This window comes from Streptomyces sp. NPDC001787 (genome assembly GCF_040297465.1).
In the GTDB taxonomy this organism is placed as follows: domain Bacteria; phylum Actinomycetota; class Actinomycetes; order Streptomycetales; family Streptomycetaceae; genus Streptomyces.
The window spans coordinates 1-115,343 of record NZ_JBEOZE010000018.1 but is presented as its reverse complement, the minus strand read 5'-3'; the positions used below and the strand labels follow the sequence as shown (position 1 = coordinate 115,343).

At 71.2% G+C, this 115,343-nt stretch carries 95 protein-coding genes, 1 tRNA gene, 1 pseudogene and 1 riboswitch (1 of these 98 running past the window's edge); of the genes and pseudogenes, 33 read left to right on the top strand and 64 right to left on the bottom strand.

The features are described 5' to 3' along the window. On the top strand, positions 1-753 hold the end of the coding sequence (locus ABT170_RS24010) for a DUF2264 domain-containing protein (RefSeq protein WP_351870585.1). 1,140 nt of this gene lie to the left of the window's left edge; only the last 753 of its 1,893 coding nucleotides appear in the window; its start codon lies off the left edge, out of view; the stop codon is at positions 751-753. 59 nt (positions 754-812) lie between these two features. On the opposite strand, the gene ABT170_RS24005 is transcribed toward ABT170_RS24010, so the two are convergent. The 5 genes from ABT170_RS24005 to ABT170_RS23985 all read right to left on the bottom strand — a co-directional run bounded on the left by ABT170_RS24005 (position 813) and on the right by ABT170_RS23985 (position 5,969). After that, the gene (locus ABT170_RS24005; protein ID WP_351870582.1) at positions 813-1,445 is read right to left on the bottom strand and encodes a LutC/YkgG family protein; all 633 of its coding nucleotides are present in this window, start codon (positions 1,443-1,445) and stop codon (positions 813-815) included. Continuing rightward, a complete protein-coding gene (locus ABT170_RS24000; RefSeq protein ID WP_329947288.1) occupies positions 1,442-2,977 on the bottom strand; it encodes a lactate utilization protein B in 1,536 nt (511 codons plus the stop codon). Before ABT170_RS24000 ends, ABT170_RS24005 begins: the two co-directional genes overlap by 4 nt. Then, positions 2,974-3,741 carry a (Fe-S)-binding protein gene (locus ABT170_RS23995; RefSeq protein WP_351870580.1) on the bottom strand — a complete coding sequence of 256 codons (768 nt, stop codon included), beginning with the start codon at positions 3,739-3,741 and terminating at the stop codon, positions 2,974-2,976. Before ABT170_RS23995 ends, ABT170_RS24000 begins: the two co-directional genes overlap by 4 nt. A gap of 132 nt (positions 3,742-3,873) precedes the next feature. Continuing rightward, positions 3,874-4,605, bottom strand: a complete 732-nt coding sequence (locus tag ABT170_RS23990; RefSeq protein ID WP_351870577.1) for a FadR/GntR family transcriptional regulator — start codon at positions 4,603-4,605, stop codon at positions 3,874-3,876. A gap of 128 nt (positions 4,606-4,733) precedes the next feature. Further along, entirely contained in the window at positions 4,734-5,969 is a 1,236-nt protein-coding gene (locus tag ABT170_RS23985) for an MFS transporter (protein ID WP_351870574.1), read from the bottom strand. A 72-nt stretch (positions 5,970-6,041) separates the two neighbouring features. Between ABT170_RS23985 and ABT170_RS23980 the strand changes: the two genes are divergently transcribed. Further along, positions 6,042-6,833, top strand: coding sequence for an AraC family transcriptional regulator (locus tag ABT170_RS23980; RefSeq protein WP_329947292.1), 792 nt, complete (start codon positions 6,042-6,044; stop codon positions 6,831-6,833). A gap of 34 nt (positions 6,834-6,867) precedes the next feature. On the opposite strand, the gene ABT170_RS23975 is transcribed toward ABT170_RS23980, so the two are convergent. Continuing rightward, complete coding sequence (locus ABT170_RS23975; RefSeq protein WP_329947293.1) at positions 6,868-7,155, bottom strand: DUF3040 domain-containing protein; 288 nt, start codon at positions 7,153-7,155, stop codon at positions 6,868-6,870. Positions 7,156-7,406: 251 nt separating this feature from the next. Between ABT170_RS23975 and ABT170_RS23970 the strand changes: the two genes are divergently transcribed. The 3 genes from ABT170_RS23970 (at position 7,407) to ABT170_RS23960 (ending at position 10,115) form a co-directional block, all read left to right on the top strand. Next, complete coding sequence (locus tag ABT170_RS23970) at positions 7,407-8,360, top strand: HAMP domain-containing sensor histidine kinase (protein WP_329947294.1); 954 nt, start codon at positions 7,407-7,409, stop codon at positions 8,358-8,360. 2 nt (positions 8,361-8,362) lie between these two features. Further along, positions 8,363-9,085, top strand: a complete 723-nt coding sequence (locus ABT170_RS23965; RefSeq protein ID WP_351870682.1) for a response regulator — start codon at positions 8,363-8,365, stop codon at positions 9,083-9,085. A 136-nt stretch (positions 9,086-9,221) separates the two neighbouring features. Next, positions 9,222-10,115 carry a DUF2510 domain-containing protein gene (locus tag ABT170_RS23960; protein ID WP_351870680.1) on the top strand — a complete coding sequence of 298 codons (894 nt, stop codon included), beginning with the start codon at positions 9,222-9,224 and terminating at the stop codon, positions 10,113-10,115. A 67-nt stretch (positions 10,116-10,182) separates the two neighbouring features. Here the strand turns inward: ABT170_RS23960 and ABT170_RS23955 are convergent, their stop codons facing one another. Next, entirely contained in the window at positions 10,183-12,246 is a 2,064-nt protein-coding gene (locus ABT170_RS23955; protein WP_351870569.1) for a phosphocholine-specific phospholipase C, read from the bottom strand. A 375-nt stretch (positions 12,247-12,621) separates the two neighbouring features. Between ABT170_RS23955 and ABT170_RS23950 the strand changes: the two genes are divergently transcribed. Continuing rightward, positions 12,622-14,040 (top strand): DUF2252 domain-containing protein, encoded by a 1,419-nt coding sequence (locus ABT170_RS23950; protein WP_351870566.1) that lies wholly within the window; start codon positions 12,622-12,624, stop codon positions 14,038-14,040. A gap of 28 nt (positions 14,041-14,068) precedes the next feature. On the opposite strand, the gene ABT170_RS23945 is transcribed toward ABT170_RS23950, so the two are convergent. Together ABT170_RS23945 and ABT170_RS23940 are read right to left on the bottom strand one after the other, a co-directional pair. Then, positions 14,069-15,382 (bottom strand): hypothetical protein, encoded by a 1,314-nt coding sequence (locus ABT170_RS23945; protein ID WP_351870564.1) that lies wholly within the window; start codon positions 15,380-15,382, stop codon positions 14,069-14,071. A gap of 321 nt (positions 15,383-15,703) precedes the next feature. Next, positions 15,704-15,844 carry a hypothetical protein gene (locus ABT170_RS23940; RefSeq protein ID WP_351870561.1) on the bottom strand — a complete coding sequence of 47 codons (141 nt, stop codon included), beginning with the start codon at positions 15,842-15,844 and terminating at the stop codon, positions 15,704-15,706. 138 nt (positions 15,845-15,982) lie between these two features. Between ABT170_RS23940 and ABT170_RS23935 the strand changes: the two are divergent. Next, a pseudogene (locus tag ABT170_RS23935) lies at positions 15,983-16,657 on the top strand (site-specific integrase); the annotation flags it as partial. Positions 16,658-17,312: 655 nt separating this feature from the next. Here ABT170_RS23935 and ABT170_RS23930 read toward each other — a convergent pair. Continuing rightward, positions 17,313-24,416, bottom strand: coding sequence for an RHS repeat-associated core domain-containing protein (locus tag ABT170_RS23930; protein ID WP_351870678.1), 7,104 nt, complete (start codon positions 24,414-24,416; stop codon positions 17,313-17,315). A gap of 447 nt (positions 24,417-24,863) precedes the next feature. On the opposite strand from ABT170_RS23930, the gene ABT170_RS23925 reads away from it, so the two are divergent. Next, positions 24,864-25,088, top strand: coding sequence for a hypothetical protein (locus ABT170_RS23925; RefSeq protein ID WP_351870558.1), 225 nt, complete (start codon positions 24,864-24,866; stop codon positions 25,086-25,088). Between the two features lie 100 nt (positions 25,089-25,188). On the opposite strand, the gene ABT170_RS23920 is transcribed toward ABT170_RS23925, so the two are convergent. After that, positions 25,189-25,262: transfer RNA gene (locus tag ABT170_RS23920), tRNA-Pro, on the bottom strand. Positions 25,263-25,390: 128 nt separating this feature from the next. On the opposite strand from ABT170_RS23920, the gene ABT170_RS23915 reads away from it, so the two are divergent. Together ABT170_RS23915 and ABT170_RS23910 are read left to right on the top strand one after the other, a co-directional pair. Further along, positions 25,391-26,092: a thiamine pyrophosphate-binding protein gene (locus ABT170_RS23915; RefSeq protein ID WP_329946077.1), complete on the top strand. Its 702-nt coding sequence runs from the start codon at positions 25,391-25,393 to the stop codon at positions 26,090-26,092. Between the two features lie 87 nt (positions 26,093-26,179). Next, positions 26,180-27,079 carry a transketolase family protein gene (locus ABT170_RS23910; RefSeq protein ID WP_351870555.1) on the top strand — a complete coding sequence of 300 codons (900 nt, stop codon included), beginning with the start codon at positions 26,180-26,182 and terminating at the stop codon, positions 27,077-27,079. 219 nt (positions 27,080-27,298) lie between these two features. Here the strand turns inward: ABT170_RS23910 and ABT170_RS23905 are convergent, their stop codons facing one another. From ABT170_RS23905 to ABT170_RS23880, 6 genes are all read right to left on the bottom strand, one after another. Further along, positions 27,299-28,489 carry a Gfo/Idh/MocA family protein gene (locus tag ABT170_RS23905; RefSeq protein WP_351870552.1) on the bottom strand — a complete coding sequence of 397 codons (1,191 nt, stop codon included), beginning with the start codon at positions 28,487-28,489 and terminating at the stop codon, positions 27,299-27,301. 42 nt (positions 28,490-28,531) lie between these two features. Beyond that, the gene (locus tag ABT170_RS23900) at positions 28,532-30,745 is read right to left on the bottom strand and encodes a right-handed parallel beta-helix repeat-containing protein (protein ID WP_351870549.1); all 2,214 of its coding nucleotides are present in this window, start codon (positions 30,743-30,745) and stop codon (positions 28,532-28,534) included. Then, on the bottom strand, positions 30,742-32,208 hold the full coding sequence (locus ABT170_RS23895) for a M1 family metallopeptidase (protein WP_329946081.1): 1,467 nt from the start codon (positions 32,206-32,208) through the stop codon (positions 30,742-30,744). The genes ABT170_RS23900 and ABT170_RS23895 overlap by 4 nt, the downstream gene beginning before the upstream one ends. After that, complete coding sequence (locus tag ABT170_RS23890) at positions 32,205-33,878, bottom strand: extracellular solute-binding protein (RefSeq protein WP_329946082.1); 1,674 nt, start codon at positions 33,876-33,878, stop codon at positions 32,205-32,207. The genes ABT170_RS23895 and ABT170_RS23890 overlap by 4 nt, the downstream gene beginning before the upstream one ends. 49 nt (positions 33,879-33,927) lie before the next feature. Beyond that, a complete protein-coding gene (locus tag ABT170_RS23885) occupies positions 33,928-34,788 on the bottom strand; it encodes a carbohydrate ABC transporter permease (RefSeq protein ID WP_329946149.1) in 861 nt (286 codons plus the stop codon). A 103-nt stretch (positions 34,789-34,891) separates the two neighbouring features. Then, positions 34,892-35,770 (bottom strand): ABC transporter permease, encoded by an 879-nt coding sequence (locus ABT170_RS23880; RefSeq protein WP_329946083.1) that lies wholly within the window; start codon positions 35,768-35,770, stop codon positions 34,892-34,894. Between the two features lie 502 nt (positions 35,771-36,272). Between ABT170_RS23880 and ABT170_RS23875 the strand changes: the two genes are divergently transcribed. From ABT170_RS23875 to ABT170_RS23855, 5 genes are all read left to right on the top strand, one after another. Continuing rightward, entirely contained in the window at positions 36,273-37,259 is a 987-nt protein-coding gene (locus ABT170_RS23875) for a hydroxyacid dehydrogenase (protein WP_329946084.1), read from the top strand. 59 nt (positions 37,260-37,318) lie between these two features. Beyond that, positions 37,319-38,407 carry a LacI family DNA-binding transcriptional regulator gene (locus ABT170_RS23870; RefSeq protein WP_351870675.1) on the top strand — a complete coding sequence of 363 codons (1,089 nt, stop codon included), beginning with the start codon at positions 37,319-37,321 and terminating at the stop codon, positions 38,405-38,407. Positions 38,408-38,669: 262 nt separating this feature from the next. Beyond that, complete coding sequence (locus ABT170_RS23865; RefSeq protein ID WP_351870544.1) at positions 38,670-40,058, top strand: M60 family metallopeptidase; 1,389 nt, start codon at positions 38,670-38,672, stop codon at positions 40,056-40,058. 32 nt (positions 40,059-40,090) lie between these two features. After that, a complete protein-coding gene (locus ABT170_RS23860) occupies positions 40,091-42,505 on the top strand; it encodes a polysaccharide lyase 8 family protein (protein WP_351870541.1) in 2,415 nt (804 codons plus the stop codon). Positions 42,506-42,530: 25 nt separating this feature from the next. Further along, positions 42,531-44,483 (top strand): DUF2264 domain-containing protein, encoded by a 1,953-nt coding sequence (locus tag ABT170_RS23855; protein ID WP_351870539.1) that lies wholly within the window; start codon positions 42,531-42,533, stop codon positions 44,481-44,483. 82 nt (positions 44,484-44,565) lie between these two features. Here the strand turns inward: ABT170_RS23855 and ABT170_RS23850 are convergent, their stop codons facing one another. The 11 genes from ABT170_RS23850 to ABT170_RS23800 form a co-directional block, all read right to left on the bottom strand. Beyond that, positions 44,566-45,147, bottom strand: a complete 582-nt coding sequence (locus ABT170_RS23850) for a GAF domain-containing protein (RefSeq protein ID WP_329946088.1) — start codon at positions 45,145-45,147, stop codon at positions 44,566-44,568. Next, a complete protein-coding gene (locus ABT170_RS23845) occupies positions 45,144-45,767 on the bottom strand; it encodes a GTP-binding protein (protein WP_329946089.1) in 624 nt (207 codons plus the stop codon). Before ABT170_RS23845 ends, ABT170_RS23850 begins: the two co-directional genes overlap by 4 nt. Next, complete coding sequence (locus ABT170_RS23840; RefSeq protein WP_329946151.1) at positions 45,745-46,116, bottom strand: DUF742 domain-containing protein; 372 nt, start codon at positions 46,114-46,116, stop codon at positions 45,745-45,747. The genes ABT170_RS23845 and ABT170_RS23840 overlap by 23 nt, the downstream gene beginning before the upstream one ends. 2 nt (positions 46,117-46,118) lie before the next feature. Beyond that, positions 46,119-46,553, bottom strand: coding sequence for a roadblock/LC7 domain-containing protein (locus ABT170_RS23835; RefSeq protein WP_329946090.1), 435 nt, complete (start codon positions 46,551-46,553; stop codon positions 46,119-46,121). A gap of 7 nt (positions 46,554-46,560) precedes the next feature. Beyond that, positions 46,561-48,546, bottom strand: coding sequence for a sensor histidine kinase (locus ABT170_RS23830; RefSeq protein WP_351870534.1), 1,986 nt, complete (start codon positions 48,544-48,546; stop codon positions 46,561-46,563). A 454-nt stretch (positions 48,547-49,000) separates the two neighbouring features. Further along, complete coding sequence (locus tag ABT170_RS23825) at positions 49,001-49,735, bottom strand: Crp/Fnr family transcriptional regulator (RefSeq protein ID WP_329946092.1); 735 nt, start codon at positions 49,733-49,735, stop codon at positions 49,001-49,003. Between the two features lie 192 nt (positions 49,736-49,927). Further along, entirely contained in the window at positions 49,928-51,073 is a 1,146-nt protein-coding gene (locus tag ABT170_RS23820; protein ID WP_351870531.1) for a methyltransferase domain-containing protein, read from the bottom strand. Between the two features lie 127 nt (positions 51,074-51,200). Further along, the gene (locus ABT170_RS23815) at positions 51,201-52,520 is read right to left on the bottom strand and encodes a dihydrolipoamide acetyltransferase family protein (RefSeq protein ID WP_351870528.1); all 1,320 of its coding nucleotides are present in this window, start codon (positions 52,518-52,520) and stop codon (positions 51,201-51,203) included. After that, positions 52,504-53,535 (bottom strand): alpha-ketoacid dehydrogenase subunit beta, encoded by a 1,032-nt coding sequence (locus tag ABT170_RS23810; RefSeq protein ID WP_351870525.1) that lies wholly within the window; start codon positions 53,533-53,535, stop codon positions 52,504-52,506. The genes ABT170_RS23815 and ABT170_RS23810 overlap by 17 nt, the downstream gene beginning before the upstream one ends. Beyond that, positions 53,532-54,674 carry a thiamine pyrophosphate-dependent dehydrogenase E1 component subunit alpha gene (locus tag ABT170_RS23805; RefSeq protein WP_329946096.1) on the bottom strand — a complete coding sequence of 381 codons (1,143 nt, stop codon included), beginning with the start codon at positions 54,672-54,674 and terminating at the stop codon, positions 53,532-53,534. Before ABT170_RS23805 ends, ABT170_RS23810 begins: the two co-directional genes overlap by 4 nt. Before the next feature lie 317 nt (positions 54,675-54,991). Then, on the bottom strand, positions 54,992-56,500 hold the full coding sequence (locus ABT170_RS23800; protein WP_351870522.1) for an MFS transporter: 1,509 nt from the start codon (positions 56,498-56,500) through the stop codon (positions 54,992-54,994). 103 nt (positions 56,501-56,603) lie between these two features. Here ABT170_RS23800 and ABT170_RS23795 point away from each other — a divergent pair, with 103 nt between their 5' ends. Beyond that, complete coding sequence (locus ABT170_RS23795) at positions 56,604-57,077, top strand: MarR family winged helix-turn-helix transcriptional regulator (protein ID WP_329946098.1); 474 nt, start codon at positions 56,604-56,606, stop codon at positions 57,075-57,077. On the opposite strand, the gene ABT170_RS23790 is transcribed toward ABT170_RS23795, so the two are convergent. The 8 genes from ABT170_RS23790 to ABT170_RS23755 form a co-directional block, all read right to left on the bottom strand. After that, positions 57,066-58,127: a TauD/TfdA family dioxygenase gene (locus ABT170_RS23790; protein WP_351870519.1), complete on the bottom strand. Its 1,062-nt coding sequence runs from the start codon at positions 58,125-58,127 to the stop codon at positions 57,066-57,068. The genes ABT170_RS23795 and ABT170_RS23790 overlap by 12 nt on opposite strands. Positions 58,128-58,148: 21 nt before the next feature. Further along, entirely contained in the window at positions 58,149-59,099 is a 951-nt protein-coding gene (locus ABT170_RS23785) for a HesA/MoeB/ThiF family protein (protein WP_329946100.1), read from the bottom strand. Next, the gene (locus tag ABT170_RS23780) at positions 59,100-60,026 is read right to left on the bottom strand and encodes a hypothetical protein (protein ID WP_351870516.1); all 927 of its coding nucleotides are present in this window, start codon (positions 60,024-60,026) and stop codon (positions 59,100-59,102) included. Then, the gene (locus tag ABT170_RS23775) at positions 60,026-61,243 is read right to left on the bottom strand and encodes an acyl-CoA dehydrogenase family protein (protein WP_329946102.1); all 1,218 of its coding nucleotides are present in this window, start codon (positions 61,241-61,243) and stop codon (positions 60,026-60,028) included. Before ABT170_RS23775 ends, ABT170_RS23780 begins: the two co-directional genes overlap by 1 nt. A 62-nt stretch (positions 61,244-61,305) precedes the next feature. Next, positions 61,306-61,698, bottom strand: a complete 393-nt coding sequence (locus tag ABT170_RS23770) for a hypothetical protein (protein ID WP_351870513.1) — start codon at positions 61,696-61,698, stop codon at positions 61,306-61,308. 273 nt (positions 61,699-61,971) lie between these two features. Continuing rightward, on the bottom strand, positions 61,972-62,595 hold the full coding sequence (locus ABT170_RS23765; RefSeq protein WP_443034382.1) for a TetR/AcrR family transcriptional regulator: 624 nt from the start codon (positions 62,593-62,595) through the stop codon (positions 61,972-61,974). Between the two features lie 4 nt (positions 62,596-62,599). Further along, the gene (locus ABT170_RS23760; protein WP_351870510.1) at positions 62,600-63,967 is read right to left on the bottom strand and encodes an AMP-binding protein; all 1,368 of its coding nucleotides are present in this window, start codon (positions 63,965-63,967) and stop codon (positions 62,600-62,602) included. Positions 63,968-64,114: 147 nt separating this feature from the next. Beyond that, the gene (locus tag ABT170_RS23755; RefSeq protein WP_351870507.1) at positions 64,115-65,362 is read right to left on the bottom strand and encodes an MBL fold metallo-hydrolase; all 1,248 of its coding nucleotides are present in this window, start codon (positions 65,360-65,362) and stop codon (positions 64,115-64,117) included. Positions 65,363-65,739: 377 nt separating this feature from the next. Here ABT170_RS23755 and ABT170_RS23750 point away from each other — a divergent pair, with 377 nt between their 5' ends. The 4 genes from ABT170_RS23750 (at position 65,740) to ABT170_RS23735 (ending at position 71,149) form a co-directional block, all read left to right on the top strand. Then, complete coding sequence (locus ABT170_RS23750) at positions 65,740-66,321, top strand: carboxymuconolactone decarboxylase family protein (protein ID WP_351870504.1); 582 nt, start codon at positions 65,740-65,742, stop codon at positions 66,319-66,321. 95 nt (positions 66,322-66,416) lie between these two features. After that, positions 66,417-68,072, top strand: coding sequence for a thiamine pyrophosphate-dependent enzyme (locus tag ABT170_RS23745; protein WP_351870501.1), 1,656 nt, complete (start codon positions 66,417-66,419; stop codon positions 68,070-68,072). A gap of 8 nt (positions 68,073-68,080) precedes the next feature. After that, entirely contained in the window at positions 68,081-69,316 is a 1,236-nt protein-coding gene (locus tag ABT170_RS23740; protein WP_329946152.1) for a Glu/Leu/Phe/Val dehydrogenase dimerization domain-containing protein, read from the top strand. A gap of 174 nt (positions 69,317-69,490) precedes the next feature. Then, positions 69,491-71,149 (top strand): alpha/beta hydrolase, encoded by a 1,659-nt coding sequence (locus ABT170_RS23735; RefSeq protein ID WP_351870498.1) that lies wholly within the window; start codon positions 69,491-69,493, stop codon positions 71,147-71,149. Positions 71,150-71,337: 188 nt separating this feature from the next. Here ABT170_RS23735 and ABT170_RS23730 read toward each other — a convergent pair whose 3' ends face one another. From ABT170_RS23730 to ABT170_RS23720, 3 genes are all read right to left on the bottom strand, one after another. Next, positions 71,338-73,350, bottom strand: a complete 2,013-nt coding sequence (locus tag ABT170_RS23730; RefSeq protein ID WP_351870495.1) for a hypothetical protein — start codon at positions 73,348-73,350, stop codon at positions 71,338-71,340. A 185-nt stretch (positions 73,351-73,535) separates the two neighbouring features. Beyond that, positions 73,536-74,342, bottom strand: a complete 807-nt coding sequence (locus ABT170_RS23725) for a hypothetical protein (protein WP_329946111.1) — start codon at positions 74,340-74,342, stop codon at positions 73,536-73,538. After that, entirely contained in the window at positions 74,339-75,001 is a 663-nt protein-coding gene (locus ABT170_RS23720; protein ID WP_502970561.1) for an RNA polymerase sigma factor, read from the bottom strand. Before ABT170_RS23720 ends, ABT170_RS23725 begins: the two co-directional genes overlap by 4 nt. 324 nt (positions 75,002-75,325) lie before the next feature. On the opposite strand from ABT170_RS23720, the gene ABT170_RS23715 reads away from it, so the two are divergent. Continuing rightward, positions 75,326-75,937, top strand: a complete 612-nt coding sequence (locus ABT170_RS23715; protein WP_351870489.1) for a TetR/AcrR family transcriptional regulator — start codon at positions 75,326-75,328, stop codon at positions 75,935-75,937. 55 nt (positions 75,938-75,992) lie between these two features. On the opposite strand, the gene ABT170_RS23710 is transcribed toward ABT170_RS23715, so the two are convergent. Then, positions 75,993-76,994, bottom strand: coding sequence for a DUF6745 domain-containing protein (locus ABT170_RS23710; protein ID WP_329946114.1), 1,002 nt, complete (start codon positions 76,992-76,994; stop codon positions 75,993-75,995). A 193-nt stretch (positions 76,995-77,187) separates the two neighbouring features. Beyond that, entirely contained in the window at positions 77,188-77,514 is a 327-nt protein-coding gene (locus tag ABT170_RS23705) for a DUF8820 family protein (RefSeq protein WP_329946115.1), read from the bottom strand. A gap of 177 nt (positions 77,515-77,691) precedes the next feature. Here ABT170_RS23705 and ABT170_RS23700 point away from each other — a divergent pair, with 177 nt between their 5' ends. The 6 genes from ABT170_RS23700 to ABT170_RS23675 are packed head-to-tail and all read left to right on the top strand — an operon-like array spanning position 77,692 to position 83,893. After that, positions 77,692-78,651 carry an STM4015 family protein gene (locus tag ABT170_RS23700; protein WP_329946116.1) on the top strand — a complete coding sequence of 320 codons (960 nt, stop codon included), beginning with the start codon at positions 77,692-77,694 and terminating at the stop codon, positions 78,649-78,651. A 4-nt stretch (positions 78,652-78,655) separates the two neighbouring features. Next, complete coding sequence (locus ABT170_RS23695; protein WP_351870484.1) at positions 78,656-79,603, top strand: STM4015 family protein; 948 nt, start codon at positions 78,656-78,658, stop codon at positions 79,601-79,603. Continuing rightward, positions 79,584-80,729 (top strand): STM4014 family protein, encoded by a 1,146-nt coding sequence (locus tag ABT170_RS23690; protein ID WP_351870481.1) that lies wholly within the window; start codon positions 79,584-79,586, stop codon positions 80,727-80,729. The genes ABT170_RS23695 and ABT170_RS23690 overlap by 20 nt, the downstream gene beginning before the upstream one ends. A 52-nt stretch (positions 80,730-80,781) precedes the next feature. Then, positions 80,782-81,591: an STM4013/SEN3800 family hydrolase gene (locus tag ABT170_RS23685; protein ID WP_351870671.1), complete on the top strand. Its 810-nt coding sequence runs from the start codon at positions 80,782-80,784 to the stop codon at positions 81,589-81,591. After that, positions 81,591-82,955 (top strand): STM4012 family radical SAM protein, encoded by a 1,365-nt coding sequence (locus tag ABT170_RS23680; protein WP_329946120.1) that lies wholly within the window; start codon positions 81,591-81,593, stop codon positions 82,953-82,955. The genes ABT170_RS23685 and ABT170_RS23680 overlap by 1 nt, the downstream gene beginning before the upstream one ends. Before the next feature lie 8 nt (positions 82,956-82,963). Further along, positions 82,964-83,893 carry an STM4011 family radical SAM protein gene (locus tag ABT170_RS23675; protein WP_351870478.1) on the top strand — a complete coding sequence of 310 codons (930 nt, stop codon included), beginning with the start codon at positions 82,964-82,966 and terminating at the stop codon, positions 83,891-83,893. A gap of 12 nt (positions 83,894-83,905) precedes the next feature. Here the strand turns inward: ABT170_RS23675 and ABT170_RS23670 are convergent, their stop codons facing one another. From ABT170_RS23670 to ABT170_RS23660, 3 genes are all read right to left on the bottom strand, one after another. Continuing rightward, complete coding sequence (locus tag ABT170_RS23670) at positions 83,906-84,733, bottom strand: SGNH/GDSL hydrolase family protein (RefSeq protein WP_329946122.1); 828 nt, start codon at positions 84,731-84,733, stop codon at positions 83,906-83,908. A 164-nt stretch (positions 84,734-84,897) separates the two neighbouring features. Next, positions 84,898-85,887 (bottom strand): M23 family metallopeptidase, encoded by a 990-nt coding sequence (locus ABT170_RS23665; protein ID WP_351870474.1) that lies wholly within the window; start codon positions 85,885-85,887, stop codon positions 84,898-84,900. A 5-nt stretch (positions 85,888-85,892) separates the two neighbouring features. Further along, a riboswitch (cyclic di-AMP (ydaO/yuaA leader) is annotated at positions 85,893-86,050 on the bottom strand. A 292-nt stretch (positions 86,051-86,342) separates the two neighbouring features. Continuing rightward, a complete protein-coding gene (locus ABT170_RS23660) occupies positions 86,343-88,442 on the bottom strand; it encodes an alpha-galactosidase (protein WP_351870669.1) in 2,100 nt (699 codons plus the stop codon). Positions 88,443-88,632: 190 nt separating this feature from the next. On the opposite strand from ABT170_RS23660, the gene ABT170_RS23655 reads away from it, so the two are divergent. Further along, positions 88,633-89,445 (top strand): tyrosine-protein phosphatase, encoded by an 813-nt coding sequence (locus ABT170_RS23655; protein ID WP_329946124.1) that lies wholly within the window; start codon positions 88,633-88,635, stop codon positions 89,443-89,445. 19 nt (positions 89,446-89,464) lie between these two features. Here the strand turns inward: ABT170_RS23655 and ABT170_RS23650 are convergent, their stop codons facing one another. From ABT170_RS23650 to ABT170_RS23570, 17 genes are all read right to left on the bottom strand, one after another. Further along, entirely contained in the window at positions 89,465-89,641 is a 177-nt protein-coding gene (locus ABT170_RS23650) for a DUF6126 family protein (RefSeq protein ID WP_329946125.1), read from the bottom strand. Between the two features lie 75 nt (positions 89,642-89,716). After that, entirely contained in the window at positions 89,717-90,325 is a 609-nt protein-coding gene (locus ABT170_RS23645) for a helix-turn-helix domain-containing protein (protein ID WP_329946126.1), read from the bottom strand. A 131-nt stretch (positions 90,326-90,456) separates the two neighbouring features. Further along, complete coding sequence (locus tag ABT170_RS23640) at positions 90,457-91,854, bottom strand: aspartate aminotransferase family protein (protein WP_351870469.1); 1,398 nt, start codon at positions 91,852-91,854, stop codon at positions 90,457-90,459. Positions 91,855-92,028: 174 nt separating this feature from the next. After that, positions 92,029-93,048 carry an adenosyl-hopene transferase HpnH gene (hpnH, locus tag ABT170_RS23635; RefSeq protein WP_329946128.1) on the bottom strand — a complete coding sequence of 340 codons (1,020 nt, stop codon included), beginning with the start codon at positions 93,046-93,048 and terminating at the stop codon, positions 92,029-92,031. 5 nt (positions 93,049-93,053) lie between these two features. Beyond that, positions 93,054-93,707: a phosphorylase family protein gene (locus tag ABT170_RS23630; protein ID WP_351870466.1), complete on the bottom strand. Its 654-nt coding sequence runs from the start codon at positions 93,705-93,707 to the stop codon at positions 93,054-93,056. Next, the gene (gene shc / locus ABT170_RS23625) at positions 93,707-95,707 is read right to left on the bottom strand and encodes a squalene--hopene cyclase (protein ID WP_351870464.1); all 2,001 of its coding nucleotides are present in this window, start codon (positions 95,705-95,707) and stop codon (positions 93,707-93,709) included. Before shc ends, ABT170_RS23630 begins: the two co-directional genes overlap by 1 nt. A gap of 103 nt (positions 95,708-95,810) precedes the next feature. Next, positions 95,811-96,914 (bottom strand): polyprenyl synthetase family protein, encoded by a 1,104-nt coding sequence (locus ABT170_RS23620; protein ID WP_329946131.1) that lies wholly within the window; start codon positions 96,912-96,914, stop codon positions 95,811-95,813. Continuing rightward, entirely contained in the window at positions 96,911-98,296 is a 1,386-nt protein-coding gene (gene hpnE, locus ABT170_RS23615) for a hydroxysqualene dehydroxylase HpnE (protein ID WP_329946132.1), read from the bottom strand. Before hpnE ends, ABT170_RS23620 begins: the two co-directional genes overlap by 4 nt. 115 nt (positions 98,297-98,411) lie before the next feature. Further along, positions 98,412-99,365, bottom strand: a complete 954-nt coding sequence (hpnD, locus tag ABT170_RS23610) for a presqualene diphosphate synthase HpnD (RefSeq protein WP_329946133.1) — start codon at positions 99,363-99,365, stop codon at positions 98,412-98,414. Beyond that, entirely contained in the window at positions 99,362-100,282 is a 921-nt protein-coding gene (hpnC, locus tag ABT170_RS23605; protein ID WP_329946134.1) for a squalene synthase HpnC, read from the bottom strand. Before hpnC ends, hpnD begins: the two co-directional genes overlap by 4 nt. Before the next feature lie 430 nt (positions 100,283-100,712). Further along, positions 100,713-101,501 carry an ABC transporter ATP-binding protein gene (locus tag ABT170_RS23600; RefSeq protein WP_329946135.1) on the bottom strand — a complete coding sequence of 263 codons (789 nt, stop codon included), beginning with the start codon at positions 101,499-101,501 and terminating at the stop codon, positions 100,713-100,715. Further along, complete coding sequence (locus tag ABT170_RS23595; protein WP_329946136.1) at positions 101,494-102,423, bottom strand: ABC transporter permease; 930 nt, start codon at positions 102,421-102,423, stop codon at positions 101,494-101,496. The genes ABT170_RS23600 and ABT170_RS23595 overlap by 8 nt, the downstream gene beginning before the upstream one ends. A gap of 102 nt (positions 102,424-102,525) precedes the next feature. Beyond that, positions 102,526-103,398 carry a glycosyltransferase family 2 protein gene (locus ABT170_RS23590; protein ID WP_266925849.1) on the bottom strand — a complete coding sequence of 291 codons (873 nt, stop codon included), beginning with the start codon at positions 103,396-103,398 and terminating at the stop codon, positions 102,526-102,528. Positions 103,399-103,406: 8 nt separating this feature from the next. Continuing rightward, entirely contained in the window at positions 103,407-104,186 is a 780-nt protein-coding gene (locus ABT170_RS23585; RefSeq protein WP_329946137.1) for a CDP-alcohol phosphatidyltransferase family protein, read from the bottom strand. Continuing rightward, on the bottom strand, positions 104,164-105,225 hold the full coding sequence (locus ABT170_RS23580; protein ID WP_329946138.1) for an iron-containing alcohol dehydrogenase family protein: 1,062 nt from the start codon (positions 105,223-105,225) through the stop codon (positions 104,164-104,166). The genes ABT170_RS23585 and ABT170_RS23580 overlap by 23 nt, the downstream gene beginning before the upstream one ends. After that, on the bottom strand, positions 105,213-105,950 hold the full coding sequence (locus tag ABT170_RS23575) for a phosphocholine cytidylyltransferase family protein (protein ID WP_329946139.1): 738 nt from the start codon (positions 105,948-105,950) through the stop codon (positions 105,213-105,215). The genes ABT170_RS23580 and ABT170_RS23575 overlap by 13 nt, the downstream gene beginning before the upstream one ends. Next, positions 105,947-107,722: a DUF5941 domain-containing protein gene (locus tag ABT170_RS23570; protein ID WP_329946154.1), complete on the bottom strand. Its 1,776-nt coding sequence runs from the start codon at positions 107,720-107,722 to the stop codon at positions 105,947-105,949. Before ABT170_RS23570 ends, ABT170_RS23575 begins: the two co-directional genes overlap by 4 nt. A gap of 285 nt (positions 107,723-108,007) precedes the next feature. Between ABT170_RS23570 and galE the strand changes: the two genes are divergently transcribed. The 4 genes from galE to idi all read left to right on the top strand — a co-directional run bounded on the left by galE (position 108,008) and on the right by idi (position 112,364). Further along, positions 108,008-109,009: a UDP-glucose 4-epimerase GalE gene (gene galE, locus ABT170_RS23565; RefSeq protein WP_329946140.1), complete on the top strand. Its 1,002-nt coding sequence runs from the start codon at positions 108,008-108,010 to the stop codon at positions 109,007-109,009. Positions 109,010-109,175: 166 nt separating this feature from the next. Further along, positions 109,176-110,117, top strand: a complete 942-nt coding sequence (locus tag ABT170_RS23560) for a cation diffusion facilitator family transporter (protein ID WP_329946141.1) — start codon at positions 109,176-109,178, stop codon at positions 110,115-110,117. A 228-nt stretch (positions 110,118-110,345) separates the two neighbouring features. Continuing rightward, positions 110,346-111,623: a GNAT family N-acetyltransferase gene (locus ABT170_RS23555; RefSeq protein WP_351870455.1), complete on the top strand. Its 1,278-nt coding sequence runs from the start codon at positions 110,346-110,348 to the stop codon at positions 111,621-111,623. Between the two features lie 147 nt (positions 111,624-111,770). Beyond that, on the top strand, positions 111,771-112,364 hold the full coding sequence (gene idi, locus ABT170_RS23550; RefSeq protein ID WP_351870452.1) for an isopentenyl-diphosphate Delta-isomerase: 594 nt from the start codon (positions 111,771-111,773) through the stop codon (positions 112,362-112,364). A gap of 21 nt (positions 112,365-112,385) precedes the next feature. Here idi and ABT170_RS23545 read toward each other — a convergent pair whose 3' ends face one another. After that, on the bottom strand, positions 112,386-112,841 hold the full coding sequence (locus ABT170_RS23545) for an ATP-binding protein (protein WP_329946144.1): 456 nt from the start codon (positions 112,839-112,841) through the stop codon (positions 112,386-112,388). Between the two features lie 147 nt (positions 112,842-112,988). Continuing rightward, positions 112,989-113,609 carry an HdeD family acid-resistance protein gene (locus ABT170_RS23540; protein ID WP_329946145.1) on the bottom strand — a complete coding sequence of 207 codons (621 nt, stop codon included), beginning with the start codon at positions 113,607-113,609 and terminating at the stop codon, positions 112,989-112,991. 79 nt (positions 113,610-113,688) lie between these two features. On the opposite strand from ABT170_RS23540, the gene ABT170_RS23535 reads away from it, so the two are divergent. Beyond that, on the top strand, positions 113,689-114,552 hold the full coding sequence (locus tag ABT170_RS23535; protein ID WP_351870448.1) for an enoyl-CoA hydratase/isomerase family protein: 864 nt from the start codon (positions 113,689-113,691) through the stop codon (positions 114,550-114,552). On the opposite strand, the gene ABT170_RS23530 is transcribed toward ABT170_RS23535, so the two are convergent. Beyond that, positions 114,539-115,174 carry a DJ-1/PfpI family protein gene (locus ABT170_RS23530; RefSeq protein WP_329946147.1) on the bottom strand — a complete coding sequence of 212 codons (636 nt, stop codon included), beginning with the start codon at positions 115,172-115,174 and terminating at the stop codon, positions 114,539-114,541. The two genes, ABT170_RS23535 and ABT170_RS23530, sit on opposite strands and share 14 nt — an antisense overlap. Positions 115,175-115,343 lie beyond the last annotated feature (169 nt).

The window sequence follows — 115,343 nt, the reverse complement described above, 5'->3', positions numbered from 1 at the left end:
CTGTCCGTACCGGCTCCCGGTCTGCTCGTGCAGTCGACGCGGGCGGACGGCATCGTCCGGCTGCACAATCACGGCAGCGACCACGTCCGGCCGCACGAGGGCGAGCCGGCGGCCGGTCAGGACCCGCTCTACGCCCGGCAGGCCTACTCCACGGTGACCGGCCCGACCTCCGCCGCGAACACCGCGGACAACCATCTGTCGGTGCGGCTCGGCGGGGCTCGCAGCGCGCGGGTGCGCATCCACCCGCTGGGTGCGGGGCACGGCGAGGGCTGGGGCTGGGCCGCGTCCTGGCACCGCCCGGTATTCCCGTCGGGCCCGCCCACGGTGCCGGGGCTGCGGGTGGAGAGCGTCACCGTCGTGCGGGGCCGCTACGAGCTGCGGGTGCACCGGGTGCTGGGGGCTCCGGACGGGGCCCGGATCGAGCAGACCGGCTGGGCGACGGGTCCCGGGGACGGGGTGCGGTCCCAGTTGCACGGGCTGCACGGCTGGCAGGAGCGGGAGGAGGTGCGGGCCCCGCAGGGCACGGCGTTCACCCGCTGGGCCGTGCTGCCCCGGCTCTCCGCCGACACGCGGGGCACGGCGCTGCTGGTGGCGCTCGCCTCGCTCACCGCGGAACCGGACGCCGGCGGGCTCGCCGCGGTGGCGGACGTCCGGGCCGCGAACGGTGACACGGTGGAGGCCGTGTGGGCGTGGGACGGGGCGAGGACGCGAATCGTCTTCGGCTCCGCGGGAGTGACGGTGGATCAGCTCTGAGGGCGGTCCTGCGGGCTCCGGTCCCCCGGGCTCCGGTCCCCCGGACTCCGGTACAGCCCTCAGGCATCCGTGCGGATCACCACGGCGAGGGTGCGCGGGCCGTGGACGCCCTCCACCCGCTCCAGTTCGATGTCCGAGGTGGCCGAGGGCCCGCTGATCAGGGTCGTCGGCCGCTCGGGCACCAGCCTGGCCACCGCCTCCGGCACACCGGCCTCGACCGAGGACAGGTCGACGACGCAGACGTGCAGATCGGGGACGAGGGACAGGGCCCGGCGTCCCTGGTCGGGCGAACCGTCCAGAAAGATCGTGCCGGTCTCCGCGCAGCTGACGGCGGAGGCGGTCACCACCCCGTCCAGGGTGTCGAGGCTCGGCGCGGGAACGCCGGCGGAGTCCTGCTGGACCTCGCCGTCGAACGCGGCGAGCCACCGCGCGTCGAGCCCGGCGGGCACGCCGATCCGATGGGCGCCGTGCTCCCGCAGGACCTCGGCGAGCACGTCGGCGGTACGGTCCGCCGTGCAGGGGTGGACGCGCGCCTTGTAGTCGACGAGCCGGTCGGTGAACAGGGCCAGCCGTACGTCGTCGGGCAGGGTGCGGCCGGTGCGGTAGTCGCGCGGGATCGCCGTCGCGGTGGCGGGGGCGAGGGCCAGGGCGTCCCTGACCCGGCCGAGCACGGTGTCACGGGCGGTGGTCATTTCTCGTCCTCCTGGCGGCTGCTGTCGTATTCCGCGGCGGCGGCCCGCATCGTGGCGGCGCCCTCCGCCGATGCCAGCCAGGAGCGGAAGGTCCGGCGGGGCGGGGCGGCGGTGTCGCGGCTGTCGCTCCAGCCGTTGAGCGGTGCGGGCAGATGCGAGATCGTGCCGTCCCGCCCGGCGACGGCCCGGCCGAGACCGGACGCCTTCTGCGCGGCGGTGAAGAGTTTCGGCCTGCTCATCACGGCCGCGGCGGCCTTCATGGCCAACTTCTCCGCCGTCGTACCGGACTGCTCGGTGTTCTGGTGACGCAGCTCGACCAGCAGCGAGGGGATGTCGATCTTGACCGGGCAGGCGTCGAAACAGGCGCCGCAGAGGCTGGAGGCGTACGGCAGCGAGCTGTTGGGGTCGTCCTTGGCGGCGTGCATCCCGGCGAGCTGCGGAGTGAGCACCGCTCCGATCGGGCCGGGGTAGGTCGATCCGTAGGCGTGTCCGCCGGCCCGTTCGTACACCGGGCACACGTTGAGGCAGGCGGAGCAGCGGATGCAGTTGAGGGCCGCGCGTCCGATCGTGTCGGCGAGGGCCGCGGTCCGTCCGTTGTCGAGCAGGATCAGGTGGAAGTCCTGCGGCCCGTCGCCGGGCGTCACCCCGGTCCACATCGAGGTGTACGGGTTCATCCGCTCGCCCGTGGAGGAGCGCGGCAGCAGTTGGAGGAAGACCTCCAGGTCCGAGTAGCGCGGCAGGACCTTCTCGATGCCCATGACGGTGATGAGGGTGTCGGGCAGGGTCAGGCACATCCGGCCGTTGCCCTCGGATTCGACGACGGACAGGGTGCCGGTCTCGGCGATCCCGAAGTTGGCGCCCGAGACGGCGACCTTCGTCGTCATGAACTTCTCGCGCAGATAGGCGCGGGCGGCCGCGGCCAGGTGAGCGGGCACGTTGTCCAGCCCCGGGTCGACGCCGGGGATCTCCTTGAGGAAGATCTGCCTGATCTCGTCGCGGTTGCGGTGGATCGCGGGCACCAGGATGTGCGAGGGCCTGTCGTGGGCGAGCTGGACGATGAGTTCGGCCAGGTCGGTCTCGTACGGGGTGATCCCGGCGGCTTCCAGGTGCTCGTTGAGGCCGGTCTCCTGGGTGGCCATCGACTTGACCTTGATGACGTCGGCGCTGCCCGTCGCCTTCACCAGCCGGGTGACGATCTCGTTGGCCTCGGCTCCGTCGCGGGCCCAGTGGACGGTGCCGCCGTGCTCGGTGACCTTGCGCTCCAGTTGCTCCAGGAGTTCGGGAAGCCGGTTCATGGTGTCGGTCTTGATGGCCGATCCGGCGTCGCGCAACTGCTCCCAGTCGGGGAGTTCGCCGGTGACGTGGAGGCGTTTGGCGCGGATGGTGCGGGTGGCCCGGCCGAGATTGCGGCGCAGCTGGCCGTTGCGCAGCTCGTCGTGGGCGGCCTGGGGGAACGTCTGCTCGCCGCGCAGATTGCCCGTCCCGTACGGGGAGCGGGGCGGCGCGGCGGGCATACCGAGGAAGGTGCTCATGCGGCGGCCTCCAGCAGGGCGTGCGGCGAGGTGCGGGTGGCTGCGAGGATCTGGGCGAGATGCAGGGTGCGCGTACCCGCCTTGATCCTGGAGAGTCCCCCGCCGATGTGCATCAGGCAGGAGGAGTCCCCGGCGGTGCACACGGCGGCCCCGGTGGCCACGATGCCGGTCATCTTGTCCTGGAGCATCGCGGTGGACGTCTCGGCGTTCTTCACGGCGAAGGTGCCGCCGAAGCCGCAGCAGACCTCTGCTTCGGGAAGCTCGACGAGGTCGATGGAGTCGACGGCACGCAGCAGTCGCAGCGGCTTGTCACCGACCCGGAGCATCCGCAGGGAGTGGCAGGTGGGGTGGTAGGTGACACGGTGCGGGAAGTACGCGCCGACGTCGGTGGCATCGAGGACGTCGACCAGGAATTCCGAGAGCTCGTACGTCTTCGCGCTGACGGTGGCGACCGCGGCGCGCAGCGCGGTGTCACCGTACCGTTCGGCGATGATCCTGTGCTGATGGCGGACCGAGCCCGCGCAGGAGCCGGACGGCATCACGACCGCCTCGATGGAGGCGTCGCCGAACTGGTCGGCGAAGTTGCGTACCAGCGGAACGGGTTCACGTTGGTATCCGGTGTTGACGTGCATCTGGCCGCAGCAGGTCTGCTCCGGCGGGAACACCACTTCGTGTCCCAGGCGGGCGAGCAGGACCGCGGTGGATTTCACCGCCTCGGGGAAGAGCGTGTCTCCCAGACAGGTGGCGAAGAGTCCGATGCGCATGGGGCCTCCTCGGTCGTTTGTATGGTCGGACCATACTAGCCTCGGTCCGCATCCGGAACGATGAGGTCGCGAAAAAGGGACGGTGCGTCGCGCACCGTCCCCTGGGTCCTCCCGACCAGCCCCGCCGGCCTCTCAGCCCCTGGCGTTCTCGTCGACGAGCGTGCCGTGCAGCCCCCGGATGTGCTCCTCCACCAGGTCCGCGGCCTCGGTGCCGCGCCCCTCGCGCACCAGGCGCAGCAGCTCCGTGTGCTGGGCGTTGAGCGCACGGGCCGTGGCGGGCCAGTCGGCCGCCGCCTCCAGCGCGCGCAGGATCAGCGGGCGCACCGACTCGCGTACGGCGGAGGTGAGCGTGGAGGTGAGCGCGTTGCCGGAACTTTGGGCGATCAGCACATGGAAGCGGGTGTCCAGGTCGTTGAACTCGCCGACGGTGACGTCCGGCCCGCCCATCCGCCGGACGAGCCCCTGTGCCTCGTCGAGGTCCTCGGCCCCGGCGTATCCCGCCGCCGCCTCGAAGCTGGACCGCTCCAGGACGACCCGCGCCTCCAGGACGTCGTGCAGGCTGTAGCTGCCGAGCGCGAAGTGCAGGCGCAGCAGCCGGCCGAGCGCGTCGTCCGGGTTGCGGACGATCCGGGCGCCGGAGTCCGGGCCCCGTCCGGGCTGGGCCACCAGTACGCCGATGGTCTCCAGCACCCGGAGCGCCTCGCGCAGCGCGGACCGGCTCACACCGAGCACGGGGGCCAGCTCCCGTTCGGGCGGCAGCCGGTCGCCCGCCCTCAGCTCACCGGAGGACACCCGGTCCTCGATGCTCTGGAGCACGAGCTCATGCGTACGGGACTGCCGTACCGGCTGCCACTCGACGGGCATCCACCACTCCCTGCACCTCACGGACGGTCGAATTCTCAGACTATGTCACGCATGCCATGTGGTCGGACCGAACCCGTCGGGTACCGTCCGGCCCGGCTGCCCGGCGGCGTCCGGACGGGCACCGGCCCTCACCTCTCGGCCGCCCGGGAGGGCACCACCGCGACCAGCAGGCCGCACACCGCCGCGCCTGTGCCGAGTGCCACCACCCCGGCCCAGCCGCCGCCCGCCCAGGCCAGGGTGCCCAGCAGCGACCCGACCGCGATGCCCAGAAAACGCAGGGTGAAGTAGAGCGTGTTGAGCCGGCTGTGGACAGCGGGGTCGCGGGTGAACAGGGCCGTCTGGCAGACGGCCTGGCTGCCCCAGACGCCCACGTCGAGAACGACCACTCCCGCGATCAGCCAGAGCAGCCCGTCGCCGCCGGGCGCGAGAAGCAGCCACCCCCCGACGACCAGCCCGATGAGCAGCCCGAGGGAGAGCCGGTGCCCGAGGCGGTCGGCGAGCCGCCCGGCGTACGGCGAGCCGAGCGCGCTGGCCGCGGCGACCAGGCCGAACAGCCCGATTCCGGTGGGACCGAAGCCGTAGGCGCGCTCCAGGAGGAACGTCAGCGCCGTCCAGAACGCGCCGAACGAGATCCCGACCAGCGCACCGGAGAGCGTGATGCTCCGGACGAGCCGGTCGGCCGCGAAGAGCTTGGGCAGCGAGGTCAGCGTGGCGCGGTAGGCAGGTGTCCCGGCGGCCGGGGGAACCCGGGGCAGGGCGCGCCGGAGCACGGCCATCAGGAGCAGCGTCAGCGCGGCGGAACAGCCGTACACGGCACGCCAGCCGAAGAGTTCGGCCAGCGCCCCGGAGTACGCGCGTGCGGCCAGGACCCCGACCAGCAGCCCCGCCTGCACCGTACCCACCAGCGTTCCCCGGCCCGCTCCCGCCCCGCCCTGCCGGCCGGCCAGCGCCACGGCGAAGGGCGTGACGAGCTGCGGAACCGGGGACAGCAGTCCCAGTACGAAGCTCGACACGACCAGGCACCACACCGTGGGCGACGCGGCGCAGGCGGCGAGCGCGAGCACGGAGGCCGTGCCGAGGCCGAGGATCAGCCGCCGCCGGTCATGGCTGTCCCCGGCGGGCACGAGCAGCAGGATGCCCGCCGCGTAGCCGAGCTGGGTGGCTGTCGGTACGGAGCCAAGGACATCGGGCGGCACTCCCAGGGAGTCCGCCGCGTCGGCCAGCAGCGGCTGGTTCACATAGACGTTCGCCGCGGTGACGGCGCTGGTGCAGGCGAGCAGGGCCGTCAGCCCCCGGGTACGTACCGGAGCGGTGCCGGATCCGGGGTCGGTTTCGGTTTCGGTGCGGGTATGGGGTCGGTTCACATGGGTCGACGTTAGGACGGCCCGAACCGGCATACTTTCGGTGTAGCGCCATCATCTATCGAGAGTGCGCCAATGTATGGAAAGAGCGAGCTCCGCGACGACTACCAGGACGTGCCCCGGCCCGTCGGAGCCATGGCACGCGATCTCGCGGACGGCCACCACATCCCGCCGCACGAGCACCGGCGGGCCCAGCTGATCTACGGCACGACGGGAGCGATCACCGTCACGACCGGGCACGGGGTCTGGGTGGTTCCGGCCACCCGGGGCGTCTGGGTGCCGGCCGGGCTCACCCACGCCATGACCTGCGCGGGCGCGGTGGCCATGCGCACCCTCTACATCGAGCCGCAGTCCTCCTGGCACCTGCCCACCGCACCGACCGTCGTCTCGGTCTCCCCGCTCCTGCGCGAGCTGATCGAGGACGCCACCCGGATTCCGGTGGAGTACGACCGGCGGGGCCGCGACGGCAGGGTCATGGAACTGCTGCTCCTTGAGCTGGCCCCGCGCCCCGTCCCCGCGCTGCATCTGCCGGCTCCCCGGGACAACGGGCCCGAGGGGCTGCACCGGCTCTGCGAGGCGATCCGGGAGCACCCCGGCCGCCGGTGGACGACGCCCAGGGCCGCGGCGTTCGCGCATATGAGTACGCGCAGTCTCCAGCGCGGATTCACCGCCGCCACGGGCATGGGACTGGCCCGCTGGGTGCAGCAGGCCAGACTCGTCCACGCGGTCACCCTGCTCGCGTCCGGCACCCCGGTCACGGCGGTCGCCGCGGAACTGGGCTATGCCACCCCCAGCGCCTTCACCGCGATGTTCCGCCGCACGCTGGGAATCACGCCCTCCGCCTACTTCGCCGACCGCGCGCCGTGACCGGGTCCGCCGGGCGCGGGGAGGTCCGACGGGCTCAGCGTGCGGGTGGCACGCTCCGGCCGCGCGGCCGGCCGCGCTGAGGGTCGAAGAGCTGACCGGCCACCCCGGCCACCACGAGGCCCGCGGCGATCAGGAGACCGTGTTCCGCGGCGATTCCGGCGCCCAGGGCGGCGAGCCCGGCACCCAGCCAGATCCAGGCCTGGACCCGGCGGTTCCCGCGCGGGGCACGCGTGCTGCCGCCGGACAGCGCATCGGCGAACTCGGGGTCCTCGTGACGCAGTCGCTCCTCAAGATCACGCAGCCGCTTGTCGTACGTGGGCATGAATGTCTCCCTCCCGGTGCGGAAACCGCTGTGTACGAGGCCGTCACCGCCGGGTGCGCGGAGGCGGGACCCGTCCTCCATGCTCCTGGACGCGACGCCGCCCGGACCATCGGGGACACCACCCATTTCCGGGGGCGGTCACCATGTACGCGGGCGCACGCGGGGACCGGGGCGGGGCACGGCGCAAAGTCAGCGGCGATAGTGGAGGCAGTCAACCGTGCGTACACCTGTCCTGAGGAGGCTGTGCTCCCTTGTCCCTGTTCCGGCGGATCTTCCTGCTCAACGCGGCGGTGCTGGTGGCGGCCGGTGCCCTCCTGCTGCTCGGCCCGATCACCATCTCCACCCCGGTGCTGCTGACCGAGGCCCTGATCCTGGCCGGTGGCATCGCCTCGATGCTCGTCGCCAACGCGGCCCTGCTCAGGCTCGGACTCGCCCCGCTCCAGCGGGTCACCCGGGCGATGACCACCATCGACCTGCTGCGCCCGAGCCCGCGCCCCGAGGTCGCCGGGCAGGGCGAGGTCGCCGACCTGATCGAGACGTTCAACACGATGCTCGACCGGCTGGAGGCGGAGCGGGCCGCCAGCAGCGCCCGCGCGCTCTCCGCCCAGGAGGCCGAACGCCGCCGGGTCGCCCAGGAACTGCACGACGAGGTCGGCCAGACGCTGACCGCCGTACTGCTCGAACTGAAGCGCGTCGCCGACCGGGCCCCCGAACCGCTGCGCGGCGAACTGCGCCAGGTCCAGGAGGTCACCCGCGGCGGGCTGGACGAGATCCGCAGGATCGCCCGCCGGCTGCGCCCCGGCGTGCTGGAGGAGCTGGGCCTGGTCAGCGCCCTGACGGCGCTGCTCACCGAGACACCGACGCCCGACGGGCTGACGGTCGGCCGCCGGATGGAGAAGGACCTGCCCGAACTGGGGGCCGAGGCCGAACTCGTCGTGTACCGCATCGCCCAGGAGTGCCTCACCAATACGGTCCGCCATTCCGGCGCCACTCGTCTGGAGCTCTCGCTGCGCCGCAGCACGGGCGGGGTGGAGCTGTGCGTCCGCGACAACGGCCGGGGACTCGGTGACGCCCCCGAGGGCGGGGGACTGCGCGGGATGCGCGAACGCGCCCTGCTCATCGGCGCCGCGCTCCACCTCGGCGGCGGCCCCCTGCAAGGCACCGAGATACGCCTCGATGTGCCCGTCCGGAACGAAAGCCGGTGACCATGCCCATGTCCTCGTACCCGCCCGCCTCCCCCGGCCCGGCCGCCGCTTCTCCCGTCGCCCCGGGGAAACCGGCGCGCACGACCCGCATCCTGCTCGCCGACGACCACGCCCTGGTCCGACGCGGTGTCCGCCTCATCCTGGACAGCGAACCGGATCTCCAGGTGGTCGCCGAGGCGGGCGACGGTGCCGAGGCCGTCGAGATGGCCCGCGCCGAGCGGCCGGACCTGGCCATCCTCGATATCGCGATGCCCCGCCTGACCGGGCTCCAGGCGGCGCGCGAGCTGTCCCGGATCCAGCCGGAACTGCGCATCCTCATGCTGACCATGTACGACAACGAGCAGTACTTCTTCGAAGCGCTCAAGGCGGGAGCGGCGGGCTACGTACTGAAGTCCGTCGCCGACCGGGACCTCGTGGAGGCCTGCCGGGCCGCGATGCGCGACGAGCCGTTCCTCTACCCCGGTGCGGTCACCGCGCTGATCCGGCACTTCCTCGAACGGGCCAGGGAGGGGGACGACCTCCCGGCCCGCGCCATCACCGAACGCGAGGAGGAGATCCTCAAGCTGGTGGCCGAGGGCCACTCGTCGAAGGAGATCGCCCGACTCCTCGTGATCAGCGTCAAGACCGTGGAGAGGCATCGCGCGAACCTGCTCCACAAGCTCGGACTGCGCGACCGTCTGGAGCTCACCCGCTATGCGATCCGCGCCGGTCTGATCGAGCCCTGACGGCTCTCCGCGGTCCGCGGCCGGCCCGAAACGCGTGCCTCCGGCGCGGTGCGCCACGCCCCTGCGCCGAGAGTTCGTGTGTCGATAGTTCATGTGATTCTCACTCAGTACGCATACGGTGCACACCGTGACCCAGATGAGTCCGCCCGGTTGGCATCCAGACCCCGGGCATTCAGGAATTGGCCCCGCCCAGGAACGCTGGTGGGACGGGACCCGGTGGACCGAGCACCTCCGTGTGCCGCCCGCGGCGATCCGGCGGCGCCGGACGCGCGTCGCCGTCGGTGTGACGGTCGGCGTGGTGGTGCTCGCGGCCATCGGGGGCGGTGTGTTTCTGCTCCAGGAGGACGGCGACGACCGGCCGGGCACCGCCGCCACCGCGCCGCGGCCCGCACCGTCCGGCAGCCCGGGGCCCGGCGCACCGGACGGGAACGGCGGGGACAGCGGCGGGAACGGGAGCGGCGGTCAGGGCCCCGACGGGCAGATCCCGCCGACCGAGAAGGGGTATGCGACGGATCTGGCCAGCGGCATCAGCCTCCCGGTGCCCAAGGGCTGGACCGGCAGGTCGGGCACCGTCGGAGCCGGGCTCACCACCGGTGAGTACGCCTGTCCGGGGAACTCGGGCGAGAAGTGCGTGCGCGGCGGTGTGTTCTCCGCCCCGGCGGTCGCCCTGAAGCTCGACGCGACCACGGCGGAGGCAGCGGCCAAGAAGGACATCGCGGTCAACGCCGAGGAGTCGTACGGCGAGAAGATCTACGGAGGCATCGCCTCGCACGAACAGCTCAAGTCCGGGCCGGTCACCGTGGCGGGCCAGAAGGGCTACGCGGTGCGGTGGAAGGTGGTGACGGAGAAGGGCGACGACGGGTACGTCGAGTCGCTGGCCTTCCCCTCCCCCGCCTCCGAGGACCTGCTGGTCGTCGTCCGCTCCGGCTTCGACGTCAACGCCGGGGCGCCGAAGCTCTCCGTCCTGGACGACATCACCAAGGGCATCAAGGCGGCTGCCGGCGGAGCGGGCACCGGCCGGACCGCCTGACGGGACACCGTGCCCGGACCGCCCGACGGGACACCCGGCTCCGGGCCGGGTGTCCGTAGGGCGCCGGTCAGACGGTGAGCGTCGCCGGGTCGCTGATGCCAGGCTCGCCGGTCTCCACATGGCCGGCGAAGCGCCGCAGGAAGCCGCTGCCCGTACCCGCGTCGACGGACACGTCGTACCAGCGCCGGGAGGCGCTCAGGTCCACGGTGTGGCGGACCGTCGCCCCCGGTCCCACCGTGACCGTCAGCGGCGGCCGGCCACCGTAGGCGTTGGCGACCGTGAGCCTCGCGTCCGCGCTCCCGGCGTTGGTGAGCGTCAGATCCAGGTTGCCGGTGCCGGCGTTGTGGCGGGCCGTCACCTCGGGGCCGGCGGTCTTCGCCGGACACCTGAACGTCCGCAGGAAACCGTTCGGTCCGTGCACCGTGAGGTCGTGCGTGCCCTTCGAGTAGGCGGAGTTCCAGGTGTCGGAGACCGTACGGCCGGCCTCCGCGGTGTAGGTCCACGGGGCGTCGGTGCGGTTCGCCGAGGTGACGTAGAACTGCGCCCCGGCCTCCGTACCGGGGCTGAAGGTCAGGGCGATGCGGCCGTCACCCACGCTGACCGCGCCGTCGACGTACGGCGCGTAGGGCAGCGGCCTGGCCGGGCGCGTGCCCGCTTCCTGCTTGGGCATGCTGCCGACTCCGGGCGGTGTGGGCCGGTAGTCGGGGTGGCGGTCGTGGTCCGGCGGCGCGTAGCCGGAGGTGTCGGGCAGTGCGGCGGGGGCCGTGTCCGTCGCGCCGAAGTCGAAGGCCGAGGTGAGGTCGCCGCAGATGGCGCGGCGCCATGGGGAGATGTTCGGCTCGCGCACCCCGAAGCGCCGCTCCATGAACCGCAGGATCGAGGTGTGGTCGAACACCTCGGAGCAGACATAGCCTCCGGTGCTCCAGGGGGAGACGACGAGCATGGGCACGCGCGGGCCGAGTCCGTAGGCACCGGCCGCGTACGCGATACCGCCCCGGTACAGGTCCGGGGCGACATCGACGGTGGACAGGCCCTGTGCGGCGGAGGACGGCGGGTAGGGCGGCACGACGTGGTCGAAGAACCCGTCGTTCTCGTCGTAGGTGATGAACAGGGCGGTACGGCTCCACACCTCGGGGTTGGACGTCAGTGCGTCCAGCATCCGCGCGATGTACCAGGCGCCGTAGTTCGAGGGGAAGTTGGCGTGCTCGGAGAAGGCCTCCGGAGCGGCGACCCAGGAGATCTGCGGCAGCCTCCCGGCCCGTACGTCCGCCGTGAGCTCGTCGAAGTAGCCGTCGCCCGCCTTGACGTTCGTACCGGTGCGCGCCTTGTCGTGGAGCGGGTCGCCGGGGCGGGCGTCGCGGTAGGTGTCGAAGTAGAGCAGGGAGTTGTCCCCGTAGTTGCCGCGGTAGGCGTCGTCGATCCAGCCCCAGCTCCCGGCGGCGTCGAGGCCGTCGCCGATGTCCTGGTAGATCTTCCAGGAGATTCCGGCCTCCTCCAGCCGTTCTGGGTAGGTGGTCCAGCCGTACCCCTTCTCCTCGTTGCCGAGCACGGGACCGCCGCCGGTCCCGTCGTTCCCCGTGTACCCCGTCCACATGTAGTAGCGGTTCGGGTCGGTGGCCCCGATGAACGAGCAGTGGTAGGCGTCGCAGACGGTGAACCTGTCGGCGAGCGCGTAGTGGAAGGGGATGTCCCCGCGCGTGAGGTAGGCCATCGTCGTGGGAGTCTTGGCGGGTATCCACCGGTCGTAGCGGCCGCCGTTGTACGCCCGGTGACCGCCCGCCCAGTCGTGGTTGAGGCCCTGGAGGAACTGCATCCCCAGGTCGTCGGCCGTCGGGTGGAACGGCAGGGTCTCCTTGCCGGTCCCGTCAGCCTGGTGCCAGACCGACGACCCGCTGGGGAGGGTCACCGGGCGTGGGTCCCCGAACCCCCGTACGCCCTTCATCGCGCCGAAGTAGTGATCGAAGGACCGGTTCTCCTGCATCAGCACGACGATGTGCTCGACGTCCTGGATCGTGCCGGAGCCGCGGTGTGCGGGGATCGCTGCGGCCCGGTCGATGCTGCTCGACAGAGCGGCGAATCCCGCTGTGGCACCCGCGAGTTGGAGGAAGCGACGGCGATTGAGGTCAGCCATGAGAGTGGGGCCTCTTGGGGTGAGGGAACAGAAGCGAGCAGAATGTTCCAAGAGGACCGGGCAGAAGGGAAGAGGCCGCGACGGTGTCGTGAACAACGGCCGTACACACCGTCACAGGCCTTGCGCCCGCATCCGGACCGCCGGCCCGGGGCCCAGGCCCCGGCCCCGGTCCCGGTCCCGCGAGCGGCACCACGCCCTCCGGCCGTGCCCGGCCCGCGCCCGTCGCGACGGCCCGCGATCCTCCCGCCGACGGCCTCGGCCCGACATGCCGTGCACGATGATCTGCGGTTTGCTGGACAGGAAGCGCGCAGCCGGTGCTACGCCCACAGCCGATGACGAGGCCGCACGCGGCGGGCGCGCGTCAGGAGACGGCGAATGAACCGCGACCCCATGTCAGCGACCCGGCGGGTACAGCGCTCACCGACGGAACGGGCGGCCCGTGGCCGGGCGGCCCGCAGACGGGCGCCGAGGTCCTCGCACGGCGACTACTCCCCCTCCCGCCACCGGCCCGACCCGGTCGACGTCATCGAGAGGCAGTCCGCGACCAGGCTGCCGGAACTGGTCCCGCTGCGATACGGCCGCATGTCCGAGTCCCCGTTCCGCTTCTACCGGGGAGCGGCGGCGATCATGGCCGGAGATCTCGCCTCGACGGCGGACTCGGGCATCCGTGCCCAGCTCTGCGGAGACGCGCACATGCTGAACTTCCGGCTGCTGGCCTCGCCGGAGCGCCAACTCCTCTTCGACATCAATGACTTCGACGAAACCCTCCCCGGTCCGTGGGAGTGGGACGTGAAGCGCCTGGCGGCCAGCCTGGCCATCGCGGGCCGCGAGAACGGCTTCTCCACCGCCCAACGGCGCATGATCGTCCGCTCCACCGTGAAGTCGTACCGCGAGCACATGCGCCGCTTTGCCACCATGCGCACGCTCGACGTCTGGTATTCGCGCGTCGAAGCCGACTCACTCACCGCTCTCGCCTCGAAGCACCTGCGCGGCAGCGCACGCAAGCGTCTGGCCCGTTCCCTGGCCAAGGCCAGGTCCCGCGACAGCCTCCAGGCCTTCGGGAAGCTCACCTCCCTGACCGACGGTGAACGGCGCATCACGGCGGCTCCCCCCGTCATCACCCCGCTCGCCGATCTGCTCCCGGAGGCGCAGAAAGCGCGGACGGAGGAGCAGATCCGCGGCCTGCTGCACCGGTACCGGCAGAGCCTGCCCACCGACCGGCAGCATCTGTGCGCGGAGTTCACCCCGGTGGACATGGCGCGCAAGGTGGTGGGTGTCGGCAGCGTGGGCACCCGGTGCTGGATCGTCCTCCTGCTCGGCCGCGACGGCGACGACCCCCTGTTCCTCCAGGCCAAGGAAGCCGGTGCCTCCGTCCTCTCGCCGCACCTGGGCAGCAGCGACTTCGCCACCCAGGGAGAGCGGGTGGTCGCCGGACAGCGTCTGATGCAGGCGGCGAGCGACATCTTCCTCGGCTGGGAGCGGACGCTGGGCATGGACGGCACGCAACGCGACTTCTACATCCGCCAGCTGCGTGACTGGAAGTTCGTCGCGGAACCCTCGCTGATGTCCCCGCAGGACATGCGCCTGTTCGGTGAACTCTGCGGTTCCACGCTCGCCCGCGCCCATGCCAGGTCGGGCGACAGGATCGCCATCGCCGCGTATCTCGGCGGGGGCGATGTCTTCGACCGCGCCCTGTCCGTCTTCGCCGAGAGCTACGCCGACCAGAACGAACGCGATCACCGCGCGCTCCTGAAGGCGGTCAGGAGCGGCCGGGTCCCCGCGCGCTCCGGCTGAGGGACACGGGGCCGCACCCGGCCCTCCGCTACGGTCCGCCCACGGGCTCCCCCCGGTCCTCCACCCTGCCGCCGGCCGCCAGCAGCGTGATGAGGGCCAGCACGGCCAGCAGGATCAGGGAGAACGACAGGACGGTCAGGACGGTCGGCCGGTTCCAGAGCGCGAACACGAGCGCGATGACGGCCAGCACACCGAGAGTGACCTCGCGGCGACGGGCCAGGACCCAAGTTCCGGCACGGCCGGTACGGATGTCGTGGGCGGCACACCGGCCGGCCACGGCGTCGGCCGCGCGTTCCGCCGCTGCCCGCACACCGCGCGGCAGCCGGCCGGTGCCGGAGAGATAGGCGCCGAGCGCCACGACGACCGCGAGAACGAGTGCGGTGCCGATGCTGTCCTTCAGGAAGCGCACCAGCGTGTCGAAGACGGCCGCCGCGGCCTCCGGCGACTGGACCTGCGACGGAAGGTGGTCGAGGTAGTAGCGGCGTGCGAGGGCCATAGCGACGGCGAGGACGAGACAGGCCGCCGCCGCGCACAGCGCGGTGGTCACCAGCGCCCTGCGGCGGCGACGTGCCAGCAGCACTCCGCCCGCCCCCAGGATCACGGTCAGTACGGGCAGCCAGTTGCCGACGGTGTCGAGCAGGTGGACGGCGCTTCTGGTCTTCTCCAGTTCGTCGGACTGGAACAGGACCATCCGCTTGTCGACCTCGGGAATCCTCTCGGCCGGGGAGAGGCCCGCGTCGACGAGCTCCTGTTTGACCCGCTCGACGGCGGCGCCGATGTCGAGGGTGACGGTCCCGCCCTCCACCTCCACGGAGCCGCGGCCCTCCCCCGTCAGCGCATGGACCACGGAGGAGTGGGCGGCACGGTTCGCCCCGGTCCAGATCGCCTCGAACCTGTCGCTCCGGACGAAGCGGGTCGCCACCTTGGCGACCGCGCGGTCCGCTGCCTCGTCCAGCTGGGGACCCAGCGCCTCGACCGCCGTGGCGACACGGGGCGGCAGCCCCTGGGCCACCAGCCAGGCCCCCAGGTCCGCCGTCACCCGGGTCCCGTCCACGCGGACGTCGGCGGCCTCGGTGATCCGGCGGACGGCGGCCTTCTCGATCGCCGGGTCCGTCGCGAGCGGGGAGACCGTGGACACGTACCGGTCGCTGTCGAGAACGATGTCGTGCACCCAGACCGTGAGCAGCGAGACCGGCACGAGCAGGCACGCGAGCGTGATCAATACGGCCGTGACGGCACTCCGCGCGGCCCGCCCCGCACGGGACCCGCCCGCCCGGGACCCACCCGCCCGGCGCGGCAGCGTCCCGTGGGCGTCGTCCGGCGACTCGTACGGCAGACTCATGGCACTCCCAGGGGGCGGGCTACGGAGAAGGCCCGCTCCCCCACCCATTGGATACACGCCTCCCCGGCAGGGGCGCGTTCGGTTGGGCTCACCGGGGAAGGGGCCGCGGGCCCGTCGTGAACCGGCTCCCTGGAGGCGCGCGGAGCAGGCACCGCGGACTTCGCCCCCGGACACGGAAAAGACCGCCCTCCCACTCAGTGAGAGAACGGCCTCCGACATGCGACCTTCGCTGTCGGGACGACAGGATTTGAACCTGCGACCTCTTGACCCCCGCGTGGTCCCCAACTGGTCCCCACGGGGCTCACGGATGAGGTCCCGCCGCTACCAGGAATCGCTGCTGCACCACTGTTCGTGATCGACCGGCTGCCAGGTCGGCAGTTCCTCCAGTCGGGTGATCACCATGGAGGGCTCGGTGTCGGGAATTCCGCGCCTGCCGTGGATCCGCCATTTGATGTCATGCAATCGGCGAGCTGCACGGCAGTAGGACAGCTGGGAGTCGGTGAGTCTGCGCGTGGCGTAGCCACCACACTTGCTGCACCGGTCGAAGTCGGTGGGAGCCATGAGATCGACGAGGGCGAGGAGGTCATCGTCGGCCACAACCGCTTCGAACCCCTCACCGCCGAGGAAGCCCGCACGTTCCTTGCCGCCGCCAGCGGTCACCAGTTGCAGCCGCTGTTCGAACTCGCTCTGCACACTGGCCTCAGCAAGGGCGAACTCCTCGGCCTGCGCTGGGAAGACCTCGACCTGGCCGGCGGAACCGCCAGCATCCGACGCACCCTCCAGCGCACCAACTCCGGTGGCTTGACCGCCCTCCCGACCAAGTCCCAGAGTTCTGAACGACGTATCGCCCTGCCCACGCCGTGTCTGCACTCCCTCGAACAGCACCGAGACCGGCAGCGCAAGGAACGCGAGGCGGCGGGGACGGGCTGGAAGGACAGCGGCTACGTCTTCACCCGCCTCGACGGCGCCCCGATCGAAGGGTCCACCCTCACCCGGCACTTCAACATCCTGCTCCGCCAGGCCAGACTCCGCCGCATCCGGTTCCACGACCTCCGCCACTCGGCGGCCACCCTCCTCCTGGAGCAAGGAGTGGAACTCGTCGTTATCAAAGAGCTGTTGGGTCACGCCCACATCGGCGTCACCGCCACCGTGTACGCCCACGTCCGACTCCGCCTCCAACGCGACGCCATCGACCTCCTCGGCCGCGCCCTCCGCAACCGCGCCCAGCCCGACAGCGGCAACGAACTACCGCCTTGCGCCCCGCCCGTCCACTGACGTTGCCGTCAACTACTGCCGTCAAGACCCCGAAAAGGCCCCGCTGGATGCTTCAGCGGGGCCTTCTCGTCTTGCGAGAGTGCCAGTTTTGGGGCTGTCAACGCACCCTCTTCGTGCAAACACAAGTCCTGCACGCGGACAAGGTTGCGGCGGTCATGACGTCCTCCGCAAGAAACGTAGCCGCTCTGCGGCCAGATGTCTGACCCGTCTCGCCCGTCCTGATTGACTCAATTGCTCCAAAACCCCCGGTGATGTTGATTCCTTAGAGGCTCGATGCTGCAGCCAGTCAGACCATTCTGAAACCTGATCAGGCGCGAGAGAGTATTCCATCCCTAGCTCACCACTCACGGCCTCCAGAATTCGAATTTCACGCATGCGCAGAACGACCAACGAATGCTTTTCCCTCAGCGATACCCTATCGACCCAGAGAATCCTCTCGGGCGCTGGAACTCGCTCCAGCATCTCCAGGACTACCGACGCGGCGATCGACGGATCAGGCTCTACTCCAACGATCTCCATGAGCCGAACCCACTCGACTGGTGAATCCATCATCCGTCGGTAAACTTCCCAGCGCGCATGCCCACTAGACAGGTCGACGTTTTCGATACCTGCACGACGAGCAATGTCCAGAATGACGGATCTCCAGTCGGAGAAGTTAGAGACATCCACTGCCGCCAGCCAATCTGTATGCAGCCATGCTTTTTCTAATACCCTTGCGGATACTTCCCAGATTATTATCGATGACGCGCTGTTGAACTTTGGTCAGCTGGATATTGGCATCCAGCGGTTTGCCATTCTGCCCGACCTGTATGCCATCCCCCTTGATCCCCGGTCCGATCAAGTGCCCGTGCGCGGGACCATGATCATTGGAGTAAATCTGAAACCGGTACTTCCCATCCCGAAAGACCGTGCCAGAGAAGGAGGCAGGATCGTCCCCACCCGCATTATGCACGAGAACCGGAGTTTCGCCCGCGAGCACATAGTACGTGTGGAGGTCTGCGACGGTGAGGTTGTGGACCGTGGTGGTTGTGGTGCGGTGGGTGGCTGCGGTGATCTGTACCCAGGTGCCATTGCTCGTCCGGAGCCATTGGCCGACGCTGAGTTGATCGGCTTCGATCCAGCGGTTCAGAGCGGGTACCCAGAAGGGGTGGCCGTCCGTGGCCGTAAGGGAATGGGATGTGCCTGTGTCGAGGGTGATGTCGACCAGTTGTTTATCACCCGTGCCCTTGATCAGGGCGGTGACGGGGCGGGGGCCGCTTTCGCCTGTTTCGGGGTCGGTGGCCTGGACCTCGTCGCCGATCCGGATGTCCTTGATCGGTTTGCGAGTGCCGTCGGCCAGGAGGACGGGGGTGTCCGGGGTGAAGCTGTTGCGGGCCTTGAAGCACTTGCCGAGGGAGGCCCACTTGGCCGCGCCCGCCGCACCGAGCATGCCGGTCGCGCAGCCCATGACCGCGGAGGAGCCGACCTGGCCCCAGTCGACCTTGCGGCCCGAGAGGCGTTGGCCGAGCCAGTCGAGGCCGGCTTCGGAGAGGCCGCCGATGACGCAGCCGGCGAGCATGGGGTTGTTGCCGGAGGGGTCGGTGTAGGTGGTGGGTGAACTGAGCGCGTACTGGTAGAGGTTGGTGCCGCCCGCGTGGCCGATGGGGTCCTGGGAGATGAAGCGGCCGGACTCCGGGTCGTAGTAGCGGTTGCGGTAGTACAGGAGTCCGGTTCCGTCGGACTCGCGTCCGGTGAAGGTGTAGGGGTTGGACGATGCGGCGCCCGAGGTGGTGGGCCGACCGTTGGGGTCGTAGGTGTAGCGGGTGGCGACCGTGCCGTCGGTGTCGGCCAGGCCCACAATGGTGCCCAGCGCGTCGGTGAGGTAGATCTGCGTCGCACCGTTTTCGGTGCGGGTCAGGTACTCGTCCAGGCCGGACGTTACGACCGTGGCTGCCGTGGCTCCCGAGGCGTCCTGTTCCACGAGTGGGTTGGAGCCGTCGGTCAGGTACTTCTTCGTGGTGGTGCCGAGGGTCTTCGCGGTGCGGGTGCCCAGTGCGTCGTACGTGAAAAGGCTCGATGCTCCGCCGGTCGCGGTGAGCCCGGACAGCTGGCCGCGGGCGTTCCAGGTATAGGTGCGTTTTCCGTCGTTCTTGAGCCGGCCGTCGGCGTCGTAGGTGAAGGAGCGGCCGTTGAAGGTGGTGACCCGGTTGTCCTTCCCGAACACCGCACCTGTCTCCGCCGCCGGGAGCGCGACCGAGGCGAGGGTGCCGGACAGGCCGGTCTGGAGGCCGCGCACGTCCCTGGTGTAGGTGAGGTCACCGATACCGGCCGCGCCCTTGGCGTAGCCGATGTTCTTGACGGTGCCCGTCCTGTCCAGGGTGGTGGTGCGGGTGATCCCGCCAGGCAGTGCGGCGGTCTTCTCGCGGCCCACCGCGTCCAGGCCGAACGTGACCGATTGGTCGCCGGAGGTGACGGAGGTGAGGATGCTGGAGGTGTCGTAGCCGTAGAGGGTGGTCTTCCCGGCCGCGGTCATCTCCGTGCGCCGGTCCGCCGCGTCGTGGACGTAGGAGACCTCGCCGGTCGGCCCGGTGACCGTCCTCGGCCGGTCGTACACGTCGTACCCGAAGGTCTGCGTCCCGGCCTGGGTGTCCGTGATCGTCTTCGGCAGGTCGACAGCGTCGTAGGCGTAGGTGGCGGTGGACTCGGCCGTACCGGCCACGTTCACGCCGTACTTGGCGTTCTTCGCCCGTCCCAGCAGGTCGTACTCGGCAGTGGCGATCTGGCCCGAGCGGCTGGTCACCTTCGCCAGACGGCCCGCGGGGTCATAGGCGAACAGCGCCTGCGCCCCCAGCGGATCCGTCGCCGACTTGGCCCGGTCCGCGTTGTCGTACGCCCAAGAAGTGGCATTCTGGCGGGCGTCGGTGAGCGTGGTCAGGTTGCCGTTCTCGTCATAGTCCAGGACTGTGGTCTGACCGAGCGGATCGGTGATCTTGCGCGTCTGGTTGAGAGCGTCGTAGGTGAGAGTCGTGAGGGTTCCTGCCGCGTCGGTCAGAGCCGACGGCCGTCCTGCCGCGTCGAGGAACTGGCTGCTGGTACGGCCCTCCGCGTCCTTGACCGACACCAACTCACCGTTCAGATAGGTGTATTCGGTCACCGCCTGGGAGGCGTCGGTCACCGTCTTCACCTGCCCGTCGGGGGTGTAGGTGAGAGCGGTCTTCCGGTTTGCGGGATCGGTGACGGTCCGCAGGTCGCCGTCGGCGTCGTAGCCGAGGACGGTGGTGTTGTTCAACGGGTCGGTGAGGGTGGTGGGCTGGTCGTACGGACCGTCGTAGACCGCGGTGCCGGACTGGCGTGCCTGTGGCGTGCCGGCGAGCTCGGTGGTGCGGGTGATGTATCCGTTGGTGTCGTAGGTGAGTTCGGTGCGGCGGCCGTACGGGTCGGTGACCGCGTCCACGCGGTGGCGCGGCCCCCGGTGGTACTGGGTGGTGCGGGCGAGGGTGCTGCCGTGGGCCTGGGTGTCCTTGATCCCGTAGCCGTCCGCGTCGAACTCCACCCTTCTCACGGATCCGCCGGGCTGGGTGACCGTGGTGGAGGTGACCTTGCCCGCGCCGGTCAGCGTGTACGCGAAGGTGTACTTGGCGCCTTCGGTGAGCGTCTGCTCCTTGACCCGCCCGCTCTCGTAGACATTGGTCATGTAGGTGATGCCGCGGGCGTCCACTGCTGTCTTGATGCGGTTGGACGTGCCGTCGTACGCGTAGCGGCTGATCTTGCCTGCGGGGTCCTTGACGGTTTCCAGGCGTCCGGTGGTGTCGTAGGTGTACTCGGTCGTGCGGCCCGCGTTGTCCCGGACTGACGAGACGCGCTTCTTGGTGTCGTAGGCGAGTGAGATCCAGCGACCACCAGGGGTGGAGATCTGTGTGATCTCGCCCTTGTCGCCGGAACGCGTCAGCTGCACGGCGTTGCCGTGCCGGTCACGAATCTCTTTCAGGGGCGCGTACTGGGGGAAGATCCAGGTGGTGCCGTCACGGAACTTCAGGTGCCACGACCTGTCGCCGCCCCACACGATCTTCGTGCCGTGGTATCCGGACGGGGTTCCGGAGGGTTCGAAGACCGCGTCGGAGTAGCCCGTGCCGGCTGAGGTGCGTACGAAGGGGACCGACTGACCGCCGGGCAGGTACAGGTCGACCTGTTCGTACTGTTTCTTCGAGTGCAGGAAGACGTTGTAGGAGAGGTCGCGCCCGATACCGAAGGCGCGGGTTCGCGTGTCGCCCTGCCAGTAGGTCCGGGTGATCTCTGCCGGGCCGCGGGAGTCGGACACCGCCAGGTCGGTACGCGAGTCGGTCAGCATTCCGGTGGACAGGTCGACGGGGTCGCCGGACAGCCAGTCGACGACGTCCTTCACCCACGGCAGGTCCCAGGGCAGCCAGTCGGGGATGTTGAACATCGCACCATGAAAGGCCCAGACCCGTGTCTTGGCATCGGGCACGACCTGGCGGCCGTCGGCAGACACCTTCCCGTGCCCGTAGACGTACCAGCCCTTCTTCTTCGGGTCGTAGTCCATGAACTCCACGCGGGTGCCGGGAGCTTCGCGTGTGTAGTTCGGATAGATGACCTGCGCACCCTTGGGAAAGACGTACGTGCCGCCCGGCTGCACGGTGAAGTACACCGGCACGACGCTGTTCTCGGGCAGCGGGAACGGCGGCCGGTCGATGGGAATGGCGGTGATCCCCAGCTCCGTGACCGGCTTGCCCTTCTCGTCCCGTACCACCGAACCCTTGGGAATACGGACTTCGAGCCCGGGAATCTTCGGGGTCTTCAGTACGACGTCGGACTTCGCGGGCGCGGCGAAGCTCACCGTGTTCTTGGTGTCGAGGGGCGTCATCCACACCGGGAACCCGAGGTCGACGCTCTGACCGGTCTTCGGGCTGATGTGGATGTCGAAGCGGCCGTACTGACGCTTCCTCGTGTTCGCTGTCGAGCCGTCGACCACCAAGGTCTTCGCGTCAGGGCTGATACCGGCCAGCAGGAACCTGCCGCGGGAGTCGGTTCTGGCCGTCCTGTCGCCGACGGAGACGGTGACCTTCGCCAAGGGCTTGCCGTCCAGCTTCAGCACATGGCCGGTCAGCGCCGTCGCACCCGAGGGCGAACGGAGTCTCCGGGGAGCTTCCGGGCCGTGGCCGCGGCCTGTCACCCAGTCCCGACCGGCTTTCTGCTGCTTGCCCGGCTGCCAAGCGTCCGCCCCCTCGGGAACGATCCGTGCTGCGCCGCTCGTGCCGCCACCACTGTTCGCTCCGGTGGCGGACCGGTCCTTGAGACCGAGAGTTACTTGACCGGTCGACGAACCTATCTGCGCAATCACCAGGGTGTAGGTGCCCGGGGTGAGGGAAGCAAGGGACGCCGAGACGGTCGTTTTGGATATGTACGTGGAGCCTCGGACCTCCCCTGCTGAACCGATCAGCGTCGCGAACCAGTCGAACGGCGACGGGGCCTCGATCTCGAGATCGGGTTTGGCTCCGTTCTGCGCCTCGACCGTGAAGGTGAAATAGGAGTGCACGTGCGGCTGGGAAATCACCGCCGTCCGTTTGGCACCGCCCAGCGTCAGTGTTCCGGCATTCACCCCGGGCACCCTCGATGCGGTCACCGTGCCCGGGGTCATCCGAGTGGGCTGGACCAGAAGCAGATGTGTTCCCTCGGCCAGGGGCGTGGGAAGAGCTACCCCGCCATCTCCCGATGCCGCATTGATGTATCCGGCGCCGTTCACGACCTGGCCAGCGGGGGTGACTCGTGCGACGGTGCCGCCCCTCATCACGTTCGGTCCGGACAGGACGACCGAGATCCCGCTGCTGTCCGCGGCGTGGACGGGAACGATGAGCTGCTGACCGGGCCGTGTCAGTTCCGCCTGTGTGCTGGAGCTGCTGGTGGTGAGGGGCGTGGCTGTTACGGGAGTCGAGAGCCAGAACTTCATCGACCCGGCGGCGGCCGAACTCGGCTGGAGCACCACTGCGTAGTCGTCTCCAGCAATCAGGTCGTTCAAGTGCAGACTGCCGTCGCTGTTCGCGATGACGGCTCCGTACCCTCCAACGTGATTTCCGTTGGCGTCCCGTGCGTTGAGGGAGGAATTCGTCGGGATGGTCACGTCGGTGACGCCTATTCCCACGATTCTGCCGGGCGGTGCGGTGAACTCCGCTTGCACCTGTTGCCCGCGTCGCGCCACCACCGGTACGGAGGCCGCGTCCGGTGAAAGGGAGACCTTGATGTCTGCCGACAGCAGGAGTCCCAGTGTTCCTGCGACCCCCGGGTCGGGATTGACGGTGACGACGTAGGTTCCCGTATCCGGCAGGTTCCCCAACACGATTGTCCCGGAGACTCCGGAAGCGTGGGGCCCTCCCACTCCGACAGTCCCACCGGACGGCGCCTGCACCGTGACGATGGCCGCGCCGGTGAAGGTGCTGTCGAGCGCACCGATCGTGAGATCGTCACCTTGCTGGGCCTCGAAGACGGTGCGCGCCAGCTGCCCCGGCCTAGTCAGACTGACCTGGGTAGGCGTTGCGTCGGTCGGTGCGAGCCGGCCCGCCTCCAACGGCAGAGATGCGGTGACCGTGACGGTCCCCGGCCCCGTGCTTGAGCCGGCCGGCTCGATGACCAGGGAATACGTTCCGGAGACCGGCAGGCCGGTGAGATCCCAGTCGAAGAGTTTGCCGGGACTCACCCGGACGTCCTCAAGCTCGACATCCTGGGGAGAGACCATCCGCAACCGCAGGTCGCCCTTGAACGTCGAGCCGGAGAGATGGAAGCTCAGCAAGTCGCCCGCGTCGGCATCGATCAGCACTCGGGCTCTCTTGTCGGAGGCAGAGATCGAGACCGAGGGCGGATTCTCATCGGTCGGCGACGTACCGACAGTTGTCTCGAACTCGTCTCCCTCCAGGGGAACATCGAAGTAGTCGGGAGCCACCTCCTGACCGTCAGGGGTCTCGACCGTGATCCGCCCTGCCTTGGCGCCTGCGGGGACCTTCACCGTCAGAGCCGTGTCAGTGCGTTCGACGACCTCCGCGATCCTGCCGCCGTTGAAACGCACGACGTTGTCCGTCTTCGCAGACGCGAATCCAGACCCGGAGAGCACTACCGTTGTCCCTGGCGGCCCGGCGGTCGGCGCGTACGAGGTGACGCTGGGCTTGCCCAAGGCAGGGGTGAAGGTCTCTACCGATGCTGCCTTGGCGGCGCCAACTGCTACTGACACCGGCCCCTTGACCGCGCCTAAGGGAACGGTCACCACCAGCCGGGTGGCCGAAGCCGACGTTACCGTGGCCGTCTTCGTTCCGAACGAGACCGTGTTGGAGGCCGCTGTTGTCGAGAACCCCGTGCCGGAAAGAGTGACGCTCGCGCCGGATGCGGCGCGGACAGGAACCAGGGAGAGAACCGACAGGGTGCTCGACGCGAAGCGGTCCACGCCGAGGCGGTTGCCCGCCGCGTCGTAGCGGTAGCGTGCGGTCTCGCCGTCCGGGTCCGTGACACCTACGAGGCGGGATGCCGCATCGTAGGCATACACCGCATTGTTCGTGGTCGGCTCGGCGGCCGCAGGTGCAGTCGGCCCCATGGGGCTGCCCACTGGCGTCGACTCGCCGAGGGTTCCGCCCGGAGTCTGCGAGGACACTGATGATGAGGGGGCGGATGGGGCCGCCTCGGCGGAGACCAGCCCTACCGACAAAGCCAGCCCCAGCACCCCGACCGTGAGTGCCCGCCAGCGTGCGGACGCACCTGTTCCGAACCGTTCGCCGCGCATGCGCACGCCGCCCCTCCCCAGAACCCCCTCATGAGCCACGGATGACCCACGACACCCACACTCCCCATGCGGGCGATCACAAGGTACACACGAACTGTCGCCGTCGAACCGAGAATGAAAAGGTCACGCCAACGCGACACACTCACAGCTGTGTTGACTGTCGTCTCATGATGGAGATCAACTATCCGGAACCTCAGCTCGGAGTGCTCGATCAGACGTCGCCGATTCGCTGCGCCCCCTGGACAGCCTCCGTACACGAGCGTCACGACCCGCGCTCCGGCCCTGCCCGACTGGCAAACCCTCGCCGCACCGGCCAACGCTCTCGTGGCCGCCTCCCACGACCACTACCGCGGCTGAAAGGCCGTCCCGTAGGCCCTCGCCGACGCGCGACGACGGCTACGGCACCTCGCGGCGTCGCCGGAACATCCGCACATACCCAGCGTGCGGATGTCCCTCCGCCTTGCGATGCACCGCATCCCTTGGTTCACCGACGCAGGAGTCCGGGTCCACGCCCTCCGCAGGATCGCCGGCCACGGTTCCCCGACCACCACCCACCGCTACCGCCACCCGGGCATACACAAGATCACGGCCGCCGACGCCGCGCTCTCCGCGCACCTCAGCGTGCTCCGCGCACCACGCTCACTGCCGAGCCCCATCGCCATGACCCGCTGACCCGGTCAAGGACGCCGGACCCGAACTGGCCCCCAAAAAACGATCAAGGGCCGGTTTCGGATTTTCTCCGAAACCGGCCCTGATCTACGACTGTCTCCAGTCGGGACGACAGGATTTGAACCTGCGACCCCTTGACCCCCAGTCAAGTGCGCTACCAAGCTGCGCCACGTCCCGTTGCTTGTCTGACCTGGGCTTTTCCCCTGGCCGAACGCGCATGAGAACAATACCGCACTTGAGCGGGTGCTCACGAACGGCTTTCGCCCTCTTGACCTCGACCTTGGTTGAGGTTGGACACTACGGGTATGACGAACACGACCGCCGCACCGGTGCGCGGCTACCAGGACCTGGACCGTCTGATCGGCCTGATGACGGGCGACGAGAAGCACGGCCCGGCCGCCCATTCCACGCTGGACGCCCTGTGGGTGCTCTACGACCGGGTACTGCGGGTCACACCGGGGACCGTCGCCGACCCCGGGCGGGACCGCTTCCTGCTGTCCAAGGGGCACGGGCCGATGGCGTACTACGCCGTTCTGGCGGCACGCGGATTCTTCGGCGAGGAGCTGCTGCCCGGCTTCGGGTCGTACGACTCGCCGCTGGGACACCACCCGGACCGGGTACTGGTCCCGGGCGCCGAGATCGGCAGCGGCTCGCTGGGCCACGGGCTCCCGCTGGCCGTGGGAACCGTGCTGGGACTGCGGGCGCAGGGGCTCACCGGCCCGCGGGTGTGGGTGCTGACGGGGGACGCGGAGCTCGACGAGGGCAGCAACCACGAGGCGATCGCCTACGCCGGTCCCGCCGGGCTGGAGCAGCTGCACACCCTGGTGATCGACAACGCCTCCGCGAGCCATGCCCTGCCCGGCGGCATCGCCGCCCGGTTCGAGGCCGCCGGATGGTCCACCGTGACCGTGGACGGACGGGACCACGAGGCGCTGTACGCGGGCTTCACCGCACCGCACCCGGGGCGTCCCCTGGCCGTGGTCGCGCAGGTGGCCCCCAAGCACTGACACCGCGCGCCGCACGGGCACGACGCCCATCCGGTCCCGGCCCGCCCGAACCGCCGACACGACCCGCCGCAACGGAGGAACACCCTCATGGACACCATGCGCGACCGCTTCATTTCCACCACCTCACAGCTCCTGGACGAGGACCCCCGGCTGGCCCTGGTGCTGGCCGAGATCAGCCGCGACGGCTTCGGACAGGCCGAGCGGACCCATCCGGACCGGGTGATCAATGTGGGCATCCGGGAGCAGCTGCTGATCGGGGCGGGCGCCGGAATGGCGCTGACGGGCATGCGGCCGCTGATCCACACCTTCGCCAGCTTCCTGGTGGAGCGGCCGTTCGAGCAGGTCAAGCTGGACCTCGGCCACCAGAACCTCGGCGCGGTCCTGGTCAGTGCCGGTGCGTCGTACGACTGGCCGGCCGGGGGCTTCACCCATATGTCCCCGGGCGACGTGGCACTCCTGGACACGCTCGACGACTGGACGGTACTGGTGCCGGGCCACCCCGACGAGGCCGAGACCCTGCTCCGGCGGGCGGTGGTGGGGGAAGGCCGGGTGTATGTCCGGCTCTCCCTCCAGTCGAACCGTCGGGCGCGGCCCGTAAGCGGGGCCGGATTCACCGTCGTACGGGAGGGGCGGGGCGGCACCGTGATCGCGGTCGGGCCCATGCTGGACAACGTCCTGGCGGCGGTCGAGGGCCTGGATGTGACCGTGCTGTACGCCACGACGGTGCGCCCCTTCGACGCGGCCGGCCTGCGGCGCGCCGTCGGTGCGGGTCCCGGCGCCGATGTGGTGGTCGTGGAGCCGTATCTGGCGGGCACCTCGACGGCGGCGGCCAATGACGCGCTCGCGGAGCTGCCCCACCGGGTGCTCGGCCTCGGGGTGGGGCGGGCGGAGCTGCGGCGGTACGGGCAGATGGACGAGCATCTGGCGGCACACGGACTGGACCCGCAGGGTCTGCGCGAGCGGATCACGGGCTTCCTGCCGGCCTGAGCGGCGGCGGGCGGTCGCGGGGAGCCCCGGCCTGAGCGGCGGCGGGCGGTCGCGGGAAGCCCCGGCCTGCGCGGCGGGCGGTCGCGGGGAGCGGCCTGCGCCCCAAGCGCGGGGAGCCCGGCCTGCGCCGCGAGCGCGGGTCACACCGCCGGCCGTCCGCACGCACGGTCAGGTGGCCGTCCCCGTCTCCCCACGCCGCGAGCCCCGCGCGGGCCGTACTCAGTCCGCGCGCACCTGGCCCCGCTCGAAGTACGCCGCCAGTTCCGGGTCCAGTGCGGGCACCGTGGCCGGGGTGCCGCCGTCGCGCAGCGAGGCCGTGGCCCGTACGCCCGCCGCGACCGCCATCCGGGCCGCCACCGGTGAGGTGTCGGTACGGCCGCCCTCCCGGACGAACCGCAGGAACTCGTCCACGAGCAGCGGGTCGGCGCCGCCGTGCCCGGCGTTGTCCTCGGCGGCCGGGATCTCATGGGTCTCGTCCGCCTCGGGGCGGTAGCCGGAGCGCCTGGTGTTCCAGACCCTCACACAGCCGCCGGGGCCGTCGCCGAAGTTCTCCAGGCGGCCCGCGTCGCCGATGACCGTGTAGTTGCGCCAGTAGTCGGGGGTGAAATGGCACTGCTGGTAGGAGGCCAGCACCCCGTTGTCGAGGCGCATGTTGAGCAGCGACACGTCCTCGACGTCGATGACGGGGTTGAGCGCCCGCTGGGTGTGCGGGGGCCAGTGGCCGTCCTTGGTGTACCAGTCGTCCGCCTTGGGCTCCCCCGGCTCGCGCCGGTGCGGGTTGCCGCCGTAGACCATCAGGTCGCCGAGCGCCTGCACGTCCTGGGCGTAGCCGCCGGCCAGCCAGTGCAGGACGTCGATGTCATGGGCCGCCTTCTGGAGCAGCAGACCGGTGGTGTACCGCCGTTCGGCGTGCCAGTCCTTGAAGTACCAGTCGCCGCCGTATCCGACGAAGTGCCGGATCCAGACGGTCTTCACCTCGCCGATGGCGCCGTCGCGGATCAGGTCGCGCATCAGTCTGACGACGGGCATGTGGCGCATGTTGTGCCCGATGTAGAGCCGGGTCCCGGTCTCGTACGCCGTGCGCAGGATGGTGTCGCAGCGCTCGACGCTGATGTCGAGGGGCTTCTCGACGAAGACCGGCTTGCCCGCCCGGAGTGCTTCGCAGGCCAGGTCCGCGTGGGTGTGGTCGGGGGTGAGGACCAGGACCGCGTCGATGTCCGGGTCCTCGATGACCGCGCGGTGGCCGTCGGACATGGCCGCGCCGGGGAAGGCCGCGGCCGCCTCCGTACGGGCGCGGGGGTCCGGTTCCGCCAGCACGGTGACACGGGCGCCGGAGCCGGGCCGGTGGGCGGTGCGGGCGAGTGAGCCGCGCAGGCCGTAGCCGAGCACGCCGATACGGAGGTCGGTCATGGGGGTCTTCCTTCGTTGTTCAGTGGTGCGTGGTGGCCGGTGTCAGGGGTGGACGAGGACCTGGGAGAGGGCGACGCGTCCGGTTCCGGTGACCTTGATCCTCACGGTGCGGGTGCTGCTGTTCAGGTCCAGAACGGTCGGGCGCAGGGACTTTCCGCTGACGTGTACGGACCCCTCGTCCGTGATGACGTCGAAGTCGGCCGTCGTGGACGCGGCGTCGTTCCAGATCTCGATCTGACGGACGCGCCGCTTCGTTCCGAGGTCGACCTGCCACCAGGCTCCCGCCTCGGCGAGGGTGCGGGTGTCGGTGTTGGTGTCCGCGTCCAGGGCGAGGGCGGCGGTGGCCGTCCCGTCGGTCGAGGACTGGGCCGCGGTGCCCGTACGGGCCAGGTCGGTGCGCAGCTGCTCGACGCGTCCGCCGTGGGCGCCGGCCCGGGAGGCGACGGCCAGTGCGGCGGCCGGCAGCCGGTCGAGGCCGGTGAGGTTGTCCGTCATGACGGAGCCGGTGCCGCCGAGGGCGGGGGCCGCGGTGTCGGTCCAGTTGCCGCGGGCGGTGTTCCGGATGCCGTAGTCCGCCCAGTTGGAGACCCACTTGTAGCCGATACGTGTGATGACGTTCTTCTCGACCAGGATGTGCGAGGACTGTTCGTCGAGGTAGATGCCGTTGCCGTCGCGCTCGGTGTTGCCGAAGGCGGAACGGTTGATGTAGTTGCCGGACAGGACGGTGCCGGGCTGGGCTCCCTGGGTGTAGATCGCGCCGCCGTCGTGCTGCTCCTGGGCCACTTCCATCACGTCGGTGATGCGGTTGTCCGTCACCTTGTTGTCGCGCAGGACGGACGTCTGGGCCTCGGGCTGGTTCCAGCCCCAGCCGACGGAGATGCCGGAGTACGGCAGGTGTTCCAGGGTGTTGTGGTCGACGCTCAGCCCGGCCTCGTATCCGGCCCAGATGCCCACCGAGTCGGTGTACTCGACACCGGAGCGGCGGATCGTGTTGTACGCGACGGTGTTCCGTTCGCCCGCGAGCGCCGTGGCGGGCAGCGGCTCCGTGTCACCGACGTACACCGCGCCGGAGGACAGGTCGGTGAAGGAGGACCGGGTCAGGGCGCTGTCCTTGGTGCCGGCTTCGAGGATCGCGCCCGCCCCGCCGAGGTGCTCGAAGCGCGCGCCGTCGATGCTGACACCCCGGCCGCCGCGCACGGTGAGTGCCGCGGCGGGCTTGGTGTAGTAGCGGCCCGCGTGGTCGACGGGGCCGGTGGCGCCGGTGAGGGTGAGACCGGCCTGCGTGCCCGCGTAGCCCTCGTCCGTACCGGGCTGCCGGTAGGCCGCGTACGCGAAGCCGATGCCGCTGACCGTGATGTCGTGGGCGCCGTCCAGGACGAGGAGCTGTTCGGTGTGCGGGGTGACCACCTGGGCGCGGCGCATGTTCTCGCCCACGCGCGGCAGGTATGTGACCGTACGGGCTTCGGAGTTCCAGGTGAACTCGCCGGGTGTGTCGAGGAGTTCGGGAGCGTTCTCGAAGAATGCGACCCCGCTGTAGCGGGCGGAGTCGACCGTGGTGGAGTCCCAGGAGGGACCGGTGCGGTCGGTGCCGCTCGCGGAATTGGTCCAGCAGGGCTGGGCGAAGGTCATGACGTCGCCGCTGACGCCCGCGATACGGCAGTGGTAGTTGCGCCAGCGGACCCGGATCACCGCTTCGGCGTCAGTGGGGCGCTGCCACCGGGCGATGCCGGTGGCGCCGGCGCCGGTCATCCCCGTCCTCGTGGCGTCGCAGACGGCGGCGGCGCAGGCCTCGCCCCGGGCCCGGACGGCCCGCCGTCCGTCGACGAAGAGCTGGCGCGGGGTGACACCCTCGGGGACGGGGGCGGTCCAGGTGCCGTCGGCGCCGCGCCGCCAGCCGGTGAGGTCGCGTCCGCCGGACAGGACGGGACGGGCGCCGGGGGCCGCGGTCCAGGTCATGGTGCGGCCGTTCTTCCCGGAGTCCTCGGCGCCGAGCTCCAGCGGCTCCGTCAGCCGGTACGTACCTCCCTTGAGGAGTACCCGGACGTCCCGGCCGCTCTCGGTGCGGGCCCGGTCCCGGGCGCCTTCGACGGAGCAGGGCCTGGAGGTCGTGCAGGAGGTGCCGCGCCCGTCGGGGCCCGCGTACAGGGTGCGGGTCCCGGGGGCGGCCTGGGCGGTGGGGGCCGCGAGGAGTGCCGCGAGGAAGGTGGTGGTGACGGCTGCGGCGGTTCCCCGCAGGATGTGCGCGGTGCGGTTCACGCGGTGGCCTTCCAGTCGGGGTGGCCGGGCATGGGCGGGTTCACGGCTCCGAAGAGCCAGTCGCGCAGGAACGGGTCGAGCGACTTCCTGCCGGTGACCTTGACGGTGTGCCGGATGAAGTCCTCGCTGGAGACGTTGCCGTCCTTGTGCCGCTGGGGCCACAGCCGCATCACGCGGTCGAAGTCCCGGTCGCCGATCCGCCGGCGCAGGGCGTACAGGACCAGGGCGCCGCCGTCGTAGATGTTGGTGCCGCCGAGCGCCTTGGGCAGTCCGGGCGGGCCGTCCTTGGCACGGATCGCGTCGAGCTTGCCGTAGGTGGCCTTCATCTTGTCGGCGAGGACGGACCAGCCGCGCTCCTCGCCGTAGAGGGCGGCGTAGTAGACGGCGGGGCCCTCGTTGAGCCAGGCCTGCTGCCAGTCGGCGGGGGTCACGGAATCGCCCCACCACTGGTGGACCAGCTCATGGACCATGGTGGTCTCGTAGCCCGGCCGGCCGTTGGCGTCGGGCTTGAACCAGTTGGTGGAGAAGAGCGAGAGGGTCTGGTTCTCCAGCGCGTCGGTGTAGCCGTCGTAGATGTGGACGCCGTAGACGGAGAACGGGTAGCGGCCGAACTTCGCCTCGCACCAGGCCAGATGGTCGGCGGTGCGGGCGACGATCGGGGCGTAGGTGTCCTCCAGGCCCTGGGGCACGATGTGGCGCAGCGGGAGTCCGCGGTGGCCGGTGCCGTACAGGTAGGTGCCCTTGACGACGGCGATGCCGATCAGTTCGGTCGCCATCCGCTCGCGGAGCGCGAAGTGCCAGACGGTGGAGCCGTCGGCGCGCGGGGTGCGGTGCAGCAGATCGCCGTTGGCGGTGGCGACGAAGCCCTTGGGGGCGCTGATGTGGAAGGTCCAGGTCGCCTTGTCCGACGGGGTGTCGTTGCAGGGCAGGAAGGTGTCGGCGCGGGAGGACTGGGCGGCGGAGGCGAAGCCGCCGTCGGTGCCGAACTTCCAGCCGGTGAGACCGAGCCGGGGCGCCTTGCCGTTGCCCCGGTAGCGGACCTCGACGGTGAACGCCCGGCCGTCGCGCAGGGCGTGGGCCGGGGTGACGGTGAGTTCCTGGCCGCTCCGGCCGGCGGTCAGTTCCCAGGTGGCCGTACGTCCCTGGACGGTGATGGCCTCGATGGTGTGGCCGTCGGTGTCCAGGTTGAACGCGGACAGGTCCTGGGTGGCGCGGGCGTTCATCCTCACGATGCCGGTGAAGTCGTACGTCACCGGGGTGAAGTCGAAGGTGAGGTCGTAGTGGAGGACCTGGTAGCCGCCGTTGCCGAGCGTCGGGAAGAGCGGGTCGCCGACTCCGTCCGAGCCGGGCCTCGGGTCGAAGCGGTGCGGGCGGGCCGTGGCGGGCGTACCGAGGACGGGTACGGCCACGGCCGCGGCGACCGCCGCGCCGCCGAGCCCGAGTAGTGAGCGTCGCGTCGTCACTTCGTCCCCTTCTGGAAGGCCTCTTCGAACTCGCCGCGGGCCTGCTCGCCGCCCTTGGCCAGGTAGTCCTTGAGCAGCTGGTCGTACGCGGACATGGGCTTGCGGCCCGCGACGATGTCCTTGAGCGCGTCCTGCTTGAACGAGTAGAGGCTGCCGTAGCCCTTGGAGTCCCAGGTGGGAGAGGAGTACTGGAGCGTCGGGTCCTGCTCCATCATCGGGACCATCGTGGTGAACGCCTCGTGGACGTGGCGCACGCCCTGCTCGGAGTCGGCGCTGTAGATGGCGGGGACGGCGGAGGCCATGAACTTCCACGGCACCGTGACGTCCTGGGTGCCCTGCTTGGTGAGCGCCGGGTTGCCCTTGGCGTCGCGGGTGAAGTCCGTTCCCTCGACGCCGTAGTTGATCAGCGTGTACTCCTCGCTGCCGAACGGCGAGGCGGCGAAGTCGGCCAGCGCGAGAACCTGTCGCACCCGCTCGCCGGACGCCTTCTTCACATGGGTGTTCTCCAGCTTGACGTTGTCCATCCAGGCGACGGCGCTGTCGCCGAACGGCACGAAGGGGCGCGGGTCGTACGTCTTGTCGATCGCCTTCATGGCGGCGATGTAGCCGACACCGGGCGCCAGGTAGGTGGGCATGCCGTCGTAGACGTACGCCCCCTTGCCGTTCTTGAACATGTCCGTGTACTGGGCCTTCTGCGCCCCGGACATCTGGAGGGTGCCGGGGTAGTAGCAGCCCGACTTGTACAGCGAGCGTGCCGTCTCGATGGCGCTGCGGTACTCGGGGGTCTCCAGGTCGAGGGTGAATTTCCCGCTCTTCGCGTCGAGCCGCCAGGAGTACGGCGCTCCGGCCGACATCGCGAGCACGTTGTTGGCGCCCGCGATGATGGCGTACTGGTCCTTCTTGGGACGCGTCAGCTCCTTGCACGCCTCGACGAAGCGGTCGAGGCCGGTGATCTGGTCGAGGCTCGTGATGCCGATCTCCTCGAAGAGATCGTGGCGGTAGAAGCCGGCGCCGCCGGTGCCGGTGCGGGCGATCGGTATGCCGTAGAGCTTGCCGCCGAAGATCGCGGCCTGCCAGGCGCCCTTCGGGATCGCGGCGAGGTTCGGGTAGTCCTTGATCCTGTCCCCGGCGAGGTACGGGGTCAGGTCGGCGCACTTGGCCTGGAGGAAGGCGGACTTGTTGTCGACGCCGCCGACCTCGGGGTACATGAAGAGGTCGGGCAGGCTGTCGCTGGCCACCATCGTGGAGAACTTGGTGCCGTAGTCGTCTGCGGGGACGGCGGTGATGTTCACCTGGCCGCCGAGAAGCTTCTCGATGCTCTGCCAGGCGGCGTTCTTGCCCCGGGCGGGCGGCGGCGGCGAGAAGGTCTCCATGGTGGCGCTGATCGGGGCCGCCCCCTTGAGCGGGGTGTTCTTCGTCGCGCGCAGCGGCTTGGCCGGGTAGCCGAAGAAGCCCTGCGGCACCCCGGCGGCGGTCGCGGCCAGGTCGGGCTTGAGGCCGATGTTGCGGATCGCCGTGGTGGGCAGCAGCGAGGCGCTCTTGGCCTCCGCCTTGGCCACGGTGCCGCCGTCGCCGCAGGCGGCGAGCAGCGGGGCGGCGGCCAGCCCGAGACCGAGGCCCGCACCCATGCGGAACAGGGATCTGCGGTTGATGGGGGTGGAGCTCGACACAGGATCTCCTTGGGAGAGGGGGAGGAGGAACGGTCCGGGGCGGTCGTGCTCAGCCCTTGATGGCGCCGGTGAGCACGCCCTTGGTGAAGTAGCGCTGGAGGAAGGGGTAGACGAGCAGGATCGGTACGACGGCGATCACGAGGACGGCCATCTGCACGGCCTGCTGCGGTGCGAGCGCCTCGCCGGCCGAGGCGCTGTTGAGGCTCTGGCCCTGGAGGACGTAGGTCCGCAGCACCATGGGCAGCGGCCACTTGTCGGAGTCGTTGAGGTACAGCAGCGCGTTGAAGAAGGCGTTCCAGTAGGTCACCGCGTAGAAGAGGCTGATCACGGCGAGGACGGCCTTGGACAGCGGCAGGACGATCCGTACGAGGATGCGGAAGTCCCCGGCGCCGTCGACCTTCGCCGCGTCGTACAGCTCCTCCGGGAGGTTCATGAAGAAGGACCGCAGGACGACCAGGTTGAAGGCGCTGACCAGGGTGGGCATGACGAGCGCCGCGTAGGTGTCGTACAGGCCGAGGCCCTTGACCAGGAGGAAGTTGGGGATGATGCCCGCGTTGAAGAGCATGGTGAACAGCGCGATCATCAGGATGAAGCGGGAGCCGGTGACGTCGCGGCGGGAGAGCCCGTAGGCCATGCCGACGGTGACGAGCAGGCTGGCGAGCGTGCCGAGGAGGGTGATGCCGATACTGACGAGCAGCGCCCGGCTGACGACGCCGCCGGTGAAGATGGTGCGGTAGGCGTCCAGGGTCGGGTGGTCGGGCCACAGGACGAGGCCGGTGGAGCGGATGATGTCGCTCTGCGAGGCGAAGCTCGTGCCGATCACTCCGAGCAGCGGATACGCGACGGCGGCGACCACGACCACGATGGCCAGGCCCTTGGCGAACCGGCCGAGCCGGGTGGGCCGTTCCATCCACGGCGGACGGCCGTCGGACGTCGCGGCGCGGCCGGAGCGGGCGTTACGGGTGGTCTTCTTCGCCGGTTCCGTGCTGGGGACGGGACCGGCGGGCGGCTTCTCAGCGGTCAGCACCGCGGTACACCCCTTCGTGGCCGAGGCGGTGGGCGAACTTGTTGGCGCCCAGGACGAGTGCGGTGCCGATGACCGCCTTGACGAGTCCGACGGCGGCGGCGACGCCCCAGTCGTTGTCCTTGATGCCGTGGTAGTAGACGTAGGTGTCCAGGACTTCACCGGCGTCCGGGCCGACCGCGTCGCGCTGGAGCAGGATCTGCTCGAAGCCGACGGAGAGGATCTGCCCGAGGTTGAGGATGAGCAACAGGATCAGGACCGGTGCGATGCCGGGCAGGGTGACGTGCCAGAGGCGCCGCCGGGGGCCCGCGCCGTCGATCGCGGCGGCCTCGTACTGCTGTTTGTCGATGTTCAGCAGCGCGGCCAGGATGATGATCGTGCCCCAGCCGGCGTCCTTCCAGGCCACTTGGAGGGTGAGCAGCCAGGGGAAGACGTCGGGGTCGCTCATCATGTCGTAGCGCGGGAGCCCCATCCCTCCCAGCACGTCGGGCAGGAGACCCGCGCCGCCCAGGATCTGCTGGAAGATCGAGACGATGATGACCCAGCCGATGAAGTGCGGCAGATAGACGACGCTCTGCACGAAGCGCCGCAGCCGCTCGCTGACGATGCTGTTGAGCAGCAGGGCCAGGGCGATCGGGATGGGGAAGAAGAACACCAGCTGGACGAGGGCGATCTCCAGGGTGTTGAAGGTCGCGGACCAGAAGGCCGCGTCACCGAACGCCGCCGTGAAGTTGGAGAAGCCGACCCAGACGCTGTGCATGTAGCCGAGGTAGGGCTGATAGTCCTGGAACGCCACGACGTACCCGAGCAGCGGGACGTAGTGGAAGACGATGAAGTACAGCAGTCCGGGCAGCGTCAGCAGGAGCATCACGCGGTCCCGCTTGAGGCGCTGCCTGAGTGTCAGGCGGTGCTGTACGGGTGCGGTTGCCGGGCCGGAGGGCGACGGGGCGGTCGGCGGTGCGGGCGCTTCGGCCCCCTGCCGCCGTTTTGACCGCTTTTCCCGCGGCAGCGGAGGTGCTGTTTCAGCCATGGTGCGTCCTGTTCGGCTGGGTGGCGCGTGGTGAGCCTTCTGCGGCGGCAAGTTAGTAAGCGGTTAACCCAAAGGTCAAGAGATCTGAGGAAAAGGCTGCGATCCGGGATCATCGCGAGATCAATTCCGGGGGAACAGAACCATCAATTCGCGCACCAAATAGGGCAATCAGCTTCGAGTGTCGCTTGACGCTCGGCCGCCCATGTCCCTAGCGTGCCGGTCATTCCATAGAACGCGATTACTGTCCGGAGGCAGGGTGCGAACCACCGAAGAGGCACCGGCTCGATCCGGTGCCGATGCCGCGACACCGCCCCCCGAGCGGCCGCGCACGGTCCTGGTCATGAGCCCCGGGCTGCTGGACGACGTCTTCCCGCCCCCGGTACGGGCCCGGCTCGAAGAGATCGCCGAACTGCACAACCCCACGGTGATCAGCGAGTTCGACTCACCGCAGGCCGCGGCGGCACTGGCCGGGGCCGAGGTCCTGCTGACCGGCTGGGGCTGCCCTCCCGTGGACGCGGCGCTGCTGGCCCGTGCGCCCCGGCTGCGGGCGGTGATCCACGCGGCCGGCACGGTGAAGACGTTCCTGTCACCCGACGCCTTCGACCGCGGCATCGTCGTCTCCTCCGCGGCGGTCGCCAACGCCGTGCCGGTGGCGGAGTACACGCTCGCCGCGATCATCATGGGCGCCAAGCGGGTCTTCCCGCTGGCCGAGCTGTTCCGCACCCGGCGCACCCACCGCACCGGAGCCGACCTCGACCGGCAGCACTGGCTCGGCACGCACGGGCTGACCATCGGCGTGATCGGCGCCTCCCGGATCGGCCGCCGGGTCATCGAGCTGCTGAGGGTGCTGGATGCCGAGGTGCTCCTGTACGACCCCTACGTCGGGGCGGCCGAGGCGGAGCTCCTCGGCGTCACACCGGCCGATCTGGACACACTGGTGGCGACGAGCGACGTGGTCACCGTGCACGCCCCCGACACCCCGGAGACCCAGGGGCTGATCGACGCCCGCCGGATCGGGCTGATGCGTCCGGGAACCCTGCTGGTCAACACCGCGCGCGGCCCGCTGGTGGACACCGAGGCGCTGACCGCGCACCTGGTCAGCGGCCGGCTCGACGCGGTCCTGGACGTCACCTTCCCCGAGCCGCTGCCGTCGGACCACCCCCTGTGGGACCTGCCGAACGTCTTCATCACCCCGCATCTGGCGGGTGCCCAGGGCAACGAGATCGGGCGCCTGGGCGCGCTCGCCGTCGAGGAACTCGCCCGGTACGCGGACGGATCACCGTTCGCCCACCCGGTGCACCGGGCCGACCTGGGGAGGATCGCATGAACCCCACCGCCCCGCAGGCTCTAGGCTCGGCGTCACACAACAGCCAGGGGGTGAGCCGGATGCGCCGGCAGAGCACGGCCGCGGACGGACAGCGGCGGGCGACGGTCACGGATGTGGCGCGGCGCGCAGGCGTCTCGACGGCGACCGTCTCCCGGGTCCTGAACCGCAACTACCCGGTGGCCGAGGCCACCCGGGAGCGGGTCGAGTCCGCCATGCGCGAGCTCGGCTATGTGGTCAACGCCCATGCCCGCGCGCTGGCCGGGGTCTCCAACCGCACCGTCGGCATCATCGTCAACGAGGTCATCGACCCCTTCTACGCCTATATCGCCCGGGGCGTGGAGCGGGAGGCCGCGCTCGGCGGCCGGCTCTGCCTGGTCTGCTGCACCCAGGGCGACCCGCAGCGCGAGCTGGCCTTCATCGACCTGATGCACGAGCGCCGGGCCGACGCGGTCGTGGTGGTCGGCGGCAGCATCGCCGACCGCGGCTACACCTCCGAACTGGCCCGCCGGGCCCGGGAGCTGGACGCGGGCGGCTCGAAGCTGGTGCTGTGCGGCAGACCGCCGCTCGACGATCCCGCCCCGACCGCGGCGGTGGAGTACGACAACGAGGGCGGCGCCTTCGCCATCACCGACCATCTCCTGATGCAGGGCCATGAGCGGATCCTCTACCTGGGCGGCCCGCCCAAGCTCTCCACCACCCGCGACCGGCTCGCCGGACATCTGCGGGCCCTGGAGCTGCGCGGGGTGCCCCAGGACCGCGACCTGGCGCAGCCCGGCGCGTTCAGCCGCGGCTTCGGATACCGGAGGATGGCCGAACTCCTGCGGGACGGGCCGGACTTCACGGCCGTTTTCGCCGCCAACGACATGGTGGCCGCCGGGGCGGCACAGGCCCTGGAGGAGGCCGGTCTGCGGGTGCCCGAGGACATCTCCCTGGTGGGGTACGACGACATTCCGGTCGCCCAGGAGCTGCGGCCCCGGCTGACCACGGTCCACGTACCGCTGGAGGAGATGGGCCGGCAGGCGGTGCGTCTGGCGGTCTCCGGCGACGACGACTGGCGCGAGCCGACCACGGGTGCGCTGAGGCTCGGCACCCACATCGTGGTGCGCGACTCGGTGGCTCCGAGGGCGGGACGCGGCAGCAGGACATGACGGGGGTGGGCGGGGCAGGTGCTCGGCTCAGGTGACGGCGGCCGGCCGGACCTGTGCGGAGGCCGCGCTCGTGCCCGTACCCGCGTCGGCCGTCGGCCGGGTGAGACCGCTTACCGGGCTCCGGCTCCCGCTCGGCCATAGTAAATCGTAGTAACTTCCCCACTCCCCTTGCGGCTTTGTAGCAACCGCTTACATGCTGACGGCGGGTTCATCACCCCCGCACGCTTTGGCCCCTCACTCATTTCTGCAGGGAGAGTTCCGCATGCGCTTCTCCGCCTCAGCCGCCACGGATGCCACCGCTGCCGCCGCGGCCACCCCCGTAGGCCGCCGATCCGTCCTCGCCGCGGCAGCCAGTGCCGGGGTCCTGGCCGCGCTGGGCGCCGCCGCGGCACCGGCGGCCGCCCGCGGCTCCGCGACGGCGTCCGCCCACCGGCCGGTCCGGGTCACCGTGACCGCCCGCCCCGCGGCCGAGTCCGAGCGGCTGCGTCTGGCCCAGGCCCTGCGCAGCAGCGAGTTCCAGCCCACCGGCCGCTATGTCGCGCCGGGCACCGCACTGAGCCTCACCGTCCAGCCGCACGACGGCCTCGTACCGACCCTCTGGATCGGCGCCTGGGACTACTACGGCGAGATCAAGGAACCGCGCGGCTACCCGCTCACCGCGGGCGCGAACACCGTCACCGACCCGCACGGCGGCCCGGTCTATCTCACCCTCACCGGCAGCGGCGAGCGGGCGGGGGTGCTGTTCAGGTCCGGTTCCGTGGCCATGCCCGTCTTCACCCTGGGAAGCACCCACGAGGCCGGTTTCCAGCAGCAGCTGGACACGCTGACGGACTCCCCGTACGTCGAGCTCCACGCACCGCACACGATCATGACACTCACCCGTGAGGGCGCGCTCCTGTACCGCGGCGAGGACCACGCCGCCCTGCTGCGGCTGGTCGAGCGGATCATCGACTCGGCCGCGCGGGTCAGCGGGCTGGACGGCTCGAAGCCGGTGCACCGGCGCAAGGCGGGCCCGTACCACTTCACCGAGGTCAGCAAGGTGCCCACCGGGGTCGGCGCCTACGCCACACACGGGTACAACGGCTTCCCGCGCGCCTACCTCGACCGGGCGACCACCGTGGAGGGGCTGCGCACCCGCGGCTGGGGGCTCTACCACGAACTGGGGCACCTCCACCAGCAGATGGCGTACAAGCCGGGCGGCCTCACCGAGGTCACGGTGAACATCTACTCGCTGGCGGCCCAGCGTGCCCTGGACCAGCCCTCCAACCTGCTCACCGTCGACCCGGCGACCGGGCTCACCGTCTTCCAGACCTCACGGGCCAAGTTCGGTACGGCCGGACTGACGTACGAGAAGTCCTTCAGCGCCTACGAGAAGCTCGTCCCGCTCCGGCAATTGGAACTCGCCTTCGGCGACGACTTCTGGCCCCGGCTGCACAAGCTGGTGCGCGAGGAGAACCCGCAGTCCGACTACACGGAGAACGACAAGCGCTACCGGGCACTGGCGACCTGCTCCAGCCGCGTCGCCGGCCATGACCTCACCGACTTCTTCCTCACCACCTGGGCCTTCCCGGTCGACGCCGTCGGCAGGGCGGAGCTGGCGGCGCTGAACCTGCCGAAGCCGCCCGTGGACCCGAGCACCCTCAGCGACTGAACACACGGGAAGAGAGCCGGCAAGGAGCCAGCATGGACATGAGCAGAAGGACCCTTCTCGCCGCCACCGGCGCCACGGCCGCCACCGCGCTCGTCGCGACGGCAGGCCCCGCCTCCGCCACCGGGCGCGCCGCCGCCGCGCCGGATCCGGACGACTTCGCCACCCTTCTCGGACGGGCCGAAAGCCTTCTGACCGGGGGCGCGTTCGATCCCGCGGACGCCGACTTCGCCACCGCGGTCGCCACGCTCGACACCACGGCGCGCGGTCTGTGGAACTCCCTGGACCGGACCGCCGGCCGGACCGCGCTGTGGCCCGACCTCGCGCCGGTCACCGACGCCGGCAATTTCGGCCAGAGCTACACCCGGCTGCGCACGATCGCCACCGCCTGGGCCACCCCCGGCACCTCGCTCACCGCCGACACGGAGGTGGCCGACGCCCTCGTCGCCGCCCTCCGCTTCACCCATGACACCGCGTACAACCCCGCCAGGCCGGAGAAGGGCAACTGGTGGTTCTGGGAGATCGGCGCACCGCGCGCCCTGATGGACTGCTGTGTGCTGCTGCGCGAACGGCTGCCCGCCGCAGATCTGGCGGACCATCTGGCCGTCGTCGACCGGTTCTGCCCGAACGCGGACCGGCGCACCAACTCCCCCACGCTCGCCGAGACCGGCGCCAACCGCACGGACAAGGCGGTGATCGTCGCGCTGCGGGGGCTGCTCGGACGGGACGGGGCCAAGCTGGTCTCCGCCCGCGACGCCCTCTCCGACGTACGCGACGGAGGACGCAACAGCCTCTTCCGGTACGCCGCCTCGGGTGACGGGTTCTACGAGGACGGCTCGTTCGTCCAGCACGACGTGGTCGCGTACACCGGTACGTACGGCACCGTCCTGCTGAGCGGCTGCGCCCATCTGCTGGCGCTGCTGGCCGGTTCGCCGTGGGCCGTCGCGGACCCGGCGGTCTCGGTGATGTACGAGGCCGTCGAGCGGTCCTTCACGCCAGTGCTCTTCGACGGTCTGATGATGGACGCGGTGCGCGGACGCGCCGTCTCCCGGGAGCGGGCGGGCGACCACCGGGACGGGGCGGCGGCCGTGTCCGCGATCCTGCTGCTGGCGACGGGCGCGCCCGCCGCGTACGCCGGCCGGTGGCGCTCGGTCGTCAAGGGCTGGCTGACCCGTAATCGGACCGCGCCGTTCACCGCCTTCGCATCGCTCCCCCAACTGGCCCTGGCCAAGGCCGTCCTGGACGACCGCGGGATCGACGCGGCGCCGCGTACCACGGGCCTGTTCGTCTTCGCCGACATGGACCGGGTGGTGCACCGGCAGCCGCGCTGGGCGTACACCCTGTCGCTCTCCTCGAAGCGGATCTCGGCCTACGAGGCGGGCAACGGCGAGAACCTGCACGGCTGGTACACCGGCGACGGCATGAGCTATCTCTACGACGCCGACGACCTGGGGCAGTTCAACGACGGTTTCTGGCCCACCGTCGATCCCTACCGGCTGCCCGGCACCACCGTCGTCACCGGGCGGCGCGCCGATCTCGGCACCGGCGGCGGGACCTCCACCTACCGGCCGTCCAACGCGGTCGCGGGCGGCGCGGTCCTCCACTCCCGGTACGGCGCGGCGGCGATGGAACTGACCGGTGCCCCGGGTACGACGCTGCGGGCGAGGAAGTCGTGGTTCCTGCTCGACAACGCCGTGATCGCGCTCGGCGCGGGGATCACCTCGGGCGACGGGCAGCCGGTCGAGACGGTCGTCGAGAACCGCGGCCTCGGTGCGGACGGCCGGCACCGGCTGATCGTGGACGGTGTCCGGCAGCCGTCCTCGCAGGGCTGGTCCAGGGATTTCGACCGGGCCCACTGGGCGCACATCGAGGGGGTGGGCGGCTATGTGCTGCCCGAGGGCGCCGCGCTGCGCACCCTGCGCGAGGAGCGCACGGGCACCTGGCGTTCCATCAACACCGGTGCGGACACGGGGGGTTCGGACACTCCGCTGACCCGTCGCTATCTGACGCTGTGGGTCGACCACGGGGTCTCCCCCACCGACGCGCGGTACGCCCATGTGCTGCTGCCCGGGGCGTCGGCCGCCGCCACGGCCGTCTGGTCGCACTCCAGGCCCGTGCGGGTCCTCGTCAACGACGCGGGCGCGCAGGCGGTCGAGGTGCGCAGGCAGGGGCTGACGGCGGTGAACTTCTGGGCCGCGGGCACGGTCGGCGGGATCACCTCCTCCGGTCCCGCGTCGGTCCTGGTACAGCGGCGCGGTCCACGGATCTCGGTCGCCGTGTCGGACCCGGGCCGCACCCTGACCGGCCTCACCGTCGAGCTGCCGCACCGCGTGCGTACGGTGGACAGCGCCGATGACACCGTGAGCGTGGTGCCGGGCCGCCGCCCGGTCCTCACCGTGGCGGTCGGTGGCTCCCGCGGCCACACCCACCGCGCCGAACTCGTCCAGTAACCCACTCCAGAGGAGCAGCACCACCATGTCCGTCGCCCCGCATCTGCGTCTGCCGCCGCCCGACCGGCTCCTGTCCTCCCGCACCGGCTGGACCCGGGCCCACTGGGAGGTGACGGCGGACCGGATGCTGGACGCGCTGGTGCCGTACGCGACCCCCGGCCTCGCCCAGTACCGGCTGCCCGGCCGGTCGAGCTGGTCGGGGGTCGTCTCGGACGGGCTGGAGGGGTACGCCCGCTCCTTCCTGCTCGCCGCGTGCCGGATCGCGGGGGCGGGCGGAGCGGTCGACCCGGCGCTGATCGAGCGGTACGCGACGGGGCTCGCCTCCGGTACGGACCGCGACAGCGGCGAGTCCTGGCCGGAGCTGACGGACTGCTCGCAGCAGATGGTGGAGGCCGCCTCGATCGCGGTCGCCCTGCACGAGACCCGGCCGTGGATCTGGGACCGGCTGGACGCCCGGGTCCAGGAGCGGGTCGTCGACTGGTTCTCCGGGTTCGTGGGCGGGCGTACCTGGGACAACAACTGGCGGCTGTTCCAGGTGGTGTCCGAGCAGTTCCTCGCCTCGGTGGGCGCTCCCCACAGCCGCTCCGACATCGAGTCCAGCCTCGACAGGATCGAGGACTGGTACGCCGGTGACGGCTGGTACACGGACGGGGACGGGCGGAACTTCGACTACTACATCGGCTGGGCGATGCATCTGTATCCGCTGCTGTGGTCGCGGATGGTGGGTCCCGGTGACGACGGGGGCCGTACCGCCGTCTACCGGGACCGGCTCAGCCGGTTCCTGGAGGACTACCCGCACTTCTTCGGTGCCGACGGCGCTCCGGTGCACCAGGGGCGCTCGCTGACGTACCGGTTCGCCGCTCTCGCTCCGGTGTGGATGGGCGCGCTGGCCGACTGCACCCCGCTGGCGCCGGGGCTCACGCGCCGGCTCGCCTCCGGCACCATGCGGCACTTCGCCGAGCGCGGGGTGCCGGACGAGCGGGGGCTGCTGACGCTCGGCTGGTACGACACGTTCCTGCCGGCCACCCAGCCGTACTCGGGGCCCGCGTCCCCGTACTGGGCCAGCAAGGGCTTCCTCGGGCTGCTGCTCCCGGCGGACCACGCGGTGTGGACGGCGCGCGAACTGCCGCTGCCCGTCGAGGAGTCCGACCGGTACACCGCGCTGCCGGCGCCCGGCTGGCTGCTGCACGGCACCCGGCACGACGGCATCGTCCGGCTGGTCAACCACGGCAGCGACCACAATCCGCCGTACGACCCCGCGGACGACCCGGCGGACGGCGAGGAGGACCCGCACTACGCGAAGCTCGCCTACTCCAGCGCGACCGCGCCCGAATCGGCCCCGCACGCGGCGGCCCGGGGCATCGACAACCATCTGGCGCTGCTCGCCCCCGACGGCACCCCCAGCCGCCGCGGCCGCGTCCACCCGCTGCGCTGCGAGGGGCGCACGGCGGCTTCCTGGTACGCGGCCCGGCTGCCGGGCGACGAGCAGAGGTACCGGATCGCGACGACGAGTGTGCTGCACGGCCCGTGGGAGATCCGCGTCCACCACATCGACGCGCCCGAGGGGGCGGCCGTGCGGGAGGGCGGTCACGCGGTGGCGCACGCCGAGCGCCCGGTGGCGACGTCCGGGCCCGGGTGGGCCATGGCCCGTACGGCCGACGGGCTGAGCAGCGCGGTGGTCGCGCTGTACGGCTGGGAGGGAGCGACGGGCGCCGACGGGAGCGGGGCGGAGGCGGCCGGGGCGGAGGTGGCCAGGGATGTGCAGTCCAACGCGTACGGCCCGTATTCCGCGATCCCGTATCTGCGCCGGGACCGTCATCCGGGCGGCCGGAGCGTCCAGGTGTCCCTGATCGCGCTCTCCCGCGACACCCTGCATCCACGGGCGCTGCGGGACTCGGTCTCGGTGCGGGTGGCCGCCGGTGGGACGTCGGTGGTGCTGGCCTTCCTGGACGGCACGACGGTCGAGGTGACGGACTGACCGGCGACTGACCGGCGACGGGCCGGGGCCGGGGAGCGGACGGCGGACGGCGGGCGCGGGGGGGAGCGGGGTGGCGGCGCGGTCAGCGCGGGGACGCCCCCCTGCGGTCGATCTGGACGACGATCTCCTGGGCCAGCGACTTGATGGTGGCGAGCCCGGCCCGCCCCCAGGGGCGCGGCACGGTGTCGACGGCGCAGACGGTTCCCAGGGCGATGCCCGTGCGGTCGATGAGGGGCGCTCCGAGGTAGGAGCGGATGCCTATCTCGTCGACGACCGGATTCCCGGCGAAGCGCGGGTAGTCGCAGACGTCGTCCAGGACGAGTGCCTTGCGCCGGACGAGAACGTGCGGGCAGTAGCCGTGGTCGCGGGCCATGTAGCGGGCGCTTCGGCCGCTGCCCGCCGCGGCGGCGCCGAGGTCGGTGCCGCGCCGGTTGCCCGCGGGGGTGTGCAGCCCCGCGAAGAACTGCCGGTTCTCGTCGATGAAGTTGACCATCGAGAAGGGGGTCGCGGTCACTTCGGCGATCTTGTCGGCGAAGTCGTCGAAGCTCTCGAAGGAGGTGTCGGCCCGTTCCCCGAGACCGAGGGCGCGCAGCCGCTCCGTGCGGACGAGACCGTCCCGGTCGACCGGCGTCAGCAGGAGGCGGCCGCCGGAGTAGTGGTTCATGGATGGGCTCCGAAGGTCTGGAGCGGGGCGGGGGCCGACGTGGCGTTGATGAGGTGCTGGACCAGGGTGACCAGCGCGCCCGTGCCGGAGCTGGCGATCCGCGCGTCGCAGAGGACGACCGGCACCTCGGGTCCGAGGTCGAGCGCGGCCCGTACCTCGTCGGGTTCGTAGCGGTAGGCTCCGTCGAACTCGTTGACGGCGACGATGAATCCGATCCCGCGCCGCTCGAAGAAGTCGACGGCGGCGAAGCATTCCGCCAGGCGCCGGGTGTCCGCCAGCACGACGGCCCCCAGCGCGCCTTGGGAGAGTTCGTCCCACATGAACCAGAAGCGCTCCTGGCCGGGTGTGCCGAAGAGGTAGAGCACGTGCTGGTCGGAGAGCGTGATCCGGCCGAAGTCCATGGCCACGGTGGTGGACGTCTTGGACTCGACGCCTTCGAGGCTGTCGGTCGCCGCGCTGACCTGGGTCAGCAGTTCCTCCGTGCTCAGCGGGGCGATCTCGCTGACCGCGCCCACGAACGTCGTCTTGCCGACGCCGAAGCCTCCCGCGACCAGGACTTTGAGGGCGACGGGAAAGAACGCGGAGGTTCCGGTGCTGTCAGAGCTGTCGTCGTAGACCATCGAGCACTGCCTCCAGCAGGGATCGGTCGGTGGGAAGGTCATGGAATGCGGGGGCGTGGGCGGTGACGGCTCCGCAGTCGACCAGGTCGCACAGGAGGACCTTGGTGACGACCGCGGGCAGTCGCAGGAGTGCGGCGATCTCGGCGACGGACATCGGCTCCTTGCACAGAGCCAGGGCCTCGGTGTGCTCGGGGCCGAGAGGGATCCGGGGCTCGCTCCCGGTCGCCATGATCAGGGAAAGCAGGTCGAGCGTGGCCGACGGCCGGGTGCGGCCGTTGATCACGGTGTACGGGCGGATGAGCCGGCCGGCCGCGTCGTCCAGCAGGGGCCCGTCCTGCCCGGCCGGCATCCTCACAGCCCCGGAGTGAACGGCGCCCCGGCCGTCTGCCGCAGCGGGGTCACCAGATAGGGCCGGACGCTCTTGACCAGCATGGCCATCTCGTAACCGAGCACGGCGGCGTCCGCCTCGCGCCCGGCCAGGACGGCCAGACATGTGCCGGATCCGGCGGTGGAGACGAACAGCAGCGTCGCGTCCAGCTCGACGACCACCTGCCGCACGTCCCCGTTGTCGCCGAATCTGGCCCCGGCACTGCGGCCCAGGGAGTACAGCCCGGCGGCCAGGGCCGCCATGTGGTCGGCGCTGTCGGGGTCCATCCCGTGGACGGACTTCACCAACCCGTCGGCGGAGAGCAGAACCGCGCTGCGCGTATAGGGCACGCGCTGGACCAGCCCGCTCAGCAGCCAGTCCAGGTCCGAGACCTGACCGGACGGCATTTCGCTCGCCATGGTGCATCTACTCCTTGAAAGTGGTGTCTTCTCGGGGGTTCGGAACGACCGGTCCCCTGTCCGGGAGGAAGGGCTCGCGCTCGTGGGGTACGTACGGGTGCGGCTCGTACTGCTCCGGTGCGTGCGGCTGCGGCTGTTGCGGCGCGTGGTGCGAGGGCTGGTGCCCGTCCGGTGCGTGCTGCTGCGGTGCGTACTGCTCCGGTGCGGGCTGGTCCGGTACGAAGGGCGGGCTCTGCCCCCGTACGGGCAGCGGGGCCAGGGACTCCAGCGGGGCGTCCAGCGCGCTGGGCGCCGGCGGCCCGAATCCGCCGCCCGCCTCGTGGGCGCCCGGGGCGCCCTCCTCGGGGGAATGCGCCTCGGCGAGACCGACTCCCCGTCTGAAGGCCGCCATCAGCCCCGGATCGTGCAGGGTGTGCTCGCCCTCGACGCGTGGGGCGGGCGCCTCCCTCAGCTGGGGCACCAGGTTCTCCTGGTTGGCCCGCCTGGGCAGTTCGGGGCGGAGCTCGGCGGTCGGGGGCCGGTCGGCGCGTTCGGGGCCTTCGACGTGTTCCGCGCGTTCGACGTGTTCCGCGCGCAGCGGCAGCGGAGGGCCCTGGCCCTCGCGCAGGGACTGCTGCGGGGGCTGCGGCAGCCGGGGCGGGCGCTGCTCCGAGGGGATGGACGGTGGCTGCCGCGTCCCGGTGCCGTCCTGGGCCGGTGGCCGGTGAACCGCCCCCGGCGGTGGGACGGGGACGGCGCCGGGGGCCGCCGGGCCGTCGATGTCGATGCCGAGCAGGTCCTGCGGCAGGACGAGCACCGCCTGTGTGCCTCCGTAGATATTGCTCTGGAGGCGGACGGCGATGCCGTGGCGGCGGGCCAGGGCCGAAACGACGAACAGGCCGATCCTGCCGTCCTGGAGGAGATGGCCGACATTGACCTGGTCGGGATCGGCGAGCAGGGCGTTCATGCGCTTCTGTTCATGGACCGGCATGCCGAGACCGCGGTCCTCGACCTCCAGGGCCAGCCCGGCCGTGACGTGCTGGGCGCGCAGCAGCACCTGGGTGTGCGGGGCGGAGAACACCGTGGCGTTCTCGACGAGTTCGGCCAGCAGGTGGATGACATCGGCCACGGCGTGCCCGCGCAGGGTGCCGTCGATCGGCGGCACCAGCTTCACCCGGGGGTACTGCTCGACCTCGGCGATCGCCGAGCGCAGCACCTCGGTCATGGTGACCGGGTTGCTCCACTGGCGGCGGGAGACTGCTCCGCCGAGCACGGCGAGGTTCTCCGCGTGGCGGCGGATCCGGGTGGCCAGATGATCGACGTGGAAGAGGCCCTTGAGCAGGTCGGGGTCCTCGACCTCGTGCTCCAGCTCGTCGAGGATCTGGATCTCGCGGTGGACGAGCGACTGCAGGCGCCGGGCGAGGTTGACGAAGACCTCGACCTTCTGCTCGTTGCCGGCGTTGCTGAAGAGCTGGGAGGCCTCGACGACGGCGGCCACGGCCGCCTCGTGCGAGCGGCCCATTTCCTGGCCGAGCAGGTCGAAGGTGTCGCCGCCCGGGGCGGGGGCCGGTGGCGGCGGCCGGTCGCCCACCGGTTCGCCGTTGCGGAGCCGCTCCATGACCTGCTCCAGCTCCAGCTGCGCCTGGGCGCCCGCACGGCGGAGGTCCAGGGCCCGGTCGAGCACTCCGGAGGCGACCCGGCCGGCCCCCAGCCAGGCCGCGGCGACGGCCGCGACGGCGAGCGCCGCCGATCCGCCGAGCGCGGCCCAGAGGCTGCCGGAGGGGCTGACGGCGCTGGAGCGGATGGTGAAGATGACGGCCGCGGCACCGCTCAGCAGGGCGGCGATCGTCGGCAGCAGAGCGGTGCGCAGCAGCTGAGGGCGTATACGGACATCGGGGGGCGGCTGCGCGGCGCGGGGCCTGCTCGTGGCCGAGTGGGAGCGTGCACCCGGGCGTCCGTGCCGGCCGCCCTCTCGGCGTTCCGGTCGCGCGTCGGGTGCGCGAAGTTGAGACATCAGCGTCCTCGGTATGTGGGACACCGGGAATCGGCGTTCATGCGGTGGCACCTACGGTGGTCGGTCAGGCTCGGCGGATCGGTCGGGCGGGCTCGCGGAGCATGAGCCCACCGTTGATCACCGGACACACACGGTAGTCGTCAATCACGCATGCGCGACGGGCAGTTGTCGAACTTGCCCGCCATCCGTCCCGCTCTGGTATGACCTCTCGCACGGGCGACCGATTACGACGTGTTGACACCCGGGCCTGCGCCTCGTGCTCCACGGGCGCCGGGCGGCAGGAAGCCGGACGCATCCGGCCGGCCGGAGCCCCGCCGGGCACCGAGGAGTTCACCGCGTCGAGCACCCCTGCCACACACCTCCGTACGGAGCACACCTCCGTACGGCGCGACTCGGGGCCGGGGCCCGCACGGAGCGACGCGGAGCCGGTCACGGGCCGCCCCGCGGCAGCCGGTCAGGAAAGGGAGGCCAGTTGGAGGTAGGTGTTGACCTTGCGCGTATTGACCGCCAGTTTTCGGTCACCGGTCATGTAGATGATGCGTTCGTCGCGGAAGTTCTTGAGGAAATACCCTATACGGGAGCGTGTGGTGCCCACCATCTCGGCAAGTTCCCCTTGCGTCACACGGCAGTTGATGCGCACCACGTCCCCGTTTCCCACGCCGGCCCGGTGAGCGAGCCGCAGCAGCGCCTCGGCCAGCCGCTGCTGACTGCCCATCGTCACCAACTGGGCGATCCGCTTCTGCTGTTCGTAGCAATTGCGCGCGAGGTGCTGCATGAACTGCACATCCAGCCCCTTGGCCGCGAGCGCCTGTAAGAAGTGCTCGCGCGGGAACCGGTGGAGAATCGTATGGGACGCCATGGCGACCGCGGTCTCCGTCCGCTCCCCCAGCACGAGACAGGACTCCCCGAACAGATCGCCCGGAAGGTGGATGTCCAGGAAGCAGGTCTTCCCGCTGCTGGTGAGGCCCAGCGTCTTCGCCCTGCCGTCGACCACCACATAGATGCTGCTGTCCCGCGCCCCGCAGGTGTAGAGGAACTGCCCCTTTTCCAGGCGAACAAGCGGAGCAACGAATCCCTCTTTGTCGAAATACTCTTTCACGCCCTCACAGAAATCATGCTCTACATTCATCCCATCCCCCGTGTCATTCACTCCGAACGGCCCACTCGCATGGGCGCGTTCAGCCTGCACGATATCCAAATATGCCCGTGCGCCGATGCGACGCCCGGAGGTTTTCCCCCTCGTGACCCATGACATCCGAATGGCCGCACAATTATGTCGGCACGATATATCTCCGCCCGGCCGCTCGCCGGGGGTGGCGGCATCCTGTCCGAATTCGGATGCCACCACCCCCGTGTTTTCCGGCGGAAGGGCCGGAAAGTCTCAGCGGGCCGGGAAACCGGTCCGACCGATATGCCCCGCGATGACGACCCGGTGCATCGGCGCGTCCAGGACCGCCACCATTTCCAGACCCGCCGCCGCGAACCATTCCTTGCAGGTGTCCAGGGAGTGGGCGTCCCCTCCGCCCGTCGCCAGCATGGAAGCGGCGAAGAGCATCGCGAAGCGGTCCTGCGGCGACTCCTCATCGTTGACGATCACCTGGTCGGCGATGCAGACGAGTCCGTCCGGGGCGAGCGAGCCGGCGGCGGTCCGCAACAGCTTCCGCCCGGACTCCGCGGTCTGCAGATGGATCATGTTGTTGAGCAGGATCAGGTCGGCCCCCTCCCCCCAGCCGCCCTGCCAGATGTCCTGGACCGTGCCGGTGAACCTGTCCTCGACACCGAGCCGCTTCGCCTGGGCGTCGGCCAGCGGCACGATGCGCGGAGCGTCGATGCCCTCCGCCCGCCACTGCGGGAAACGCTGGAGCAGCAGTTGTCCGTACAGTCCGGTCCCGCATCCGACATCGAGTACGGACACCGCCTCGCCGGCCTTCCAGCCGCTGTCCGCGAGGCAGTCGGCGAGGGTGTCCACGATCGGGGGTGCCCAGAAGTTGATGCCGGTGACCAGGTCCTCGTAATCGGTCTCCGATATCCCGTTCGCCAGGTCCTCCCCCGACTCGTCGCACGTGCCCCGGCGCACCGTCCGGGCCAGATCGCTCCACGCGTTCCACGCCACGTTCCGGTCATGGGCCATCTTGCCGACCAGGCTGAAGAAGCCACCCGGCAGTAGCGCCCCCCGACAGGCGTCGGGAAGTACGTAGCGCTGCGCCACGGCACCCTCGCCCGACTTGTCGACCAGGCCGTAGGCGTACAGCGCGTCGAGCATGACGCGGGTGGCCCGGCGGTCGGTCCCACGGGCATGCGCGACCTCGTCCGCCGTGCGCGCCCCGTCGGCGAGTTCGACGAAGAAGCCGAGGTCGTGGGCGGCCTCGATGATGGACGGTGCCCAGAGCGACACCAGGTGCTCGTACACCTGGTGCGCCGCGCGGATCTCCGAAGGAGCGGCCCCGTCCGCCGACAGCTTGGTGTAGTCGACGAGCGGGCGGACGCCGTCGTCTTTCCTGAAGGAGACGAGCGAAGGCAAGGGCATGGCAGAACGTTCCTTTCACCGAATGTACGGGGAAGCTCCTGGCGAGCGGCGGACCGGATCGCGGAGCGCTCGATGAGACGAGTGCTTCCGGTGGGAACTCCCGCGCCCGGTCGTGGGAGCGGGGGCATCAGCGATGGCGCAGCAGGAGGGCCGGCCGCTCCACATGGGCGGCGACGAATCCGAGAAAGGCCCCCGCCTCCACTCCGTCGCCCACACGGTGGTCGAAGGTGAACGAGAGCTGCACGACGTCGCGTGCGGTCATCTCGCCCCGATGGATCCACGGCCGGGGAGTGATGCGGCCGATCCCCAGCATCGCGGCCTGCGGATGGTCGAGGATCGGGGTGGCACCGTCGGCTCCGAACACGCCGTAGTTGTTGAGGGTGAACGTGCCGCCCGTCAGCTCGGCGGGAGTCAGCCTCCCCTCCCGGGCCGCTTGTGTGAGCCGGCCCAGTTCGGCGGCCAGGGTCTCCATGGGCATCCGTCGCGCGCCCCGTACGACCGGCGTCATGAGGCCGCGGGACGACTGCGCCGCGAAGCCCAGGTGGACTTCCGGGAACCGCACGATCGCGTCGCCCTCGGGCGTCACACGGGAGTTGAACTGCGGGAAGCGGTCGAGCCCCGCGAGACATATCCGGGCCAGCAGGGCCAGCAGGCCGATCCGGGGCCCGTCGGCCGTGGCGAGCTGCTCCCGCGCGGCGAGGAGCCCCGTGGCATCGACGTCCCTCCAGCAGGTGACATGCGGTATCTCGCGCCGGCTCCGGCTGAACTTCTCCGCCGCAGCCGCTCGTACGCCCCGCAGCGCAGTACGCCGCTCGGCAGGCTGTCCGGCAGGCTCCGACGCTCGGCCCTCGCCGTTCCTCTCGTTCCTCCCGTCCTTCTCGTTCCTCTCGTTCCCGCTGTCCCTCCCGTCCTTCTCGCCCGTCCCTTCCTTCCCGTCCTTGTCCGCCGCGATCGCCGCCTCGACGTCGTGGCGCAGGATCAGACCGCCGGGCCCACTGCCGGACAGGCCACCGAGGTCGACGCCGTGCGTCCGGGCCAGGCGCCGCACGACAGGGGAGATCACGTCCGGCGATGCGGGCGCCGGCGGCCGGCCGGCCGATGCCGCGCCCGTACGGCGTCGGCGTGCCGGGCCCGAGGTGCCGTATCCGACCAGCACCTGGCCCGAGGACTCCTCCGCCGCGGCCGGACCGGCAGGGTCCGTCTCCTCGACGGCCACCCGGATCAGCGGCCGGCCCACTTCGGCGGTCGCCCCCTCGGCGACGCACAGTTCGGCCACCACGCCCCCGTAGGGACAGGGCACCTCCACGCGGGCCTTCGCCGTCTCCACCTCGGCCACCGGCTGGTCCACGGCGACCGGGTCACCGGTCCGCACCAGCCACTTCACCACTTCCGCCTCGACCAGGCCCTCGCCGAGGTCGGGCAGCGCGAACTCACGCGTCGACGGCATGACGGCCTCGCTCCCCCGTCCGGCCGGCCGGCTCATCGCTCCACTGCAGCCGCTCCACCGCGTCGAGGATCCGGTCGGCGTTCGGCAGATGATGGGACTCCAGCATCGGCGGCGGATACGGGATGTCCAGACCGGTCACCCGCAGGACCGGGGCCTCCAGCCGGTGGAAGCAGCGTTCGGTGACCCGTGCGGCGATCTCCGCTCCCGCGCCGCCGAATCCGGCCGCCTCGTGCACCACGATCGCCCGCCCGGTCTTCCGTACCGAGGCGCAGACGGTCTCGTCGTCGAACGGGACGAGCGACCGCAGATCGACGACTTCCAGTTCGCGTCCGTCGGCCAGGGCCGCGTCGGCGGCCTCCAGGCACATCGGCAGCGCCGGACCGTAGGTGAGGAGGGTGGCGGAGCGCCCCTCCCGGCGCACCACGGCCCGGCCGGGCGGCGGCACTTCCCCGGGCCGGTCCTCGGACCAGTCGGCCTTGGACCAGTAGAGGCTCTTGGGCTCCAGGAAGACGACCGGATCGTCGCAGGCGATGGCCGCGCGCAGCAGGCCGTAGGCGTCCGCGACCGTGGCGGGGGTGACCACCTGGAGGCCCGGGGTGTGCATGTAGTAGGCCTCGGAGGAGTCGCTGTGGTGCTCGACCCCGCCGATCGCCCCGCCGTAGGGAATGCGGATGGTGAGGGGCAGCGGGAGCCGGCCGCGCGTGCGGTTGCGCATCCGCGCCACATGGCTGACCAGTTGCTCGAAGGCGGGGTAGGCGAAGGCGTCGAACTGCATCTCCACCACGGGCCGCAGCCCGTACATCGCCATGCCGACCGCGGAGCCGAGAATGCCGGATTCGGCGAGGGGCGTATCGGCGCAGCGGTTTTCCCCGAACTCCGCGGCCAGGCCGTCGGTCACCCGGAAGACTCCGCCGAGTGCGCCCACGTCCTCGCCCAGGACGTGCACCGCCGGGTCCTCGCGGAGCGCGTCGCGCAGAGCCGTGTTGAGGGCCTTGCCCATGCTGGTCCGCGTCATCGGTGCGTACCTCCGGCCGGGTCCTGCGACGCGTCGAGCCGGAGTTCCTCGCTCAGCATGTCGCGCTGTTCCAGGAGTTGACTGGTCGGCTCGGCGAAGACGTGTTCGAAGAGGTCCATCGGATCGAGGTCGGCGGGGGCGCCCAGCCGTCGGCGCAGCATCGCTGCCAGCGCGTCGGCCTCGGCCTCCGCCTTGTCGCGCACGGCCTCGTCCAGCAGCCCCCGCTCCTGGAGTTCGCGCTCCAGCAGGAGGACGGGGTCGCGCCGGCGCCACCGCTCGACCTCGGAGTCCGGGCGGTAGCGCGTGGAGTCGTCCGCGTTGGTGTGCGCGTCGATCCGGTAGGTCAGGGCCTCGACGAGGGTGGGGCCGCCCCCGTCCCGCGCCCGTTCCACCGCCGCGCCGAGAGCGGTGTGCACGGCGAGCACGTCGTTTCCGTCCACCAGTGTCGAGGGCATCCCGTAGCCCACTCCCTTGTGGGCCAGCGACGGGGCGGCGGACTGCTTGTGGAGCGGTACGGAGATGGCGTAGCCGTTGTTCTGCACGAGGAAGACGACCGGTGCCCGCTGGACGGCGGCGAAGTTCAGCCCCTCGTGGAAGTCCCCCTCGCTGGTTCCCCCGTCGCCGGTGAGTGCCAGGGCGACCACGTCGTCGCCCGCGAGGCGCGCCGCGTGGGCCAGTCCCGCCGCGTGCGGCAGGTGGGTCGCCAGCGGGGTGCAGAGGGGGGCGGTCCGGGTCTGACGGGGGTCATAGCCGTTGTGCCAGTCCCCCCGCATCAGCCCGAGGACCTGGAGGGGGTCGATGTCCCGCGCCACGACGGCGAGGGCGTCCCGGTAGGTGGGAAAGAGCCAGTCCTGCGGTCGCAGTACCTGGGCCGCCGCGATCTGGCAGGCCTCCTGGCCCGTGCTGGAGGGGTAGCCGGCCAGCATGCCCTGCCGGGTCAGTGTGGTCACCTGTTCGTTGAACCGGCGACCGGTCACCAGCCGGCGGTGGAAGGACAGGAGCAGGTCCGGATCCGCCCCGGCGGCCTGCTCGGTGCCCAGGACGCGAAGCGCTCTCACCTCGGGCAGCAGCGCTTCGCGGGCTCGTAACGCCACCGCGTCGGCCTCGTGCGGGTGGGTGGCGGTGTGGAGTTGCGTCATCAAAGAGTCTCCGAATGGTGTTTCCGGAACAACCTTTCGCTCCAGAGGAAAGGTGGGGTGGCTGCTCCGGCGGCAGGAACAGACTGCCAGCGGACATCCGCGCGGCGTGCTCAATGTTGAGCACTCCCCTCTGCCGTAAATGAGGCCTGCACCACAATGAAATGTGTCAATTTTCGCTACTGGGCCGCTGCGTGACGATCCATCGGCGACGTGCCGGAACCGCGGCAGCACGGACGCGAAGGGGCGGAGCGCGGCGGCGCCCCGGCCTCCCTCGCGCCGGTCCTTCCCGTACCGGCCCGCGCCGACGGGCCCCTCGCCTACGCGTCCGCGTCGGACCCCACCGGCACCGACGCGCCCTTGCCCGTGGCCGGGCGGGCCCGCGCCGGTTTCCGCGTACCGAGCACGAAGCCGAGGGCGACCAGGACGCTGACGCCCGCCACCCCCGCCAGTGCGACGAAGCCCCAGCTGTACCCGGCGGCCATCGCCTCGCGCAGCCCGTGTCCTTCTCCCACCTGTGTCGTGGTGTGTGCGGCGGCCAGGGTGACGACCGTGGCCATTCCCAGGGCGGCGCCCACCTGGAGGAGGGTGTTGAGGAAGCCCGAGGCGAGCCCCGACTCGGACTCCTCGACCTGCATCACGCCCATGGTCGTCAGCGACACGAAACAGGCGGGCAGTCCGAGTCCGATGACCGTGGTGCCCGGGAGCAGCACCGTGAAGTACGAACCGCTCGTGGGAAGGTCCACCAGCAGCAGCGAGCCGGCCAGCAGCAGTACGGAACCCAGCAGATACGTACGCTCCAGCCCGAGCTTCTTGAGGACCGCCGGAATGCCGAAGGCCATCAGTGTCGACCCGATGCCCATGCCCAGCATCCCGAGTCCGGCCTCCAGCGGGCTGTAGCCGAGCACTTCCTGCTCGTAGACGCTGACCATGTAGAAGACCGTGATCATGAGTCCGGAGGCCAGCAGCAGACCCAGGCCGCTGACCGTGAACCTGCCGATGGCCAGCAGCCGCAGCGGCATCAGCGCGTCCCGGGTGCGGAGCTGCACCACGGCGAAGAGGGCCAGGACGATCAGCGAGCCGGCGATCGGGCCGAGCGTCTGCACGGAGGTCCAGCCGTGCTCGGCCGCCCCGATCAGACCGTAGGTGAGCATCAGCAGTCCGGCGACGGCCAGGACCGCTCCGGGCAGGTCGAACCGGGGCCGGGCGGTGCCGTCACCCGGCCGCAGGGCCGGTACGAGTTTCATCGCGGCGACCAGGGTGGCGATGCCGATGGGCACGTTCAGCCAGAACGCCCACCGCCAGTCCGCCCAGTCGACCATGGCGCCACCGAGCACCACTCCGACCGTGCCTCCGATGACTCCCAGGCCGCTCCAGACCGTCAGAGCGATTCCCTGTTCCTTCGGCTCCCGGAACACGGAGACCACGATCGACAGCGCGGCGGCCGACAGCGGTGCGGCGCCGATTCCCTGGAGTGCCCGCGCTCCGACCAGGATCTCGGAGGACGAGGCGAGTCCGCAGGCGGCCGAGGCGAGGGTGAAGACGACCAGCCCGACCACGAACGCCCGCCGCCGGCCCAGGATGTCGGCGGCCCTTCCGCCCAGCAGCAGCAGGCTGCCGAACAGCAGGATGTAGGCGTTCATCACCCATTGCAGGCTGCTGGTCGACGCGTCGAGGTCGCGCTGGATGGAGGGTAAGGCGACGTTGACGATGGTCGAGTCGAGCAGCACGATGAACTGTGCGGCTCCCACCGCGGCGAGAATCAGCCAGCGTCGCGGATGGCCCTGCGCGGACGCCTCTCCAGGCGCCACATCTCTTGTCTCAGCCATCAAAGGCCTTCCCTTCTCAGCCAGTTGGGCCACACATGTGTGGCGTCGCACAGCACGGTAGATTCATGCGCACGCATGGGTCAAGCTGAGTTAGTATGCGCGGGTGTCGCAATCCCCCGATCTTGACGCCTGGGCCGGACTGTCCCTCGCCTACCACGACGTGTCGGAACAGCTCGACAGCACCCTCAGGCAACGCCATGAGCTGTGCATCAGCTGGTTCGAGGTCCTCGCCCAGCTCGCCGACCGGCCGCTCGGCATCCGTGTCTCGGAGCTGACCTCGAAGGTCACCCTCAGCCAGCCGCGGGTCTCGCGCATCGTGCTCGCGCTGGAGGACCGCGGCCTGGCCGTCCGGAACTCGGCGCCCAACGACGCCCGGGGCACCGAGGTCCAGATCACCGCGGCCGGCCGGGAGGTCTTCGCTCAGGCCCGCCTGACCAGCGAGAAGGTTCTGCGCAACGCCTTGCTCGGCCGGCTCACCGAAGGCCAGACCGACACCCTGCGCAGCCTCGGGGCCATACTGCGCGGGCCCGGCCCGGAGGTCACCGGCGCGAACCGCGCGGCCCGCTCAGAGGATTGAGGCGCACACCCTGGTACCGCGGTCACGCAGGACCCGGGAAGGACGCAGGTCCGCCACCGCGAAACACCTCCGCAGCCAGCGGTCACGGCCGTCGTACTTCGGCCGGAACCCGGTCCTGCCGTGCACCGCGACCCGGTTGTCGATGACGATCATGTCGCCCGGCGCCAGCACCACTCCGGCCAGTTCTTCCTTCATGGCCTCGTAGAGGAGCTCCAGAGCCTCCTTGCTCTCCTGCGTGGTTCCCTCCATCGCGTGGAAGTCGACGCACAGATCGGGGTCGTGCGGCGGCCCGCTCAGCACCGGCATCTCCGGCGTACGGCACTCCGGGCCGTCCCCGACGAACGAACTGCTGTACCGGATGCGGAACAACGGCCGGCCCAGCACCTGACGGCACCGCCGCGGGAGCCGGCCCAGGACGCTGCCGATGGACGCGGTGACCGTGCCGGCCACCCGGTCGTGATCGCCACGCAGGCAGTACAGACTGAGGAAGTCCGGCTTGAACGGATGGAAGCCGTCCTCGGTGTGCAGTTCGAGCAGCTGGCTCCCGGTGTTCTCCTGACGGGCCTCCGCCCCCGGCACCGGACAGACGTCCTGGATCAGGCTGCCGCCCTTCTCGTCGGCGTAGGAGATGGTGTCGCCGAGGACGCTCATGATGCTCAGCTGCGCCAGAGTGCTGACCGCGAGCGCCGGCCAGGCGGGCGGGGCGGGCACCCCCGCGGGGGTGTCGGGCAGGGCGCCTTCCACCGGGAGCCCCTTGATCAGAATCGCGCCGGAGCCGCTCAGGGTCCGCAGCTCGATGAGGCGGGTCAGCAGCCGGTCCGGCAGACCCTGCGCCGCGATCTCGGCCGCCGCCAGAACGCGGGGGTTGTCGAGCGTGTCCTGCACGTGGGCCGCGCGGATCCGGGCGGCCTCCCGTACGAAGTGGTCCAGTTCCTCCGGCGCCAGTGCGACTGTCGCCTCCGCCGGAATCGCGCGGTACGCCAGCACTCTCTCCTCCCCCGCCGTCGCCCTCCTGCCGTCGTGCTCTTCGTCATGCCGAAGCGGCCTCATGACGGATCTCCCCTCCTCGGGTCAGGTCGGTTTCTTTCCGAGCAGTCGCCGCAGCCGGTGCAGGGCCAGTGCCTGCACCATCCGGCGCGCTTCCCGCGGCCTTCTGAACAGCAGGGCCGAACTGGCCGCGGCGGGGCGTACCGCCCTGTGCACATCGAGGACCACTTCCTCCCGGACCTCCTCGCCGGCCAGCAGTTTCGCCACCATGTGTGAGGCGATCGACCCGAACAGCACCGCTGTGTAGGCGACTTGGGGAACGCTGTAGGTACGGTTCTCCAGATTCGGGCTCAGCTCGGCGAGCATCTCGGTCGGTATCCGGCGCAGCGGCACCATCCGGAAGATCAGCTCCCAGGTGCTCAGCCGGTCCAGATCCCCTTCGGTGATGACGCCCTTGAACGGCTTCTCGATCCTCCGGTAGTCGAAGTACTGGGCGTACAGCGCGCCGGCCATGTCCCAGCCGGTCACCAGCGGCAGCCGCAGTGCGGCCGCCCTCTTGTGCAGCTGGAACTTCGCCCGCACCCCGGACATCGTGGTGACGTCCACGCCGTCCACGACGATCTGACAGCTTCCGGCGAGTTCGGCGGCGTTGGCCGCCGTCACGCCCTCGGTGAAGACGCGTACCTCGGCATGCGGATTGACTTCCAGGATGCGTTCCGCGGCGACCTCCGCCTTGTTCCGCCCGAGGTCCCGGACCGTGGCGTGCTGCCGGTTCAGGTTGTTCAGCTCGTACTCCCCCGAGTCCGCGAGCAGGAAGTGCTGGACACCCATCCGGGCCAGCGGCACCACGGCCGCACCGCCGATCGAGCCGCAGCCCGCGATCAGCACGGTCGCCGTGCGCAGCACCTCCTGCTGCGCTCCGGTGACCACACCGGCGTTCCGGCGGGTGAGTTCGCCGTAGAAGTCCTCCGGGGCCGGTGGCCGGTCCGTCGCGTTCCGCGCGGCGGTCTGTGGTTCTGTCCTCAGTTCGGTCATCTAACCTCGTGCCTCCCTGCTCGCCGCGCGCTCCTCCATGAGCACGCGGATGGACCGGTCGTCGTCCGCGTCGGCGAGGTATCCCTCGATGGCGCTCATGTCGCCCGCGAATGTCCCGGGCAGCCGGGCCAGGAACGGTTTCGCGTGCAGGTCCGTGTCGAACAGCGGCCAGAACAGATCCGTCCTGGGCACGTTCGGCGGGGGGCCGTGCACGATGTCGAGATCGAGGCCCATGAGCTCCAGGTGCCGGAAGGAACCGCCTTCCTTCGCGTCCCCCGCCACCATGACCCGGCCGCCGGGGCCACCGAGCGCGAGCAGCGAGCGGCCCATGCCGGCCATGACGTGCCAGGGGATCCGGGTGGCGAGCACACCCCGGGGCATTCCCGCGGCGCGCAGCTGGCGTTTGGCCTCGTAGACCCGGTGTGTCGTCCGGCCCGGGGCCGCCGCCCGGCCCAGCAGGTCCAGGCCGTGGTCGCGCTCCACCGCCAGCCGGGCACGCGCCGGACTGTCCAGCGGCAGCGGCTCCGCGTCCAGCGACCCTGCCAGGAAGGTGTATCCGAGGATCTTCCCGGTGGCCGGGGACAGCGCGACGACATGGACGTCGTCGACGGGATGCGGCGGGCGCAGCGGCTCGTGGAAGGCCGCCAGCCGGTGCAGGTGGCTGCGGCAGACCCAGCCCCTTTCGAGGAACTGTGCGAGCCGGAAGCCCTGGATGCCCAGCACGTACCGCCGGGGCAGCTGGGACTCCCGTACCGCGATGGTCAGCAGATCGCCGTCGCGCGACTCCCGCAGGTACAGCGGCTGCCCGCCGACGGCGTCCGGCAGCCCGGCGAAGCTCAGCCGGCGGTGCAGCCGGACGATGTCCTCGGCGAACCGGACCGCCGAGGGGTGTGCCCGCGGCTCGGCCACCACGGCCGCCGCGGCCATCAGTCCTCGTCCTCGGTGCGGTAGATGCCTTCGGTGATCAGGATCGACAGGGCCTCCGGCGTGCCCTCGTAGATGCGGGGGCCGTAGGCGTCCCGCAGGACCTTCTCCATGCCGTAGTCCCGGACGAATCCGCGTGCGCCGATCAGGGAGGCCGCGGCGTCCGCGACGTCGATCGCCGTACGGTCCGCGATCAGTTTGGCCACGGCGGGCTCGTACTCCGGGGCGGGCATCTGGTTGTCGGCCTTGTTCGCGGCGTGCAGGTACAGCAGCCGTGCGGCGTCGACGCTCGCCGTCATCCTCGCGAGCTTTCCCGCGGTGAACTGGTGCTTGTAGAGGGGCTTGCCGCCCTGGATGCGCTCGCCGCACCACGTGATCGCCTTCTCCAGCGCGTGCCTGGCGATGCCGGTGGCGATGGCCGCGCAGGTGACGCGGCACATGTTGCTCTGCGCGATGTTGAGGTTCCAGCCGCCGAGTTCCCCGCCGATGACGTTCTCCGCGGGCACGACGGCGTTGTCGAAGACGAGCTCGCCGCCCAGCGCGGTGCGGTAGCCCATCTTGTCCGCCACCGGGCCCCGGGTGACGCCGGGCTGGTCCAGGTCGACGATGAAGTAGGTGAGTCCGGTCGAGCCGGGGTGGCCCTCCATGTTCGCCGGTACCGAGGCGAACGTGGCCACGGGCGCGTTGGTGATGAACCGCTTCCGGCCGTTGAGGACGTAGTGGTCGCCCTCCCGGCGTGCCGTGGTCATGGACCGGGCGTGGATGGCGTTGTCCGGCACGATCAGGTCCATGCCGACCAGTTCCTCGGTGACCGCGTTGCACGCGAGGACGGGCTTGTCACCGGTGAACAGCGGAAGGTACCGGGCCTGGAGGTGCGGGTCCCCGGAGTACAGGATCGGGGCCTGCGCCAGGCCGCTGCCGCCGAAGATCAGCGCGGCACCCGGGTCCGCCGCCGCCAGCTCCTCCATGACCACGGACGCCCCGAGCGCCCCCAGGCCGAGACCGCCGAACTGCGTCGGTATCCCCATACGCATCAGACCGAGGTCATGGCCCTGCTGCACCATGTCCCAGTCCATCTCGTCGTGCGCCGCCTGATCGTTCGTCACCGCACGGGGGAGGATGACGTTCTGGGCGAATTCACGGATCGTGTCGCGGTATTTCTCGACCTCCGCCGGCAGTACGTCGAAGTTCAGTTCCGCCGAGGGTGCAAAAGTCGTCACAGTTTTCCTCTTCTCGAATTGAGGCAGGCCACAGGGGATGTGCGCGGATCGCGGCGGCGGAATCAGCCGGCGATCTTCAGGTCCGCGGCAATCTTCGGGTACAGCTGGAAGGCCGGGCCGAGAATGTTCATCAGGTCCGGCACCGCGGCCATCCTTCCGAAGATGGTCACCCTGCCTCCGGTCAGCGCGCTCGCCACCGGGATCTCACCGAGCCACAGCGCGTGCGCGGTGCTGCTGGTGAGCTTCAGCGTGTGGCTCGCGGGCCGGAGCGCCTCGTCCCCGGTCACGACCCCGTCGGCCGACAGGAAGACCGGGCAGTCGGGCTTCGTGTGCCGGAACAGCACGGTGAGCCCGCTGTCGCACAGCCCGGCCCGGACGCTCTCCTGCTCCCACAGTTCGGTGATCAGCCGCCCCAGCGCCTCGGCCGCCGCCTTCTCCGACTCGAATACCGACATCTCACTCCCGCGTTTCTGCGTTGGATTCCCGTGAGCCGACCAATTGGTCGGTCGGTACGAACCGTGCCATGCGGCAGAACCGCCGCCATGCTCAAATCTGAGCAGAATCGGCGAGGGCTTCTGCGACCTGCGTCACGCGCCGGATGCTCAATTCTGGCTATGGGCCGGCCGTCCCGGGAATGTCCGGGCAGCAAGAAGCGCGCTGCCGCACGGGCCCTTCCGGGACCGCACGGCAGCGCTCGCGGTGGGGGGAGAACGGGCGGACCGCCGGGCTCAGGTGTGGCGCAGGCCCTGGAAGGCCAGACGCACGACGGCGTCGGCGAGTTCGCGCCCCGTGACGGCCGCCGGTCCGGCCGCGGCGATGTGCGGGCGGTACCAGTCCACCACCGAGTTGATCATCCCGAAGAGCAGCCGGGTGGCGAGCCTGGGTTCGACGGCATCGCTCAGATCGCCGTCGGCCACCGCCCGTTCCACCAGGCCCGCGACCCGGCGGTCGAACTCGCGGCGCCGGGCCAGTGCCGCCCGCTCCGCGCCGGTATTGCCCCGCAGCCTCAACAGGAGCGTGACATAGGGCAGTTCGGCGACCAGCATCCGGACCACCCGATGGGCGACGTACTCCAGCCGCAGCACGGCGGGGCCCCGCTGAGCCCCCGCGTCGTCGAAGACCCGGAAGAGCTCCTCAAGAGCGCGTCCGACCGCGCGTTCGAGGAGTTCTTCCTTGCCCCGCACATGGTGGTAGAGGGAGGACTTGGAGATTCCGGCCGCGCGGGCCACATCGTCCATCGTCGTCCCGTCGTAGCCCCGCTCGTTGAACACCTCGACGGAGACGGCGAGCAGCGTTTCCACCGTGTACGGGGCGGACCGGCCACCCGCGCCGCGCGCCGATGCGGCGGGCAGCACGTCAGCTGCCCGCCGGACCGGTCACGGCGCCGGTGTGCCTGCGGTGGTCCAGCACCCGGTCGGCCTTGCCCGTCGAGCGCTCCAGGGTCCCCGGCGCCAGGATCTCGACGCCCACCGAGATACCGATCCCGTCCTTGACCCTCCTGCGCAGTTCGGCCGCCATCCGGGCCCCACCGTCCCCGCCCCGCCCGTCGTCCGTCCGCCCTTCCGCCGCCTCGACCCGCAGGGTCACCTCGTCCAGCCGTCCCGCCCTGCTCACCTCGCACCGGTAGTGCGCGGCCAGACCGCGGACCCGGAGAATCTGCTCCTCGAACTGAGAGGGAAAGGCGTTGACGCCCCGCACACTGATCATGTCGTCGCTGCGTCCGGCGATCTTCTCGATGCGCCGCATGGACCGGGACGTACCGGGCAGCAGCCGGGTCAGATCGCGGGTGCGGTAGCGGACCACCGGCATGGCCCGCCGGCTCAGGGTCGTCAGCACCAGTTCCCCGAACTGCCCGTCCGGCAGCGGGGTCCCGTCGACCGGGTCCACGATCTCGGGGAAGAAGTGGTCCTCCCAGACCACGAGGCCGTCCTTGGCCTCGACGCACTCACAGGCGACCCCGGGGCCCATCACCTCCGACAGGCCGTAGAGGTCGGTCGCGTCCAGACCGAGTGTCCGTTCCATCTCGGTGCGCATGCCCTCGGTCCACGGTTCCCCGCCGAGCAGGGCGTACGAGAGGGAGCAGGCCGCCGGATCCATCCCTCCCGCCTTCATCGCGTCGGCGAGGACCAGCAGATAGGAGGGCGTCACCACAACGGCGTCCGGCCTGAAGTCCGCGATCAGCCGGACCTGCCGCTCGGTCATTCCGCCCGAGGCAGGAACGACCGTGCACCCCAGCCGTTCCGCGCCGTAGTGGGCGCCCAGCCCGCCGGTGAACAGCCCGTACCCACAGGCGACATGCACCGTGTCACCGGGCCTCACCCCGCCCGCCCGCAGGCAACGGGCCATGACGTCGGACCAGACGGAGATGTCCTGCCGGTCGTACCCGATGACCGTGGGCAGCCCCGTCGTGCCGGAGGAGGCGTGGAGCCTGGCCACGTCCCGCCGCGGCACCGCCAGCATGCCGAAGGGGTAGTTCGCCCGGAGGTCCTCCTTGGTCGTGAACGGGATCCGGGCCAGATCGGAGAGCTCACGCAGCTCCGAGGGATGAAAGCCCACTGCGTCGAGGACGGACCTGTAGTGGGGAACCCGGGAGTAGACATGAGCAAGGGTGCCGCGGAGCCTGGCGAGTTGCAGCGCGGTGATCTCGTCGCGCGACGCGAACTCGATGCGGTCCCCGGCATCCCCCACTCCCGCATGGCTCGTTCCGGGCAGTGCGTCGCTCATTCTCCGGCCCCCTCGGTTCCCGCCCACCGGTCACCACCGGCACGCGAGAGCCGAGCGTACGCAGCCGGCCCCTACCGGACTGCTCAAAACTGTGCCTTCCGGCGGTCGGCCCCGTGCCCTTGGCCGTCCGGCGTCCGTCCCCGGCCGTTACGGCGTCGGGGCGACCTCGGCCCGCCCCGAATCCGCCTCGGCCGCGGGGGCCGCCCCGTGCCCGCCCGGCGCGATCCCGGGCACGTCCCGTGCCGTCCGCGCCGCCCCGGCGGGCCGGTACTCGATCGGCCGCGGCGCCACCGCACGCCACCAGGGCTCGGCGGGAACGTGCTGCCCCGCCGGCTCGAAGGGCTCGCCCGGACGGGGCAGGGCGAGCCGCTGGCCGGCGTCGTCGGCCGCGGCGAGGGTGCCCTCGCCGGGCTCGGCCCACGGGTGCGGGGCGAGGTTGAACGTGGCCCAGTGGATCGGCAGCATCACCCCGTGGGGCCGGCCGCCCTGGAGGTCCAGGTGGGCGCGCATGCCCTCGGCGGGTGTCATATGGATATCGGGCCAGTACTCGCTGTACGCGCCGATCTGGATCATCGTCGCGTCGAACGGGCCGTGCTCGGCACCGATGTCCTCGAAGCCCTGGAAGTAGCCGGTGTCGCCGCTGTGATAGATCCGGTGCTCGGGTCCCGCGACCGCCCAGGACGCCCACAGGGTGTGCTGCTGGTTGCGCAGCCCGCGGCCGCAGAAATGGCGTGCGGGGGTGGCGGTCAGGCTGATCCCGGAGACCTTCGCGGTCTCGTTCCAGTCGAGCTCGTACATCCGGTCGGCGGGCACCCCCCACCGCTCCAGATGGGCCCCCACACCGAGCGGGACGGCGAAGACCGTGTCCGTGCCCGCCAGGGCCCGGATCGTGGGCAGATCGAGATGGTCGTAGTGATCATGGGAGATCACGACGGCGTCGACCGGCCCGAGCGCCGCCAGCGGCAGCGGCACCGGGTGCAGGCGCTTGGGCCCGGCGAAGGCGAACGGGGAACAGCGCTCGCCCCATACCGGGTCGAACAGGATCCGTCGGCCGTCGATCTCGGCGAGGACGCTGGAGTGGCCCATCCAGGTGAGCCGCAGACCCGTGGCGGGCGGTTCGGCCAGATCGGCGAGGGTGGTGCGGTGCACGGGCACCGTTCCGGCCGGTGCCCTGCGGGCCCGCTGCTCCTTGTGGAAATAGATCTTGGCGAACTCCAGCGTGGAGCCGGACGGTCTGGTCCGCGCCCCCACCGGGTTCTGGAACACTCCGTCGGCGAAATTGGGCGAGCGGCGGATGCGCTCCATCCTGGCTCCGGCCGGATCGGCACCGAAGGCCTCGGTACGCATCGAACGCAGTTTCGTACGGAACGGAAGCAAATAGTCGGCGCCGGTCACAGCATCTCCTGAGGGAGTCGGTGTCGTTTCATTATCGTCGGGCTGTACGACAGGGCGAGAGCAGAGCGGTGAACGGAGCAGCGCACCCGGTGCCGTGAGCGGCCGGTGATCCTTCAGGCACGCGGCCGTCCGTACACCTGGCCGACGCTCGGGGTCGGCGGTACCCGGCCGTCCCGCTCGCCGAGGAGTCCCGGCGGCGCCTCCCGCGCGGGTTCGCATTCCGTCATGCCGACTCCAACGTCCGTACCCACCGCAGGATTCCGCCCGTCGGCCGCCCGATGTCACATCCTGCGGGCCGCCGCACGTCCCCTCGGTGAAGCGTCCGTATCCGGCGCCGGGGCGCAGGCCCCGCGCCGCGGCTCGTCAGGAGACCGGTCATGACAGCTCGAATCTCGCTCGACCCGCCCCGCAGCGTCCTCTACCGTGGCGTGTCCTGGTACTCGAACCTTACGTACGGCAAGGTCATCGACCCCGTGCGGGCCGCCGCCCACCACACCCGGGTGCTGTGGGCCGGTCTGCGCTTCGAACTGGCCGTGGGCCGGTGGAAGGCCCTGGACCCCGACCTCAAGGCGCTCGCCGTCATGGTGACCGCCTCGACGGTCGGGTGCGGCTGGTGCATGGACTTCGGCTACTGGACCAACCGGCGGCGGGGCATGGACGCCCGCAAGCTGCGGGACGTACCGGAATGGCGCGGGAGCACGCTCTACGGCCCGCTGGAACGTGACGTCATGGAGTACGCGGAGGCCATGACGGCCACTCCGCCACAGGTCGGCGACGAACTGGTGGACCGGCTGCGGACCTCGCTGGGCGAGGCGGCGCTGGTCGAGCTGACGACCATGATCTCCGTCGAGAACATGCGCGCGCGCACCAACGCCGCCCTCGGCCTGACCAGCCAGGGCTTCAAGGACCACTGCGAGGTGCCGGGCCCGGCACAGGGCAAAGCCGCCGGTCAGGGGTGACCGCACGCGGCCGTAATCGCTTTGACAGGGGTGCCGGCACTTCCCGATACTGAATGACGGTTCAGTAACGCGACCCGTTCGCGGAGGGAGGCAGCATGTCCGTTCACAGCGGCCGCACGTCGCTGACCGGCGGCGAGGCGATCGTCCGCGCGCTGGCGGCACACGACGTGACGCAGGCGTTCGGCATCCCCGGCACACACAACCTGGAGATCTACCGGCATCTCGGGCCGTACGGCATCGGCCATGTCACGCCCCGCCACGAACAGGGCGCGGGATACGCGGCCGACGCGTACGCGCGGGTCACCGGGCGGCCCGGGGTGGCGATCACCACCACGGGTCCGGCCCTGCTCAATATCGCCGCGGCGGTCGGCCAGGCCTACTCCGACAGTGTTCCGCTGCTGGTCGTGTCGCCCGGCATGCCGCTGCGCCACCCCCGGCAGGCGACCGGTCTGCTGCACGAGATGCGCAGCCAGACCGAGGCCCTGCGGGGAGTCGCCGCGTTCAGCCACCGGGTGTCCTCGGTCGAGGAGATCGGCTCCGCCGTGGCGCGGGCGTTCACCCTGATGCGCCACGAGCGCCCGCGCCCCGTCCACATCGAGGTGCCGCTCGATCTGCTGGAGGCCACGGAGCCGGCCGGACCGGTCCGGCTCGCCCCGCCGATGGCCCGGCCGGGCGCGGGCGTGCACGCGGTGCGCGACGCGGCGCGCGTCCTGCGGTCGGCCGAGCGGCCCGCACTGGTGCTCGGCGGCGGCGCCCGGCACGCGGCGGCCGGGTGTCTGGCCCTCGCGGAACAGCTCGGCGCCCCCGTCGTCACCACGGCCAACGGCAAGGGCATCGTCGACGAGACGCACCGGCTGGCGCTGGGGGTGTCCCTGCACAGCCCCTCCGTCCAGCGGTGGCTGACCGGCTGCGACGTGGTGCTCGCCATCGGCACGGAGCTGGCCGAGTCCGACCTCTGGTCCGCGCCGCCCGCCCTCTCCGGGACCCTGATCCGGATCGATCTCGACCCGGCGCAGATGTACGCGGGACGGCCCGCCCGGCACCCGCTGACCGGCGATGCCCGCAGCACCGTCGCGGCGTTGCTGGAGGTGCTCGCAAAAACGTCGGACGAGGACTCCGGGGCCCCGGACCGTGCCGGTTCGGACGTCCGGCCGCCGGATTCCGCCGGCCTGGTGGCGGCGCTGCGCGCGGGGCGGGACACGGAGACGGCGGACCGCGACGCCCGGTGGCTGCCGTATCTCCGCGCCGTGCGCGAGGTGCTCGCCCCGGACGCGGTCCTCACCTCCGACAGCGCCCAGTGCTGCTACTACGGCGCGCTGCCGCATCTCCCGCTCGGCCCCGGGGGGCGCTTCCTGCACCCGACCGGCTTCGGCACGCTCGGGTACGCGCTGCCCGCCGCCATCGGGGCGAAGACCGCCTTCCCGCGACGCCAGGTCGTGGCACTGAGCGGTGACGGCGGCCTGCAGTTCTCCGTGCAGGAGCTGGCCACCGCGGCGCAGCTGGGGCTGCCGTTGCCCGTCGTCGTCTTCGACAACGGCGGCTACGGCGAGATCCGCGACGGAATGGCGGCCCGCGGCGACCACCCGGTCGCCGTCGACCTGGCCCCTGTCGACCTGCCCGGACTGGCCCGCGCCTACGGCGGCCGCGGCAGCCACGCCGACTCCCCCGCGGCTCTCGCCCGCGCTCTTTCCCTGGCCCTGACCACTCCTGGGCCCACCCTGATCACCGTGACCGAGGAGCCTGTCCGATGAGCGCACCCATGGCGTCGACCCCTTCCGCCGCACCCGTCGCACCTACCGCACCGAACCCTCCGGACCCCTTGATCTCCCTCACCTGGACGGACCATGTCACCGGCCGCAACGGCTATCTGGTCGTCGACCGGCTGGTGCGTGGCGTCTCCAGCGGCGGGCTGCGGATGCGCGAGGGCTGCACCCGCGCGGAGGTCGCGGGACTGGCCCGCGGCATGACGATGAAGGAGGCGCTGCACTACGACGCTGCCGACACCCGGGCCCGTTACATCCCGCTGGGCGGCGCGAAGGGCGGCATCGACTGCGACCCGCGCGACCCCGCGGCGTACGGCGTGCTCGTCCGCTTCCTGCGGGCCGTGCGCCCCTACATCGAGAACGTCTGGACGACCGGTGAGGATCTCGGACTCACCCAGGACCTCGTCGACCGGGCGGCGGCGGAGGCCGGGCTCGTCTCCTCCATCCAGGCGGTCTACCCGCTCCTGGACGACGAGACGGCGGCCCGGCGCCGGCTGGCCGCCGCCTTCGCGGTCACCGTGGACGGGATCGGACTCGACGAACTGGTGGGAGGGTGCGGCGTCGCGGAGTCGGCGCTCGCCGCGCTGGACCGCGCGGGTGTCGCGTACGAGAACACCCGGGTGTCGGTCCAGGGGCTCGGCACCATGGGCGGTGCCACGGCGCGCTTTCTCGCGCGGGCCGGCCTCAAGGTCGTCGCCGTCGCCGATGTGAGGGGCACGATCGCCAACCCGGAGGGCCTGGACGTCGAAGCGCTCCTCATGGCGCGGGACGCCCATGGGACGGTGGACCGCGGTGTTCTGCGCGAAGGCGACCGGGAACTGCCGCGCGACGCCTGGCTGACGGTGGACGCGGAGGTGCTGGTCCCGGCCGCCGTCTCGTACGCCGTCGACGCGACGAACCAGGCCGGCATCACGGCGCGCTGGGTCGTGGAGGCGGCGAACATGCCGGTGCTCGCGGAGGCGGAGGAACTGCTGACGGCGCGGGGGATCACGGTGCTGCCCGATGTCGTGGTCAACTCCGGGACGAACGCCTGGTGGTGGTGGACCCTGTTCGGGGACATCGGTCCCGACGCCGGCCAGGCCTTCGCGCACACCCGTCGCGCGATGCGGGACCTGATCGACCGGATGCTGGCCCGCGCGGACGCCGACGGCTCCACGCCCCGGGCCGCGGCACACGCCATCGTCGCCGAACGCCTGCCGCTGATGGCGGAGCGGTTCGGCTGGTACCGGTAGGCGGGGCCGGAAACCGCTCACCGGCGGCCCTTCCCCTACAACCAGCGGACCACCCGGGGATGTTGTGTCATTCCCAGGGTGGAGAGAGGTGCGCCTCGACGAGGGATCCGCGGGCGGGGCCGGTTCCTGAAGGATCTTCCCTGTCCGAACACACGACCGGAAGGATCGAATTCCGTGCGCAGACGACGTCTCGTGCCCCTGTTAGCCGTGAGCGTCACGGCAGCGCTGGCTCCCGCGCTCGCCACCTCGACGGCCACCGCCGCTCCGGCCGGCATCCCGTCGGCCGTCTCCTCGCCCTCCGCCGCCTCGCCCGCCGCCGGGAGCGCGCTGGACCGGTATGTGAAGCAGAAGCCGCGGTGGAAGCGGTGCGAAGCCGACTCCCCCGCGGAGTTCGAGTGCGCCACGATCAAGGTCCCGCTGGACTACCGGGTTCCCGGGGGCAAGCGGATCGACATGGCCATATCGCGGATCAGGAGCACCACCCCCGGCAAGCGGCACGGTGTCCTGCTCTCCAACCCCGGCGGCCCCGGGGGGCCGGGGCTCTCCATGCCGCTGGGGATGAAGGAGGGTCTGCCCGAGTCCACCCGGCAGAAGTACGACCTCATCGGCTTCGACCCGCGCGGGGTGGGGCGGAGCAGCCCGGTCTCCTGCGACCTGGAGCCGGAGGAGGAGAACTGGCTGCGGCCCTACAAGGAGGAGACGTTCGACAAGGACGTCGCCTGGGCGCGCACCGTCGCGGAGAAGTGCAGGGAGACCGCGGGCGACACGCTCCCGCACATCACCACGCGCAACACCGCGCGCGACATGGATCTGCTCCGGGCGGTCCTCGGTGAGAAGAAGATCTCGTACCTGGGGTACTCGTACGGCACCTACCTGGGCGCCGTCTACACCCAGCTCTTCCCGGGCCGGGCCGACCGGTTCGTGCTGGACAGCGCCGTCGATCCGGCGCGCGCCTGGCGAGGGATGATCCAGTGGTGGGCGGAGGGCGCCGAGCCCGCGTTCGACCGGTGGACCGAGTGGGCCGCCGAACGTTCGGCGGAGTACGGCCTCGGTGACACCCCGAAGGAGGTCGACCGGACCCTGTGGGACCTGGTGGCACAGGCCGACGAGACGCCCATCGAGGTGGAGGGGCAGCCGCTCACCGGTGATGACATCCGCACCGGTATGCGGGTGGCGGTCTTCACCCCGCAATACGCCACCGAGGGGGTCGTGGAGCTGAAGAAGGCGGCGGCGGGCAGCAGCGTCTCCGCGAAGAAGCTCGCGCCGTTCGCCGGATCCGGGAGGACCGGGACGGCGGGCGGCGCCGATGGGGCCGAGGCTCCGTCCGACAACATGTCGGCGAGCTTCTGGGCCGTGGTGTGCGGCGACAACTCGGCGGCGTGGTCCCGCGATCCCGAGAGCTACCGCCGGGACGCCATCGAGGACAAGGGCCGGTATCCGCTCTACGGTGACTTCACGTCCAGCATCAAGCCCTGCGCGTTCTGGGACAGGTCCGTGGAACCGGCGACCGAGGTGAACAACGAGGTGGGTTCCCTGATCGTCCAGAACGAGTGGGACTCGCAGACCCCGCTGCCCAGCGGTCGGGCCCTGCACGCCGACCTGAAGCGTTCCACCATGCTCACCGTCCTCGGCGGCGAGGGCCACGCCGTCTACCCGAACGGCAACGCGTGCACGGACGGCACGGTCACCCGCTACCTGCTCACCGGCAGGCTCCCGGCCGGGGACGTGACCTGCCGGGCGACGGCAGGCTCGAACGCGGAGGCACGGGAGAACCGGACGCGGGACGCGCTCCCCGGCTCTCCGCTCCCGCAGCGTGCCCCGGACCGGTTCTGAGTCCGGACGCGGCCCGTCGGCGCACGGGCCGTCGAGGCATGGCCCATCACCGCGCGGCCGTTGACGCGTGACCCGCTGAAACGGGGGGGGGCGGGACCTCCGGGAGAGGTCCCGCCCCCTCGTACGCCGTCGGCGCCGCGGGGCGCGGACTGCGGCAGTTCGCCGCCGCCCGCGCCCGGACCGGAGGCTCAGCTCCGGGCGGGTGTACCGCTCGATGTGACGTGGGCCGTGCCGTCGGCGTCGAGCCAGGCGATGCCGTCGCCGAACTTGTCCACGTCGTAGTTCTTCCAGCCGGGCACGGCGGGCAGGTCCGTGAGCGTCCTGGGCTCGGCGGCGGTGCCCGTGCGGAAGTCGGTGAGACGCAGCTCGCCGGCGGCCGTGTCGTGGTTGACGAGGAACCCGTCCCCGAGCTTTCCGCGCTTGGGCGGGCTGATGCCGTCGCCGGTCTTCAGGTCGTACACGCCGAAGGGGGTCGACAGGTCGCCGGTCGTGTCCTGGCCCAGACAGTCCCAGTACACCCAGCGGCCGACGACCCGGAGGTCGCGGATCACGCACGGGGCGTCGACCGTGTACGGGGTGACGGCGCCGGAGACCAGGTCGCGGGCCTCGATCCGTCCCGCGGTGCCGTCGGTGGTCCACAGCGTGGTCCCCTGGAGCGCGGCGGCCGGGGTCTTCAGCTGCTGAACCACGGCGCCGCCACCGGGCGCTTCGAAGTCGACGACCATCCGCTCGTCGCCGCCTCCGTAGACCGCGTACCTCCCGGCGGCGTCACGCAGACCGCGGCCGGAGGTCGGCGGCATGACACGGTCGAAGGGGACGACCTCGGTGCGTGTACCCGCCGCCGAGGCGCGGACGAGAACATCCCGCTGGGTGGCTTCGTCGTACCGGACGTGGACGACGGAGCCGTCGCCCGCGCCCAGCGGCTGGCCGTAGCTGTCGCCGGGAGGGGCGGTGGTGACTTCGGAGCGTTCCCCCGCCGACGGCGTTCCCGTCAGCGTCACCTTCCGGGTCTGGTAGGAGGGCCGCGGCGCGCTGTCCTCCTCCTTGGTGACCAACTGGCCGCCGGCCAGCGCGATGCCGCGCAGAACGGCGGGTGCGGCGGGCACCTCGGAGAGCGTGCGCAGCGTCGGACGGCCGTCCGACGCGGTCTCGATACGGCGCACCGCCCAGTCACCGGCGTCCGCGCCGCCGACCGTCACCGCTCCACCGCCGGGGATCTGGGCGAGGCCGGGCTGGGCCGAGGCCAGCAGGGTCAGTGGTGTGCCGCCACCGATCGGGGTGGCTCTGAGCGGGCCTCCCCGACGGGCGGGAGGGTTCTGTTCGGTGGGGGTCTGCGGCCGGTGGGCCGTGAGGAGCCAGTCCCCGGCCAGTCCGACGACGGGGGTGCCTTCGCCGGAGGACGGTACGGCGACCGCGGTCTGTGTCCCGGCCGGATCGTCACGGCGGATCACCCGTGCCTGGCTCATGCCCTGCTGGTACCAGGCGATGTGGGTGGGAGAGACGGCGGCCTGGATGGACCAGGACTCGTCGACGACGGCATGGGTCGAGACGGGGGTGAGCGTGCCGGTGGTCAGATCGAGGATGCCGAGGGTGTGCCCGCGGGTGAACTTGACGACGGCCACCCGTCCGTCCCCGGCGGCGACCGGATACCGGTCGAATCGCAGTCCTGACGGTGGATCGACCGGGGTGTCGGTGGTCGTGCCGTCCTGGAGCCGGAGGATGTGCAGCTTGTCCACCTGCCACACCTCGTTGTACGAGAACGTCAGTACGGTCCGCCCGAAGGAAGCCAGGGTGTACTGACCGTCCGGCACGGTGAGCGGCGTCGATTCCCCGGTCGCCGGGTCGCGCAGCTGCACCACGCCGCTCGCACCGACGGGCACGGGAAGGATGTCCGTGCCGGCCCCGTAGTAGCCCTGCTGGCCGGGCAGTTGACCCGTGAAGCCCTCGACGGTCCGCTCGGACCCGTCGTATCCGCGCCACTGGTACGCAGCGGTGGATCCGTCGCCCGTCTCCCGCCGGTGGAGATAGCCGGTGTCCCCGGCGGCGTACAGCACGTCCTGCACGGGCGTGTACCTGTCCGGCGCGCTCACCACGACCTCCGCGGCCTCGGCTCCCTTGGCGTGGGCCACCGGGGAGACCGCGGCGACCGGCACGGCGGCAAGAGCCAGGACGAGGGCGAGACGTCGTGCAATATCGGGCACATGTTCGAATTTCGTGTTCATGTAGAGCCCAGCGTCGGGCGGGGCGAAACCATCACACCGGCCTCGGCGGGCTCCTCGACGAGGGCGGAATTCCGGCGGCCCCGCACCCATGAAGCGTCCCGCCCGACCCGCCCGACCTGCCCGTCCCTCTTGTCCCGCCGGCCCGCGCGTCCTGACGTCCCGCTTCAGCGATCGGCGGCTCCGGCACGGCCGGCGCCCGAGGCCTTCGGCGTCGGCTCACGCCCGGCTCCCGGCCCCGCATCGCGCTTCCCGCCAGTCCGCGCACCGCTGCCCGCGCCCGCCTTCTTCTCCTTGCCGTCGGCCGCCGGGCGGAGCAGCGCCTCGCAGTAGCCCGCCACCTGCGACGCGCCTCCGGCGGCTTGCTCCAGACGCTCCAGGGCCGTCGGGTCCCCGGCCCTTTTGCTGCCCCGCGACCGCGCGTACACCTGGCAGAGCGCCGTCTCTCCCGGTGCCCGCGCCGCGCCGTCCGGTGCCCGCCCCGGTCCACCGGCGCGGCGTCCGGAGTCCGTCGGTCCGGTCGGTCCCGGACCCGTGACGCCGGTGCGGGGCGGGGGCGTACGGGGGCGAGGGAGCTCCGGATCGGCGGACGAGGGGGCCGACGCGCTGTGTACGGGCCGGACGGGGGCCCGGCCGCCGCCGGGTCCTCCGTCGCCGAACGGCGTCGGCAGCGCACCCGAACCGGCGGCCAGCGCGGCCCCGCCGAGCGTCACCGCGGCGGCGAGGCCTGCGATCGCCGCGCGCACCTGAAGTCCACCGCGTCGCCGGTCCGCGGGCCGCCAGTCGTCGCGCCCGCGTCTGCGCCACGGCGGCACCGTCCTGTCCGGCCATCGGCCGCGCGCCTCCCGGAAGGCGGCCAGTGCCCGCTGTTCCGCATCCCGCCCGGCCTCTCCCGCACTCCGGGCGGCTGCGCCCGCCCCGTCCGGCCCGGGTGGCACCGATGTCCCGGACCCGTGCCGCGGTTCCTGTGTCATGCCTCGTCTCCCCGACCGCTCCGCCGTCCGCGCGGCGTACCCGCCACTCCGTTACCGCTCAACTGCTCGCCGAGCCTCTTCAGTCCCCGGTACGCGGACGTGCGGACGGCACCGGCCCGCTTGCCGAGCACACGCGCCGTCGCGGGACCGTCGAGTCCGACGACGACCCGCAGCAGGACCGCCTCCGCCTGCTCCCTGGGCAGGGTGGCGATCAGTTCCAGCGCCTCCTGTGTGGAGAGGGTCTCCAGGGCCGACGCGGCGGTGTCGTGACCACCCGGCAGTTCCAGCATGTCCTGTTCCAACAGGGCGGTTCCGGGGCGCCGTTTCTGTTTGCGCAGATGATCCAGCGCCCGGTTCCGCGCGATCGTCGCGGTCCAGCCGCGAAAACCCGCGCCGTCCCCCCGGAACCGCCAGAGGTCGCGGGCGATCTCCAGCCAGGCGTCGGAGGCCACGTCCTCGGCATCATCGCCGACCATTCCCCGCAGATAGCCGAGCAGACCGGGATGGGTCAGCCGGTAGGCCGCTCCGAACGCCTCCTCGTCTCCCTGCTGGGCCCGCTCAACGGCCGCCCCGAGCTCGGCGTCGTACACCTGCCCGCGGCGCTGTTCCTCGACCTTGGCCACACGTTCCTCTTCGTACCGATCGCCTCGCCGGCGCATGCCGGCGCGGCACAATTCGCCCCGTCCGCCCGCCCCGGGGCCGACGTCCCTCGCCTACCTCTGCGTGGTGGCACACAGAAACGTCACAGCAAGGACCTGGTGTTTTTACGGATCGGGCCTGCGACAGGGGCCTCCGAGCGCCCCCGCGCGCCCCGCCGTGGAAGCGTGGAACCCGGCCTCCGCAGACTCCGCCGCCTTCGCCGCCGGTCCCGGCACCGGAGGCGTGATGCCACGCTTCCGGAGGGCAGAAGAGGCTTCCGGAGGTCGGCGACGAGCCGAAACCCGCTTTCCGGACACGGCGCGGGCATTGGTTAGGGTGGCCGCGTGGCGAGAGTGCGGTTGGGCGTGGCGGAGCGGCGTGAGGAATTGCTGCGCGCCGCGGTCGAACAGATCCAGGTGCGCGGGGTCTCCTCCGTACGGATCGCCGATGTGGCTGCCGTGCTGGGGGTGAGCAACGCGCTGGTGCTCTACCACTTCTCGACCAAGGAGAAACTGGTCGCCGCCGCCTTCGCGTACGCGGCCGAGGCCGACCTCGCCCATCTGCGCAAGCTGCTGACCCGCCGCACCAGCGCGGTGCGGCGCCTGCGGGCGGCCGTCCGCTGGTACGCGCCGACCGGTCAGGCCAAGGGCTGGCGCCTGTGGATCGAGGGCTGGGCGGCCTCCCTGCGCGAGTCGGCACTGCGTGAGGTGGCGGGCGAGCTCGACCAGCGGTGGAAGGCCGAGCTGGCCGCGGTCATCGAAGAGGGCGCCGCCGCCGGTGAGTTCCGCTGCGACGACCCGGTGTCGGTGGCCTGGCGTCTGACCGCCCTGCTCGACGGCCTGGCCGTACAGATGACGTCGTACGCGGGTCCGCTCTCCCGGGCCACGATGCTGCGGTGGACCGATGAGGCACTCGCCCGCGAACTGGGCATCGACCACGCGACCCTGACGGCCTGACGCCTCCGCCCCGCCTCCGCCTCCACTGCCCCGGAGCGGCCAGGGGCAGCCCGGGTCAGGTCTGGCGCACCGGCGCGTAGGCCGCGCCGTCGATTCCGAAGGTCCACGCGACTCCGTCCTTCGCCGTCCGCGTCGACGGCGGTACCCGCAGCCAGTAGGTGCGGTGCGTGCCGTCCGGTTCGGGAGTGGAGTTGACCACCTCGACCATCACCACGTCCTCGTCCCCGTCCAGCGCGATCCGCCAGAGGATGCCCGTCTCGTCGCGGTGGACCGGTTCGGCGCGGGATTCGGTGAGGTAGCGGTCGTAGCCGTAGTACTCCAGCATCACGCGGCGCAGTTCCGCGTTCTCCTCGGCGCGTATCCGCTCCGGGGTCAGGGCCGACAGTTCCGCCAGGAATTCGGCGGGCACCGGCATCCCCCGCCACGCGTACAGCGCGAAGCCGTCCGCGTAGCTGAGGGCCGGGCCGTCCCCGTGGTCGAGCCGTCCCGCCTCGTCCCGGTGCAGCGCCTCGGGGCGCTCGCTGATCACCACGGCCCTCTCGTACGGCCACCACCAGCCGGCGTTGCGGGCGACCTCCGCGAGGCCGGTCAACCGGTCGCCGCGCCCGTCGAAGGCGGCGAGCCAGGCGGCGTCGTGCTGTCCGAGGACGGCGTCGAGCAGCAGCAGCCGGACAGCGGACTCGTCCTTCGGCCGTGCGGCGAGGTCCGCGACGACACCCGTCCGTATCCGTTCGGCGAGGGCCGCCGTGGTCTCCCAGAGCTGGGCCCCGGTGGCGGACCAGAGCGCGGACCAGCCCGCGGGGCCCAACTCGTCGTACATCCTGCGGCGTTCCTCGGCCCAGGGCCGGGTGCGGATGTCGTCGCGGACCGAACGGCCGGCGTCGGCCAGCTTCTCCACCACGCCGACCGCCTCGCGCGGCGAGTCGGCCCAGATGATCCGTCCCGGCTCGGCGAGGCCCGCGCTGCGGTAGGCGAGCCGCACGCCCGCCTCCGCCGCGGCCCGGTCCGCCCTGCCCGTCGCCGCCGCCACGGTCCGCCAAGAGTTCACGTGCTGCATCGGTTGTCCCGTCCCCTGTTTCTCGTATCTCGTATCTCGTCCGTGGAATCGCGGGAATCGCGTTCCCGGCAGCGGAGCCCGTTGTTCGGACCCCGGTGTTCGGCCCCCGTTGTTCGGACCCCGGTCGGCGGAGCCCGGCTCCCGGTGCTCGGTCGTCCGCCCGCTCGTGCCGGCGCCTGCCGGTCCGGCGGGATCAGTCCGCGACGATGCGGATCGCCCCCGGCGCGTACTCCCGCTGGCGCACGACCCGGAACCAGCCCTTCGGCAGCGGGATCACCGCGTGCTCCTCGTGCACCACCCGTCCGCCCTCGGGGAGATGCAGGAGCATCGGGCCGAACGGACCGGCCTCCCGGATCAGCCGGCCGGGCCCCTGCACGGCGTGCGCGTGTCCGGTGACCTCGCCCAGGGCGAGCACCAGGCGCCCCCGCCCGTCGCGCAGTTCGCCCGGCGCCTTGAGGAAGGGGGCGGGCACCGCCGACTCCTCCACCGCCATGATCAGTACATCGCCCTGCCGGTACACAGACGTCTCCCCTCGGTCGCGGCACCCGCTGTGCCGAACACGAGGAAAACGCTACGGGCCGGGTCTGACAATCGACCGGCGGCGGACATCCGGACAGGTCCCGGTCACCGCGCTGTCAGTGGCGCTTGATAGACCTTGCGGACAACAACCCGTTCCCAGCATCAGGAGCTCAGGGCCATGTCCGGTGTGGACCATCTCAGCGAGCTGTGCGGCCTTCCGGCCGTCGACTTCCAGCGTGACGCCTCCGAAGCACCCCGTCCGGCCGCCGACGCCGCCGCCTGGCGGATCAGCGTCGATCCGTACGACGACGAGGACGCCGACCGGACCTGGGAGCAGGAGTTCGCGGCATTCCTGGACGCCGTCGATCCGGCCGGGGTGCGTGCTCTGATCATCGGCCAGTGGGGCGAGGCGTACGAGGAGACGTCCTCCGTGCCGATCGGCCTGGTCATCGCCGCGGCCGGCCGGCTGACCTCGCTGGAGGGGATCTTCGTCGGGGACCTGGTGATGGAGGAGGCGGAGATCTCCTGGATCGAGCAGTCGGACGTCACCGCGCTGCTCACCGCGTTCCCTTCGCTGGTGGAGTTCGGGGTGCGCGGCGGCACCGGTCTGGAGTTCCCGGCGACCAGGCACGAGCGGCTGCGCTCGCTCACCGTCGAGGCGGGCGGACTGCCCGTGCAGGTGGTCCGGGGCGTGCTGGACAGCGAGCTGCCCGCGCTGGAGAAGCTCGACCTGTGGCTGGGGGTCTCCGCGTACGGCGGCGATGCCGACGTGGCGGACCTGGCGCCGCTGCTGTCCGGCACCCGCTTCCCCCGGCTGCACCATCTGGGCCTGCGCAACAGCGAGGTGGAGAACGAGATCGCGGCGGCCGTCGCCTCGGCCCCGGTCGTCGCCCGGCTGCGCACGCTGGACCTGTCGAACGGCACGCTCGGCGACGAGGGCGCCGCCGCGCTCCTGGAGGGCCAGCCGCTCACCCACCTCGAAGTGCTCGACCTGCACCACCACTTCCTCTCCGAGGCGATGGAACGCCGGATCACCGACTCGCTGGTGCCCCACGGGGTCCGGGTCGACCTCTCCGAGCGCAGCAAGCCCTGGGGCGACGGTGGCCCCGAGGGCCGTTACACCGCCGTGGCGGAGTGACCCGATGACCGATACCGAGCTCTTCTTCGGCCTGCCCGTCCATACGCTTCCGGAGCCGGGCGAGAAGGACCCCTCGGAGCTGCCGTCCGCGCACTCGGTCGCCTGGCGGCTGGACTGCGGCTGGCAGGGTTCCCTGACATTCCCCGTCCTGTGGCGGCACTTCCTGGACACGGTCGACACCGAGCAGGTGCGGGCGCTGGTGATCGGCCCGTGGTGGCAGGGCAATTACACCGGCATCGAACCGGTGGTGGAGCTGATCGCCGGACACGCGGACCGTTTCCCCGCGCTGCGGGCCCTGTTCCTCGCGGATGTGGAGAGCGAGCAGTGCGAGATCTCCTGGCTGATGATGTCGGACATCACACCGGTGCTCACCGCGTTTCCGCTCCTGGAGGAGCTGCTGGTGCGCGGCTGCGGGCAGACCGCGGAGGCGGAGGGCCTGCGGCTCTCGCCGGTGCGCCACGAGAGTCTGAGATCCCTGTGCTTCGAGTCCGGTGGGCTGCCCGGCCATGTCGTGCGGGCGGTCGCCTCCTCGGAACTCCCGGCTCTGGAGCGGCTGGAGATCTGGTTCGGGTCCACCTGGTACGGGGGCGACGCGACGGTCGAGGACCTGGGCCCGCTGCTGTCGGGCGGCACGTTCCCGCGGCTTCGCCATCTGGGGCTGCAGAACAGCGAGATCCAGGACGAGATCGCGGCGGCGGTCGCCTCGGCGCCCGTCGTGGCCCAGCTGGAGTCGCTGTCTCTCTCCATGGGCACCCTCGGCGACCTCGGCGGTGCGGCGCTCCTGGCCGGGCAGCCGCTGACCCATCTGTCCACGCTCGACCTGGATCACCACTACCTGAGCGACGAGGTGTTCGACCGCATCCGCGCGACCTGCGCGCCCGCCTCGGTCAGTGGCGAGGCGGAGGACATGGACGAGGACGAAGAGGAACGGTATGTCGCGGTCAGCGAGTAGCCACGCGCCGCGTTTCGCGGTCGTCGGCAATCCGGACAACCGGCGTGTCGCCTTCTTCCGGGAAGCCGTGCGCGCCGCCGGACTGCCCGACGTCCGCGTCGTGTCCTGGCTCCAGGTGCTGACCGGTGAGGCGGTGTTCCGGCCGGGCGAGACCGTACGGATGGACTCGCCCGGCGAGGACGCCGAGGTGGAGCGGCTGCTGCGCGGGGTGGGCGATCCCTCGCGCGTGGAGGGGACCTCACGCTGGTACGCGACGTTCACCGCGGCCGTGGGGGAGGTGGCGCGGGCCGCTTCGGCGGCGGGCGCCACCCTGCTCGGCGATCCCGGGGACATCGCGGCGCTGTTCGACAAGCGGCGGTGCCATGCCGTGCTGGACGGTGCCGGGGTCCCCGTGCCGGCGTCGCCGACGTCCGGTCCCGCCGCACCGGTCGTGCGGGGCTGGGAGGATGTGCGCGAGCTGATGGCGGCACGCGGCATGCCGCGGGTGTTCGTGAAGCTCGCCCACGGCTCGTCCGCCTCGGGGGTGCTGGCCGTGGAGACGGCCGGCCCCGGCCGGGTCCGGGCGAGCACGTCGGTGGAGCGGGACGGGGAGGGGCGGCTGTTCAATTCGCTCCGGGTGCGGCGGTACGAGACGGAGCGCGAGGTCGCCGAGATCGTCGACACGCTCGCCCCGGACGGACTGCATGTCGAGCGCTGGCTGCCCAAGGCCTCCCAGCGGGGGCGGGCCGCGGATCTGCGCGTCGTGGTCGTCGCCCGCCGCGCGACGCACGCCGTCGTGCGGACCAGCCGTTCCCCGATGACGAATCTGCATCTCGGCGGCGTCCGGGGCGATCTGGACGAGGTCCGGGCCGCCGTCGCGGCGGCGGGCGGCAGCTGGCAGGACGCGCTCGCGACGTGTGAGCGCGCCGCCGCCTGTTTCCCGCGGACGCTGTGCGTGGGCGTCGATCTGCTGCCCGCGACCGGCTGGCGGCGGTTCGCCGTCGGCGAGGTCAACGCCTTCGGTGATCTGCTGCCCGGTCTGACCGGACTGCCGGGCAGCGGCGCCGAAGGACTGGACACCTATGCGGCGCAGGTCGCCGCCGTACTGGACAGAGCAAGGAACCACCGTGTCATCGCTGCCCCCTGACCCCGGCCGCCGCACCCCTGACGGCCGCATCCCGGACACCGGGGAACCCGACATGAGCGGGATCGTCGGACATCACGATCTGCTGCTCGTCACTCTCGACACCCTGCGCTACGACGTCGCCGCGGAGCTGGCCGCGGCCGGACGCATCCCGCATCTGGCCCGGCATCTGCCCGGTGGCATCTGGGAGAAGCGGCACGCGCCGGGGAGTTTCACCTACGCCTCGCACCAGGCGATCTTCGCCGGGTTCCTGCCGACCCCCGCCTCCCCGGGGCCGCATCCGCGGCTGTTCGCGGCACGGTTCGCGGGCAGTGAGACGACGGCGGACGGCACCTTCGTCTTCGACACGCCCGACCTGGTGTCCGCCCTGGCGGCCGAGGGCTACCGCACGGTGTGCATCGGCGGCGTCGGCTTCTTCAACCGGCAGGGGCCGCTCGGATCGGTGCTGCCCGGCATGTTCCAGGAGAGCCACTGGGAGCCCGGCTTCGGTGTCGCCTCGCCGACCTCCTTCGAGGAGCAGGTGACCCGCGCCGAGGAGGTCGTGGCCGAACTCCCGCCGGAGCGGCGGCTCTTCCTGTTCGTCAATGTGTCGGCGCTGCACCAGCCCAACTGGTTCCACCGGCCGGGCGCCACCCGCGAGGCGGGCGACTCCCGCGCCACGCACGCCGCCGCCCTGGAGTACGTCGACCGGCACATCGGCCGGCTCTTCGCCGCGGCGAGCAGCCGCCGCCGCTGCTTCGCGATCGTCTGCTCCGACCATGGCACGGCCTACGGGGACGACGGCTTCACCGGCCACCGGCTCGGCCACGAAGCCGTCTGGACCGTGCCGTACGCCCATTTCTTCCTTGAGCCCGGGGACGCATGATGACCAGCCCGACCCTGCCCGCCGTCAGGCCGTACGAGAGCTACGTCTACGCCTATCCGCACAAGACGGCCTACCGCCCGCTCACCGGCCGGCCCGCGCTGCGTGAGCTGTGGGCGGCGGAGCCCAAGGACGCGCTCTCCCTCTACCTCCACATACCGTTCTGCGAGGTCCGCTGCGGCTTCTGCAACCTGTTCACCCGGATCGGCGCTCCCGGGGAGCTGACCACGCGCTATCTCGACGCGCTGGACCGGCAGGCGACCGCCGTCCGCGACGCGCTGGGCGACCAGGAGCCGGTGCGGTTCGCCGCCGCCGCGTTCGGCGGCGGTACGCCGACCTTCCTGACCGCCGGCGAGCTGGAGCGGCTCTGCGACATCGCGGAGAAACGGATGGGCGCCGACCTGCGCGCGGTGCCGCTGTCCGTGGAGACCTCGCCGTCGACCGCGACGGCGGACCGGCTGGCCGTGCTCGCCGACCGCGGCACGACCAGGGTCAGCATCGGTGTGCAGAGCTTCGTCGAGGCCGAGGCCCGCGCGGCGGTCCGCCCGCAGCACCGCGCCGATGTGGAGGCGGCCCTCGGCCGGATCCGTGACGCCCGGGTACCGGTCCTCAACATCGACCTGATCTACGGCATCGACGGGCAGAGCGAGCGGAGCTGGCTCACCTCCCTGGACGCCGCGCTGGCCTGGCGCCCCGAGGAGCTCTACCTCTATCCGCTGTACGTACGCCCGCTGACCGGCCTCGGACGTCTCGGGACGGCCGCGGACCCGGCGGCCGAGGAGCGTGCCGCGAACGCCTGGGACGAACAGCGGCTGCGGCTCTACCGGGCCGGCCGCGACCATCTCCTCGCCCATGGCTACGAGCAGGTGTCGATGCGGATGTTCCGCCGTGCCGACGCCCCGGCGGAGGGCCCCGACGACTACGCCTGCCAGACCGACGGCATGATCGGTCTCGGCTGCGGTGCCCGCTCGTACACCGCTGCGCTGCACTATTCCTTCGACTACGCGGTGGAGATGCGGGAGATCCGCGGCATCATCGACGGGTTCACCGCGACCGAGGACTTCTCCCGGGCCGAGGTGGGCCGGTATGTGGACGCCGACGAGGCGCGCAGGCGTCATCTCCTCCAGTCGCTGCTCCAGGCCGCGGGTCTGCGGCCCGAGGAGTACCGGCAGCGGTTCGGTACGGATCCGCGCGAGGACTTCCCGGCCGAGCTGGAGCGCTTCGCGGCGCGCGGCTGGCTGGACGGGAGCGCCGGCGGGGATCTGCTGCGGCTCTCCCCCGAGGGGCTGGCCCACTCCGACGCGCTGGGCCCCGAGCTGTTCTCCCCCGCGGTACGGGCCGCGATGGCCGCGTACGAACGGAAGTGAGCCCCGCCATGGACCTGACGATTCTCTACCGCGGCCCGCTGGCCTCCTGCGACTACGACTGTCCGTACTGCCCGTTCGCCAAGCGGCGTGACAGCCGGGAACAGCTGACGGCGGACCGGGCGGCTCTGGAGCGGTTCACCGCGTGGGCCGCGGCGCAGACGGGCGACCGGCTGTCGGTCCTGTTCACACCGTGGGGCGAGGGTCTGGTGAGGTCCTGGTACCGGCGGGCGCTGGTCGAGCTGTCGCTGCTGCCGCACATCGCCCGGGTGGCCATCCAGACCAATCTGAGCGCCCGCACGGACTGGCTGGCCGGGGCCGACACGGACCGGGTCGCGCTGTGGTGCACGTACCACCCCGGTCAGACGCCGTACGAGCGCTTCCTCGGCAAGTGCCGGGAGCTCACCGCTCGCGGGGTGCGCTACAGCGTGGGTGTGGTCGGATTCGACGCCCATCTCGACGAGGCGCGGCGGCTGCGGGCGGCGCTGCCCGAGGAGGTCTATCTCTGGGTCAACGCCGCCGAGGGGCACACCTACACGGACGAGGAGGCGAACCGCTGGACTGCGCTGGACCCGCTGTTCCCGTACAGCAGGCATCCGCACCGGTCGGCCGGGCTGCCCTGCCGCACGGGAGAGTCGGTCATCTCCGTGGACGGTGACGGCACGGTGCGGCGGTGTCACTTCGTCCGCGCGGAGCTGGGCAGTCTCTACGACGGCAGCTACCGCCGGGCGCTCGGTCCGCGGGGCTGCCCGCTCGATGTGTGCGACTGCCACATCGGCTATGTGCATCTGGAGACACTGCCGCTGTACGACGTGTTCGCGGGCGGTGTGCTGGAGCGGATACCGGCTCCGGGCCACCGGGCCACGCCGCCGGCCGGGCTCGTGGTGCCGAACCCGGCCCGGCGTGCTCTTCCCCTGACGGTCCTGCGCGACGCGCCCTGAGAGCCGTCCCGGTCAGAGGGGAAGCAGGTCGGGGCGCTTGGCCTCGGCGTGGTCGCCGGAGGACTCGCCGCGCAGCCGCCGCCCGATCCACGGGACCAGGTACTCGCGCGCCCAGTGGATGTCGTCGCGCCGTTCCTCGAAGGTGCCGCGCTGTGCCTGCGGCGGCCAGGCCTGGTCCGGGTCGGCGGGCACGTCCACACCGAGCACCTGTGCCGCGCGCAGTGCGACGCGGGTGTGGCCCTCGGGCGACAGGTGCAGCCGGTCGTCGTCCCAGGCGCGCCTGTCCTGCACCGAGCGGAGCGACCACAGGTCCAGGACGGGGCAGTGGTAGCGGTCGGCGATGGACCGCAGATGGACGTTGTACGTCGCGATCTTCCCGCGCATGTGCCGCAGCACCGGCACGCCGCGGGTGTCGAACCCGGTGGTGATCATGACGGTGCCGACCGCGTCGGTCAGATCGGCGACCGCGCGCTCGAAGCGCTCGGCCAGATCGTCGGGGTCGGTGCCCGGCCTGATGATGTCGTTGCCGCCCGCACAGAAGCTGACCAGCTCGGGAGCCAGCTCCTTGGCGCGGGGGACCTGTTCCTCGACTATCTGGTCGAGGAGGCGTCCGCGTACGGCGAGATTGGCGTACCGGAAATTCCCGTGCGCGGATTGATCCGGGCTCGTCGCGGTGTCGGGGACCGGGAGCCGGTCCGCCAGCAGGACCGCGAACCGGTCCGCCCAGCCGACGAAGGTCCCGTCGGGGCCGGGGTCTCCGACTCCTTCGGTGAAACTGTCGCCAATCGCCGCGTACGACCCGATGATGCCTGGTTGATTGTTTCTCGAATCGTCTGCCACAAGCGCATATCCTGCACCGTCGAATGTGACCTACGCGACCGTAATACGGGGTTGACGGGTGGTGAGATAGACCACCCGGTCAGTTTTTGGTAAAGCCGGAATAAGGACAGGGGCGGTGCGCCGACGCGCACCGCCCCTGTTCATGTCTGGTCTTCACCGCTCCATCAGATGGAGACGCCGTGCTGGCGCAGGTAGGCGACCGGGTCGACGTCCGAGCCGTAGCTCGGGCCGGTGCGGACCTCGAAGTGGAGGTGCGGGCCGGTGGAGTTGCCGGTGGAGCCGGAGAGGCCGATCTGCTGGCCGCCGGCGACGGTCTGGCCCACGGAGACACTGAGCGAGGACTGGTGGGCGTACTGGGAGTACATGCCGTCGGCGTGCTTGATGACGACCTCGTTGCCGTACGAACCGCTCCAGCCGGCCGAGACCACGGTGCCCGGACCGATGGCGCGGACGACGGTGCCCGACGCGGCCTGGAAGTCCGAGCCGGTGTGGTAGCCGCTGGACCAGCTGGCGCCGGAGGCGCGGTACTGGGTGGTGACGTTGGCGTTGGCCACCGGGGTCGTCCAGCCGGAGCTGTTGCTCTGGGCGGCGCTGGTGTTCGTGGAGGTGGTGGACTTCCCGGCCTCGGAGGACGGGGCCGAGGAGTCCGCGGACGAGGCGGTCTTCGGGGCCGGCTGCGCCTTCGGGGCGGCCGGGGCGGCCTTCGGGGCGGCCTTCTCCGGCTCCGCCTTCGACGGGGCCGGCGCGGACTGCGCGGCGTCCGCGGAACCGGACGCCTTGGCGCCGAGGGTCAGCTTCATGCCGGGGAAGATCAGGCTCGGGTTCTCGCCGACGACCTCGCGGTTGTCCTGGTACAGCTTCTGCCAGCCGCCCTTGAGCTTGTGCTCGGCGGCGATCTTCGAGAGGTAGTCGCCGGAGACGACGGAGTAGGTCTTCGAGGCGCCGTGGGTCGTGGCCGCGGCACCCGGGGCGGTGTGCGCGGCGGCGACCGAGGCGGCGGCGGGCTTGGCCGCGGGCGCGGCCTTCTCCGCGGCGTGCGCTCCGGTGGCACCGATCAGCGGGAGGGCGAGGACGGCGCCGCCGGTCCCTGCGGCGAGGACACCGCGGGCGATCGGGCCGGTCTTCGTACGACGGTGCTTACCCGTTGCGGGCATGGGGGAATTCCTCTCCGGCGCCTACGAGGTGAGCTGTCGGGTTCGGGCTGGAGATGCCCGGTCGCTCTCGGCGACTTCACCCCGAGCCGGTCCGGATCTCTCCGGGCCGGCGGCTTACCTGGGTCCCCCGCTCCTGCCACACGAGTGTGGGTGGGTACGAATTCCGGGCGGCGGCAGGATTAGGCGATCCGTCCGGATTGACGGTGACCGTAAACGAGTCAGGACGACAGGAACAAGCCATCGGTTGCCTGCCGGAATCCCCGATTCAATTTCGGTCCGGAATTCCCGTCACACTCCGTGGATTACGGATCTTGGCATTCCGCGCGGCGCCCGGATCGCCTCCGGGCGCCGCCACCACACACCGTCACGGATATGATCCCGCTCACCAGCGGGCCACCATCTCCCCCACAAACAGGGCACGTTCTGCCAAATGCCCCATTACGGACATGTCATGGTCATCGCTTCTGACGCAACCTCAGCACCCGGGCGTCCAGGTCGCCGCTCAGCCCGGTGTGCAGCCCGTGATGCAGCAGCACCGATCCCTGGTATTCCGCCCCGGTGTCCTGACAGACGTACGTCGCCGAGGCGTCCAGGCCACGCAGCCGCAGGGCCGGCGGACGCTGGCCGAACCGCTGGGCCTCCAGCCACATCAGCACCACGGCCTCCTCGCCCAGGACGTAGCTCACCGCGCTCAGCCCGCCGCGCGGCGCCGCGAGCCGGTGGAGGGCCCCGTACTGCACCACCGGGCGGATCTCCTTGTAGAGGGAGACCCAGTCCCGCGCCTCGGCCAGCTCCTGCGGGCTCCACTCGGTGAGGTCGCCGCCGACCCCGAGCACCCCGGCCATCGCGCTGACGAAGCGGAACCGCAGCGAACTCACCCGGTTGTTCAGCTGGACGTTCGGGCTGTCGGTGACCCAGGCCGCCATGACCCGTGCCGGATGGATCTGTCCGAAGCCCTCCTGGATGGCGAGCCGGTCCAGCGGGTCGGTGTTGTCCGAGGTCCACACCTGATCGGTGCGGGAGAGCACGCCCAGGTCGACCCGGCCCCCGCCTCCCGAGCAGGACTCGAAGGCCACGCCCGGGTGCGCGGCGCGCAGCCGGTCGAGCAGCGCGTACAGCGCGTCCACATGCGCGATCCAGAGCTTCTGCGGGTACTCCTCGCCCGGCCAGCCCGCCTCGGCGAAGCAGCGGTTGAAGTCCCACTTCACATAGTCGATCGGAGCGCTGGAGAGCAGCGCGTCGAGCTGCTCCCAGAGGTATTCCTGCACGTCCGGCCGGGCCAGGTTGAGCACCAGCTGATGACGGAACTCGGTCCGTGTACGGCCGGGGAAGTGCTGCACCCAGTCCGGGTGGGCCCGGTAGAGATCGCTGTCGGGGTTGACCATCTCCGGCTCGACCCAGATCCCGAACCGCATGCCGAGTGCGCGCACCTCGTCGGCGAGCGGCCGCAGCCCGCCGGGGAAGCGGTCGGGGTTGGGCGTCCAGTCACCGAGCCCGGCCCGGTCGCTGGTGCGCTGCCCGAACCAGGCGTCGTCCACCACGAACAGCTCGACGCCCATCTCCGCCGCGCGCACGGCGAGCGCACGCTGCTGTTCCACGGAGATGTCGAAGCCGGTCGCCTCCCAGGAGTTGTAGAGCACCGGCCGCGGCGTACTGGCGTCCGGGATCACATGGGCCAGCTGCCAGGCGTGCCAGGCCCGGCTCGCCCCGCCGAAGCCGTCCGGGCTCCACAGGCCGGCGAAGACGGGTGTGGTGTACGACTCCCCCGGCGCGAGCCGCAGCAGGCCGGACTCGTCGTAGCCCGCGCCCCCGTTGATCTGCACGAGACCGTGCGGCAGCTGATGCACGGCGATCCGCCAGGACCCGGACCAGCCCAGAGCGCAGCCGTACACCTCTCCGTGCTCCTCGGTCGCGACACCGCCCGCGTCCAGTGCCACCCATGGCAGATGCTGGTGTCCGGTGTGCCCGCGGCGGCTGGAGAGGACCTTCTCGCCGTACGTGAGGTCCGACCGCACCAGCCGGGACTCCGCCGCCCAGGTGCCGTGCAGCTGGCTCAGCCGCCAGTGCTCCCGGGCCGGCAGCGTCCAGGTCGCCGCGTCGGCGCGCAGCAGTTCCAGGGGCGGGCCGTCCGGGCCGGCGTGGGCGACCGTGGTCCAGCGCTCGATCACATCGGAGTCGTCGCGCATCCGGTAGTGCAGGGTCAGCGCGAGGCGGTGCACGGCGTCCGTGAAGCCCAGCCGGAGTTCGTCGCCGTCCGTCCCGGCGCCCCCGAACGCCCACTCGGTGCCCCTGACCTCGTCGGTACGCACGGAGAGCGCCGGGCGGACGAACCGGGGACCGCCCTCGACCGGGTACTCCTCATGGCCGTCGAGCGGGGAGTCGAAGCCGGGGCAGGGCGGGAAGGGCTCGGCGGCCAGCGCCTCGGCAGCGGCCATCGTGAGGCGCGGCCCCCAGTGCAGGTGCAGCAGCTCATCGCGGTCGGTGAGGTGGAGCGCGTAGCTGCCGGTCGCACCACTGAGCACCCAGGTACGGCCCGTGTCACCAGTCTCGATCATCATTTCCCTCACGTTCGAACAGTTCCGCACATCATCGACCACGGTGATGGTGCGGGGCAATGCCCGTGCGGGTTTGCGTGGCGAGCTGTGCACCTCGTCCGAGATGATTGCCTGAGGAATCGATGTCGTATCGTCACGAGCGTGCACTCGTCGGCGAGCAGCGCCGACGCCAGACACCCCAGGAGCCGCCGTGACTCAGCAGGTGCCGCAGGTCCCGCCGACAGAATCCGAGCTGACCGGAGTCCGCAATTTCCGTGATGTGGGAGGGCTCCCCACCACGGACGGACGCCGTGTGGCCTTCGGGCGGCTCTACCGCAGCGGTCACCTGGCGCACGCCACGGAGCAGGACACGGCGGTCCTCGGCAGGCTCGGCCTGCATACGGTCTTCGACTTCCGCAACGACGCCGACCGGAAGCTCGACGGCCACGACGTGGAGCTGGCGGGGGTGCGCAATGTCAGCATCCCCCTCTCCGACCCGGCCGACGGCGCCGAGTTCTGGCGGCTGGTGCGGGACGGCGACATCGCCCAGCTGCGCTCGATCCTCTCGGGCAGCAAGGGCACGGACCGGATGATCACCTCGTACCGGTCGATCATCCGGGACCGCACCGCCGAGCACAGCCGGGTCCTGCACGCCCTGGCCGAGGACAGCGTCCCCGCCCTGATGCACTGCGCCGCGGGCAAGGACCGGGCCGGTCTCTCGATAGCCGTGTCGCTGCTCGCCGTGGGAGTGGAGCGGGAGGCCATCGAGGCCGACTACCTCAAGTCCAACGACGCGCACCGCCGCTACCGGGTGCGGCGCTCGGACACCTCGGAGTCCGGGATGTCCCCGGAGGTCCTCGAACTGCTGAACCCGCTCTTCGGCGCGCACGCCGAATACCTCGCCGCGGCCTTCGGCACCATCGAGGAGATCTGGGGAACCACGGACCGCTACCTCACCGAGGGACTGGGCCTTGCCCCGGAGACACGGGAGCGGCTGCGCGAACGGCTGCTGGACGAGGCGTAGAGCCCATCGGGCGGGGTGGTCACTTGTTGCCGCCCGCCACGGCGAACAGCAGGTACAGGAAGCCGGCGATGACGTGTCCGGCCACCAGGTAGGCGAAGAGCCGGATCACGACCCCGCGCGGCATCTTCCGCTCCTGCGGGTCGTAGTTCTTGGGCCGCTGCGGGGTCAGGGGGTCGTAGTGCTCGGAATCGGACATGACAGTCCTCTCTGCCGGCCGTACGGCCGGTGAAGCGAAGGGTTCGGCGGGGCGCGGTGTCCGGGCGGTGCCCGGTCAGCGCCGGTGGATCCCGCTGCCGAGACACAGTTCGGCGGCGGGGCTCTGCATCAGCGAGTGAACGAAGAGCAGCTCCGCGCCCCCGCGGTCGAGCGCCGCGATCCGGTGCGGGGTGAGCGAATCGAAGTGCGCGCTGTCGCCGGGGGCGAGATCGTGCACCGTCTCCCCCAGGATCACCCGCAGCGTCCCGTCCAGGACGTACAGCCATTCCTCACCGGGGTGGACCCGTACGAGATCGCTCTGCGCGCCGTACGGGACCCTGACGCGCAGCGCCTGCATGGCCCGGCCGGAGCCGCCCGCCTGCTGGTACATCCAGCCGTCGGCCTCGGCGCCCTCGAAGCGGCCGCCGCGGACGATCGCGTCACGTTCGGGGGGTGTCTCGCCGAGCAGCTCGGAAACCGTCGTACCGTAGATGCGGGCGAGCCCGAGCAGCATGGGGAGCGAGGGCTGCCTGCGGCCGGTTTCGAGCCGGGACAGATGGGCCGGGGAAAGCCCTGCCCGCTGGGCGGCGGTCTCCAGGGTGAGACCACGTCCGCGGCGCAGTTCGCGCAGGCGGGGTGCGACGCCGGGGAGCTCGTCGGCCACCCCCCCGTCAGGAGGATTCATACCTCCATTGGGCCAGGATCTTTCCTCGGAGGCAAATTTCTTACCTCCGAGGCAAAACAATCCCCGGGACACTCACCCCGCCCGCGTCCAGCACCCGCCGAGTGCCCGCTCAGTGCCCGGTCGGCGGCCGGTCAGCGGTTGGCGACGGCCTGCTTCACCAGGGTCCGCCCGAAGTCCCACATCAGTCCCCCGCCGCTGTGCGCGTCGTCCATGACGTCGGTGAACGCGGCCACGAAGCGCTCCACCTCCGGCTCCCCGATGACCAGCGGCGGAATCAGCTTGATCACTTCCAGATGGTCGCCGGAGACCTGGGTGAGGATGCGGTGCTTGCGCAGCAGCGGCACCACCACCATCTGCGCGAAGAGCCCCTTGCGGGCCGCCTGGAGCACGGTCCAGCGGCTGCGGAGCCTCAGGGAGGACGGACGGCCGAACTCGATGCCGATCATCAGCCCGCGCCCGCGCACCTCGTGCAGCAGCTCGTAGCGGTCGACGAGGGCGGCCAGCCGCTCCCGCAGCAGGTCACCGGTGCGCCGGGCGTTCGCGACCGTCTCCTCGTCCTCCATCACCGCGAGCACGGCCAGTCCCGCCGCCATCGCCTGGGCGTTGGAGCCGAAGCTCGCGGAGTGGACGAGGACCCGGTCCATCGACGAGTAGACGCGTTTGAAGATCCAGTCCTTGCCGAGGGTCGCCCCGACCGGCACATACCCGCCGGAGAGCGCCTTGGCGACACAGACGAGATCGGGTTCGACGCCCTCCTCGTGCTGGTACGCGTAGAAGTCGCCGGTCCTGCCGAGCCCGGTCTGCACCTCGTCGGCGATGAGGAGCGCCTTGTGCTGGTGCAGCAGCTCCTGTGCGGCCCGCAGAAAGCCCGGCGGCGCGGCGTGCACGCCCTTGCCCTGGACGGGCTCCACGATCAGGGCCGCCACATCGCCGCGCCTCAGCTCGCGCCGCAGGGCATCGAGGTCGCCGAGCTCGATCGCGGTGTCGGGAAGCAGCGGGGCGAAGCCGTCCCGGAAGCCGTTCTCACCGTTGACCGAGAGCGAACCGGTGGTGAGGCCGTGGAAGGCGTGGGTGCAGTAGAGCACCCTGGGCCTGCCGGTGGCGTAGCGGGCGAACTTCAGCGCCGTCTCGATCGCTTCCGTACCGCTGTTGCCGAAGAAGACGCGGTCCAGGTGCGGGCTGTGGGTGAGCAGCCTCTCGGCGAGGAGGCCCGGCAGCGGCTGGCAGTCGAAGCGGGTGAGGTCGGCCAGCGAGGCGTCCAGCACGTCGTGCAGCGCCTTGCGGACGACGGGATGGTGCCGGCCGAGGCCCATGACCCCGAATCCGGCGAGCATGTCGAGGTAGTCGTTGCCCTCGGAGTCCCAGAAGTACGCGCCCTCGGCCCGCTCGTAGACCTTGTCGAAGCCGATGGTGTGCAGCATGCGCGGAAGCTGGTGGTTGAGATGCCGCGCATGGAGTTCGTACCGTTCGGCGCCGCGTTCCGCGAGGAGCCGCGCCAGGTCGAATCCCTGGGGTCCGCCGTCCTTCATCGCCCGTTCCTCTCCTTCGGCAACGTCCTGCCGGGCCCACCCGCTTCCGCCGCGCGGCGGAAACGGCCGCCACCGGCCCGGCCCGGACGCGCCATGACGGAGCGGCACGGCTCGGAGGGCCGGGGCCGGTGGCGCCGGAGAACCGGCAGAACCGGTTCTCCGGCGCGCGGTTCGTCACCTGTTGCCGGTGACCGTCTCCCGCGCGGCGCGCAGTGATTCCTTCAGCGACCCCATGGTGGCGAGCACCGCCGTGGGCTCGTATCCGCAGTGCGCCATGCAGTTGGCGCAGCGCGGGTCCTTGCCCCGGCCGTACTTCTCCCAGTCGGTCTCCTCGATGAGCTGGCGGTACGTCGGGACGTAGCCGTCGCTCATCAGGTAGCACGGGCGCTGCCAGCCGAAGAGCGAGTAGTTCGGGATCGCCCACGCGGTGCAGGGGAAGTCCGCCTTGCCTTCCAGGAAGTCCAGGAAGAGGGGCGAGTGGTTCAGGCGCCAGCGCCCCCGGTTGCCGCCCGCGAAGGCCTTCTTGAAGAGTTCGCGGGTCTGCTCGACGCCGAGGAAGTGCTCCTGGTCGGGTGCCTTCTCGTAGGCGTAGGCGGGCGAGATCATCATCTCGTCGACCTTCAGATCGTCATTGAGGAAGTTGAGGACCTCGATGATGGTCTGCGGGGTGTCGGTGTTGAAGAAGGTGGAGTTCGTCGTGACGCGGAAGCCGCGTCGCTTCGCCTCCTTCATCGCCTCCACCGCCTCGTCGAAGACGCCTTCCTTGGCAACCGATTCGTCGTGCCGCTCGCGCAGCCCGTCGATGTGCACGGCGAACGCGAAGTACGGCGACGGCGTGAATTTGTCGAGCTTCTTCCGCATGAGCATCGCATTGGTGCACAGGAAGACATATTTCTTCTTCGCGACGAGCTGCCGCACGATTTCGTCGATCTGTGGGTGCATCAGCGGTTCACCGCCCGCGATGGACACCATGGGGGCACCCGATTCGAGCACCGCGCCGACGGCCTGAGCGACCGGCATACGCTGTTTCAGGACCCCGGCCGGATGCTGGATCTTCCCGCATCCCTCGCAGGCCAGATTGCACGCGAACAAGGGCTCCAGCTCGACGATGAGCGGGAACTTCTCGCGCTTTCGGAGCTTCTGTTCAATGAGGTACGTCGCAACCTTGATGGACTGACGGAGCGGCATGGCCATCTGGCTCACCTCCTGGGGAGCAGCAAAGATCGGTGCCATTCATAGAAAGCCGGCAGGACGGCACGAAGAACGCGGAAGGCTGATATTCCACCGCGGAACGTGCCGATGCGGACGAGCTCATGCTCTGGAGCGTCCACGACCACCCGTACGGCCGCAACCGGGCGTGGGCCGTGGCGCAGGGCGGTGCGCAGTGTGGCGGCGGACTCCATGTCCACCGCGATGGCGCCGGTGGCCCGCAGTCCGGCCCGTTCGGGCCCGCGCACGACATGGTCGGAGCCGGTCAGCGGGCCGGTGTGGACGGTGCGTCCGGGCACGGTCCTGGCGAGGGCGTCGACGAGCAGGCCCGTGCCGGCACAGACGGTGGAGCCGTCCGTGTCCCGGGTCTCCTCGGCGACCACCAGGTCCCCGGGGTGCATTCCGGGGGCCAGGCCGGCACAGAAGCCGGAGGCGATCACCGCCGCGTCCCGCGCCCCCGTCCGGCCCAGCACACGCCCCATGGCCGTCTCGGCGGCCCGGGGGCCCATCCCGGTCCGTACGACGCTCATCCCGGCCGGGGCCCCGTTGCCCCGGCCGCTGCGCAGGGCGAGCTGTTCGATGCCGAGGGCGCAGGCGATCAGCAGGGGCGCGGCGGGGGCGGGCGGCCCCGGTACGTCCCCCATCAGGCTTCCCCGCCGCCGGCCGCACGGCCGGCGAACGGGTCGCCGTGCACGAAGCGGCCCAGCGCGGTGAGCGGGAAGACCTGGCGGTAGAGGTGGTAGTTGATGGAGAAGTCCCAGGGGAATCCGGTCCCCGTGAAGTGCGGCTCGTCCCAGGATCCGTCGGCCCGCTGGGCTTCGGCCAGCCAGGTGACACCGCGGGTCGCGGAGCGGCTGTCGCGCTCGCCCGCGGCGAGGAGTGCCAGCAGCGCCCAGGCGGTCTGGGACGCGGTCGACTCACCGTGCCCGATCCACTTCTCCTCCTGGTAGGAGCGCAGGTCCTCGCCCCAGCCGCCGTCGTCGTTCTGGACGGACTTCAGCCAGTTCACGGCATGGCGGACCGAGGGATGGCCGGCCGGGATCCCGGCGGCGATCAGCGCCGGCACCACCGACCCTGTTCCGTATACGTAGTTGACGCCCCAGCGGCCGAACCAGGCGCCGCACGCCTCCTGTTCGGCGAGCAGCCACTCGATTCCCCGCCGGGTACGGGGGTGGTGGGCCCGGCCCTCGACGGCGAGCATCTCCACGACATGCCCGGTGACGTCCGCCGACGGCGGGTCGATGACCTCCCCGAAGTCGCAGAACGGCAGGCGGTTGGGGAACGGGCTGGTGTTGTCGGCGTCGAAGGCGCCCCAGGCCCCGTTGCGGGACTGCATCCCGAGGTTCCAGCGCACCCCGCGCTCGATCGCGGCTTCGAGCCGGGCGGGGTCGGGATGGTCGACCCGGCGCAGCGCCAGGACGACTTCGGCGGTGTCGTCGATGTCCGGGTAGTTGTCGTTGTGGAACTCGAACGCCCAGCCGCCCGGGGCGAGTCCGGGCTTGCGCACCGACCAGTCCCCCGGCCGTCCGATCTCCTCACCGAGCATCCAGTCGGCGGCCCTCACCAGCGCCGGATGGTCGGGGCGGAGCCCGGCGTCGGCGAGCGCGATGGTGGCCAGGCAGGTGTCCCAGACGGGCGACTGGCAGGCCTCGATCATGCGGGCGCCGTCCTCGCGCCACACGGCGAACCGGTCCAGCGAGGCCAGCCCGGCGCGCATCACCGGATGGTCGAGGTCGTAGCCGAGCAGATGGAGGGCGATGACGGAGTAGACCGCGGGCGGCTGGATACCGCCCCAGCATCCGTCGTTCTCCTGGCGCTCGATGATCCAGCGGGCCGCCGCGTTCATCGCGATGCGGCGCAGCCGGCGGGGGGCGACCTTGTGGTAAAGGTGCATCGCCTTGTCGAGCCGCTGGAAGAGGCCGTCCCAACTGGTCGCCGGAGCCATGTTCCCGGGCCGGTTCGGGGCCGCCGGGTCGGTGTGGAGCTCGTCCAGGGTGAACGGGGCGGGCCGTACCGGCCGCTTCGCCGAGACGACGGTCAGCGGAACGATGGTCTGCCGGGCCCAGCAGCCGAAGTCATAGATGTTGAGCGGCAGCCACTTGGGGAAGAACATCAGCTCGGGCGGCAGTTCCGGCAGGTCCTCCCACTTCCACCAGCCGAAGAGGGCCAGCCAGATCCTGGTGAAGACCCGGGCGGCAGCGATCCCGCCCCGCTCCCTGATCCACCCGGCCGCACGCGTCATGTGCGGCTCATCCGGCCGGTCCCCCGCCAGCCTCAGCGCCACATACGCCTCGATGGTGGCGGAGAGGTCGCCGGGCCCGCCGTAGAACGTGGCCCAGGTGCCGTCACCGAGCTGTTCGCCCCGGATGAACCGGGCCGCCGCCCGCACCGTGGCCGGGTCCTGGATCCCGAGGAACTGGCGGAGCAGCAGGTCCTCGGCGTCCATGGTCACATTGGTGGCGAGGTCGCCCTTCCACCAGCCCTGCTGGTCCTGCCTGCCGAGGAGGTGCTCCACGGAGCGTTCCGCGGCCCGCCGCGCGGCGGCGAGCACGTCGTCCGCGGCGATGGTCGATTCGGTCGGATCGCCTGCCGAGGCTGCGCGAGGGTTCGCGGCTCCGGTGCTTCCGTCGGTCGTCGCTGTCATGGCTTCCCCTTCGTGCAGTGTGGTCTCTGCTGTGCTGGGGTCTCCGTCGGCCGGTGCCCGTACGGGCACCGGCCGGCGACTGCGAGTCATATGCGAATGGTGATCATCTCTTTCGTACGACGACGAAGTCGGCGAGCGCGGTGAGCTGCGCCCGTACGTGCTGCGGCATGTCGACACCGTGCAGCGCCTCGATGGCGACCGCATGCTGACGGCGGGCCTCCTGGGCGGTCCACTCGCGGCCGCCCGCCTCCTCGATGAGCGCCGCGCGAGCGGCGAACTCCTCTTCGGAGAAGCTGTCGAAGTCGCTGCTCTTGGCGTCGGCGGCGAGCAGTTCGCCCAGACGCTCGGAGGCCGGGCCGCCCGCCGCGAGGGCGGCGACGACCGGCAGGGACTTCTTGCGCTGGCGCAGATCGCTCCAGGTCTGCTTGCCGGTGGCCTCCGGATCGCCCCAGATGCCGAGCAGGTCGTCGACGGCCTGGAAGGCGAGGCCGAGGTGGTAGCCGTATGCCTCCAGGATGTCCGCGGTGCGGTCGTCCGCGCCGCCGAGCACCGCGCCGATGGAGACGGCGCAGGCGAGCAGGGCGCCGGTCTTGTTGCCCTCCATCTCCAGGCACTCCTCGACGGTGACCCGCTCGCGGTGCTCGTAGGAGATGTCCTGGGCCTGGCCGTCGATCAGCTTGCGGGTGGCCGTGGTCAGCCTGCGGGCCGCCCGGCCGGCCTCGACGGTGCCGAGCTCCAGCAGGACCTCGTTGGCGAGCGCGAAGAGCGCGTCGCCGACCAGGATCGCCTGCGCCGGGCCGTGCACCTTCCAGACGGTGTCGCGGTGGCGGCGCTGTTCGTCGCCGTCCATCAGGTCGTCGTGCAGCAGCGAGAAGTTGTGCACGAGTTCGACGGCGACCGCGCCGGGGATCCCGGCCTCGGCCGGGGCGCCCGCGGCTTCCGCGGACAGCAGGGCGAGCGCGGGGCGCACGGCCTTGCCGCCGTCGCCGTCGGCGGGCCGGCCCTCGGCGTCGATCCAGCCGAAGTGATAGGCCGCCACGGTGTCCATGGGCGGCGCGAGCCGGTCCACGGCAGCCCGCAGCACCGGCGCTGACAGGGCCCGTCCGCGCTCCAGAAGCGCGGTGACGTCCGCGGTGTCTGCCACGGTGTCGAAAGCCGGATTCGCCGGGGTCACTGACTCTCCTCTTGTTCCGGTGGTACTGCTCATGCCGCCTCCTGCAGCGGATGTCCATGGGTGCGGCCGAGGTCGGCGAGCGCGGCGTCGGCGGCGCTGAAGCCACTGCGCACGGCGCCCTCCATCGTCGCGGGCCAGCCGGTGGCGGTCCACGCGCCCGCCAGGTGGAGGCCGGGCGCACGGGTACGGGGTCCGGGGCGCAGCCGGCCGACGCCCGGAGCGGGCGCGAAGGTCGCGGTACGTTCCCGGGTGACGAAGAAGTCGCGGATGCCCGCCCCGCGGGCGGCCGGCAGAAGCCGTTCCAGCTCGGGGAGGTAGCGCGCGCGCAGTTCGGCGACGGGCAGGTCGATCTCGTCCTGCACCGCGGACTGGGAGACCGCCAGATACTGTCCGCCGCCGGTCAGGCCGGAGGATTCGGTGCGGTCGAAGACCCACTGGACCGGGGAGCCGACCGCGGCGAAGAACGGTCTGCGCAGCACCTTGCGGTCGTAGACGACGTGCACGTTCAGGATCGGCGCGGTGTCGATGTCGAGCAGCAGGCCGGGCTCGTCCAGGGCGCCCTCGGGCAGCAGGCCGTGCGTCTCGGTCTGCGGCACGGCCAGGACGACGGTGTCCGCCCCGATCCGTTCGCCGCCGGTGCCGACGCTCCAGCGGCCGTCCTCGCCGCGGCTCAGGGAGCCCACCCTGGCACGCAGCTCGGTGCGCACCCCCGCCGCGTCGAGCGCCTTGCGGGCGAGGGTGTCGTGCAGCTCACCGAGCGGCACGGTGGCCCAGCCGATGTCGGCGGCGCCCGGTTCGGAGAGCAGGCCGGTCTTGAAGACCATCGCGGCGAGCGCCATGGAGGCGTTCGGCGCGGTCGCGTTGAGGGTGGCGACACCGACGAGGTCCCAGAGGGCTTCGATGGTCCGCTGCGACTGGCCGTGCCGGCGCAGCCAGGTGGCGAAGTCGATGCGGTCGAGCGCGGGGTCGGCGGGGTCGAGGCGCTTGAGCGCGAGCGCGGCCCGTCCCACGCTCGCCTTCTCGGCGAGCGAGAGGTGCGGGTAGGCCGCGAGTCCGGCGGCCAGATGCAGCGGTACGGGGAGGTTGTTGCGGCGCAGCCGTCCCAGCCGGGGACCGGCGGCCCGGCCGACGTCGAGCACGGGCACGTCGAGCCGGTCCTGGAGCGGGGCCAGGCGGGCTCCGCCGATCCGGTCCAGGAACCAGCGGTATCCGGTGCAGCAGCGCAGATAGACGTGCTGACCGTTGTCGACGGTCAGGTCGCCGCGCTGGAAGGAGAAGGCGAGGCCGCCGAGCCGGGGCCGCCCTTCGAGCAGGGTCACGTCAAGTCCGGCGTCGGCCAGCCGGAGGGCCGCCGTGACGCCGGCGAGACCGCCGCCGACGACCACCGCACGGGAGCGCGGGCTCTCGTCGCTCATGCCTCCCCCTCTCGTGGAGCGATCGCCACCAGGGGCGTCGCCATCCGGATCGTCGCAGTCAGGGACGCGTCGGGCCACCGGAGGGTTGCCCGGCGGGCGGGCCGGGTGCGGTCCATCAGGCTCGCCCCCTGGCCGTGAGCCGCGAGACATGACGGGCGTCGAGGCCCGAGAGCCCGCGTACCGCGACATAGGCCTTCTCATGGCCCGGCAGCGAGACCCGGCCGCGGAGCACGGCCTCCGGGTCGCGCTCGATGCGGTCGAGGAGGCGGCGGTAGATCCCGGCCATGGCGGCCACGCACGCTCCGCTGCGGCGGTCCAGCATCGGCAGCAGCCGGTAGCCCTCGGCGAACAGGGCGCGGGCCCGGCGGACCTCGAAGTGGACCAGTCCCGCGAAGTCCGAGCCGGACGGCGGGGTCGCCGTGTGGAATCCGGCGGAGCAGCCGAACTTGGCGAGGTCGTCGGCGGGCAGGTAGGTGCGCCCGTTGCCGGCGTCCTCGCGGACGTCACGCAGGATGTTGGTGAGCTGAAGGGCCAGGCCGAGGGTGTCGGCGTACTCCGAGGCACGTTCGACGCCGGGCGCACCCGGTTCCGTACCGAAGACGCCCAGGCTGAGCCGCCCGATGGCACCGGCGACGCAGCGGCAGTAGACCCTCAGGTCGTCCCAGGTCTCGTAGGTCGCGCCGCGCACGTCCATCAGCACGCCGTCGATCAACTCGTCGAGCCCGCCGAGCGGCAGCGGGAAGCGGCGGGCGGCATCGGCGAGCGCGACGGCCACCGGGTCGGTGTCGTCCTCGTCGACGGCGCCGTCCCGGATCCGGCCGAGCACCTCGCGGGTCCCCTCCAGCCGGGTGCGCTTGGTCTCCGGGTCCAGCTCACCGTCGCCGATGTCGTCGACCCGGCGGGAGAAGGCGTACAGCGCCGACATGGCCTGCCGCTTCTCGTGGGGCAGCAGCCGGATCCCGTACGCGAAGTTACGCGCCTGCTGTCCGGTGACGGCCTCGCAGTAGCTGTATGCGGCCTGTACCGGTGCCGACATGTACGTCGCCTGTCCCTCCACGGTCCGGCTCATCCCTCTCCACGCGCTCTTCGCAAGACGACTCCCACTTCGCGCAGCAGGCTGGGCTTGGTGGGTCTGGGCGGTCCGGGCAGTACATCGAACCCGGCGGCCGAGATCGCCGTGAGGGCGGAACGCCCCCCGGCGACGAATCCGGCGAGGAGCAGCCTGAGCCTGCCGTGAACGCTACCCACCAGGGGGGCGCCTTCATTCAGCAGGTCCCGTGCGCGTTCCGCTTCGTATGCGACCAGGGCGCGCACGGACGCGCCCGCGGAGGGTACGGCCAGGTCGGATTCGCTGACATGGAATCGGGCCATGTCCTCGGCGGGCAGATAGATCCGGTCGCGGCCGAGGTCCTCGGCGACGTCCTGGAGGTGCTCGACGATCTGCAGGGCGGTGCAGACCGCGTCGGAGCGGCGGATCCGTTCGGGGCTGGCGGTGCCGGTGATCGCCAGGACCAGGCGGCCGACGGGGTTGGCCGAGAGTTCGCAGTAGGCGCGGAGCTCCTCGTACGTCCCGTAGCGGCGGACCTTCTGGTCCTGCCGGTTGGCCTCGATGAGACCGAGGAAGGGCTCGGGGGTGAGCGCGCGGCGCCGCACGGTGGGGCGCAGGGCGCGCAGCAGCGGGTGACGCGGTCCCTCGCCCGTGGTGGCGAAGACCCGGTGCAGATCGGCCTCGAAGGCGTCGAGCATGGCGACCCGGTCGTCGCTCCGCGCGGCCTCCAGACCGAGGTGGCGCGCGTCGGCGCCGCCGGGGTCGAGATCGCCGTCGCCGATGTCGTCGACGAGCCGGGCGTATCCGTAGACCGCCATCAGGTCGTCGCGCCAGGCGCGCGGCAGGAAGAAGGGGGCGACGGGGAAGTTCTCGTCCGCGGCCTTGTCGAGCGTCGTGGTGGTGGCGGCGTCGGCGCGCGCCTGCTGGGTCCGCGTCACTGCGTACCGCCCGGCGCGGGGACGGCCGAACCACGTCGGAGCTGGAGATCTTCCGTCATTGCCGTCACATCTCCCGTTCTACACTGCCGACCCAAAACATCCCTTTTCGGACACGCCGCTGGCTCTTCCGAGTGCGCGGGCGCACTGCGGGTGCCGTCCCGAGGGGGTATCGCCCCACTTGCCACGAATCAGCACCGGTACAGCTTACGTTGTACAGCTCACAGAGCCCCGCCGGGGTGTGGCGCGCGAGACGCGTGCGCCGCCCCGCCCGTCAACCTTCCCCGTACCCGGGGGAATTGACCTCATCCGACGGGAGGAGATCGCCCCGGGGCCGTACTGCGCAGGGTCTCCCGGCGCCCCGGACATCGCGCCGCACACCCCCGTGGCCTCCGCCGGAGCGTTCCGGCGGAGGCCACGGGGGTACGGAGGGCTACTTTCCGGTCTCGCGCTCGTACGCCTTGAGGACTTCCTCGGTGGGGCCGTCCATCAGGAGCTCGCCCTTCTCCAGCCACAGCACCCGGTCGCAGGTGTCCCTGATCGACTTGTTGTTGTGGCTGACCAGGAAGACGGTGCCCGCCTCCTTGCGGAGCTCGCGGATCCGCTGCTCGGAACGGATCCGGAACTTGCGGTCACCCGTGGCCAGCGCCTCGTCGATCATGAGGACGTCGTGGTTCTTCGCGGCGGCGATGGAGAAGCGCAGGCGCGCGGCCATGCCGGAGGAGTACGTCCGCATCGGCAGGGTGATGAAGTCGCCCTTCTCATTGATCCCGGAGAAGTCCACGATGCCCGTGTAGCGCTCGCGGATCTCCTCCCGGCTCATGCCCATGGCCAGGCCGCCGAGCACCACGTTGCGCTCACCGGTCAGGTCGCTCATCAGCGCCGCGTTCACACCGAGCAGCGAGGGCTGACCGTCCGTGTACACCTTGCCGGACTCGGTCGGCAGCAGTCCCGCGATGGCCCGCAGCAGCGTCGACTTGCCCGAGCCGTTGGTGCCGATGAGGCCGATGGCCTCGCCCCGGTAGGCGGTGAAGGAGACACCCCGTACGGCGTGGACCTTCCGCACCCCCCGCGACTCGCCCTTGCCGCGGCGCACCATGCGGCTGAGCGCGGCGGTGGCGCTGCCCCTGCCGCCGCCCGCGCCGTTGACGCGGTACACGATGTGGACGTCGTCGGCGATGACGGTGGGAACGTTCCGTCCCTGCGTGTTGTCCTCAGCCACGGCCGTACCGTTCCTCTGCCTTCCAGAAGTACACGAAGCCCGCGACGCCCGCGAGGAGCGCCCAGCCGAGGCCGACGGCCCAGACATGCTGCGGGAGGTTCTCGGAGCCGTACCCGTCGATCAGCGCGAAGCGGACCAGGTCCATGTAGATGGCCGCCGGGTTGTACTGGAGCACGTCCGCGATCCACTGCGGCTTGTCCGCCAGCATCACGGGGATGGAGAACATGACCCCCGAGGCGTACATCCATGTCCGCATGACGAAGGGCATCAGCTGCGCGAGGTCGGGGGTCTTGCTGCCGAGCCTGGCCATCACGAGCGCCAGACCGGTGTTGAAGAAGAACTGCATGGCCAGCGCGGGAACGACCAGCAGCCACGAGAGCGTGGGATAGCTGCCGAAGCCCACCGCCACGAGCACCAGCACGATCATCGAGTACAGCAGCTGCTGGAGCTGCTGGAGCGAGAACGAGATGGGCAGCGAGGCACGGGGGAAGTGCAGGGCCCGGACGAGCCCGAGGTTCCCGGAGATGGACCGCACCCCCGCCATCACCGAGCTCTGGGTGAAGGTGAAGACGAAGACGCCGGTCACCAGGAAGGGAATGAAGACCTCCTGGCTCATCCCCTTCCTGGTGCCCAGGATCAGGCCGAAGATCAGGAAGTAGACCAGGGCGTTCAGCAGGGGGGTCGCCACCTGCCACAGCTGGCCGAGCTTGGCCTGGCTGTACTGCGCCGTCAGCTTCGCCCTGGAGAAGGCCAGGATGAAGTGGCGGCGGCCCCAGAGCTGCCGGATGTATTCGAACAGCCCAGGCCGGGCGCCGCTCACGGTCAGGCCGTACTTCGCGGCCGTCTGGGCCGCGCTCAGCCCCTCGTCGGCGGACGACAGGGTGCCGAGGGCTACCCCACCGTCGTGGGTTGTGTCACTCACAAGTTGAAACTCTCGTCTTCAAGATGCGCAGCCAGGGGCGCGGCTCAGGCGGACAGGTCCCGGAAAGAAGAAATACGCCTCATGCTCTCAGAGGAAAGCCTCTCAGATCACAGGAGGTCGGCCCAGTCTCGTCAGCCGCCACACCGTACGCCACTTCATGGGGCGCCTCGGCCCGCAGGGCTTCGCCCAGCCTTCCCGGAATCCGCCGAACCATGCCCTGAGCGCGGGCCGCGAAGGCCTGCGCAACAGGGTCAGCAGCAGCCAGACCCCCACATAGACGGGCACCAGCGGCGCGGGCAGGTTCCGGCGGGCGAGCCAGACCCGGTTGCGGGCGACCATGCGGTGGTAGACCGCGTGCCGGGAGGGCGCGGTGGTCGGGTGGTTGAGCACCATGTCCGCGCGGTAGTCGATCATCCACCCGGCGTCCAGCGCCCGCCAGGCCAGATCGGTCTCCTCGTGGGCGTAGAAGAAGTCGTCCGGCAGGGCTCCCACCTCGGCGATGACCCGGGTGCGTACGGCGTTGGCGCCGCCCAGGAAGGTCGTCACCCGCGAGGAGCGCATCGGGTCGGAGGCGCGCAGCCGGGGCACGTGCCGGCGCTGGGTGACCCCGGTGTCCGGGTCGGCGATCCGGAAGGTGATGATGCCCAGCTTCGGGTCGGTGTCGAACGCCTGGCGGCACAGCTCCGCGGTGTCGGTGTTCGGCAGCAGTCCGTCGTCGTCGAGGAAGAGCAGCCCGTCCACATCGGCGCCGGACGGGCCGAACGCCTCGATGCCGACATTGCGGCCACCGGGGATGCCCAGATTCTCGGGCAGCTCCACCGTGCGTACACCGGCGGGGACGTCCGGGACCGGGGCCCCGTTGCCGACGACCACCACCTCGATCCGGTCACCGTCCTGCGCGGTGACCGAATCCAGGAGGGCACGCAGCTCGTCCGGGCGGTTGCCCATGGTGATGATGACCGCGCCGAGTTTCATGGGAGAGCTCACTTCAGCCTGCTGGAAGCGAGCACGGACACCAGGTGGAGCAGCGTCTGAAGGAGCGCGATGCCGGCCAGGACCGCGACGCCCAGACGCGAGAAGAACAGGTCGTCGCGGACGCTGTCCGCGATCGCCGCGGCGAGGATCAGCAGGGACGCCTCGACGCCGAGGACCAGCCGGTGGAACTTCAGCGCCGCGGCGGCCCTGCGGGCCAGCGCCATTCCGGACGAGCGCGGCTCGGACGCCGCCTCCTTCACCGGCGGCATCCCGCCCTGGTGGCGGGCGACGCCGACGAGGTCGGTCTCGGCCTTGATCAGGATCGCGCCGAGCGCGGCCAGGGTGCCCAGGAAGGCCCACAGCCAGTCGATGCGACCCTCGCCCCAGAGGTCGGCGGCGCGCAGACCGAAGCCGACCAGGACCGCGGCGTCGCACAGATAGGCGGCGACCCGGTCCAGGTAGACCCCGGCGAGCGAGTACTGCTTCTTCCAGCGGGCGATCTCGCCGTCCACGCAGTCGAGCAGCAGATAGAGCTGGACCATCAGAACGCCGAGCACCGCGCCCGTGATGCCCGGTACGAGCAGCGCCGGGGCGGCCAGGGCACCGGCGACCGTCATCACGTAGGTCAGCTGGTTGGGCGTGACCCGGGTGTTCACCAGATGCCGGTCGACGCGCAGGGAGACCTCGCGCATGTAGAGCCGGCCGGCCCAGTGCTCGCCGCTCCGCCGGTCCTTCACACCCGGAGGGTGCACGACCGGTCGAAGCTCAGCTACCGATGGCTTTTGCATAGTCTGCGTAAGCGTCCTTGATCTGGTCGGTGGACAGGTTGAGGTGTTCCAGGATGGTGAAGCGTCCCGGACGGGTCTGCGGGGCGTACTCGACGGCGGTCACGAACTCGTCGGCGGTGAAGCCGATCTCCTCGGGCCTGACCGGCAGGCCGTGGCGCCGCAGTACCGAGGTCATCAGCAGCGCTTCCTGGCGGGCGCCGCGCAGATGCATGGCGAAGCACGCGCCGAGGCCGACCTGCTCGCCGTGGCTGGCCGCACGCTGGGGGTACAGCAGGTCGAAGGCGTGGTTGATCTCGTGACAGGCGCCGGAGGCGGGCCGGGAGTCCCCCGCGACCGACATCGAGATGCCGGTCAGCACCAGCCCTTCGGCCAGCACCTTCAGGAAGGCGTCGTCGCCGACCCCGCCCGGGTGGCGCAGCACGGCCTCGCCGGCCTGCCGCGCCATGGCTGCCGCGAGGCCGTCTATCTCCTCGCCGTTGACCTCGTGCGCCAGCTCCCAGTCGGCGACGCAGGAGATGTTGGAGACCGCGTCGCCGATGCCGGAGCGTACGTAGCGGGTGGGCGCCTCACGGATGATGTCGAGGTCGATGACCACGGCGATCGGGGTGGGCACCCCGTAGGAGCCCCGCCCGTTGTCGTTGTCCAGGGTCGCCACCGGCGAGCAGAGACCGTCGTGCGAGAGGTTCGTCGCGACGGCGACCAGTGGCAGGCCGACCCGCGCCGCGGCGTACTTGGCCACGTCGATGATCTTGCCGCCGCCGAGGCCGACCACGGCGTCGTACCGGTTGCCCTTGATGCCGTCGGCGAGCTTCACCGCCGAGTCGATCGTGCCGTCGGACACCGGGTACCAGTCGGCACCCGGCAGGACCGGTGCGAGCCTCTCGCGCAGGGCGCGCCCGGAGCCTTCGCTGATCGCGATGGCGAGCTTGCCCGAGGAGGAGATCCGCTGGTCGGCCAGGAGGCCCGCCAGATCGTCCATGGCGCCGCGGCTGATGTCGACGACGACCGGGGACGGAATGAGCCGGGTCAGTACTGGCACGCGATCTCACGGCCCTTCGCGAGGTCGTCGTGGTTGTCGATCTCGACCCACGTCACTTCGCCGATGGGTGCCACGTCGACGGTGAAGCCGCGGTTGACGAGTTCCTGGTAGCCGTCCTCGTAGTAGAGGTCGGGGTCGCGCTCGAAGGTGGTCCGCAGCGCGTCGGCGAGCTCCTCGGCGGCCTCGGGCTCGATCAGCGTGACGCCGATGTACTCGCCGGTCGCGGTGGCCGGGTCCATCAGCTTGGTGATCCGCCGCACGCCCCGGTCGCCCTCGGTGATGACCTTCATCTCCTCGTCGGCGAGGCTCTTCGCCGTGTCGAGGGCGAGGATGATCTTCTGGCCCTTGCCGCGGGCGTCCAGGAGGGTCTTCTCGACGGAGACCGGGTGCACGGTGTCGCCGTTGGCGAGGATGACGCCCTGCTTCAGGACCTCACGGGCGCACCACAGGGAGTAGGCGTTGTTCCACTCCTCGGCCTTGTCGTTGTCGATGAGGGTGAGCGTGACGCCGTACTTCGACTCGAACTCGGCCTTGCGGTCGTAGACCGCCTCCTTGCGGTAGCCGACCACGATCGCGACCTCGGTGAGTCCCACCTCGGCGAAGTTGGCCAGCGTGAGGTCGAGGACCGTCCGCTCGCCGTCCACGGGCACCAGTGCCTTGGGCAGGGTGTCCGTGTAGGGGCGCAGACGTCGTCCTGCACCGGCTGCCAGTACGAGGCCGATCATGCGAGTTCTCCTTCGTCGTGTACGGCGGGGGCCGAGGAGGACACCCAGAAGCGGATGGACTCCACGAGCACCACCAGAGCCACGGCCACCGCGAACGCGGTGAGAGCCGTGGTGAAACCTGAATGCTGAGTCAGTACGGCGGCGAGCACGGCCACCACAACGGTCCGGCCCTCGTGCCCGCCGATCGTCCGCACCAGCCACTGGGGCGGCGCGCCGGTGCCGCCGCGGATGCGGTACACCGTGTCGTAGTGATGGTAGGCGACGGCCGAAACCAGTCCGAAGGCCGCGGGAACGGCGTGCGGCACATCGCTGCGGGCCGCCAGGACCAGGATCGTGCAGTACTCCGCGGCCCGGAAGACCGGGGGGACGAGCCAGTCCAGTACGCCCTTGAGCGGGCGGGCGACGGCGAGGCCGGAGAGGATCGCGTACACCCCGGCGGCGGCGACCGTCAGCCAGCTGCCGAAGGGGAGGAACAGCGCTCCGGCGACCATCACCAGCGCGCCGAGAAGGGCGAGCGCCGGGGCGGTGAAGGTGCCGCGCGGCTTGGGCCCCACGGCGGCGACGGCCTGTGCCAGGGGGCCGGAGTCGGCCAGGTCCGCGAGGGCGCGGGCGGCTCGGTCGGTGCGGTGCGCCTTGCGGGTCAGCGAGCGCAGCAGCCGGCCGGCCGTGGTGTAGCAGGCGGCCAGGGCGCAGCCGATGAGCAGGGCGCAGAAGACGATCCGGGGGGTGGTGACGGCGGTGAGGACGGCGATCATCGCCCATCGCTCACCGATCGGCAGCACTATCATCCGGCGCAGCCAGACGGTCCAGCCGACGCTGTCGAGCCGGTCGGACAGGGCGGCGGTCGGGCTCGTGTTGGAGACCGCGTCGTGGTTGGCCTCGTTGAACGAGAAGTCGACGACATGGCGGCAGGCCTGGAGCACCATCGCGCCGAGCGCCAGTACCCAGACGTCGTCGCCGCCCCGGGCGGCCCCGAGGGCGAGGCCCGCGTAGTACGCGTACTCCTTGGCCCGGTCGAAGGTGGCGTCCAGCCAGGCGCCCATCGTCGAGTACTGGAGCGAGTAGCGGGCGAGCTGCCCGTCGGTGCAGTCCAGGACGAAGGAGAGGAGAAGGAGCACCCCGGCGGCGACATAGCCGCCCCTGGTACCGGTCGCCGCGCTGCCCGCCGCGATGAGCGCGGTGATCAGCGAGGCGGTGGTGACCTGGTTCGGGGTGAGGCCGCGGCGTGCGCACCAGCGGGCGATGTAGCGGGAGTACGGGCTGATGAAGAAGGTGGTGAAGAAGCCGTCGTGGGCCTTCACCGCACTGCGCAGCCGTACCGCCTCGTCGTCCACCGCGGCGACGGCGGCCCCGGCGGCCTCGCGCTCCTGGTCCCCGGTGGGGACGGCGGCGGTGAGCGAGCCGAGTTCGGGCCGCTGCACGGCGACGCCCTCGGCGTCGAGCGCGACGGCGAGGCGGCCGGGCACGCTGCGGTCCTCGGCGGCCGGCCGCTCCTCGGGGCCGCCCACGGGGCTGCCCGCGCCGACCGCCGCGACGGTCCGGTGCAGGGCCCGGACGAGCGCGGGGCGGGCCTCGGGCTGCGCGGTGAGCGCGCCCGGGACGGTGGCGGCGGGGAAGCGGGGATCGGTCAGTCCGAGCCGCAGGGCGTGCGCGTGCCCCACGAAGCGCGGGTCGACGAGCGCGACGCGGCGGCTCGGGGGGACTGCCGCGAGCAGCCGGGCGGCGTCCGTGGCGTCAGTGGCGGTTTGTACCTCGAAACCCAGTGACCGCAGATCGTCCTCGAGCGACGATCCGGGTACCGGCGCACCGGTGAGGATGGCGGTCGACAGACGAACTCACTCCTTGGCGCTGGCGTGGACGGCGCGCGGCGGTGCGGCCCTGATGCGGGCCGGCGGCGCGTCGGCTGAGGCTATCGGATGAACGGAAGGCCGAGTTCACCGCCCGTTTGTGCTCCGTTCGGGGCGGACCCGCGCTGTGCGGCGCCGTTCGCGATCATCATTGTCGATCAGCGCCTCGCCCCACAAACCGCGCCCGGACCAGCGCATAGGCTGGCGGTCATGACATGGCTGATCACAGGCGGAGCGGGGTATATCGGGGCACATGTGGCGAAGGCCATGGCCTCGGCGGGGGAACGGGTCGTCGCCCTCGACGACGTCTCGACGGGCATCGCGGGCCGGCTGCCCGCGGAGATCCCCCTGGTGCGCGGCTCGTTCTCGGACCGGGCACTGCTGGACCGGGTGTTCGCGGAGCACGCGGTGAGCGGCGTGGTGCATCTCGCGGCGCAGAAGCAGGTCGGCGAGTCCGTCGAGAAGCCGCTGCTCTACTACCGGGAGAACGTCGCCGGGCTGACCGTCCTGCTGGAGGCCGTGGTCGCGGCCGGCGTGCGGCGCTTCCTCTTCTCCTCCTCGGCCGCCGTCTACGGCGTACCGGAGGTGGACCTGATCACCGAGGAGACCCCCTGCCTCCCCATCAATCCGTACGGGGAGACCAAACTCGCCGGGGAGTGGCTGGTCCGGGCGACGGGACGGGCCCACTCGGTCTCGACCGCCTGTCTGCGGTACTTCAACGTGGCGGGGGCGGCGGCGCCGGAGCTCTCGGACACCGGGGTGTTCAACGTCATCCCCATGATCTTCGACCGGCTGACGCGCGGAGAGGCCCCCCGGATCTTCGGTGACGACTACCCGACCCCGGACGGCACCTGCATCCGTGACTACATCCATGTCGCGGACCTGGCGGAGGCCCACCTCGCCATCGCGCGGCGTCTGGGCGGGCAGCACGCGGCCGGCGGCCGGGGCGACGACGGCGACCTGACCCTGAACATCGGCCGGGGCGAGGGCGTCTCGGTGCGGGAGCTGGCCGATGAGATCGCCGAGGTGACCGGTCACCGGGTGGAGCCGGTGGTCGAGCCGCGCCGGCCCGGCGATGCCGCGCGGGCCGTGGCCTCGGCCGCCCGGATGACCGCGGAGACGGGATGGACCGCGCGCCGGGGGGTGCGCGAGATGGTCGAGTCGGCCTGGGAGGGCTGGTGCCTGCGCCACCCCGAAGCCCGTGCCGAATAGGCCCTGAACGATCACGTCACAGCTCTGACCTGGGAAGCGTTTGCGCAGGTCAGAGCAGATGACAACGGTGTTCAGTCCCGTGTTGCCGGATACCCCCCACCCGTAGTTCACTGGCCTCGTCGGGCGGTTGGCGTCCGAACCGTTTCACGGACCTGGAGGCGTTTTCATGGGGGCTGGCCACGATCACGGGCACACACACGGCGGACCCCCGCCGACGGGCACGGCGGCAGCCGCGTACCGGGGCCGGCTGCGGATCGCCCTGGGGATCACCCTGGGCGTGATGGTCATGGAGATCGTCGGCGGGCTGCTCTCCGACTCGCTCGCCCTGATCGCCGACGCGGCCCATATGGCGACCGACGCGCTGGGGCTGGGCATGGCACTGCTCGCCATCCACTTCGCCAACAAACCGGCCGGCCTCAACCGCACCTTCGGCTACGCCCGCGCCGAGATCCTGGCGGCGCTGGCCAACTGTCTGCTGCTGCTGGGCGTCGGCGGCTTCCTGGTCTTCGAGGCGGTCGACCGGTTCATCACCCCGGCCGAGACCAAGGGCGGCCTGGCGATCGCCTTCGCCGCGGTCGGCCTGGTGGCCAACATGGTGTCCCTGTCCCTGCTGATGCGCGGACAGCAGGAGAGCCTCAATGTGCGGGGCGCCTATCTGGAGGTCCTGGCCGACACCCTCGGCTCGGTCACGGTGCTGGTGTCCGCCGGCATCATCATGGCCACCGGCTGGCAGGCGGCCGACCCGATCGCCTCGCTGGTGATCGGCCTGATGATCGTCCCCCGGACGGTCAAGCTGCTGCGCGAGACCCTGAACGTCCTGCTGGAATCGGCTCCCAAGGGCGTGGACATGGGCGAGGTACGGGCCCACATCACGGCGCTGCCCGGGGTACTGGGCGTCCACGACCTGCACGCCTGGACGATCACTTCGGGGATGCCGGTGCTCTCCGCCCATGTGGTGGTGCACCAGGAGATGCTGGACTCGATCGGGCACGAGAAGCTGCTGCACGAGCTTCAGGGCTGCCTCGGGGATCACTTCGACGTGGAGCACTGCACCTTCCAGCTGGAGCCGAGCGGTCACGCGGAGCACGAGGCGAAGCTCTGCCACTGAGTGCGTCGGGGTAGGGTGCGCGCGGCGGTGCTAGGATCTCTTCGCTGAGATGTTCGAGTCTCGTCATGGTGCGAGACCCTTCCGAGAGGAGCTGAGGTTGATGACTGTCACGACGACGGCTGCCCGGCGCAGCAAGCGGTCCCTCCTCGTCTCCCGGGTTCTCGGCTGACTCACGGCGCTCCCCGCGTCGAAGCGTCGGCCGGAGCCCTCACACCAAGGGTTCCTCCGTTGACCGACACCTCAGACACCTCTCGCGACGACTCGCGTACCGAGGCGTTCTTCACCCTGCACCACGGCCTTCCCCGGCAGAGCCCCGGCTCCGACGCCACCACGCGTCGGCTGCTCGCCCTCGCCGGACCTCTGCCCGCCCGCCCGCGCGTTCTCGACCTGGGATGCGGCCCCGGCCGCGCCGCCCTGCTGCTCGCCGCCGAGGCGGGCGCCGAGGTGACCGCGGTGGATCTGCACCAGCCCTTCCTCGACGAGCTGCGCGCGTCCGCCGAGGCCCGCGGTCTCGGCGACCGCGTCCATACCGTCAGGGCCGACATGGGCGACCTCACCGGCCCCCGGTTCCCGGCCGGGTCCTTCGACCTGGTCTGGGCCGAGGGCTCGGCGTACTGCATCGGTTTCGACACGGCCGTACGCGACTGGCAGCGGCTGCTCGCCCCGGGCGGCTCCCTGGTGGTCTCCGAATGCGTCTGGACCACCGACGCCCCGACCGCGCCGGCCCGTGACTTCTGGGAGCGGCACGGCGCGCTGCGCCCCGTCGCGGAGACCACGGCGGCGGCCGTCGCCGCGGGCTGCAACGTCCTGGCGGTCCTCCTCCAGCCCGAGAGCGACTGGGACGAGTACTACGTCCCGCTCGCCGAGCGGGTGGCCGCCGCCGACCCCGCGCCTCCCGGCATGGAGTGGGCGCTCGCGGCCACGCGGGAGGAGCTGGACATGCGGCGCGAGCACGGCACGGAGTACGGCTACGCCGCCTATGTGCTGCGCCCCGTCGATCCGCGCCGGCCGGCCCGCCCCGAGCGGGCGGCGGACCGCGAGGCGGTGCACGCGTTGCACACGGCGGCGTTCGGCACCCGGGCCGAGGCCGATCTGGTGGACGCCCTGCGGGCCGACGCCGGGGCCTGGCTGCCGGGGCTGTCCTACGTCGTGGAGGGACCGGACGGTTCCCTCGCCGCGCACGCCCTGCTGACCCGGTGCCGGGTCGGCGACACCCCGGCGCTCGCGCTGGCACCGGTCGCGGCCGCTCCCGCCCACCAGCGTCGGGGCGCGGGCGGGGCCGCGGTGCGGGCGGTGCTCGACGCGGCCCGGGTGCGGGGCGAGGCGCTGGTCCTGGTGCTGGGCCATCCCGAGTACTACCCGCGGTTCGGTTTCGTACCGGCGTCGCGCCATGGGATCAGGCCCGGCTTCGAGGTGCCCGACGAGGCGATGATGGCCCTGGTCCTGGACGAATCGGTGCCCGTGCCCGAGGGCACCATCCGGTATCCGGCGGCCTTCGGCGTCTGACACGTATGTCCGCCCCGCCACGCCCGGACGGCGCGGCGGGGCGGACATACGGGACCCGCAGTACGGACCGGCGCCTTTTGTGCGGCAGACTTGACCGGACTCCAGGGGTCCGGCGCACGAGGCCGGGAACCAAAGCGAAGGATGGGTATGCCGACCACACCAGCCACCGCGACGCACAGCTCGTCGAACGGAACAGCAGAAGCGATCATGCTCGAACTGGTCGACGAGAACGGCAACACCATCGGCACCGCGGAGAAGCTCGCCGCCCACCAGGCTCCCGGTCAGCTGCACCGCGCGTTCTCCGTGTTCCTCTTCGACGAGCAGGGGCGGCTGCTCCTCCAGCGCCGCGCGCTCGGCAAGTACCACTCCCCCGGTGTCTGGTCGAACACCTGCTGCGGCCACCCGTACCCGGGCGAAGCGCCGTTCGCCGCGGCGGCCCGGCGCACCTACGAGGAGCTGGGCATCTCGCCCTCGCTGCTCGCCGAGGCGGGCACCGTCCGCTACAACCACCCCGACCCGGCGTCGGGCCTGGTGGAGCAGGAGTTCAACCACCTCTTCGTGGGGATGGCACAGGAGCAGCCGAAGCCCGATCCGGAGGAGGTCGTCGAGACGGCCTTCGTGACCGCCGGCGAACTGGCCGAGCGGCACGCCCTGGTGCCGTTCTCGGCCTGGTTCATGACGGTGCTCGACGCCGCGCGGCCCGCGATCAGGGAGCTGACGGGCCCGGCCGCGGGCTGGTGACGCCTACGGGCGGCGGGGCGGTCAGAGCTGCGTCTTCAACGGCAGCGCCGCCCAGATGACCTTCCCTCCGCCCGCGGTGCGCTCCACGTCGCAGCTCCCACCGGCCTCCGCGGTGATCTCCCTGACCAGCAGCAGCCCGCGGCCTCCCGTCTGGGCGTGGTCGGTCTCCAGCGCGGTCGGGCGGTAGGGATGGCTGTCCTCCACCGACACCCTGAGCCACTCGGCGCCGATGGACACCTCCACCGCCAGTTCGGGCGAGAGCAGGGCGGCGTGCTTGACCGCGTTGGTGACGAGTTCCGAGACGATGAGCAGCAGTCCCTGGAGGATGTCGTCCTGGACCGGCGCACCCTGCCGGTCCAGCAGATCACGCACGGCGCGCCGCGCCTGCGGCACGGATACGTCGACGGCGGGGGCGGTGAAACGCCACACCCCCTCGTACGACGCGGGACGGGCCGGGACACTCCCGCGGCTCTCCATGGACCGGCACCCGCTCTCGACTCGCACATCACTGACCGTCGAGTAAAGAGTGTTGGGAACCGCTCGCTCCGGCCCGTGCAACTGACCGGAAATGGGCACCTATCGGCGCTATACGATCGAGCGGGTTCGGCGATGCCAGCCGGGAGACTACTTCTGCTCTTCTTCTGGCCTCGGGCTCGGCTCGCCCCGGTCCTCCTCCGGCGTGAGCCGGTCCGACATCAGCCCCACGATGCGCCGGCCGCCCACTCCGATGGCGATCAGACCGAGCCCGTCGAACAGCAGGGCGAGCGAAAAGAAACAGCCCAGTACGTACAGGCTGCTGTGCGGCCAGTCGACCAGGACCAGCACCCCCAGCAGCAGCCCGAAGGCCCCCTGCAGCAGCGTCCAGCCGAACTGCGGACCGCGCACGACGACACTGCCGACCAGCCGGAACACTCCACCGGTCAGGAAGAGCAGCGCGGCGAACATGGTCAGCGCCTCGGCGGTACCGTGCGGGTGGCGGATCACGACGACCCCGGCCGCGATGTTCAGAGCGGCGACCACGACGGCCAGCCAGAAGTAGTTGGTACCGCGGGACTGGACCGCGTGCAGCAGCCCGACCAGTCCGCCGACGAGCAGCAGCCAGCCGAAGAGCAGCATCGAGGTCAGGGTGGCGACGCCCGTGTAGACGAGACCGATGAGCCCCGCGACGACGAGCAGTCCGCCGAGCAGGGCGAGTCCGCCGAAACTGCGGCTGAGCTTCCTGCCTTCGACTCTGGGATCGGCCATCGACGGCTCCCTACGGTGCGTGCCCGGATCAGACCCCTTCTTGATCATAGGTTCGAACGGTACGGATAGCATCCGGCGCATGGAGCGCAGCGACCCTGTGGAGCACGGAGCCGGCGGAGAGCGTCCGCACGCGCGGCTGGAGCACGCCGTCGACGGCGGCATCGCCACCGTCGTCATCAGCAACCCCGCGAAACGCAACGCGATGACGGCCGCCATGTGGCGGTCCCTGCCGGGCCTCCTGGAGCGGCTGGCGGCCGATCCCGCCGTGCGGGTCCTGGTGCTCACCGGGGCCGGGGACACCTTCTGCGCCGGCGCGGACATCTCCTCGCTCCGCGATCCGGCCGATGATCCGCAGGCCCTCGCCGTGGCGGCCGAAGAGGCGCTGGCCGCCTTCCCGCTGCCGACGCTCGCCGCCGTGCGCGGGTACTGCGTGGGCGGCGGCAGCCAGCTCGCGGCCGCCTGCGACCTGAGGTTCGCCGAGGAGGGGGCGTCGTTCGGGGTCACTCCGGCCAAGCTCGGGATCGTGTACCCGGCGTCGTCGACGCGGCGGCTGGTCGCGCTGACCGGCCCGTCGGCCGCGAAACACCTGCTGTTCTCCGGCGAGCTGATCGACGCCCGGCGGGCCCTGCGCACCGGGCTGGCCGACGAGGTGCTGCCGGCCGGCGGGCTGGACGAGCGCGTCGAGGAGTACACCCGCGTCCTGGCGTCCCGCTCCCTGCTGACGCAGGCGGCGGCGAAGGAGTTCGCGGCGGGACGCGAGGACCGGGACGCGTACTGGACGCGGCAGGCGCGCGGCAGCGGCGACACCGCGGAGGGGGTCGCCGCCTTCCTGGAACGCCGCGCCCCCCGCTTCACCTGGACGACCGGCGACGCCGCGGATGCCGGGAGCGCGGGGAACGCCGGGAGCGCGGGGAGCGCGGGGAGCGCCGCTACCGGAGGGTGAAGCGGCTCGTACCGCGGAACTCCGCGACGAGTGCGGCGGGCGCCTTGTCGGGCGATCCGGCGTCGTAGGGCGGCTGCGGGTCGTACTCGGTGAGCAGCTGCACGGCCTGGGCGTGCTCGTCCCCCGCGATCCGGCCGAGCAGGGTGAGGCCCATGTCGATGCCGGACGAGACCCCCGCCGCGGTGACGTACTTGCCGTCGAGGACGACACGTTCGCCGGTCGGCTCCGCTCCGTACTCCTTCAGGGTCTCCAGCGCCAGCCAGTGCGAGGTGGCCCGGCGGCCCGAGAGCAGACCGGCCGCCGCCAGCAGCAGCGAGCCGGTGCACACGGAGGTCGTCCAGGTGCTGGTGGCATCGACCGCGCGCAGCCAGCCGAGCAGCGCCTCGTTCTCCATCTGGTCGCTCTGGCCGGGCCCGCCGGGCACGATGACGACATCGGGTGCGGGCACCTCGGCGAGGGTTCTGGCGGCGACCAGTTCGAGGCTCCCGCTGTCGTTGCGCACGGGGCCGGCGTGTTCGGCGACGAACACCGTCCCGGCGCCGGGCGTACGGCTGAGGATCTCGTACGGGCCCACCGCGTCCAGGGCGGTGAAGCGGTCGAAGAGCAGGATGGCGATCTGCACGGCAGTGGCCTTTCGTTGTCCCGGTCGGTCGTTGCCGGGGTCGGTCCTCCGCCACCCGGCCGGTCGGTCATTGCGCCAAGGGCTGTCCCGCAATTCCTGGTGGATCAGCGCGCGGCGTCGGATGCGGTGCATCGCAAGGCGGAGAGGCGCCCGCATACTGGATGTATTC

Excerpts from the sequence above, each read along its gene's own strand:
- ABT170_RS23660 (WP_351870669.1), bottom strand. The coding sequence starts at position 88,442 with ATGATCGAGACTGGTGACACGGGCCGTACCTGGGTGCTCAGTGGTGCG.
- ABT170_RS23750 (WP_351870504.1), top strand. The coding sequence starts at position 65,740 with ATGACAGCTCGAATCTCGCTCGACCCGCCCCGCAGCGTCCTCTACCGT.
- ABT170_RS23965 (WP_351870682.1), top strand. The coding sequence starts at position 8,363 with ATGCCCATGTCCTCGTACCCGCCCGCCTCCCCCGGCCCGGCCGCCGCT.
- ABT170_RS23810 (WP_351870525.1), bottom strand. The coding sequence starts at position 53,535 with ATGACGCGGACCAGCATGGGCAAGGCCCTCAACACGGCTCTGCGCGAC.
- ABT170_RS23785 (WP_329946100.1), bottom strand. The coding sequence starts at position 59,099 with ATGACCGAACTGAGGACAGAACCACAGACCGCCGCGCGGAACGCGACG.
- ABT170_RS23540 (WP_329946145.1), bottom strand. The coding sequence starts at position 113,609 with ATGGCCGATCCCAGAGTCGAAGGCAGGAAGCTCAGCCGCAGTTTCGGC.
- ABT170_RS23770 (WP_351870513.1), bottom strand. The coding sequence starts at position 61,698 with ATGTCGGTATTCGAGTCGGAGAAGGCGGCGGCCGAGGCGCTGGGGCGG.
- ABT170_RS23865 (WP_351870544.1), top strand. The coding sequence starts at position 38,670 with ATGCGCTTCTCCGCCTCAGCCGCCACGGATGCCACCGCTGCCGCCGCG.
- galE (WP_329946140.1), top strand. The coding sequence starts at position 108,008 with ATGACATGGCTGATCACAGGCGGAGCGGGGTATATCGGGGCACATGTG.
- ABT170_RS23905 (WP_351870552.1), bottom strand. The coding sequence starts at position 28,489 with ATGACCGACCTCCGTATCGGCGTGCTCGGCTACGGCCTGCGCGGCTCA.
- ABT170_RS23950 (WP_351870566.1), top strand. The coding sequence starts at position 12,622 with ATGAACCGCGACCCCATGTCAGCGACCCGGCGGGTACAGCGCTCACCG.
- ABT170_RS23665 (WP_351870474.1), bottom strand. The coding sequence starts at position 85,887 with ATGCCCGCAACGGGTAAGCACCGTCGTACGAAGACCGGCCCGATCGCC.
- hpnE (WP_329946132.1), bottom strand. The coding sequence starts at position 98,296 with ATGAGCGACGAGAGCCCGCGCTCCCGTGCGGTGGTCGTCGGCGGCGGT.
- ABT170_RS23780 (WP_351870516.1), bottom strand. The coding sequence starts at position 60,026 with ATGGCCGCGGCGGCCGTGGTGGCCGAGCCGCGGGCACACCCCTCGGCG.
- ABT170_RS23925 (WP_351870558.1), top strand. The coding sequence starts at position 24,864 with ATGTCCCTCCGCCTTGCGATGCACCGCATCCCTTGGTTCACCGACGCA.
- ABT170_RS23915 (WP_329946077.1), top strand. The coding sequence starts at position 25,391 with ATGACGAACACGACCGCCGCACCGGTGCGCGGCTACCAGGACCTGGAC.
- ABT170_RS23630 (WP_351870466.1), bottom strand. The coding sequence starts at position 93,707 with ATGGGGGACGTACCGGGGCCGCCCGCCCCCGCCGCGCCCCTGCTGATC.
- ABT170_RS23870 (WP_351870675.1), top strand. The coding sequence starts at position 37,319 with ATGCGCCGGCAGAGCACGGCCGCGGACGGACAGCGGCGGGCGACGGTC.
- ABT170_RS23820 (WP_351870531.1), bottom strand. The coding sequence starts at position 51,073 with ATGCCCTTGCCTTCGCTCGTCTCCTTCAGGAAAGACGACGGCGTCCGC.
- ABT170_RS23840 (WP_329946151.1), bottom strand. The coding sequence starts at position 46,116 with ATGCCGGCCGGGCAGGACGGGCCCCTGCTGGACGACGCGGCCGGCCGG.
- shc (WP_351870464.1), bottom strand. The coding sequence starts at position 95,707 with ATGACAGCGACGACCGACGGAAGCACCGGAGCCGCGAACCCTCGCGCA.
- idi (WP_351870452.1), top strand. The coding sequence starts at position 111,771 with ATGCCGACCACACCAGCCACCGCGACGCACAGCTCGTCGAACGGAACA.
- ABT170_RS23650 (WP_329946125.1), bottom strand. The coding sequence starts at position 89,641 with ATGTCCGATTCCGAGCACTACGACCCCCTGACCCCGCAGCGGCCCAAG.
- ABT170_RS23995 (WP_351870580.1), bottom strand. The coding sequence starts at position 3,741 with ATGCGCATCGGACTCTTCGCCACCTGTCTGGGAGACACGCTCTTCCCC.
- ABT170_RS23700 (WP_329946116.1), top strand. The coding sequence starts at position 77,692 with ATGTCCGGTGTGGACCATCTCAGCGAGCTGTGCGGCCTTCCGGCCGTC.
- ABT170_RS23910 (WP_351870555.1), top strand. The coding sequence starts at position 26,180 with ATGGACACCATGCGCGACCGCTTCATTTCCACCACCTCACAGCTCCTG.
- ABT170_RS23880 (WP_329946083.1), bottom strand. The coding sequence starts at position 35,770 with ATGCTCCTGCTGACGCTGCCCGGACTGCTGTACTTCATCGTCTTCCAC.
- ABT170_RS23885 (WP_329946149.1), bottom strand. The coding sequence starts at position 34,788 with ATGGAACGGCCCACCCGGCTCGGCCGGTTCGCCAAGGGCCTGGCCATC.
- ABT170_RS23740 (WP_329946152.1), top strand. The coding sequence starts at position 68,081 with ATGGCGTCGACCCCTTCCGCCGCACCCGTCGCACCTACCGCACCGAAC.
- ABT170_RS24000 (WP_329947288.1), bottom strand. The coding sequence starts at position 2,977 with ATGAGCACCTTCCTCGGTATGCCCGCCGCGCCGCCCCGCTCCCCGTAC.
- ABT170_RS23980 (WP_329947292.1), top strand. The coding sequence starts at position 6,042 with ATGTATGGAAAGAGCGAGCTCCGCGACGACTACCAGGACGTGCCCCGG.
- ABT170_RS23725 (WP_329946111.1), bottom strand. The coding sequence starts at position 74,342 with ATGACACAGGAACCGCGGCACGGGTCCGGGACATCGGTGCCACCCGGG.
- ABT170_RS23690 (WP_351870481.1), top strand. The coding sequence starts at position 79,584 with ATGTCGCGGTCAGCGAGTAGCCACGCGCCGCGTTTCGCGGTCGTCGGC.
- ABT170_RS23805 (WP_329946096.1), bottom strand. The coding sequence starts at position 54,674 with ATGACGCAACTCCACACCGCCACCCACCCGCACGAGGCCGACGCGGTG.
- ABT170_RS23560 (WP_329946141.1), top strand. The coding sequence starts at position 109,176 with ATGGGGGCTGGCCACGATCACGGGCACACACACGGCGGACCCCCGCCG.
- ABT170_RS23830 (WP_351870534.1), bottom strand. The coding sequence starts at position 48,546 with ATGTCTCAACTTCGCGCACCCGACGCGCGACCGGAACGCCGAGAGGGC.
- ABT170_RS23975 (WP_329947293.1), bottom strand. The coding sequence starts at position 7,155 with ATGCCCACGTACGACAAGCGGCTGCGTGATCTTGAGGAGCGACTGCGT.
- ABT170_RS23815 (WP_351870528.1), bottom strand. The coding sequence starts at position 52,520 with ATGCCGTCGACGCGTGAGTTCGCGCTGCCCGACCTCGGCGAGGGCCTG.
- ABT170_RS23545 (WP_329946144.1), bottom strand. The coding sequence starts at position 112,841 with ATGGAGAGCCGCGGGAGTGTCCCGGCCCGTCCCGCGTCGTACGAGGGG.
- ABT170_RS23790 (WP_351870519.1), bottom strand. The coding sequence starts at position 58,127 with ATGAGGCCGCTTCGGCATGACGAAGAGCACGACGGCAGGAGGGCGACG.
- ABT170_RS23860 (WP_351870541.1), top strand. The coding sequence starts at position 40,091 with ATGGACATGAGCAGAAGGACCCTTCTCGCCGCCACCGGCGCCACGGCC.
- ABT170_RS23960 (WP_351870680.1), top strand. The coding sequence starts at position 9,222 with ATGAGTCCGCCCGGTTGGCATCCAGACCCCGGGCATTCAGGAATTGGC.
- ABT170_RS23575 (WP_329946139.1), bottom strand. The coding sequence starts at position 105,950 with ATGATCGGCCTCGTACTGGCAGCCGGTGCAGGACGACGTCTGCGCCCC.
- ABT170_RS23990 (WP_351870577.1), bottom strand. The coding sequence starts at position 4,605 with ATGCCCGTCGAGTGGCAGCCGGTACGGCAGTCCCGTACGCATGAGCTC.
- ABT170_RS23585 (WP_329946137.1), bottom strand. The coding sequence starts at position 104,186 with ATGCAAAAGCCATCGGTAGCTGAGCTTCGACCGGTCGTGCACCCTCCG.
- ABT170_RS23845 (WP_329946089.1), bottom strand. The coding sequence starts at position 45,767 with ATGGTCTACGACGACAGCTCTGACAGCACCGGAACCTCCGCGTTCTTT.
- ABT170_RS23850 (WP_329946088.1), bottom strand. The coding sequence starts at position 45,147 with ATGAACCACTACTCCGGCGGCCGCCTCCTGCTGACGCCGGTCGACCGG.
- hpnH (WP_329946128.1), bottom strand. The coding sequence starts at position 93,048 with ATGGCCATGCCGCTCCGTCAGTCCATCAAGGTTGCGACGTACCTCATT.
- ABT170_RS23745 (WP_351870501.1), top strand. The coding sequence starts at position 66,417 with ATGTCCGTTCACAGCGGCCGCACGTCGCTGACCGGCGGCGAGGCGATC.
- ABT170_RS23535 (WP_351870448.1), top strand. The coding sequence starts at position 113,689 with ATGGAGCGCAGCGACCCTGTGGAGCACGGAGCCGGCGGAGAGCGTCCG.
- ABT170_RS23645 (WP_329946126.1), bottom strand. The coding sequence starts at position 90,325 with ATGAATCCTCCTGACGGGGGGGTGGCCGACGAGCTCCCCGGCGTCGCA.
- ABT170_RS23945 (WP_351870564.1), bottom strand. The coding sequence starts at position 15,382 with ATGAGTCTGCCGTACGAGTCGCCGGACGACGCCCACGGGACGCTGCCG.
- ABT170_RS23590 (WP_266925849.1), bottom strand. The coding sequence starts at position 103,398 with ATGAAACTCGGCGCGGTCATCATCACCATGGGCAACCGCCCGGACGAG.
- ABT170_RS23930 (WP_351870678.1), bottom strand. The coding sequence starts at position 24,416 with ATGCGCGGCGAACGGTTCGGAACAGGTGCGTCCGCACGCTGGCGGGCA.
- ABT170_RS24005 (WP_351870582.1), bottom strand. The coding sequence starts at position 1,445 with ATGACCACCGCCCGTGACACCGTGCTCGGCCGGGTCAGGGACGCCCTG.
- ABT170_RS23640 (WP_351870469.1), bottom strand. The coding sequence starts at position 91,854 with ATGAAGGACGGCGGACCCCAGGGATTCGACCTGGCGCGGCTCCTCGCG.
- ABT170_RS23875 (WP_329946084.1), top strand. The coding sequence starts at position 36,273 with ATGAGCCCCGGGCTGCTGGACGACGTCTTCCCGCCCCCGGTACGGGCC.
- ABT170_RS23955 (WP_351870569.1), bottom strand. The coding sequence starts at position 12,246 with ATGGCTGACCTCAATCGCCGTCGCTTCCTCCAACTCGCGGGTGCCACA.
- ABT170_RS23800 (WP_351870522.1), bottom strand. The coding sequence starts at position 56,500 with ATGGCTGAGACAAGAGATGTGGCGCCTGGAGAGGCGTCCGCGCAGGGC.
- ABT170_RS23760 (WP_351870510.1), bottom strand. The coding sequence starts at position 63,967 with ATGAGCGACGCACTGCCCGGAACGAGCCATGCGGGAGTGGGGGATGCC.
- ABT170_RS23855 (WP_351870539.1), top strand. The coding sequence starts at position 42,531 with ATGTCCGTCGCCCCGCATCTGCGTCTGCCGCCGCCCGACCGGCTCCTG.
- ABT170_RS23695 (WP_351870484.1), top strand. The coding sequence starts at position 78,656 with ATGACCGATACCGAGCTCTTCTTCGGCCTGCCCGTCCATACGCTTCCG.
- ABT170_RS23720 (WP_502970561.1), bottom strand. The coding sequence starts at position 75,001 with ATGCGCCGGCGAGGCGATCGGTACGAAGAGGAACGTGTGGCCAAGGTC.
- ABT170_RS23685 (WP_351870671.1), top strand. The coding sequence starts at position 80,782 with ATGAGCGGGATCGTCGGACATCACGATCTGCTGCTCGTCACTCTCGAC.
- ABT170_RS23680 (WP_329946120.1), top strand. The coding sequence starts at position 81,591 with ATGACCAGCCCGACCCTGCCCGCCGTCAGGCCGTACGAGAGCTACGTC.
- ABT170_RS23835 (WP_329946090.1), bottom strand. The coding sequence starts at position 46,553 with ATGGCGAGCGAAATGCCGTCCGGTCAGGTCTCGGACCTGGACTGGCTG.
- hpnD (WP_329946133.1), bottom strand. The coding sequence starts at position 99,365 with ATGAGCCGGACCGTGGAGGGACAGGCGACGTACATGTCGGCACCGGTA.
- ABT170_RS23710 (WP_329946114.1), bottom strand. The coding sequence starts at position 76,994 with ATGCAGCACGTGAACTCTTGGCGGACCGTGGCGGCGGCGACGGGCAGG.
- ABT170_RS23620 (WP_329946131.1), bottom strand. The coding sequence starts at position 96,914 with ATGAGCAGTACCACCGGAACAAGAGGAGAGTCAGTGACCCCGGCGAAT.
- ABT170_RS23675 (WP_351870478.1), top strand. The coding sequence starts at position 82,964 with ATGGACCTGACGATTCTCTACCGCGGCCCGCTGGCCTCCTGCGACTAC.